The sequence below is a fragment of the Armatimonadota bacterium genome (assembly GCA_016125185.1).
Taxonomy (GTDB): domain Bacteria; phylum Armatimonadota; class Fimbriimonadia; order Fimbriimonadales; family Fimbriimonadaceae; genus Fimbriimonas.
The window spans coordinates 345,893-461,235 of record WGMG01000002.1 but is presented as its reverse complement, the minus strand read 5'-3'; the positions used below and the strand labels follow the sequence as shown (position 1 = coordinate 461,235).

General features: G+C 56.5%; 91 protein-coding genes, 4 tRNA genes and 2 pseudogenes (2 of these 97 running past the window's edge). 49 read left to right on the top strand and 48 right to left on the bottom strand.

Annotated features, from left to right (window positions below):
* From GC165_05230 to GC165_05215, 4 genes are all read right to left on the bottom strand, one after another.
* Nucleotides 1-2,078: the 5' portion of a glycoside hydrolase family 92 protein gene (locus GC165_05230; protein MBI1332262.1), read on the bottom strand. Its footprint begins 43 nt before the window's first position; only the first 2,078 of its 2,121 coding nucleotides appear in the window; the start codon lies at nt 2,076-2,078; its stop codon lies beyond the left edge, outside the window.
* Between the two features lie 441 nt (nt 2,079-2,519).
* Complete coding sequence (locus tag GC165_05225; protein ID MBI1332261.1) at nt 2,520-4,736, bottom strand: hypothetical protein; 2,217 nt, start codon at nt 4,734-4,736, stop codon at nt 2,520-2,522.
* A gap of 256 nt (nt 4,737-4,992) precedes the next feature.
* Nucleotides 4,993-7,506, bottom strand: coding sequence for a hypothetical protein (locus GC165_05220; protein ID MBI1332260.1), 2,514 nt, complete (start codon nt 7,504-7,506; stop codon nt 4,993-4,995).
* Between the two features lie 538 nt (nt 7,507-8,044).
* Nucleotides 8,045-9,508, bottom strand: a complete 1,464-nt coding sequence (locus GC165_05215) for a hypothetical protein (GenBank protein ID MBI1332259.1) — start codon at nt 9,506-9,508, stop codon at nt 8,045-8,047.
* 601 nt (nt 9,509-10,109) lie between these two features.
* Between GC165_05215 and GC165_05210 the strand changes: the two are divergent.
* Nucleotides 10,110-10,199: pseudogene (locus GC165_05210) on the top strand (chitin-binding protein).
* 429 nt (nt 10,200-10,628) lie between these two features.
* On the opposite strand, the gene GC165_05205 reads toward GC165_05210, so the two are convergent.
* The 4 genes from GC165_05205 to GC165_05190 form a co-directional block, all read right to left on the bottom strand.
* Nucleotides 10,629-12,224, bottom strand: a complete 1,596-nt coding sequence (locus tag GC165_05205) for a HAMP domain-containing protein (GenBank protein MBI1332258.1) — start codon at nt 12,222-12,224, stop codon at nt 10,629-10,631.
* Nucleotides 12,221-12,910, bottom strand: coding sequence for a response regulator (locus tag GC165_05200; protein ID MBI1332257.1), 690 nt, complete (start codon nt 12,908-12,910; stop codon nt 12,221-12,223). Before GC165_05200 ends, GC165_05205 begins: the two co-directional genes overlap by 4 nt.
* Before the next feature lie 116 nt (nt 12,911-13,026).
* Nucleotides 13,027-14,361, bottom strand: a complete 1,335-nt coding sequence (locus GC165_05195) for an ABC transporter substrate-binding protein (protein ID MBI1332256.1) — start codon at nt 14,359-14,361, stop codon at nt 13,027-13,029.
* A gap of 306 nt (nt 14,362-14,667) precedes the next feature.
* Nucleotides 14,668-16,374: a response regulator gene (locus GC165_05190; protein ID MBI1332255.1), complete on the bottom strand. Its 1,707-nt coding sequence runs from the start codon at nt 16,372-16,374 to the stop codon at nt 14,668-14,670.
* A 207-nt stretch (nt 16,375-16,581) separates the two neighbouring features.
* On the opposite strand from GC165_05190, the gene GC165_05185 reads away from it, so the two are divergent.
* The 3 genes from GC165_05185 to GC165_05175 are packed head-to-tail and all read left to right on the top strand — an operon-like array spanning nt 16,582 to nt 21,113.
* Entirely contained in the window at nt 16,582-18,627 is a 2,046-nt protein-coding gene (locus GC165_05185) for a PAS domain S-box protein (GenBank protein MBI1332254.1), read from the top strand.
* A gap of 9 nt (nt 18,628-18,636) precedes the next feature.
* Entirely contained in the window at nt 18,637-19,083 is a 447-nt protein-coding gene (locus GC165_05180; GenBank protein MBI1332253.1) for a response regulator, read from the top strand.
* A gap of 29 nt (nt 19,084-19,112) precedes the next feature.
* The gene (locus GC165_05175) at nt 19,113-21,113 is read left to right on the top strand and encodes a response regulator (GenBank protein ID MBI1332252.1); all 2,001 of its coding nucleotides are present in this window, start codon (nt 19,113-19,115) and stop codon (nt 21,111-21,113) included.
* A gap of 15 nt (nt 21,114-21,128) precedes the next feature.
* Here GC165_05175 and GC165_05170 read toward each other — a convergent pair whose 3' ends face one another.
* The 3 genes from GC165_05170 to GC165_05160 all read right to left on the bottom strand — a co-directional run bounded on the left by GC165_05170 (nt 21,129) and on the right by GC165_05160 (nt 24,153).
* Nucleotides 21,129-21,527, bottom strand: a complete 399-nt coding sequence (locus tag GC165_05170) for a hypothetical protein (protein ID MBI1332251.1) — start codon at nt 21,525-21,527, stop codon at nt 21,129-21,131.
* A 146-nt stretch (nt 21,528-21,673) separates the two neighbouring features.
* Complete coding sequence (locus GC165_05165; protein ID MBI1332250.1) at nt 21,674-23,815, bottom strand: hypothetical protein; 2,142 nt, start codon at nt 23,813-23,815, stop codon at nt 21,674-21,676.
* Between the two features lie 50 nt (nt 23,816-23,865).
* The gene (locus GC165_05160) at nt 23,866-24,153 is read right to left on the bottom strand and encodes a CsbD family protein (protein ID MBI1332249.1); all 288 of its coding nucleotides are present in this window, start codon (nt 24,151-24,153) and stop codon (nt 23,866-23,868) included.
* A gap of 392 nt (nt 24,154-24,545) precedes the next feature.
* On the opposite strand from GC165_05160, the gene GC165_05155 reads away from it, so the two are divergent.
* From GC165_05155 to GC165_05145, 3 genes are all read left to right on the top strand, one after another.
* Nucleotides 24,546-25,004: a hypothetical protein gene (locus GC165_05155; GenBank protein MBI1332248.1), complete on the top strand. Its 459-nt coding sequence runs from the start codon at nt 24,546-24,548 to the stop codon at nt 25,002-25,004.
* Between the two features lie 111 nt (nt 25,005-25,115).
* Nucleotides 25,116-26,090, top strand: coding sequence for a DUF4393 domain-containing protein (locus GC165_05150; GenBank protein ID MBI1332247.1), 975 nt, complete (start codon nt 25,116-25,118; stop codon nt 26,088-26,090).
* An 827-nt stretch (nt 26,091-26,917) separates the two neighbouring features.
* Complete coding sequence (locus GC165_05145) at nt 26,918-27,688, top strand: zinc-ribbon domain-containing protein (GenBank protein MBI1332246.1); 771 nt, start codon at nt 26,918-26,920, stop codon at nt 27,686-27,688.
* A gap of 742 nt (nt 27,689-28,430) precedes the next feature.
* Here GC165_05145 and GC165_05140 read toward each other — a convergent pair.
* The gene (locus GC165_05140; protein ID MBI1332245.1) at nt 28,431-29,615 is read right to left on the bottom strand and encodes a hypothetical protein; all 1,185 of its coding nucleotides are present in this window, start codon (nt 29,613-29,615) and stop codon (nt 28,431-28,433) included.
* Between the two features lie 41 nt (nt 29,616-29,656).
* Nucleotides 29,657-29,872 carry a helix-turn-helix domain-containing protein gene (locus GC165_05135; protein ID MBI1332244.1) on the bottom strand — a complete coding sequence of 72 codons (216 nt, stop codon included), beginning with the start codon at nt 29,870-29,872 and terminating at the stop codon, nt 29,657-29,659.
* Nucleotides 29,873-29,968: 96 nt separating this feature from the next.
* On the opposite strand from GC165_05135, the gene GC165_05130 reads away from it, so the two are divergent.
* From GC165_05130 to GC165_05120, 3 genes are all read left to right on the top strand, one after another.
* Complete coding sequence (locus GC165_05130; protein MBI1332243.1) at nt 29,969-30,943, top strand: hypothetical protein; 975 nt, start codon at nt 29,969-29,971, stop codon at nt 30,941-30,943.
* Nucleotides 30,936-32,081, top strand: coding sequence for a tyrosine-type recombinase/integrase (locus tag GC165_05125; protein ID MBI1332242.1), 1,146 nt, complete (start codon nt 30,936-30,938; stop codon nt 32,079-32,081). Before GC165_05130 ends, GC165_05125 begins: the two co-directional genes overlap by 8 nt.
* Before the next feature lie 138 nt (nt 32,082-32,219).
* Nucleotides 32,220-32,555 carry a hypothetical protein gene (locus GC165_05120; GenBank protein ID MBI1332241.1) on the top strand — a complete coding sequence of 112 codons (336 nt, stop codon included), beginning with the start codon at nt 32,220-32,222 and terminating at the stop codon, nt 32,553-32,555.
* A 160-nt stretch (nt 32,556-32,715) separates the two neighbouring features.
* Here the strand turns inward: GC165_05120 and GC165_05115 are convergent.
* Nucleotides 32,716-32,791, bottom strand: a tRNA-Asn gene (locus tag GC165_05115).
* A gap of 218 nt (nt 32,792-33,009) precedes the next feature.
* On the opposite strand from GC165_05115, the gene GC165_05110 reads away from it, so the two are divergent.
* From GC165_05110 to GC165_05095, 4 genes are all read left to right on the top strand, one after another.
* A complete protein-coding gene (locus GC165_05110; GenBank protein MBI1332240.1) occupies nt 33,010-34,311 on the top strand; it encodes a hypothetical protein in 1,302 nt (433 codons plus the stop codon).
* Between the two features lie 312 nt (nt 34,312-34,623).
* Nucleotides 34,624-37,140: an AAA domain-containing protein gene (locus GC165_05105; protein ID MBI1332239.1), complete on the top strand. Its 2,517-nt coding sequence runs from the start codon at nt 34,624-34,626 to the stop codon at nt 37,138-37,140.
* Nucleotides 37,141-37,479: 339 nt separating this feature from the next.
* Nucleotides 37,480-37,689, top strand: coding sequence for a hypothetical protein (locus GC165_05100; protein ID MBI1332238.1), 210 nt, complete (start codon nt 37,480-37,482; stop codon nt 37,687-37,689).
* A gap of 525 nt (nt 37,690-38,214) precedes the next feature.
* Nucleotides 38,215-38,895, top strand: coding sequence for a hypothetical protein (locus tag GC165_05095; GenBank protein ID MBI1332237.1), 681 nt, complete (start codon nt 38,215-38,217; stop codon nt 38,893-38,895).
* On the opposite strand, the gene GC165_05090 is transcribed toward GC165_05095, so the two are convergent.
* Nucleotides 38,896-39,576, bottom strand: a complete 681-nt coding sequence (locus GC165_05090) for a prepilin-type N-terminal cleavage/methylation domain-containing protein (GenBank protein MBI1332236.1) — start codon at nt 39,574-39,576, stop codon at nt 38,896-38,898.
* A gap of 69 nt (nt 39,577-39,645) precedes the next feature.
* Here GC165_05090 and GC165_05085 point away from each other — a divergent pair, with 69 nt between their 5' ends.
* The 5 genes from GC165_05085 (at nt 39,646) to GC165_05065 (ending at nt 46,783) form a co-directional block, all read left to right on the top strand.
* Entirely contained in the window at nt 39,646-40,479 is an 834-nt protein-coding gene (locus tag GC165_05085) for a hypothetical protein (protein MBI1332235.1), read from the top strand.
* A 14-nt stretch (nt 40,480-40,493) separates the two neighbouring features.
* Nucleotides 40,494-42,545, top strand: a complete 2,052-nt coding sequence (locus tag GC165_05080; protein MBI1332234.1) for a prolyl oligopeptidase family serine peptidase — start codon at nt 40,494-40,496, stop codon at nt 42,543-42,545.
* Between the two features lie 7 nt (nt 42,546-42,552).
* On the top strand, nt 42,553-44,187 hold the full coding sequence (locus GC165_05075) for a hypothetical protein (protein MBI1332233.1): 1,635 nt from the start codon (nt 42,553-42,555) through the stop codon (nt 44,185-44,187).
* Nucleotides 44,188-44,379: 192 nt separating this feature from the next.
* The gene (locus tag GC165_05070) at nt 44,380-45,774 is read left to right on the top strand and encodes an MBOAT family protein (GenBank protein ID MBI1332232.1); all 1,395 of its coding nucleotides are present in this window, start codon (nt 44,380-44,382) and stop codon (nt 45,772-45,774) included.
* A 4-nt stretch (nt 45,775-45,778) separates the two neighbouring features.
* Nucleotides 45,779-46,783: a hypothetical protein gene (locus tag GC165_05065; protein MBI1332231.1), complete on the top strand. Its 1,005-nt coding sequence runs from the start codon at nt 45,779-45,781 to the stop codon at nt 46,781-46,783.
* Between the two features lie 10 nt (nt 46,784-46,793).
* Here the strand turns inward: GC165_05065 and GC165_05060 are convergent, their stop codons facing one another.
* Both GC165_05060 and GC165_05055 read right to left on the bottom strand, forming a co-directional pair.
* Nucleotides 46,794-48,095, bottom strand: coding sequence for a DNA polymerase (locus tag GC165_05060; GenBank protein MBI1332230.1), 1,302 nt, complete (start codon nt 48,093-48,095; stop codon nt 46,794-46,796).
* Nucleotides 48,096-48,668: 573 nt separating this feature from the next.
* Entirely contained in the window at nt 48,669-49,376 is a 708-nt protein-coding gene (locus GC165_05055) for a PEP-CTERM sorting domain-containing protein (protein ID MBI1332229.1), read from the bottom strand.
* Between the two features lie 1,305 nt (nt 49,377-50,681).
* Between GC165_05055 and GC165_05050 the strand changes: the two genes are divergently transcribed.
* Together GC165_05050 and GC165_05045 are read left to right on the top strand one after the other, a co-directional pair.
* Nucleotides 50,682-53,345: a glycoside hydrolase gene (locus GC165_05050; GenBank protein ID MBI1332228.1), complete on the top strand. Its 2,664-nt coding sequence runs from the start codon at nt 50,682-50,684 to the stop codon at nt 53,343-53,345.
* A 106-nt stretch (nt 53,346-53,451) separates the two neighbouring features.
* Complete coding sequence (locus tag GC165_05045; protein MBI1332227.1) at nt 53,452-54,321, top strand: DUF1963 domain-containing protein; 870 nt, start codon at nt 53,452-53,454, stop codon at nt 54,319-54,321.
* A 320-nt stretch (nt 54,322-54,641) separates the two neighbouring features.
* Here GC165_05045 and GC165_05040 read toward each other — a convergent pair whose 3' ends face one another.
* Entirely contained in the window at nt 54,642-55,196 is a 555-nt protein-coding gene (locus GC165_05040; GenBank protein MBI1332226.1) for a hypothetical protein, read from the bottom strand.
* A 71-nt stretch (nt 55,197-55,267) separates the two neighbouring features.
* Nucleotides 55,268-56,263, bottom strand: a complete 996-nt coding sequence (locus tag GC165_05035) for a gfo/Idh/MocA family oxidoreductase (GenBank protein ID MBI1332225.1) — start codon at nt 56,261-56,263, stop codon at nt 55,268-55,270.
* Here GC165_05035 and GC165_05030 point away from each other — a divergent pair.
* From GC165_05030 to GC165_05015, 4 genes and pseudogenes are all read left to right on the top strand, one after another.
* Nucleotides 56,220-57,140 carry a hypothetical protein gene (locus GC165_05030; GenBank protein ID MBI1332224.1) on the top strand — a complete coding sequence of 307 codons (921 nt, stop codon included), beginning with the start codon at nt 56,220-56,222 and terminating at the stop codon, nt 57,138-57,140. The genes GC165_05035 and GC165_05030 overlap by 44 nt on opposite strands.
* Nucleotides 57,141-57,146: 6 nt before the next feature.
* Nucleotides 57,147-57,821, top strand: coding sequence for a hypothetical protein (locus tag GC165_05025; protein ID MBI1332223.1), 675 nt, complete (start codon nt 57,147-57,149; stop codon nt 57,819-57,821).
* A 144-nt stretch (nt 57,822-57,965) separates the two neighbouring features.
* Nucleotides 57,966-58,247 carry a 30S ribosomal protein S15 gene (gene rpsO, locus GC165_05020; GenBank protein MBI1332222.1) on the top strand — a complete coding sequence of 94 codons (282 nt, stop codon included), beginning with the start codon at nt 57,966-57,968 and terminating at the stop codon, nt 58,245-58,247.
* 16 nt (nt 58,248-58,263) lie between these two features.
* Nucleotides 58,264-60,333 (top strand): annotated as a pseudogene (locus tag GC165_05015) (polyribonucleotide nucleotidyltransferase).
* Nucleotides 60,334-60,662: 329 nt separating this feature from the next.
* Here the strand turns inward: GC165_05015 and GC165_05010 are convergent.
* From GC165_05010 to GC165_05000, 3 genes are all read right to left on the bottom strand, one after another.
* On the bottom strand, nt 60,663-61,241 hold the full coding sequence (locus tag GC165_05010) for a transposase (protein ID MBI1332221.1): 579 nt from the start codon (nt 61,239-61,241) through the stop codon (nt 60,663-60,665).
* A gap of 210 nt (nt 61,242-61,451) precedes the next feature.
* The gene (locus tag GC165_05005) at nt 61,452-62,498 is read right to left on the bottom strand and encodes a LacI family DNA-binding transcriptional regulator (protein ID MBI1332220.1); all 1,047 of its coding nucleotides are present in this window, start codon (nt 62,496-62,498) and stop codon (nt 61,452-61,454) included.
* Nucleotides 62,499-62,571: 73 nt separating this feature from the next.
* Nucleotides 62,572-63,735, bottom strand: a complete 1,164-nt coding sequence (locus GC165_05000) for a PEP-CTERM sorting domain-containing protein (GenBank protein MBI1332219.1) — start codon at nt 63,733-63,735, stop codon at nt 62,572-62,574.
* Between the two features lie 1,326 nt (nt 63,736-65,061).
* Between GC165_05000 and GC165_04995 the strand changes: the two genes are divergently transcribed.
* Complete coding sequence (locus GC165_04995; protein ID MBI1332218.1) at nt 65,062-66,648, top strand: TROVE domain-containing protein; 1,587 nt, start codon at nt 65,062-65,064, stop codon at nt 66,646-66,648.
* 121 nt (nt 66,649-66,769) lie between these two features.
* Here the strand turns inward: GC165_04995 and GC165_04990 are convergent, their stop codons facing one another.
* Entirely contained in the window at nt 66,770-67,579 is an 810-nt protein-coding gene (locus GC165_04990) for a PEP-CTERM sorting domain-containing protein (GenBank protein ID MBI1332217.1), read from the bottom strand.
* A 211-nt stretch (nt 67,580-67,790) separates the two neighbouring features.
* On the opposite strand from GC165_04990, the gene GC165_04985 reads away from it, so the two are divergent.
* Entirely contained in the window at nt 67,791-68,291 is a 501-nt protein-coding gene (locus GC165_04985; protein MBI1332216.1) for a hypothetical protein, read from the top strand.
* 4 nt (nt 68,292-68,295) lie between these two features.
* Here the strand turns inward: GC165_04985 and GC165_04980 are convergent, their stop codons facing one another.
* The 3 genes from GC165_04980 to GC165_04970 are packed head-to-tail and all read right to left on the bottom strand — an operon-like array spanning nt 68,296 to nt 70,460.
* On the bottom strand, nt 68,296-69,435 hold the full coding sequence (locus GC165_04980) for a glutathionylspermidine synthase family protein (GenBank protein ID MBI1332215.1): 1,140 nt from the start codon (nt 69,433-69,435) through the stop codon (nt 68,296-68,298).
* Between the two features lie 6 nt (nt 69,436-69,441).
* Complete coding sequence (locus GC165_04975; protein ID MBI1332214.1) at nt 69,442-69,930, bottom strand: hypothetical protein; 489 nt, start codon at nt 69,928-69,930, stop codon at nt 69,442-69,444.
* Between the two features lie 38 nt (nt 69,931-69,968).
* Entirely contained in the window at nt 69,969-70,460 is a 492-nt protein-coding gene (locus GC165_04970; protein ID MBI1332213.1) for a hypothetical protein, read from the bottom strand.
* A gap of 92 nt (nt 70,461-70,552) precedes the next feature.
* On the opposite strand from GC165_04970, the gene GC165_04965 reads away from it, so the two are divergent.
* From GC165_04965 to GC165_04935, 7 genes are read left to right on the top strand one after another with little or no spacing between them, the layout of a single operon-like run.
* The gene (locus tag GC165_04965) at nt 70,553-71,863 is read left to right on the top strand and encodes a hypothetical protein (GenBank protein MBI1332212.1); all 1,311 of its coding nucleotides are present in this window, start codon (nt 70,553-70,555) and stop codon (nt 71,861-71,863) included.
* On the top strand, nt 71,860-72,363 hold the full coding sequence (locus tag GC165_04960; GenBank protein MBI1332211.1) for an NADH-quinone oxidoreductase subunit J: 504 nt from the start codon (nt 71,860-71,862) through the stop codon (nt 72,361-72,363). Before GC165_04965 ends, GC165_04960 begins: the two co-directional genes overlap by 4 nt.
* Complete coding sequence (gene nuoK / locus GC165_04955) at nt 72,360-72,695, top strand: NADH-quinone oxidoreductase subunit NuoK (GenBank protein MBI1332210.1); 336 nt, start codon at nt 72,360-72,362, stop codon at nt 72,693-72,695. The genes GC165_04960 and nuoK overlap by 4 nt, the downstream gene beginning before the upstream one ends.
* Before the next feature lie 18 nt (nt 72,696-72,713).
* Nucleotides 72,714-74,783, top strand: a complete 2,070-nt coding sequence (gene nuoL, locus GC165_04950) for an NADH-quinone oxidoreductase subunit L (protein MBI1332209.1) — start codon at nt 72,714-72,716, stop codon at nt 74,781-74,783.
* Nucleotides 74,780-76,369, top strand: coding sequence for an NADH-quinone oxidoreductase subunit M (locus GC165_04945; protein ID MBI1332208.1), 1,590 nt, complete (start codon nt 74,780-74,782; stop codon nt 76,367-76,369). The genes nuoL and GC165_04945 overlap by 4 nt, the downstream gene beginning before the upstream one ends.
* Complete coding sequence (nuoN, locus tag GC165_04940) at nt 76,366-77,811, top strand: NADH-quinone oxidoreductase subunit NuoN (protein ID MBI1332207.1); 1,446 nt, start codon at nt 76,366-76,368, stop codon at nt 77,809-77,811. The genes GC165_04945 and nuoN overlap by 4 nt, the downstream gene beginning before the upstream one ends.
* Nucleotides 77,798-78,670: a TIM barrel protein gene (locus tag GC165_04935; protein ID MBI1332206.1), complete on the top strand. Its 873-nt coding sequence runs from the start codon at nt 77,798-77,800 to the stop codon at nt 78,668-78,670. Before nuoN ends, GC165_04935 begins: the two co-directional genes overlap by 14 nt.
* Nucleotides 78,671-78,681: 11 nt before the next feature.
* Here GC165_04935 and GC165_04930 read toward each other — a convergent pair.
* Nucleotides 78,682-78,767: transfer RNA gene (locus GC165_04930), tRNA-Leu, on the bottom strand.
* Nucleotides 78,768-78,881: 114 nt separating this feature from the next.
* On the opposite strand from GC165_04930, the gene GC165_04925 reads away from it, so the two are divergent.
* The 4 genes from GC165_04925 to GC165_04910 all read left to right on the top strand — a co-directional run bounded on the left by GC165_04925 (nt 78,882) and on the right by GC165_04910 (nt 82,959).
* Nucleotides 78,882-78,958, top strand: a tRNA-Ile gene (locus tag GC165_04925).
* A 266-nt stretch (nt 78,959-79,224) separates the two neighbouring features.
* On the top strand, nt 79,225-80,874 hold the full coding sequence (locus tag GC165_04920) for a PQQ-binding-like beta-propeller repeat protein (GenBank protein ID MBI1332205.1): 1,650 nt from the start codon (nt 79,225-79,227) through the stop codon (nt 80,872-80,874).
* Nucleotides 80,875-80,908: 34 nt separating this feature from the next.
* Entirely contained in the window at nt 80,909-81,892 is a 984-nt protein-coding gene (dprA, locus tag GC165_04915; GenBank protein MBI1332204.1) for a DNA-protecting protein DprA, read from the top strand.
* Nucleotides 81,889-82,959: an amidohydrolase family protein gene (locus tag GC165_04910; GenBank protein MBI1332203.1), complete on the top strand. Its 1,071-nt coding sequence runs from the start codon at nt 81,889-81,891 to the stop codon at nt 82,957-82,959. The genes dprA and GC165_04910 overlap by 4 nt, the downstream gene beginning before the upstream one ends.
* On the opposite strand, the gene GC165_04905 is transcribed toward GC165_04910, so the two are convergent.
* The 10 genes from GC165_04905 to GC165_04860 form a co-directional block, all read right to left on the bottom strand.
* A complete protein-coding gene (locus GC165_04905; GenBank protein MBI1332202.1) occupies nt 82,960-83,883 on the bottom strand; it encodes a threonylcarbamoyl-AMP synthase in 924 nt (307 codons plus the stop codon).
* A complete protein-coding gene (gene aroE / locus GC165_04900; protein ID MBI1332201.1) occupies nt 83,880-84,761 on the bottom strand; it encodes a shikimate dehydrogenase in 882 nt (293 codons plus the stop codon). Before aroE ends, GC165_04905 begins: the two co-directional genes overlap by 4 nt.
* The gene (locus GC165_04895; GenBank protein MBI1332200.1) at nt 84,683-85,771 is read right to left on the bottom strand and encodes a YqeG family HAD IIIA-type phosphatase; all 1,089 of its coding nucleotides are present in this window, start codon (nt 85,769-85,771) and stop codon (nt 84,683-84,685) included. Before GC165_04895 ends, aroE begins: the two co-directional genes overlap by 79 nt.
* The gene (mltG, locus tag GC165_04890) at nt 85,771-86,877 is read right to left on the bottom strand and encodes an endolytic transglycosylase MltG (GenBank protein MBI1332199.1); all 1,107 of its coding nucleotides are present in this window, start codon (nt 86,875-86,877) and stop codon (nt 85,771-85,773) included. Before mltG ends, GC165_04895 begins: the two co-directional genes overlap by 1 nt.
* Complete coding sequence (gene ruvX, locus GC165_04885) at nt 86,774-87,331, bottom strand: Holliday junction resolvase RuvX (protein MBI1332198.1); 558 nt, start codon at nt 87,329-87,331, stop codon at nt 86,774-86,776. Before ruvX ends, mltG begins: the two co-directional genes overlap by 104 nt.
* A complete protein-coding gene (locus GC165_04880) occupies nt 87,172-87,939 on the bottom strand; it encodes a hypothetical protein (GenBank protein MBI1332197.1) in 768 nt (255 codons plus the stop codon). The genes ruvX and GC165_04880 overlap by 160 nt, the downstream gene beginning before the upstream one ends.
* Before the next feature lie 34 nt (nt 87,940-87,973).
* Complete coding sequence (locus GC165_04875) at nt 87,974-88,549, bottom strand: hypothetical protein (protein ID MBI1332196.1); 576 nt, start codon at nt 88,547-88,549, stop codon at nt 87,974-87,976.
* A 131-nt stretch (nt 88,550-88,680) separates the two neighbouring features.
* Entirely contained in the window at nt 88,681-89,550 is an 870-nt protein-coding gene (locus GC165_04870; protein MBI1332195.1) for a hypothetical protein, read from the bottom strand.
* An 87-nt stretch (nt 89,551-89,637) separates the two neighbouring features.
* Complete coding sequence (locus GC165_04865; GenBank protein MBI1332194.1) at nt 89,638-91,275, bottom strand: HAMP domain-containing protein; 1,638 nt, start codon at nt 91,273-91,275, stop codon at nt 89,638-89,640.
* A complete protein-coding gene (locus tag GC165_04860; protein MBI1332193.1) occupies nt 91,275-91,946 on the bottom strand; it encodes a response regulator in 672 nt (223 codons plus the stop codon). The genes GC165_04865 and GC165_04860 overlap by 1 nt, the downstream gene beginning before the upstream one ends.
* Nucleotides 91,947-92,065: 119 nt before the next feature.
* Between GC165_04860 and GC165_04855 the strand changes: the two genes are divergently transcribed.
* Both GC165_04855 and GC165_04850 read left to right on the top strand, forming a co-directional pair.
* A tRNA-Ala gene (locus tag GC165_04855) sits at nt 92,066-92,141 on the top strand.
* Between the two features lie 627 nt (nt 92,142-92,768).
* Nucleotides 92,769-93,872 (top strand): hypothetical protein, encoded by a 1,104-nt coding sequence (locus GC165_04850; protein ID MBI1332192.1) that lies wholly within the window; start codon nt 92,769-92,771, stop codon nt 93,870-93,872.
* Between the two features lie 2 nt (nt 93,873-93,874).
* Here the strand turns inward: GC165_04850 and GC165_04845 are convergent, their stop codons facing one another.
* The 3 genes from GC165_04845 to GC165_04835 form a co-directional block, all read right to left on the bottom strand.
* Nucleotides 93,875-94,381 (bottom strand): hypothetical protein, encoded by a 507-nt coding sequence (locus GC165_04845; protein MBI1332191.1) that lies wholly within the window; start codon nt 94,379-94,381, stop codon nt 93,875-93,877.
* A gap of 107 nt (nt 94,382-94,488) precedes the next feature.
* Nucleotides 94,489-94,971 (bottom strand): DUF4240 domain-containing protein, encoded by a 483-nt coding sequence (locus GC165_04840; GenBank protein MBI1332190.1) that lies wholly within the window; start codon nt 94,969-94,971, stop codon nt 94,489-94,491.
* 4 nt (nt 94,972-94,975) lie between these two features.
* Nucleotides 94,976-95,725 carry a hypothetical protein gene (locus tag GC165_04835; protein MBI1332189.1) on the bottom strand — a complete coding sequence of 250 codons (750 nt, stop codon included), beginning with the start codon at nt 95,723-95,725 and terminating at the stop codon, nt 94,976-94,978.
* Between the two features lie 324 nt (nt 95,726-96,049).
* Here GC165_04835 and GC165_04830 point away from each other — a divergent pair, with 324 nt between their 5' ends.
* Nucleotides 96,050-96,454, top strand: coding sequence for a hypothetical protein (locus GC165_04830; GenBank protein ID MBI1332188.1), 405 nt, complete (start codon nt 96,050-96,052; stop codon nt 96,452-96,454).
* Nucleotides 96,455-96,533: 79 nt separating this feature from the next.
* Here GC165_04830 and GC165_04825 read toward each other — a convergent pair whose 3' ends face one another.
* A complete protein-coding gene (locus tag GC165_04825) occupies nt 96,534-96,866 on the bottom strand; it encodes a hypothetical protein (GenBank protein MBI1332187.1) in 333 nt (110 codons plus the stop codon).
* A gap of 100 nt (nt 96,867-96,966) precedes the next feature.
* Nucleotides 96,967-97,467, bottom strand: coding sequence for a hypothetical protein (locus GC165_04820; GenBank protein MBI1332186.1), 501 nt, complete (start codon nt 97,465-97,467; stop codon nt 96,967-96,969).
* Between the two features lie 70 nt (nt 97,468-97,537).
* Here GC165_04820 and GC165_04815 point away from each other — a divergent pair, with 70 nt between their 5' ends.
* Nucleotides 97,538-98,521, top strand: coding sequence for a sialate O-acetylesterase (locus GC165_04815; GenBank protein ID MBI1332185.1), 984 nt, complete (start codon nt 97,538-97,540; stop codon nt 98,519-98,521).
* Between the two features lie 11 nt (nt 98,522-98,532).
* Here the strand turns inward: GC165_04815 and GC165_04810 are convergent, their stop codons facing one another.
* Complete coding sequence (locus GC165_04810; protein MBI1332184.1) at nt 98,533-100,758, bottom strand: hypothetical protein; 2,226 nt, start codon at nt 100,756-100,758, stop codon at nt 98,533-98,535.
* A gap of 119 nt (nt 100,759-100,877) precedes the next feature.
* On the opposite strand from GC165_04810, the gene GC165_04805 reads away from it, so the two are divergent.
* From GC165_04805 to GC165_04790, 4 genes are all read left to right on the top strand, one after another.
* Nucleotides 100,878-101,384 (top strand): hypothetical protein, encoded by a 507-nt coding sequence (locus tag GC165_04805; protein MBI1332183.1) that lies wholly within the window; start codon nt 100,878-100,880, stop codon nt 101,382-101,384.
* A 98-nt stretch (nt 101,385-101,482) separates the two neighbouring features.
* Complete coding sequence (locus GC165_04800) at nt 101,483-102,649, top strand: hypothetical protein (protein ID MBI1332182.1); 1,167 nt, start codon at nt 101,483-101,485, stop codon at nt 102,647-102,649.
* 135 nt (nt 102,650-102,784) lie between these two features.
* Entirely contained in the window at nt 102,785-104,191 is a 1,407-nt protein-coding gene (locus GC165_04795) for a DUF1080 domain-containing protein (GenBank protein MBI1332181.1), read from the top strand.
* Between the two features lie 9 nt (nt 104,192-104,200).
* Nucleotides 104,201-105,625 (top strand): gfo/Idh/MocA family oxidoreductase, encoded by a 1,425-nt coding sequence (locus GC165_04790; GenBank protein MBI1332180.1) that lies wholly within the window; start codon nt 104,201-104,203, stop codon nt 105,623-105,625.
* An 85-nt stretch (nt 105,626-105,710) separates the two neighbouring features.
* Here GC165_04790 and GC165_04785 read toward each other — a convergent pair whose 3' ends face one another.
* Complete coding sequence (locus GC165_04785; GenBank protein MBI1332179.1) at nt 105,711-106,073, bottom strand: hypothetical protein; 363 nt, start codon at nt 106,071-106,073, stop codon at nt 105,711-105,713.
* Nucleotides 106,074-106,224: 151 nt separating this feature from the next.
* Between GC165_04785 and GC165_04780 the strand changes: the two genes are divergently transcribed.
* The 3 genes from GC165_04780 to GC165_04770 all read left to right on the top strand — a co-directional run bounded on the left by GC165_04780 (nt 106,225) and on the right by GC165_04770 (nt 108,800).
* Nucleotides 106,225-107,568 (top strand): hypothetical protein, encoded by a 1,344-nt coding sequence (locus tag GC165_04780; GenBank protein MBI1332178.1) that lies wholly within the window; start codon nt 106,225-106,227, stop codon nt 107,566-107,568.
* Between the two features lie 71 nt (nt 107,569-107,639).
* Entirely contained in the window at nt 107,640-108,011 is a 372-nt protein-coding gene (locus tag GC165_04775; protein MBI1332177.1) for a hypothetical protein, read from the top strand.
* Nucleotides 108,012-108,050: 39 nt separating this feature from the next.
* On the top strand, nt 108,051-108,800 hold the full coding sequence (locus tag GC165_04770; GenBank protein MBI1332176.1) for a hypothetical protein: 750 nt from the start codon (nt 108,051-108,053) through the stop codon (nt 108,798-108,800).
* 26 nt (nt 108,801-108,826) lie between these two features.
* Here the strand turns inward: GC165_04770 and GC165_04765 are convergent, their stop codons facing one another.
* From GC165_04765 to GC165_04750, 4 genes are all read right to left on the bottom strand, one after another.
* Nucleotides 108,827-110,158, bottom strand: coding sequence for a polysaccharide deacetylase family protein (locus GC165_04765; protein ID MBI1332175.1), 1,332 nt, complete (start codon nt 110,156-110,158; stop codon nt 108,827-108,829).
* Entirely contained in the window at nt 109,813-114,021 is a 4,209-nt protein-coding gene (locus tag GC165_04760; protein ID MBI1332174.1) for a hypothetical protein, read from the bottom strand. Before GC165_04760 ends, GC165_04765 begins: the two co-directional genes overlap by 346 nt.
* Before the next feature lie 4 nt (nt 114,022-114,025).
* Complete coding sequence (locus GC165_04755) at nt 114,026-114,565, bottom strand: AMMECR1 domain-containing protein (protein MBI1332173.1); 540 nt, start codon at nt 114,563-114,565, stop codon at nt 114,026-114,028.
* A gap of 86 nt (nt 114,566-114,651) precedes the next feature.
* Nucleotides 114,652-115,343, bottom strand: partial view of a mechanosensitive ion channel gene (locus GC165_04750; GenBank protein MBI1332172.1) — the 3' portion only. The gene runs 418 nt beyond the window's last position; only the last 692 of its 1,110 coding nucleotides appear in the window; the start codon falls outside the window, past its right edge — the gene reads right to left on this strand; its stop codon occupies nt 114,652-114,654.

The following is a 115,343-nucleotide window of genomic DNA, read 5'->3' as shown; positions in this document are numbered from 1 at the left end:
ACGAGGTCTTGGTGGGAGATGGTGGTTTGGAGTTCGGTGCCGTTGAGCTTGACCGTCGAGACGTAGCGGCCTGAGCCGTGGGCGAGGACGGTTAGGGATTTGCCGTTGGGCAAGGAGACAGTCGCGCGGGGGAAGAGGGGGGAGGCGAGGATGTATTCGGCGCGGCCGGGGCAGAACGGGTAGAAGCCGAGGGTGCAGAGCACGTACCAAGCGCACATCTCGCCGTTATCCTCGTCGCCGGGGAGGGTGGTGGGCTGGTAGTACTCCTCGAGGATGCGTCGGGTTTCGAACTGCAGGCGGTCCATGCGTCCGGCCGCGGCGTACAAGAAGAGCACGTGGTGGACCGGCTGGTTGGAATGGGCATATTGGCCGAAGTCAGCCACTGCCATCTCGGTAATCTCATGTATCTCTTGGGAGTATCCGCCGCACGCGAAGCGAGGTGGTAGAGATAGCATTTCGTCCATCTTGGCAGTGAGGGCTTCGGGTCCGCCGAGTAGGTCCATGAGGCCCTTGGGGTCATGCTGGATAGCCCACGAGCTTTGCCACGGGCCGCCTTCGCAGTAGGGGCCGCCCCAGGCGAATTGGTCGAAGGGTTGCATCCACGAGCCATCGGCGTGGCGCGCTCGCATGAAGCCGACGGATGGGTCCCACAGCTTTTGGTAGTTGAGGGCGCGGGCGTTCATTCGGTCGGCGAGGTCGCTTTGGCCGAGGTAGGTGGCGACTTGGCCGATGCACCAGTCGTCGTAGGCGTAGTCGAGGGATTGGGAGACGGAGGCGTGGCTGGTGGCGAGGACATAGCCGTGCTGAAGGTATTCGGCGATGTTGTCTCGTCCGGCACCGTAGGGACCGTCGCCGACCGGGTTGTCGGCGTGGCGGACCATGCCGTCGAGGGCGGCGGCGACGTCAAAATCGGTGAGGCCCTTGGCGACGGAATCGGCGATGGTGACGTCAAGGTGGGTGCCGGGCATGCAGACTCGGTGGCCAGGCGAGGGCCATTGGGGTAGCCATCCGCTTTCGTGATAGGCGTTGACGAACCCGCGCAGGACCTCGGAATGGCGGTCGGGTTCGAGGATGGTCATGAGCGGGAAGAGGGTGCGGTAGGTGTCCCAGAAGCCGGTGTCGGCGTAGAGCGGGCCGTCGTGGACCTGGCCGTCGTAGGGGCTGAAGTGGACCATTTCGCCTGAGGCGTCGATCTCGTGCCAAACGCGCGGGAAGAGCTTGGTGCGGTAGAAGCAGGAATAGAACGTTCGGAGGCGGTCGACGTCGTCAGACTCAACTTGGATGGTGCCGAGAAGGTTTTCCCACTCATTTTCGGCATCGGCGAGGACGGAGTCGAAGGTTTGAGTTTCAAGTTCGGCTTTGAGGTTGAGCTTGGCTTGGTCGAGAGAAATGAACGAGGTGGCGACTCGCATGGAGACGGGGGCGTCACCGTCGGCGAGTTCGACGCAGAAGCCGATGGCGTCACCGGTGGAACCTTCGATGAACTCGTCGTCCTTGAAAGCGGATGAGGAAGTTACGTCGGCGTCGAGCACGGCCACGAAGTAGTGCGCGAAGTTTTCGGGGACGCCGCCGGAGTTGCCGCGCGTGTAGCCGACGATGGTGCGATTGTCGTCCTCGAGGGAGAAGTGGGTTTCGCCCTTTGTGCCTTCAAAAATCACCCGGCGGTGGGCCCGTTGGGAGAAATCGAATCGGAAGATGGCACCTCGGACGGTTGGGCTGACGGAGAGTTTAGTGCCGGAGCCGATGAGTTCGACCTCGATGTGGTGAGGCTTGATCGTGGATTTTTCGAGGCGGAAGGCGGTTGCGCGTTTTCCGCAGGAAATGAGTCGTTTGCCGACCTGGGGGAGGACGGTGAAGGCTCCGTAGTCGCCCATCCAAGGGCTGGGCTGGTGGGTGCATCGGATGCCTTGGATTTTTGGGGTGAGGGGGTTGAAGAACCAGCCGCGGACGTTGTCGGTTTGGATGGTCCAGTGCGCCATTCCGTAGGGCATCGCCATGATGGGTAGGGTGTTGCCGGTCGAGAATTGGTAGTGGGAATAGGTTCCCTGGAGTGGATCGACGTACTGAAGGAGGCTCATGGATGGACCTCTGGATTATGGCAGTTTTATTGGGAGTTGGCCCCGATGAATCGGGGTCTCCGCTTCGCAACGAGAGTTGGGTTCCCCTCATCCGGTTCGCTGTCTTCGACACCTCACCGACTTCTCCACCAGAAGCGTGCCTTTTTGGCACCCTTCTGGCGGACCCTATTCGGAGAAGTATCTTGGTGGCGCTTTTCTGGCGAAGGTTTGGTCGGAGAGATATTTTTTGAGTTGGCCCCGATAAATCGGGTCTTCGACTTCGCTCCATGGACTCTTACTGGCTCGGATCATTACCCAGCCCTTCGAGCCGATTTTCGGCTCTCCGGACTGGGCTAAACTGAAACGGGCTTACAGCCCTACGCTTGGCACCCGTCGGGAGCTGTTTCGCCAAGGGATATCTTTGTTTTGCAGAGTGCAGAGCACAGAGCACAGAGCACAGGTTTAGCCCGTGCCATTAAATACGCCTGTGATCTGGGTGTAGACATCATCTGAAGCAACGGCTGCGTATGTGGCATCCTTGTTCTCTTGCGAAGTGTTGGAATCGTACTGGCCCCGAGCCTTAATGATGCACAGTCGATCTCCCAGGTCGTACAAGTCGACTCCAGCCCAAATACTGGTCTTCTGCGCAACGGTCGGAGTGATTTTGCTTCCCGCGACTTCGGGGCGGTCGTTGGCGGCAGGAAGTCCGGTGTATGGCGCAATCGGGAAGACGTAGTGGGCCGTGCCGCTCTTGGAGGGCTCACTCGTGTTTTGGTATAAAACATCGATGACATAGGTCCCGCCTTGATAGTGGTTTCCACCTTCGGCTGTCTTGGGTTTGTCCACAACAGCCATCAAGTAGAGGTACGTGGTGATGCCGCCCGTGTACGGGGTCTCATAGGTGTAGACCTCAAGGTCGGTCGAACCTTGGCGGTTAAGAATGCTGTTCGCATGGCCTACTTCGACGCGGTCTTGACCGGTTCCTCGGTAGACGATGACGCTGATTTGGGCGAAGCCAAGCGAGGTCGGGCCAGGTTTGAATGTAACAATCGCCTGATCGGTTTCGAACATAAAACCTGTGTTCCCATGTCCGTCGTCAAGCATCGAATTAGTGACGCTACCGAGCGTCCAGGCGTAGGTAAGGCCCGTCGCGTCGCCATCGACAATAGCATGAATCGTTTGGTTCACGCCTGACTGATAGGTGCCACCAGAGGGATCGAGGCGGACGGCGTCAAGTCCACAATCGGCCCACAGTTTGGCGGCGTTGCCGCCGGTGGTAAGGTCTCGGTACTCGGGTCCAAGCTTGAGAGACAGCGCCAAAGCACCTGTAAAGGCCAGCATGCGAAGCTTGCCGCGAAAGGCGACAAGCTGTTCGGAAACGTAGTTGCGGTGCGAGAGATCGTAGTAGAGAACTGGGTTCGAAGTTTGGACGATGGGAGCGATGGAGGCGAGAATATCAAGGGCGACGGTGTCGCTGGAGCGAGCCAACTGGGCAAAAGTCTGGATGAGGGACGATAGCCCCGACCCCTCACCTGAAGTCTGAATCAGGGAGTTGGCGTCTCCGCCTAAACTTTGCAGGTTTGAAACCGCTGTATCGAGGGCATCGGAGGGGACGGTCACTCCCGACATGCCAAGAGCTTCGAGGTAGCACTTGGCGGCTAAGCCGACGGCGGCGCGGCGGTAGAGATGGACGAGGTCGGCTCGCCAAGTGGCTTTGTAGCCTTCAAGCTTGGGGTCAGTGAAGGCAAAAGTCTCTGGGGAATCGAACACGGGCGAGAGTCCGATGACGCTGAAGTGCTCGGTGCGGTGGTCGACGTTCAATTTAAGGGGAATCAGGTTGGAGGATGAGTTGGGGGCGAGGCGGATGGGATTACCGACGACGAGTTCGGGAACGACCTCGAAAAACGAACCGGTGCTGTCGTTGTAGGCGACGTTATACAAGCGGGCGATACCTTCCCGTCGTGTTTGGGTTCCGATGACGAGACCGGCGTTATTGCCGTTGCCAAGGGCAAATCCTTCGGAAGGGCTTTCTTGGACTGTGATTTTAAGTCCAGCATCACCGAGGCGGTTTGCTTTCGGCGACGATCGCTGGGAGCGCGCAAAGCTTGCGCCAGCATAAGCGTTCGCCGCATCGTCCAGAGCCTGGACAATCTGAGGATCGCTGTTTTCAAAGGCGTAGAGGTCGGCGACCAGACGATCAGAAATAACAGCGGTTAGGGCCGACAGAGACGAATTTGCCGCTACTTGGGTCCAGAAGGCTTGGCGCTCGTCACCGAAGAGTTGGCTACCACCCAGAGCAAGAAAGAGGAGGGTTGCAGCGCAGTTGCCGATGTCGATTGCGTGAGTCGTCGAGGCGGGATCAAGCATACCGAGGAGGATGGTCTTGCCCGATGCTGGTTCGATGATGGAAACGAGGGAGGGAAAGTCCTGGAAGCCGACTAGTTGGAACGCGCCGGACGCGATTGCGGTCTTGCCATTCGGACCCACCAGAAGGAGGGAGGCAGGATCGGCGCCGGTTGGCATGGCGACCGTGCCGTTGAACGTCATTTTGGTGAGCGTCCCGCTGCCGGCGGCTCCGCCGGAGGTGGCGAAGAGTCCGGCACAGCCGCCGAGCACCATCGATCCTAGAGATATCGACCCTGCCGAAACAAGGAAATTGCGCCGCGACAATCCTTTCATAAGAGGATTGTAAGAGGAGCGCGTGACAAGGCGTGACGGGGTTCGGGTCGGACCCGATGAATCGGGTCTTTGCTATGGGATTTGGATTTGTAATCTATCCCTCGTCCCGCGAAGCGGGATGCCGCTAACGCCCCATTCGCTTGATCACTCCTCGCTTACCGACTCTTTACTAAGGGATATCTTGGTTTTTGCAGAGTGCAGAGTGCAGAGTGCAGAGTGCAGAAAACTTGGACTCTTGCAGTTGGCTGTTGCTCTCTTAGTCGCGGTCCTTGGTTGAAAGCAGGCTATACCTAGGTTTCGGAGTTGGGGAGTTGGTGCCTTTGATTGACTTCCAGAGAATGTCGTTCAGCTCTTCGTCGATCTCGCTTTCTTCGGCGAAGCGGGGGATGCGTTCGCTATCCTTGCTTCGGTACGCGGCTTTGGTGTTGACCTGGCAGACGATGTCCTTAGACGGCATGATGGCGGTGTAGGGTTCGTCGTTGTCGGCCGTTGTTCCGAAGCAGAGGAGCGGGTTGGCGACGGCGTCATACTGGGACATAGGCGGCATTCCGAGCAGGACTTCCATGGTGCGGAGCATGGAATCGGTATTGTAGAAGCGGCTGTCGATGGTGCCTTTCTTGATGTACGGCGAGATGACGTAGGCGGTAGAGCGGTGAGCGTCGATGTGGTCGATTCCAGCTTGGGCGTCGTCTTCCAGCACGCAGATGGCGGTTTCTTTCCAGAATGGGCTGTGCGAAACGGCTTCGACGAGCTTGCCCACGGCGTAGTCGTTATCGGCGACCAGGCTTTGGGGCGTGGGGACGCCGGAGCGGGTGCCCATGGTGTGGTCATTACCAAGACGAATGCTTTGGAAGCGCGGCATTTCGCCCTTAGCGACGTACTCGTCGAACTCCTTCTTCCACTCATCGAAGCGGTTGGTCATCTCGTTCTCGCCGTACGTTTTGAGCTGGCCCTTGAACGTGAAACCATACTCGGAGTAGATCGGCGAATCGGCGTACATATTGTCGAAGTGACGGAAGCTGGAGTCGGTGTGATCAAGTAGCGACTTAATGACGGGGAAGCTATCCTTGGCGTCGGGGTAGAGCGTGTTGCGCTTGTCGCTCGGGTCGATGAACTGGACGAACATGCCGTAGTTTCGGTAGGAGACTTTCGACTTTTCGCAGTTTTCCCAGATGTATCCGGCAGCGGGTTTGGCGACATTGTTGATGTCGAATAGCTCGACCGGCTCGCCGTTGTTTTGGCCTTCGGTGTCGTAGCTTCGCCCGCGTCCGCTGTAATTGTAGGGCGTGTTGCGCGATCCGTAGGGGCTGGCCATTCCGCTGATCGACCATTGCCAGCCGTCCTGGCTGACTTCGGCGCAGACATAGAAATTATCGAGGAGGACGAATCGCTCGGCGAGGGCGTGCTGGTTAGGCGAGACGGCGCGGGGAAAGAGGGTGAGGGACGGGTCGCCCTTACCTTGCGTGAGATCGCCGAGGACGTTGTCGTAGGTGCGGTTTTCTTTGATGACGTAGATGACGTACTTGATACCGGGGTTTTTCAGCTCGGTTGCCATTGGGCTGTTGAGGCCGGGCTTGATGCGGTTGTTGGCGATGACGAGCGCAGTGGACTTCTTGAGGCTGGACTTCTTGGGCGTCATCTGGTGTGTGACGGTGCCCGCGATGATGTCCTGAACGTAGGTGCCTTTGTCGCCGACGGGCTTCCCGTTGGGGTTCTTTGACTGGATACCTTTGGCCGAGGTGACGAGGAGGTTTCCGCCCTTTTGGATCACGCTGGTGGGGAGCCATCCGGTGGGGACGTAGCCGGTCAGGGAGCGCTTGGCGAGGTCGATGACGGCGAGCGATTCCATGTCGCCGAGAGTGACGTAGAGCGTTTTTTGGTCATCGGAGAGGGCGAGGCCGAGGGGACCAGCGCCGGGCAGCCCGCGCATCTCAGGCGGGCGAACCGTGATGGTGTCGATGACCTTGTCCGTCTTGGTGTCGATGATGCTGATGGTGTCGCTTCCGCTATTGGCAACGTAGAGCTTGTCCTGCCACTTGCTGAGGAGCATGCCGACGGGGGCGTTGCCGGTGCGAATGCTCTTGGTGACAGTGTGGGAGGGTATGTCGACGACGTCAACGACTCCGTCTCGTTCAGAGCCGACGTAGGCTTTGTTGTCGGCGGAAGGGCCGAGGGTGAGGTAGGCGCATGCGAGGGGGAAGCCGGAGGTGGGGACCTCGAAAAGCGATTCGCCGGTGGAGGAGTTGTAGAAGGTGACGGAACCTTTGAAATCGGTGGCCCGCGAGGTCTGGTTGTTGACGACCATCAGGCGTGAGCCATTGGAGTTAAAGGCGAGGCCGGCGAAGTGGTAGGGAAGCTTATTTCGGCTGGCGGGAAGCTCCGGGCTGATCGGGGTTCCGACGTCGGCGAGATGGCCGTCCTTCATGCTGTAGGTGGTGACTTTATCCTGCGCGCCACGGGAGACGTAGACATCGCCGGTTTTGGGGTGGACGGCAAGGCCGTAGTAGAGGCCGTCGTCGTTAGGGTTATTGCTGGAGTTTTTGTAGTCGACTTGGCTGACGATCGCGCCGGTTTTGACATCGACGACGCTGAGGGCTTCGCGGAAGCCGCAGGTCGTGACGACGGCGTATTTTCCGTCATTGCTGAGGGCCATGTTGAGCGGGTAACTGCCGATTTCGACGCTAGTTCCTTCGGGGCTGATGTATTTGCCGATGGGAAGCATGGCCGGCTGTTGGTAGCCGATGACGGCGGTGAGAAGGCTGGTCAACATGGTTTGACCAGTCTACACCGATTGGTGGGGGTTGGGATTGGGCGGGAATATGATGGTGGTGTTAAGGTGGGTTTTGGGATTCATGTCTGGGCTTTTTGGGGCGATTTTGCGGATGGGTCCCCTCTAGGATCGGTCGCCCGACCTTAAACGTTTCGTGGGTAACGCAAGGTTGGCTGGAATTCTCTACCTCACCTCTTCGCGAGCTCCTGGCGTCGCGCGAAGGTCCTCTCCTGGGAGGAGAGGAAAAAGGGGTCGCTCTGCTCCGTAGATTTTCGGGCCATTTTGCTTTTGAGCGGATTTTCCCCTCCCGTCTCCTGACACGAGTCAGGAGACACTCTTCCACATTGAAACTGCATTTGTGGCAGTTCCAACTGCGGACCCTCCAGATTTCCTGCGGACAATTTGGAGAGGGATCTTAGGCTCGCCCCTTTTGGGGCTTTCGGTGGATTTCCCTCACTCGTCCGCGGGCCCGAATACCACGACTTTGGATGGACCCCCATCCCTACCCTTCCCCTTTTCAAGAAAAAGGGGAAGGGATTTAAGGTGCGCGGCGGAGTTGCAGGGTTTCGAAGTTGGGGGATTTCCAGGTTTGGTCCATTCGGTTCATGTGCTGGTTGATCGTGAAGTTCGAATAGAGTCGACGCATGGGGTGGTCGGGGCCGCCGGCAGAGACGATGATTCCGGCGAGGTCCCAGTCGTCGGGTTGGCGGAGAAGGTTGTCGAGCGCGCCGCCTCCAGAGTGGAAGTCGCCTCCGGCTCCGCGCTTGAAGGTGACGAGGAGACTGGCCAGATCCGAGGACATCAAGTACGGGGTCCCAACGGCCCGGAAAGTCTTTTCAAATCGACCGTACGACGCAAATGTCCCCGTCCAACCTTGAGGAAATTCGTCGCCATCCTGCATGACCATCGGTTGCGTATGGTGCATCACGCTTCGGACCCAGTCTCCGTGCACGATCCAGTCGCAGAAGTTGCGGCCAGGCAGCGGAACGATGGGGACGGTAAAGGTGGTTTCGAGTCGGCTGTTGCAAACCTCTTGGTCAGGATTGGAGAAGCTCATGCGGCGCAGGTCGTCGCCACCGGTGAGGTATTCGATTTGTACGGCTTGGATGGGAAAGCCGGGCTCCCGTTTGTAGCGCTTCATGATAGGCGCTTGCCACCAGCCGCCATCGGCGAAGCGGAAGTTGACTTCGTTGAAGGTGCAGTATTCCTGAGGGGCGGCGGTGTCGCTGGTTCGGTAATACACGCGGGCGGTGCGGATGGTGAAGTGGCCTCCGGGCGATCCGGCTGCGGTGCGGTCAGAGGCGGTCGAGAAGGTCTTTCCGTAGCCGATTCGGAAGGTGCGAATCGACTTGACGGCGACCTTGTCTTGGGTTTGGGCCTCGGCGCGGACGCCGGGGTAGCCGTGATCCTGGATCATAGCGGCGCTTCGCTTGCCCGACCATGCCCGGCCGTCGTCAGCTTCGAGGTCCATGATGAACTGCGTGTTGGAGTTCTGCCCTTCGACGCCGTCGAGCTCGACCCAAAAGTTGGCGGCGTTGATGACGTCGCTGAGGCTACTGGCATCGAATGGCGTGGAGGTCCAGTGCTGAGATTCCTGGAGGTGCATGCCCATGTGCTGGCGGTTGTAGAGCGTGACCTCGTTGCGGCCCATGGTGGCGACGACTTTCACGCCGTCAAGGGTCCATTTGTCGTTGTAGCCAGTGGCGGTACCCGAACTGAAGTCGACGCGAACGTGATAGAGGTCGGTGAGCTTGAGGTTGGGGACGTTGGGCGTCAAGGTCAGCGTCTTGGATGAATTTGAACCGAGAGACTCGTTGGCTCCCTTCAGCGGGGCGATCTGATGCCGCGAATCGGAGTATTGCAGGACGACCATTCCGGCGCTGTCCGATCGCATGTCGTCGGCACCGGTGGTGATGGTGACTTGGATGCGCGAGATCGTGTCGTCGCGCATGGCTGGTTGTCCGGCCATGGCGGCGTAGGCGACGAGGGTGGAGAGAATCATGGGATTAGTGGTGGTTGACGATCGATCGGACGAAGAGCTTGCAGGCTTAGCTTGACAACTAATCAGACCTTTGAACCCAGCATATAGTAGGACCGTCGGTAAAGAAGACATTCAAGGCGAAACTTGACAAGCTTCTTCAGCTATGAAGAAGACATGAAGAAATCGACGGATTTTGTGGCGGTCGAGGTGGTGGGTACCCAAGAATTTTACTAGGCTCCAGGAGAAACACATGACAATCAATGGATTGGGCAGCTATAGCTCCGGTCTGTATGCGACTCAGAGCGCCGCGGCAAGCGGCTTCACTCAGTTCGCGTCGACCTCGGGTTGCAGTTCGTCCACGACAGGCACGGATAGCAGTACAACCAGTGTCCAACGGCCACCCCGTCGCGACGAAGCGGCTCAGCAGGCAGCCCTTGCGAAACTGCAGGACACCGACCCGGCGCTCGCTCAGAAGATGGAGGATTTTCACCAGAAGATCGACCAGATGAAGGCGGACGGTGCGTCGGAAGATGACATCCGAAGTGCGATGAAGGAGAACATGGATTCGCTTTCGGACACGGAGAAATCGGAATTGAAGTCGGTCTTTGGCGACCGACAGCAGGGCGGCCCGCAAGGCATGGGCGGTCCCGGCGGACCTGGTGGCCCGGGAGGCCCTGGTGGACCCGGCGGGCCGGGTGGACCTGGTGGTCCTCCGCCTTCGGACAGCGAGATCAGCAGCATGATCTCGTCGCTGAAGGATACGGATTCGGATCTCGCGACCACGCTTCAGAATTTCCAAGACGAAATCAGCAAGATGAAGGACAGCGGTTCATCCGACGACGAAATCATGGCGAAGCGAAAGGAGCAGATGGACTCGCTTTCGGACAGCCAACGTTCCGAAGTTCGAGACGCGTTCGACGCGGTTCGAAACAACAACAATCAATCATCCAGTGACTCGACGTCGAGCACCACGACCAATTCGCTGTATCAGCAGGCTCTGGCCGCGTACCTCAAGACTCAGGCGTCTTGGGCGACGCAACTCGGTCAGCAGGCTTTTGCATCAGCCGCATAGTAACCAACCGAACCCCCTAAAATGCAGCAAGGTGAAGGAGCACGGAGGCGCCTTTGCTTTGCTCACCCTCTAATGAATGGGGAGCGTAATGGTGACGGTTGTGCCCTTTTGAACTTCGCTTTCGAGTTCGATTTTCCCGTTATGAAGCTCGACGATGGCTTTGGCGATGGCCAAGCCGAGGCCGCTCCCACCCGAGTCGCGGAAGCGTGAACTATCGACCCGGTGGAACCGGTCGAAGATGAGCGGTACATGGTTCGCAGGGATTCCTTCTCCTTGATCGATGACCTTGACGACCGCGCTGTTGCCGTGGCGATGCGAGGTGACGCGAATCGTATTTCCCTTCTCGGTGTAGAGCACGGCGTTCTTGACGATGTTGACCAACACGCGGGTCATGGCAGCGGGATCGAGGGAGAGGTGGATGTTGGGGTCGATGTCGCGTTCGATTTGATGGTGTGAGGTATCGACGGAGAAGATCGAGTCTTCGACGATATCGGCGAGGTTGGCGTCTTCCTTTCTGAGGTTGAGGCGCCCTTCGTCCGATGCGGCGAGGAAGAGCAAATCTTGGACGACGGCGTTCATCTGGCCGGCCGCACGGTCGATGGCCAGTAGGTGCTCTTGGTACTTCTCGGCGGAGATTTCCTTGCGGAGGGCAAGGCCGGTTCGAAGCTGGATCGCAGTAAGGGGGGTTTTGAGTTCGTGGGAGGCGTCGGCGGTGAAGCGGCGAAGCTGACCAAACGCCTGATCCTTTTCTTGGAAGGCCTCTTCGAGTCGCCCAAGGAGGCCATTGAAGGTCGAACTAAGCTGGGCGAATTCGTCTTCCCCATGAACGGGCAGGCGGTCGGAGAGGTTGGTGATTTCGATCTGCTCGGCGGCAGAGGCGATCTGCCCCACCGGTCGGAGTGCGCGGCGCGTGAGGATCACGCCGACGAACAGCATGACGGTGACGGCGAGAGGGAGGACGATAGTGAGGGTTTTGGCGAGTTGGCCGAGGGCTTGGAGTTCGGCCGACATGGGGGCGCCGAACTGGAGGATGTAGGCGATCTTGCCGTTCTGACGCATCGGGTAGCTGAGAACGCGGATGCGGATGCCGTCCTGGACGGAGATTCCGTAGGCTTGCTGACCGCTTTTTGCCTGTTCGAAGGTGGTTTTGTCCCAGGCGGTCTGTTCGGGGTGGACGACGTCTTTGCCGGTTAGGTCGAGCGCCATCGGGCGGAGGACGGTTTGGAGGGCCTTGATCTGGCTGAGGCCCTTGGGGTCGATGCCCTGCTCTTTGGCGGCTTGGACATCGATTTCTGGTTCCATGCGGCGGTTTTCGAAGCCTCGGAATTGATTGTTATCCGGTCCGTTTGACGCGCTTTGACCGGGGCCAGGGTCACCCGATGTGGTGCCAGGGTTGCCGTTAAACGAGAAGGTTGGGCCGGGGCCTTGGCGATCTTTATCGCTACGATCACCGTGGTCGTCTGGCCGCCTCATGTCGCCGGGGCCGCCGGGTTGGCCGGGTATGCCGTGCCAACTGGCGGCGAAGAGTTGGGCGCGCTGAAGCAAGCCGTCGTCGATGCCCTTGAACAGGATTCGCTGGGTGGTGAAGTAGACCGCTAGGCCCGTCAGGGTGAGGACGATCGAGAGAACGACGCAGTTCCAGACGGTGAGCTTGGTGCGAATCATGGGGTGGATTGCTCAGGCGAATCGACCCTGAGCGAGTAGCCCGCGCCTACCACGGTGTGGATGAGCTTTCGGGTGAAGTCGCCGTCGACCTTCTTTCTTAAGTTTCGCACATGCACGTCGACGGTATTGGACGTGCTGAATTCGTCGGTCCAGACGACGTGCTGGATGGTGTCGCGGGTGAGGACCTGGCCCTCGCGGCTGGCAAGGGCTTCGAGGAGGGTGTACTCACGCTGAGTAAGGACGATCTCTTTGCCGCCGCGATGGACGGTGCGAGCGGCGGTGTCTATGATGAGGTCGTCGACGCGGAGTTCGGCGCTTTTGATGACTTTGTCACGACGGAGGAGCGCACGGATGCGAGCAAGAAGCTCTTCGAACTGGAACGGCTTGCCGAGGTAATCATCCGCGCCTTGCTCGAGGCCACCGACGCGATCACGCAGAGTGTCCTTGGCGCTGAGCATGAGGATCGGGGTGGCGTTGCGAGTCTCGCGCAGGTGTCGGCAGATCGTCATGCCGTCCATGGTCGGCAGCATGAGGTCGAGGATGATGACGCTGAACTTGTTGGCTTGGGCGACGCGGAGACCGCGCTCGCCGTCGCGGACGATTTGGACGACGAAGCCGGCATCTTCCAATCCATCACGGATGGCGCTGGCAATTTCGACGTCGTCTTCGATAATCAGGAGCTTCATGGTTCCTTGTTTGGGGCCCAGTCTGCCCCTCGTCGTTGCGCCGACAAGAGGTCGTGGGAGCCCTTCCTTTTTCTTCTATTCAACCTGGAAATCATGAAGACGGCATGAAAATGGGGCTAGAGCTTTTGCGGGTTGAAGCTGGCGACGTAGCTTTGCCATTGGGAGGCTGGATTGATTCGAGCTTTCTTGGCTGTCGATTTGACCCTGACGATGTCGATTCGGCTGCAGGGAGAAGCGGGGTGGCCTTTGACGGTGATGGTTCCCGTTACGCCAGCAAAGTTGGAAATGCCTTGGGCGGCGAGGAGGACCGATTGGGGGTCGGTTCGCGGGGAACCGCGGATTGCTTCGATGGCGACGTTGGTTGCATCGTAGGCGGTTAGAGCTTCGTCGCTGTTCGGAGGTTTTTGGTCATGATTGGCCAGCCACCTCTGGGCAAACGACTTGAGGTTTGGGCTATCGAAGGCGCACGCGGTGGTGAAGTAGATCGGGCTCGCGCCGGGTTTGAAGTTCCAAAGGACCGTATCGTTGTCCAGGTTGGAGGTTCCGAGGATCGTAGCCTTGACTCCGGCTTCCCGCAGGAGCCGGATGGTGGGACCAGCCTGCAGGAATAGATCCGAGATGTACACGGCGTCGGGGTTGGCTTTTTTGATCGACTGGATCAGCGGCTCGAAGTCTGGAATGCCATTGAAGTCGTAATTCTCGAAGCGTTTGAGAATGGCGGGATGACCGAGCGAGGTGATCTTTCGGCAGAAGGTGTCGCTCATTTCGACCGAGGATGGGATTTCAGTTTGGGTCACGACCGCGATCCGCTTGAGCTTGAGGTTCTGGATGGCAAAAGTCGCCATGGCGACGGCCTCGTCGTGGAAGGCGCTTGAGGTTCGGATGAGGTTTTGCGCCGGTTGCTGGTCGGCCAGCATCGGTCCGGGATAGAAGACGGGAATGGAATAGGGAAGCGCGGTTTGGGCTATGACGCTTGCTCGTGAGTTCCAGATTGTGCCGACGATGGCGGAAATCGGTTGGTCCGCGACGCTCTCGGCGGCGGCTTTCGCGTCATCTCGGTTGCTCCGCGTGTCCTTGACGATGAGTTCGATCTTGGTTCCATGGATGCCGCCCGCTTTGTTCGCTTCGTCGACGGCCATCCAGCATCCGGCGAGTTGGTCCTGACCGTAGAGGGTGCAGTCGCCGGTAAGGTCGGTTAGGCAAGCGATTTTGATCGTTTTTTCGGGCGGGACGGTCAGGGTGTTGGCGCTGAGGATGGCGGCAATGCCGGTTAGGGCCAAGCGAAACAGCGTTCCCATGGCGACATTGTAATCCTTTTGGGTTCGGGCACAAAAAAGCCCCTTGTCGGGGCGAGGAGAAGATGGCCGGAGCCAGGGATCACACTTACACGGGCTCCATGCTTGGGTGCGATCTGGCCGACTCCTTGAGTATGTATTCAACCATGTGGACATGAAGATGGTATGAAAGTGGGTTTTTGAGGTTTTGTGGATTTGCCCTCCCCGTCTCCTGGTGTGCGTCAGGAGTGTTGCTTCGCAAGAAAGAGTAGAAGGCTCTTCCTCGCTTTGCTCGGCGGGGTCGCTTCGCTCCTCGGACTCTTACTGTTTTGGTTTGGCACCCAGCCCTTCGAGCCGATTCTCGACTCTTCGGACTGGGCTAAGGAAGGACGGGCTTACAGCCCTACGTTCGTCGGAGATTGAAGTGCGATAGCTTCTTTATGGGCTTTGGTTTAGCAGTGGTTCGTATCCGAGTTCTGTTCGTTAGTTGCGGCTGCTCATTCCGTGGCGGAAGGGCTGCCAGGTGGCTTCAGTTTCCGGGCTCCAGATGAGGAACGAGACCGAGGCGCGGAGGCCTCGTTGGGGTTCGGCTTCGATCTTGAGATCGCCTCCCAGTCGCTCGACGAGCCGCTTGGAGATGCGAAGACCGACGGCCGAACTAGTGAGTTCGCTTGGGTCGATCCCTTCGATGTTTCCGAGTGGGCGTAGAAGCTGGTCGAGTTCCTTTGCTCGGAGTCGGCGGCCAGGATTGGTGATTTCGATCGTGACGTGGGTTTTATCAACCGAAGCTCGGAACTGGATGGCCCCTTGAACGGGGGTTGAGAGCGCGACGTTTTCAAAAAGCCGGGTGAGGATTTGGGCAATCGCTTCGTCGTCGGCGAAGACGTCGGGCAGATCGGGAGGGACTTGAGCGTTTAGCACGACGCCGTCTTTGGCCGTCTCGATCTCGAAGACGCGAACGGATTCGTGGAGGACGGAGGCGATATCGGTGCGTCGGGGCTCCAACTGGAACATGCCGGACTCGATGCCTTGAATCTCGACAAGGGCTTCGACGAGTTTGGTCACTTCGTCGCAGTTGCGCAGGACTTTGCTTTGGTATGTGGTCATCCGCTTGCCCGGCGTGCCGCTCGGCCTGTACTCCCGCGCAAACTCGCGGATGACGGCTAGCGGCTGATGAAGCTCCTTGGAGGTCGATGCGACCATTGCGGACTTGAGGCGATCAATGTCGAGAAGGTCCGTGTTGGTTTCGGCAAGCTCGAAGGAACGACGGGTCAGTGACTCTTCGGCGAGGCGCTGGTCAGTGATATCGACCCAGGAGCCAATGATTTCGAACGGACGTCCGTCGACTCCGGCGATCATGACCATGTCGTCGCGAATCCAACGGTATTCGCCTTCCGCGTTGCGGAGTCGGTAGATTTCAGTCTTCTTTTCGACTTCGTCGAGGGAGTCGAGGGCGAGCAGCACCCGGGCGAGATCGTCGCGATGGATCAGGCTCTTGGGAGGAAATTCGCCATTGATGATTTCTTGGGCGGTGTAACCGAGCATGGAACGCACGGTCTCGGCGATGAAATTTAGTCGGTAAGGCGGCCGCGCGGTGGCGGCGTAAATGGTCGTGGGGCAAGCGGAAAGGAGGTATCGGTTGCGACCTTCGGCACGCATCAATTCCTGTTCGGTCTGTTTGCGAACCTGAATTTCGACTTCGAGTTCTGCGTTGAGTTCCTCAAGTTCTTTTGCTCGCTTGCGAAGTTTGTCGGTGAGATCCGCATTTTCAAGCTCGAGTTCCTTGCGAATGTGAGACGCGGAGAGGATGTTGAGGGTCCTGAGGAGCAACTCGACGGCGTCGAAAGGCTTCTGAAGGAAGTCTTCGACCCCGAGGCGTAGAGCCTCGTGCTTAGTTGCGTCGGTCACATCGGCGGTCAGCATGAGCACAGGGATGTACGGACCATCGGCCCGAAGCCGATGGAGCTCGGTCAGGAACTGGAAGCCGCTCATGATCGGCATGTGCTGATCGAGGATGATGAGGTTTGGCGCGATGTCGTGGATGGAAATGAGAGCCTTCTCGGGGTTGGTCTCTGAAGCAACCGACGAGAATCCGGCGTCACGCATCACGCGAGTGACTAATGTTACGTTTTCGACCTGGTCATCAATGACCATTAGCCTTGATCCCAATATATGTTTCGAGGTGTTCATCAAACGCTCCTTCGCCTGCTGCGCCAGTTGGCGACAGCTTGACCCATGGTTACGGAGGCTTCCCAGGCGTTTGGGTTCTCATCAGTTTCCATACCTACACCGCAAACAGCCGCCGCACCTTTACTAGGGCATCTCTCGATAGACAAATGAAAGTAGTATTATGATAAAACAATTAACTAGAGCCGTTCAAGCCTACCCGCGAAACTTATGGATATTCATACACCAGCACAAGGCGATATGACGACGGAGGTCCTGAACCTTGAGGGCTTTGACAGGCGACTGTTTGACCGCACTCCCCAAGCAATTCTTCTAGTCGATGAGGCTGGAATTATCGTTCACGCGAATCTGGCGGCGGAGGAGGTCTTCGGATATGAGTCGGGAACGCTGACCGGACGAGCGATCGAATCGTTGGTGCCGGAGCGGTTTCGCAGCCACCACGTTGGCCTCCGGCACCAGTTCGCCGAGGCTCCCTCGTTTCGAATGATGGGATCGCAGAGAGACCTTTGGGGCTTACGGCAAGATGGGAAGGAAGTCCCGATTGAAGTTGCCTTGGGGCCGATCGATTGGGACGATCGGCACTACGTGATCGCGACGGTGACCGACATTTCGGAAAGGCAGCGCGCGGCGAACGAACTTCACGAAGCCAATCGGCGGCTTTTGGCGATGAACGAAAGCCAGACCCAGAGGGAGAAGTACCTTCAGGCGGTGTTCAATGGGTCGCAGAGTGGCCTCGTCGTGATCGACGAGCAAGGGCAGATCGTCACCGTCAATGCGGCGGCGCTGAGCATCTTCGGTTTCACAGAGGAGGAGTTGCTTGGACAGAACGTGGACATCTTGGTTCCCGACTCTATTCGAAGCGGACACGCTAATCTTCGAGGCTCCTACATGAGGAATCCGGTGCCAAGAATGATGGGCACAGGGCGAGACTTGGCGGGTCGGCGTAAGGACGGCACCGAGGTCTTTGTGGAAGTCGGGCTTCGTGAGATCGCCACTCCTGAAGGGCGAGGAGCCTTGGCTTCGATCGTTGATATCACACGAAGACGCGAAGCGGAAATTCAGACACGGCGGTATGCGGAGCAGCTTCAAGACGTCAACCAGCTTCACGAGGCCGTGCTATCGAGTACCGAGCACTTGCTGATCGCTACCGGCCCTGACGGGACGGTTACGCTCTTCAATCAGGCGTCGGAAAGCGCACTGGGGTACGCGTCGGCGGAGGTTGTGGGACAGCAGCAGCTAGATTTCTGCTTTGACCAGGCGGAAGTGACGGCGCGTGGCCGCGAATTATCGGAAGATGGAGCGCTGAGTTCGGGGTTCGAAGTGCTGACCCATTGCCCTCTCTCGGAAGGAGTCGAAACCCGCGAGTGGACATTCATTCGCAAGGACGGATCGCGATTTCCGGTGCAGGTGACGATGACGGTTATTCGGGATGGGGCCACGTCTATCGCCGGGTATTTGGCGGTCATTTTGGACATATCTGATCTGTATCTCCAGAGGCTGGAAGTTCAGCGCGTGAATCGCGAACTGGCGAGGACGAACGAAGAACTCGCGCGCTCGAACAGGGAATTGGAGCAGTTCGCCTATCTGGCTTCGCATGACTTGCAGGAACCTCTGCGGAGCATCGCTGGCCCCTTGCAGCTTCTTCAACGTCGGTACGAGGCTCAACTGGATGATTCAGCTAAGACTTTCATCGAGCATTCGGTGGCGGCCGCCGATCGCATGCAGCGGCTGATCGACGACCTCCTGATGTACTCGCGGGCTGGAAGGCACGAAGTTCCCTTCACGCCGGTCGATATAAACCAGACCCTTCGGGACGTCTCGCGTTCGCTTTCGGCCACCATCGAGGAAAGCGGGGCCGAGGTGACTTGGGACCCGCTTCCGACGGTCAGCGGGAACTCGATCACGCTGCATCAACTCTTCCAAAATCTGGTTGGGAACGCGGTCAAGTTTCGAGGGGACTCCAAACCAAAGGTACATGTATCGGCTGTGCCCGTCGATGGAGGTAAGTCGTGGGAGTTCACCGTAGAGGATAACGGGATCGGGATTGATCCGAAGTTCTTCGAAGATATTTTCAAAGTGTTTAGGCGGCTTCACTCTCGACGCGAGTATTCGGGTACGGGCATTGGGCTTGCCCTTTGCAAGAAGATTGTCGATATGCATGGTGGCTCGATTTGGGTGGAGTCGGAGTCGGGAAAGGGATCAAAGTTCAAGTTTAAGCTTGCGGCTTCAAGTGAATTGAAGCCGTCTGGAAGATAGGATTACGAAATGAACGCGAGCATTCGTTTGATCGAAGTTTTATTAGTCGAGGACAATGAGACGGATGTCCTTATGGTGCAAGAGGCGTTACGCGATGCCAAAGTCGCCAACCGACTGACGGTCGCGGAGAATGGCGGCATGGCCCTTGAGATGCTTTACAAGCGAGGTGAATATAGCGATACACCGACTCCCGATTTGATCTTGCTCGATCTCAATTTGCCGGGTATTGGGGGGCAGGAAGTGCTTGAGACGATCAAGAACGAGCCATCGATTCTTCACATTCCGGTAGTGGTCCTGACGACTTCCAGCGCGGAGGAAGACATTAGCCGTGCTTACGGAAACTTTGCAAACAGCTACGTGACCAAGCCAGTCGGATTCGACCAACTGAACGACATCGTCCAGGGTATCGAAGACTTTTGGCTTGGAATCGTTAAGCTGCCGCCCAGGAAAGAGTAGTCAGATTTCGACATCTCGGGGAGACTTTTATGCCGCTCAGTTCTTTTGCCGCCGAAACCACGGAGACTTTGCGCATTCTGCACGTTGAGGATGAGCCGACCGACCGCCTGATCGTCTCTGAGGCTTTGCGAGAGACCCAACACTTTCGCTCAAGCGTGGTCCACGCCGAAACGCTTAGTGAAGCGCTGGTAGCGGTGCGAGGCGAAGAATTTGACATTGTGCTCCTTGATCTTGGGCTCCCAGACAGCCAAGGACTTGACACGTTTCGACGTCTTCAGGACTCTTCGCCGGAGCTCCCAATCATTGTTCTTACGGGGTTGGAAGACCACTCGGTCGCGATGGACATGGTTCGGGCGGGGGTTGCGGAATACCTTTCAAAGCGACACCTCAACGGTTCGATGCTGGGGCAGTTTATTCGGTTTGGCATTGAGCGGCACCGGATGCAGCGGGCCCTGAACGCCCAAAACGACCGCTTGGAACGGCGGGTCGAGGAGGTAGTGAATACCCTGAAGGAGTCTGAGTTTCGGTTGAGCTTTATCGCCGACAATATGGGCGAGGTGTTCTGGATTCTGGATGGGAGCCAGGACACCGAGTCGTACATCAGCCCCGGATATGAAAAGATTTGGGGTCGCGACTTGGCCACCTCTAACCAGAAGTCGCGGCACCTTTATGCGGGGGCTCACATCGACGATGTCCCGGCCATCCATCAGAGCCTCCTACATTTTGAGCAAACGGGAACGCTCGACCATGAATTTCGCATCGTTCGACCCGACGGGCAGGTGCGCTGGATTTGGAATAAAGGTTTTCGGGTTCCGATTGGACAAGGGGATTCTTTTCGAGTCGCGGGTATGGCGCAGGACATCACCGACCGGAAGGTTGCCGAAGAATCGCTGGCAAGCGCCAAGACCGAAGCCGAGCGGGCGAACCAGGCGAAGAACGAGTTCCTTTCGCGGATGAGCCACGAACTTCGGACGCCTCTGAATGCGGTGCTCGGATACGCGCAGTTGCTCAATCTTCAGCATGGGGACGAGGAAACTCTGGAATTGGTCCGCCCGATTTTGAAGGCGGGACGGCATCTTCTCGACCTCATCAACGAGGTTTTAGATATCGCAAGGATCGAGGAAGGGCGGCTGACGGTTTCGTTGGAGCCGGTCGATGTAGAAGATGTGATCAAACAGGCGGTCGGCCTGGCCATGCCTCTGGCTCTCGATGCAGGTATCGAACTGATATGGTCCATCGACGCTCCAAAGCATTTTATGATCCTGGCGGACCGCCAGCGAATTCTGCAGGTGCTGATCAACCTGCTGTCGAACGCTGTGCGTTACAACACTCCGGAAGGCAAGGTCGATTTGCGTTGCTACCCGATTTCGGAGACGCTTTTCCGTTTTGAAGTGACCGATACGGGGCGTGGCATTTCTGAAGAGGATCAGGCCAAGCTATTTGTTCCCTTTGAGCGGTTGAGCAACCGCAATCATGACGGGGTTGGACTTGGGTTGGCACTGTCCAAACAGTTGGCCGACATGATGAGTGGTCGTCTTTCGCTCATTCGATCCGACTCAAGCGGGACGGCTTTTGCGGTCGACCTTTTGAAGGCGGATGAAGCCTACGTAGCTGCCGAGCCAAGTACAGAATTTGAATCGGAGCTTCCTCGCCTCGTGCGGGCCAAAGTTCTTTGCATCGAAGACAACCTTACCAACCTTCGGCTTCTTGAGCAGTTCTTCGCGATTCGAAAGGACATCGAGGTCATTCCGGCGATGCAGGGAACGATGGGGCTAACGTTTGCGCGGGAGCATCGTCCGAACTTGATCGTCCTCGACCTGCACCTGCCGGATATCAGCGGGGCGGAGGTTCTCGAGCAGTTGAAGCGCGACGAGGAAACGAGCTCGATTCCCGTGGTGATCCTTAGTGCGGACGCGACGCAGTCGTCGCGGCGGTACCTGCTGAAGATGGGCGCCGACCGGTATCTGACTAAACCGATCGACGCCGACGAGTTGTTCGGTGTTTTGGCCGAGCTTTTGCCAAGCGCTTAATGATCGGGCGGCTCGTTAGGGCGGGGGAATGGGGTCGAGACTAACGTTGTAGAGGACGCCGGCATTGCCAACTTTCTTGGTGAGTGCGCCGCCGACATGGGTTCCGTTCTTGGTGAGCGTGCCCTCGAATTCGTCGGTACCGATGGTACTTGAACTGGTCATGTGGAGGAGGACGTGCAGGCCATCGACCGTGCTTTCGCTCTCGGTGATGGTGTAGGTGACGCTGGTCGTCGTATCCGTCCATTGCCCGCTGACGTGGCCATCGGCTTGGAAGGTCAGGGTCGTGGCACCGTCGTCGGTGACGCTGGTCCAGGGACCCTGGTAGGTTCCGAGGAGGGTATCGACACTGATACCAGAGCCGGCGCAGCCTGCCAAAAGGAAGGCAGACGCCGTCAAAAGAGCGCTCGTTTTCATGACTCTAGTACCTTGGACGGCGTAAGGAGGTCAGAGTATTCGCGTGATGGGACTTGTGGCTGTATGGCAGGCGACTATTCGCTAGCGCATTAAGGAGCGATAGTTATTGGTTCTACGCGGGTCGCATCATTCGGGGCCCCCGACTTCTAATTGTAAGGGATGATCTTCGCGGTTCCGGTTCCAGTGACGGTGCCTCCGATTCCGTTGGTGGCGGTGAACGTGAAGTGGATGTACTTGGTCGAATCGCCGAGAGTTCGCACCGAGTCAATCGTCATGGTTCCATCGGTTCCGATGGCGTACTGACTCGAATTGGGGTCCTCGGGATTGGTCAGATTGGTGGACATCGTGAGGGTGAAGATTCCCGGCACGATAGGATCGCCACTGTGATAGTGCGTGAAGGTCTGACCCGCAACGAGCTGCTGGCCGGGAGTGAGTTGGGCCGTAACCAGGACGCCAATGGTCTGCTCTGTTCCTATGTCGTACGACATTGCCAAGGCATCCAATCCTGGTTCTGGCGACCACCGGGCACCGGCGCCATCGGAGTACATGTAGTGGCCAATGGGCGGAGTCTTGGATGTGTCCCAATTCCCCGAGAGGGTGAAGTCGATGGTGCCAACATCGCCAACCACGATGGTGGATGACTTTTCGGCTTGCGAAACTCCCTTATAGATGACTTGGACTTTGAGTGAATCGAGTGTCGTGGTGTTTGGGGCCACGTAGGAGACCGTTGGCGAGGTCGACGTGACGGACGTGCCCCCGTTGATTTTGCCGTTGCCGGTGAGGGTCCACTTGAACGTTGCTCCCGGCGGCAACGTGCCGTGCGTGATATTCGCGGTGAAGGTCTGATGTGCGCTGAGGTCGAGTGCCGCGCCATCGGGTGAAATTTCGACCTGCAACCCGCTGTATTGGTATGGTTGGCTGAGGAGGTAACCGTCCGGGCTGTCCGCGCCGAGAGATCGGACGACCAGAACGCCGGAATCGGCGGCTGGGTTTTGCACTACGACGTTGGTTTCTGACCATGACACGGGTGTCAGGATCGTTCCATCGAGCGTAACGGCCCCTTGCTGGGTCCCAAAGAATCCATCGATGGAGAGCGTGCTGGGGTCGGTGCCAATCTGGGCGGTGGTGATGGACGGAATGATGGTGTGGACAGTGCTTCCGTTCGCGCTTTTGATGAAGAACTTGGCCGGGTCGTTCTTAATCGACGTGTCATACGTCAGTGAGCTACCCGGGCGTTTGGTTGTGCTGAGCGCCGTTCGGAGCTTGTCGAAATCGTAGGGCGAGGGTGTGTCTTGCTCGACTGGGGCTACCTGATTTAAGCCGAGAAGTCGATCGAAGACAAAATTGGTTGTCGCGGTCGATTCGCTGCTTTCCTCCGGTTTCGTCCATCCGGCGTAGGTTGCCACGCCGGTGGATCCGCCTCCGAGTGCGATATTGAGAATCGGCGTCGTGTAGGACGAGCATGATTGCGACATCCAGAACGCATTGGGAACGAAATTGAGGCCGTGGTTGATAAGGAATTGTTCGCTGATGCAGTACTTCTTGGCGACCGAGACGGTGCCGTCGAGATTCCAGGATGGGCCGACGCCCACGAACAGCGAATCGTTGTCCCAGTCAGCGGAATAGACTCCATTCGTAATGGCATCGGGGCTTTGGGAGGTTGCATAGTAGAAATGCTGAACCCGATGTTTGTCGGTGGAAAGCAGACCGTGGGCGTGGACGAGAAGGAGACTGACGTCGGAGAGGTGTGTGAAGTCGGCCAATGTGCCTGACATGGTGGTTACGTCGTAGCCTTTTTGCTGAAGCAACGGACTTAATGCGGCGGTCGAATCCTCACGGGCTGGCTCAAAGGAGTTGATGAGAAAAGCCTTTCGTCCGAAGGTGAGATTCTTGGGCATGGCCGTTGGCGGCTTGGCGGCGGCTTGGGAGGCGTGGCCGGCACTTGCCGGAGGCAAGTCGTCGGAGGTGAAGACGGCGAGTTGGCGACCGTCCTTGAACCAGCCGATGACGTCGCCACTGGCCGAGATTTCAGCGGTGGCGAACACCGGCATCGACTTCATCTTGGTGACCATCAGGCTAGCGGCTTGCGCGTTGCCCGCCACGGTGGCGAAATAGTCGGAGACCTCGGCCACGGCGTTGTCGCGGTCGGTGTCGGAGACACTGCCGGGAATGAAGTCAGGAAGCGGGGCCAGACCGCCGCCACCTCCACCTCCACAGGCGATGAGGACTATGCAAAGCAGAAGGGCGGCGGCCCACGCCACCATGCGACTCGGGGAAAGTTTTTTCACCTCGCCCCGATGGTACGCCGGGCTGGCGTTACGAGAGCGTTACGGAGGCCTTACTTGTCGTCTTTGTGGATGGCGTGTTTGACCTTGTCGGCCACGATGTGAGCACTTTCGACGGCTACACCAGCCACGAGACCAGCCACTTCTTTGATCTCGCCGATCGCGTGGCTTAGTTTGCCTTCGGCTTCTTGGGCTTCACCTTCGGCGTGGAGCTTGTCGTCGTCGGTCAGGTCGCCGACGGCTTGCTTGGCCTTACCGGTCCATTCATCGACTTTGCCTTCGATTTTGTCCGAGGTTCCGGCGCCAGCGACGCCGTCGACTGCTTTCTTGATATCGGCCATGGTTATTCTCCTAAGGTAAGGGTTCTTACGTCTGGTGGGCTGGTGGCGTCGTGGGTTGGGTCGGGCGGTTGGCCGAAGGTCCTAGGTGCTCTCAGCAAGCGAATCCTAACGGATTGATCGCCCAAGGAGGGGTTTCCCCTTGTCGGGGGGCGGTCGCGACCGTACAATAACTGATGCGCCGGAAACCACGCGATCCGTTGGATGTCATGCCAAAGCGCCTTAGGTCGATCGTCTGGCGACACAAGCATAAAGGGCGGGCCCTCCAATTGGATATTGTTCGCTTCAGGAGGCTCCTGCTTTTGTCAAATTACGAGGGCCAATTCTATGGATGGGCCGCATTTCAATGTTGGCACTGTATGGGCAAGGTGAGGAACTGCGCGAAGCTCTCGTCAATGCTGACCCTTGCTCCATTCGAGTTTTCGCATAGCCGGTATTTATTTGAGCAGTGCTCGCTGAAGCCGGTCGTTCCAGCCTTTTTGAGGCGAGTGACCTGCGAGTATGTGGCAAAAGCGGAGACCGAGGAACTTGATCCCGTTGACATTGACTTCTCGCATAGGCTCGGGTTTCTGATTGCCGATCGCGAGGAAGGCTATCTTTCGGCGGGAGAATTTGCTCTCCGATTGCCTTCACTGTATCCAAAAGGACAGAGGGCCGCGATGTTCTACGCAGACGTTCTCTACGATCGGATTAAGGAAATTGATAGAGAGGTTTTGCTGTCAATCTCTGGAAGGCTGTTGTCAGATTTCTTTGATGACGAATACGCGTTGCCTTCTATTCTCAGCCGTCGTGAGAAACTGATCTACATCAAAGAGATGGCTTGCGATCCACCAGCTTTGGCTGATATGACTTAACATCCCTATCGGGTCCGACCTGTACAACAGCTTGATTTAGCTGCTAGGCCGTCGTTGCGTGAGCTGTTCAAGTGTCCAAATTTGGACCGGGAAATGTTGCGCTATCACTAGATATTGTCGTGTATTATCTTTGTAGACGTGTCAACTGAATCGGACAAAACGGAGTCTACAAAGGACGAAAAAGAAGGTAATTTAGGCTCTGAATTGGTCAAAGCTGTTGCGAAGCCGCTTTATGATGATGCATTAAGTGGGGCGTCGAAGGAAGTTGGAAAGGCCCTAACTCTTATTGGTCGTGCCATCAATGTTGCACTTCTTCCGCTCAAAGGAACGGTTTGGGGATTCGAGCGTATTGAAAAGCACTTGAAAGATGCCTTGGAAAAGAAACTCGCCGAAGTTCCCCCAGGGCGCGTAATTGCTCCACCAGCAAATATTGCGGTACCAGCAATCGAGGCAATGCGCTACCTAGGAAACGACGAAATTCTGAGCGACATGTTTGCAAATCTCTTGGCTTCGGCCATGGATGGCACGAATGTTTCCCAGCCTCATCCAGCCTTTGTAGAGATTATCAAGCAGCTGCATCCCAAAGAAGCTGTCTTCTTAAGGGCGCTGACACCTTCAAAGCGCAATTTACTTAGATTCAAGATGGACATGACAAGATGGAAGAGTCGGGCTTCCGGCGTTTATGATAATCAACCACGCCTTGAAATCGGGTCAGGCGACCCTTGGAGTCCAAGCTTGTCGCCTTTGTTACTGTATTCTGCTCTTGATAATTTGGCTCGCCTGAAAATCATTGAAGACCCTGAGTCGCGGGTTTTCACTCATTCACTTCAGCTAATAGATCGAAGGGTAGTCCTCAACTCGGGTGTGGTACCTGAGGAAAGGGAACTGCTTGCTCCAATTTATGAGAAAGTTCCTGACTTTCTAGATTCGTCTCGTGAAAAATGGAGCGAGCAAATTACTTCACTGAGTCTCGAAACGAAAGTTCAGTTCACAGAATTTACTGAATTCGGCCACAGTTTCTTTTGCCATGCAATCGATAGAGATATCGAAGCACCTTTTGCGGCTAGCGAAATTTTCGATTGGTGAGAGCTGCTTAGTTGCTAAGTCCCCGAGCGAGAATTATGCCAAACACAATGCCTCGGCAATTACTAGAAGGTCGCGTGGGCACTGCGACTGGCTCTTCCTTCTGTTTCCAATCTGAATGGCTGCCGCTGTAGGACTTCCCGATTCCGGTTTGCTCCATTTCCCTCGCTGACGCATGGCGTTCCGATTCACTTTGTTCATTGCCCTTCGGCGGAATCATCGAGGATGAACTTCTCGTCCTTCAGCGACGGACGATCGAAGCCCACAAACGACTTTGGGTGGAACCTGACGTAAGTTCCACCCAAAGTGATTTGTGATTTTAATGGCTGCCGCTGTAGGACTCGAACCTACGACCCGCTGATTAACAGTTCTGCTTGCCATGATCCGCAGCGGTTCGTCTTGGGCCAAATTAGGTTCAAAGTATACGCTGTGTCGCCGCAGATTGCCGCAATTGTTCATTTCAAAGCGTCTCCGTTGGTTTCAGCGTTGGTTTCAATTGCCACTCCATTTGCGGTTCCTCATGGACGCTTGTTCGAAGCGTACAAGAAATATGCACCAATACCGACGAGCAAGAGGGTCTGTATCCACATTCGGCTAGAGTCAATTACCCTTGAGCCATGAATATTGAAGATAATCTCGTAGCCAGGATTGCTAACTCGTCCGTAGGTCGCTGGATAGCCAGTGGGAACGAACACCAATGCCCCAAATAGTGCCAAACCAAGAAAGCAAAAGCCAACTGCACGCACTTGAAGATTGTACTTGCAGTACACCGCCGATGACCTAAGATCGTTCTGGAATTCTGCTGTGCAGAGGTACGATGGCCATAGGCAATGTTTTTCATTTTTGGATGGGGACGGCGAACGAACAAGTTGCGAGGTACTTCCGCTAATTACACTTGCTCGAATTGCCGCAATGAAGTTTCTTTTCAGCTTGTTGAAACGAAGAAATGGTACAGCTTGTTTTTCATTCCAATCATTCCGTATGATTCGCAGAACCTGATGTTATGCCCTATTTGCTCATCTGGGTATGTCCTCAGTGACCTGGATTTCGTCCGCGAACTAGATTGGAAAAATCAGGGATCGTTAGCTCCCCGTACCCCAGTTTTTGAAGGGCAAAAGCCATTTGCGGGGAGCTTACCAACCCCTAACAGGGTCCCATCTATAGAGAGCCGATGCAAGAATTGTTCGGCACTAATGGCACCAAAAATGACGATATGTCCTCGATGCGGATGTGAAAGGACTATTACTCAGCATGAGTTGTGCGAGCCTGCTGTCTTAACTTCTACCAATCTTGGTATCAATGACCTCGAAATCTCTGATCAAATACCATCTCACAGCGTGGAACAGGAAGACATGCCCCAAGCGTCGCTAAGCGACCTAATTGAGTTTGCATCGCGAAAGGGCTTTGAGCTTTACTCGGCTGAAGGTACCTGGTCCAAGGAGACTGATGAATTGCTTCGCGACTGGTCTAGGATGATGGTCAGCACTTATCCAAGTGAGAGTGCGGAGAGTCTTTATGATCGTGTCATGGACTTCAGAGTCGATGGAAATCGGCTTCGAGAGGTCGCGTACCCGAGTCAAAAGAACATCTTCCTGCCATAGCCATTACCTGTCATTTTGCCGAAATCATTAGGCAATTCCTATCGTTCGGTCGTCTAACAATATGGGCAAATGGGCGGTTACGGTTCTGGCACGTGGACAAGATACAGCACGCATGGCACTACAAGCCAATGTCTAAGGCTGTCCGTGTCACGGCTCTACCGACGTGGTTATCTGGCCGAAAACAGGATGCTCTATAGCCTCTCCTGGTATACCGATGACGAACTGACCGGCTCGGTCTCTGCCATTTCGGATGCAAACGGCGTTCGCCTGATCTACTCAACCCGTGAACATGGCGAAGACTCCAAGCAATTTGCCTACACGGTCCCGGTGGTCTGGACTCCCTGCAACTTTGGCGGTAAACGGCCATGGTTTCTTTGTCCTCGTTGTAATGCCCGCGTTGGTGTGCTCTATTGTCGTTCGAGGTTCCTTTGTCGCAAATGTCACAACCTACGGTACAAGAGCCAGCGCCAATGCATACTTGGGCGAACCATTGCCAGAATGGCAAAACTCGAATCTCGCATTGGTGTAAACGGGAACTCTTTGGCAAGGCCCAAATACATGAGGCAGAAGACATATTGGCGACTGATAGAGATGCTCACATTGGCCGACGAACAGTTTGATCAAGCGTTCTCTCGCAAGTTCTCAACCTACTTCGACTTGTAGGGCCATGCCTTTAGTAGAGACTTCTTTTATTCAGTGCATTCTCGTACAGTAGAGGGGGGGACCAGGGGGAGGGGACCACTTACGACCACGGACCTGAACCAGATTCCGTATCCGACCGCCGACGATAGCGCGATTTCCCATTGCTCCTACCGGCTGGTTGATATCCGTTTTGCTGAAGGAACTTCGATGTTTGGTAGCTAACCTGTTTATCGGATGTCCATGCTTGTCCGCTACCTTCTGGCCGCATGATGGCCCAAGCTTGGTCAGTTGTTAAAACGTCCGGCCACGTCTTGACCGAGTCTTTGGCTCTTTCAAGGGCCCTTTCACCTGCCCTGATTGCATTTGCTTTCGCGACAAGTTCAGGCTTAAGAATCGGCAAGCCGTCCTTGATTCCGTTCACGATGTTTTGCTCAATCATGGGGCTCAACGCTTCCGGTCGTAGGTCCTCGTCCGGCCAATGGGCGTTCTTAACTGCCAACAATAGGGCTCTGCGCAAATACTCCTGGTCTAGGCCCAAGTGTACATAGTGGCCTAAGCTGAAAGCTGCATGGCGAACCGTCAACCACCTGCATCCGACCTTGGCCTTTGCAATCTTTCGTTTTTGCTGTGTCACGTGGTAGCCGACAATGGGAAACCAAAATCGTTTCTCAGCTTTGCCTATGGGCTCAATTCGAGTCTTGACCTTGCCGGTCTTCGGAACGATGGAAACCCCGAGTTGGTCTCGCAAGTCGGCCAGGTCGTAAGGTTTCATATTCGGGTTCCACGAGTGAATGCAAATCTGGTATGGCTCGCCTTTCCGGTGCTCGAATCCCGCGACCCGGAGAACCTGTGATACCTGCTTTGCGGCAGAATCCGCGCCGATTAGGGCAACTAGGGCCCTCTCGACGGCTTTCCAAAGGTCTTTGTCCCTCGATTCGACAATTCTCCAATACAAGTGAAAACCTCTCTTGGTCTTGATAACCATATGAGGCTCAAAAGGCAATTTTGGTAGCGTTTTCGCTCGGTCCAGGTCGGCATACAGCCAATTCAATTCTCTAATGTGCCTATCGCCGCGTCTCTCGCCGCCATTGACCTGAACAAAGATGGCGCAACCCTGGGCATTCAGCTTACAAAGCTCGTCCTCAACGTCTATGTACTTTCCATCCAGCACCATCGGTTTGACGTGACAATTCGGCGAGTCTGGCTTGATCTGGAAGACTGCACACTGGTCAAGCCCAAGCTCTTGCAAATGCAAGATGGCTTCAAACAGCGAGAGTTTGACCATTCCGAGCCAGACCCGTTCGTTCGCCCTATTCTGTATGAAGTCTAGAAGGTGTAACCTCCCTTCAATTCATTGGCTCTTGCCGTCGCTTCCTTCTCCTTGCCCTCAATCCATTCATTGAGGCCCGAAAGTGGGATTCGCAGTGAACGACCGATCTTGACGCTCGGCCACTGGCCCGACATGACGAATTCATAGGCCATGGTTCGGCCAACTCCAGCCTGTTCGGCTGCTTCCGTGATCTTTAGTAATTGCTTTTGCATCGTTCAAAAAACGTTGACGGATTCGCCAACATGTGAGAGAATACGAGACAGATATCCGTAACCAAAATCAAAATGCGTTCCACTTCCGTAACAAGCATGAAATCCAAAAGCAGACCACTCAGACTGATGTGGAAGAGAGATGATTTGGGATATGTCTCGGCCACAAAGGCAAAGGCACTAGGGAGAAGTCTAGAGGATGGCGTTCCATTTTGTATGCAGTGGGAAACGGATACATTGCTGAAAACCCAAGTAATGCCAGATCGTTATCGAGATGAGTCCTTTCAGGAGAAGGGCTACATCTTGCCTCGGAGGACTGGTGGCATGGCAGAAGATTCGTATTTCGATCCGATGGACTACCGAACGCTGCATCGCACATTTGGGGAGTTGTCCATGACTCCAAAAGCCGTTTGTGCCTTTGCCGACCAGTATGGCTTGCTCGGAGCTTGCTGCTATCAAACTGCTCTCACCGTCTCACCGTTCATTGACTTTATTGAACCCTTGGCCTTTTGGTACTACGAAATATCCGAGATGAAAAAACTACTCTCGTATTGGGATCAATGTCGAGATGAAGCGAAGGCGAAGCTAGCGTGGATGCAAATAGTCTGTAAAGAATTGGAACACAGGAACCGCTTGCTTTCCAGCGATGATAACCCATTTGCCTACCGAAGAATCTTCAGAACGGTCTCACCAGAGCTTGGAAAATATGTGTTCCCTCACTTGGTCAGAACTGAATCGGGCATGGCTCTTGACGGAACTTTTAGGTACTCGATTGTTGCCAAGATGGCACTTGAATTTGAACTCAATGCGAAGTTGCAGGACTGGGTAAGACCAACAATCGAGGCTATTTCTGGAACTACAATCCTGCTTAAACCAAAGAATCTACTTGGAGCCATTTACGCGTTACTCGCCGAAGAAATTATTGGTTCAAGTAGACCTGTAAAGCGGTGTGAAGGGTGCGGGAAATGGTTTCAACCATTGGACTTAAGGAAGAAGACTTGTAGTTCGAAATGCAGGCAACGTGCGTGGCGGCAACACAACAAGCAGACTGAAATGGATAACGAACATGGCTAAAGCAAAACGCGGAAACTCTGAAGGTTCAATCTCCCTTCGGCCAGACGGTCGCTGGGTCGCGAGAATCACCGTCGGTTGGGAGAATGGCAAGCCCAAGCGAAAGGCATTCTACGGCAAGACTCGGCAGGAAGTCGCCTCAAAGCTCGCCGCTGGTATCCGAACAAGGGACCAAGGGCTAACGCTCCACAACGAAAAGCAAACCCTGGGAGACTTCCTCAATCAGTGGCTCGCCGACGTGATAGAGCCCAAGGTCAGGCCCTCTACCTATCGAAGCTATGAGCAGATCGTCCGAAACCACCTGATACCAGGGCTCGGCAAACTACCCCTAAGCAAACTCACTCCCCAGGACGTGACGAAGTTCCTGCGAGCCAAGCATGATGCAGGCATAAGCGCAGAACACCTGCGAAGGGTCCTCAGAGCCTCTCTCAGCTACGCCGTACGCTTTGACCTAGCTCCGCGCAATGTCGCCTCTCTCGCGTCGTGTCCGACCAAGGAAAAGGCAGATATCAAGTACCTAGACCCCGACCAAGCAAGACGGTTCCTTAAGGCAATCCAAGGGCATCGGCACGAGGCCCTGTATACGGTGGCTCTGGCCGTCGGTTTGCGCCTTGGTGAGGCCCTTGGCCTCAAATGGTCCGACCTGGACTTGCAGAACGGCTCTCTGACCGTTTCAAGGCAGTTACAGCGGGTAAAGGGCAAGCTGGTCTATGTCGAAACCAAGACCCGTAACGCTCGCCGCTCGATTCCGCTTCCTGCCTTTGCGGTTCAATCGCTTCAAAACCTTTGGGCTCGCCAACAAATGCAGGACAAGGAGCTAGCGGGCGACGACTGGCAAGAAAATGGATTGGTGTTCACGTCCTCGATTGGCACTCCCGCCGATCCTCGAAACGTTCGCCGATCCCTAACGAAGGTCCTCGCCGACAATAAACTGCCAGAACTTCGATTCCACGACCTTCGGCACTCTTGCGCCACTTTGCTCTTGTCCCAAGGTACCGACCCTCGAACGATCATGCAGACGCTCGGACACAGCCAAATCACGCTAACGCTGAACACGTACTCCCACGTCATCCCGGCCCTGCAAAGGGACGCGGCAGATAAGATGGATTCGATACTTCAATGTGATATATACAATAGGTAGATGAAGCTCGACACCGCAAGGCACGGTGGTCTGGGAGTTTGAAGTAATTCTTCTATGGTACGTGCCGACCTTTGCGACTAGCCCATTTCAACGGCGTGAACGCGTTGAGTCCAGGAAAGAGCAGGATATAATGGCCCAATGATCATTGCTGGAAAATCGATCCAGTTTTGGGCATTGATAGTCTGGTTTGCTCTGACTTGCCTTGGAACCGCATGCAAGCGAAATGACCAAGGAATGTACCGTAGGCGAAAAATTCCAAACTTAGTGTACTGGATTACTTCCATTGGTCAGTGGGTCTGCCTGGGCATACTAGGCTTCTACGTCCAATGGTTTACGCCAATATTGGTATATTTTGGGGGATTTGTCCTTGCCTCAATTGGAATCTCAGATTTTCTGGGAAACTTCTTCGTTCAGGCATTGTTTCCCAAATCTGATGATCCCCCAATCAAGAATATTTTCGGTAACCGTTCATGAATCGGCACGAGGATTTTCGTAGGGTTCAATGATCAATTGAGCTTCTGATAACCACCTAGCATCTAAAGTAGATGGCGCGGGTTGGTTTCAGCGTTGGTTTCAACTGCCCTGAAAAAGCAGAAAAGACTCCCTCTTTGGAGTCTCTTTGAACCTAAATAAGTGGCTGCCGCTGTAGGACTCGAACCTACGACCCGCTGATTAACAGTCAGCTGCTCTACCGACTGAGCTAAGCGGCAGTGAGAGTGAAAATAATACCCTAAACATCTTCGGCACGCGATACCCCGCCTTTTAGATTTCCCAGTAGAATGACGAAGAAAACTCTGGAGGCGCGACCGTCAAGCTCACAACCCGAATCCTGATCTCGATCGGCTACGCCGAAGGGTTGATGATGGGCAATTGGTCGCGAGTGTTCGACCCTGGACTTGGATACTTCTATTCCGACCAACCTCGGGGGATGCTTATTGCGGCCTACATGCTCATGGCGGTTTTGTCGGTCCTCATATTCGGTTGCACCTATCTTCCCGCATGGACTCGGTGGTTGCTCATCCCCATTTCTCTGGTCATGGCCGACGACTTTCGGCGAGGGTTTTCGATTCCATTTTTGGTCTTTGTCGGCATGGCCGCGGTTGCCTTTCTTTTGATCTGGCAAGCGGTTCGCAAGGAGAAAACGACATGGTTGAGGGGTGGAACCCTTATCCTCGAGTTATTGGGATATGCCGGAATCGCGACCTGCATTGGTGCCCTTTCGCTCTTTCGCGCCAACCCTCCGGCCCCCAAATCTCAAGCCCTGAACGCCCACAAGACCGGCCCCAGAATCGTGGTCGCAGTGTTTGACGAATTGGATCCCGTTCACACATTGGAAAAATGGCCAAGTCAGTATCCTCCGAATGAATTCCTCGACTTGGCAAAGCGTTCGCTGGACTTCACAAATTGCCTTGAGCCCGGACCGGAAACCTTGTATTCGCTCCCAGCCATGACCATTGGGCACACCGTCGAAAGGGCCAAGGCGGCTGGACCTCAAACCCTCAATCTCATCGTGGGCGGCAAGAAGCGGGAATGGAACGAGAAGCCCAACATTTTGCTCGAGGCAAGGGACACGGTTGGGGCGTCGGCGATGGGCTGGTACCACCCCTACGATCGTGAATTCCCAGGTGTGGAGGGACGGTTTTACGAGCGAGTGTCGGATGATCCGACCTTCTGCTTTTGGCTGCTCTTCGACTTTCTGGTCGAGCGTCCATTCCAGATGGTCGGAAAGAACTCGCAGACCAAGATGCTCAATACGTTCTATTCCAACTGGCAGCGGAAGATCATTGAGGATTTTCATGCTCAGGTTCCGAGCTTCATCGATGAACACCATGGATTGATCTTCTTGCACGTTCCTTGTCCGCACGTCCCGTATGTCATGCATCCCATCCCGGGCGACCCGTTGGGCTTTGATCCGGAGTCCTACTACGGTGCGGTGGATTATGCTGGCGAAATCTGCAAAACCATGGAGGATACGTTGGCGAAAACAGGAGAGCCCTACACGTTCATCGCGACTTCGGATCATAACCTTCGGGCGACTCTGCATGGCATCAAGCCGTGCGGAAGAGTGCCGATGCTGATTTCTGGAACCAACATTGTTAAGCCAGGTCGGGTGAACGACCAAGCGTGCGGCGAGCATCTGGCCGATGTCGTTCGACTGCTGATTTCGAATTCAAATGCTTCGGAACTTGACATTGTCCGGGCGATGACGGCCAAGCGCGTCACGCCGTGAGATTGCCCAGATTTTTAAGTTCAAATCCCCGCACGATTACGGGGGTTTCTTAGAATGCGGCAAATTCTCACCACAAAACCTGGGCCCGAAGTCTTTCCCGCCAATAATGCTAGGTACGGAGGCTCCCAGAGGGTAAATTCTAACGACAAGCTTCGCTAGAAAAGAACCCAACACGGAGCGTTTTTCGTCCTGAACGGTACAGGCGGAGTATAGGTCTTCCAATCTCGGTTGGAAACCCGTATTAACCGCAGATCGTCAGACGTAGTAACAAACACAGAACCGAGCGATCGGTTCGAAGGACAAAGAGAGAGTATGTGGCAACGTTTTACAGAGAGAGCGCGCAAAGTCGTGTTCTACGCTCAGGAAGAAGCGCAAAAGTTCGGCGAGGGATATGTCTCCACCGAGCACCTGCTTCTTGGCTTGGTGCGTGAGTCCGATAGCGTCGCTGCACGGGTCCTCGAAAAGCTCAGTGTGAGCCTCAACCGGGTTCGGGCCGAAGTGGAGAAGCAACTCCCCCGCGGCGACGCACGACCCAACCAGGATATGACGCTGACTCCGCGTGCCAAGCGGGTCATCGACCTTGCTTATGACGAAGCGAGGAACCTGAACAATAACTACATTGGCACCGAGCACCTTTTGCTCGGACTGATTCGAGAAGGAGACGGTTTGGCCGGGAGAGTTTTGGCCAAGCTGGGCGTCGAGCTAGAAAAAGCGCGACGCGAAGTGATGGGTCTTCAGGACAACGACACCCAGCAGAAATCGACGAGCGGCACCCGAGCGGGTTCGTCGTCGACGACATCCAGCGGGGCAAGCAAGACCACCACTCTAGACGAATTTGGACGCGACCTGACGGAGTTGGCCCGCGAAGGAAAGCTGGACCCGGTCGTCGGCCGCCAAAACGAAATTGAACGCGTGATGCAGATCCTCTGCCGCCGCACGAAGAACAACCCATGCCTCATCGGCGAACCGGGTGTTGGTAAGACGGCGATTGCAGAAGGTTTGGCGTTGCGCATCGTGAGCGGAGACATTCCCGATCTGTTGAAAGATCGGCGAATCGTCGCGCTCGACCTCGCCGCCCTCGTCGCCGGTACGAAGTATCGAGGCGAATTTGAGGAGCGGATGAAGAAGGTGATGGAAGAGGTTCGTCGAGCCGACGGCCAAGTCATCCTCTTCATCGACGAGCTTCACACGCTGGTGGGAGCCGGCGCCGCAGAAGGCGCGATCGATGCCAGCAATATCATGAAGCCCGCCCTGGCGCGAGGCGAACTGCAGTGCGTGGGAGCCACCACTCAGGACGAATTTCGTAAGTACATCGAGAAGGACGCCGCCCTCGAGCGACGCTTCCAAGCGGTGAAGGTGAAAGAGCCAACCGAAGAGGAAGCGATCGAGATTCTCAAGGGTCTGCGTGAGCGATATGAGGCGCACCACAACGTCGAAATCACCGACGACGCGATCATCGCCGCCGTGCAGTTGTCCCAACGATACATCAGCGATCGAACCCTGCCCGACAAGGCGATCGACCTCATCGACGAAGCCGCTTCGCGCGTTCGGCTCCAACAGAGCCTGCCGCCGAAGGACGTGCGCGAAGACCGTGTGAAGCTGAACAAGCTCGTGACGGAAATCGAGCACTTAGAGAAGCGAAACAACGAGCCGGATCGGCTTGAGAAGCTTCTCGGGCAGAAGGAAGAGATCGAAGCCAGCGTCCTCGAGCGAGAAGAGGCATGGGAAGCGGTCGAAAAGATTGAGCCCATCGTCAATGAAGCGGAAATCGCGAGCATCGTTCAGAGCTGGACCGGTATTCCGGTCACCAAGCTCGTCGAGACCGAGAGCCAGAAGCTTCTGAAGATGGAAACCGACCTTCATGAGAAGATCATCGGCCAGAACGACGCGGTCGTGGCGGTCAGCCGTGCGATCCGACGTTCGCGAAGCGGTCTGAAGGATCCGAAGCGACCGATGGGAAGCTTCATCTTCCTCGGCCCCACCGGTGTTGGTAAGACCGAACTGGCGAAGGCCCTGGCCGGATATCTGTACGAGAAGGAAACCAACATGGTCCGAATCGACATGTCCGAGTACATGGAGCGCTTTGCGGTCTCGCGACTGGTTGGCGCACCTCCAGGATACGTCGGCTACGACGAGGGCGGTCAGCTCACCGAAGCCGTTCGACGAAACCCGTACTGCGTGGTCCTGCTCGACGAAATCGAGAAGGCTCACCCCGAAGTCTTCAACCTGCTTCTTCAAGTTCTTGAAGATGGCCAGTTGACCGACAGCCAGGGTCGAACCGTGGACTTCCGCAACACGATCATCGTCATGACTTCGAACGTCGGCGTTCGCCCGATCGAACTCGATAAGGCGCTTGGCTTCCGCGACAACCGACAGGATGTCAACGATCCGAAGACTTACGAGGCGATGAAGAACCGAATGCTCGACGAGATGAAGAAGAGCTTCCGACCGGAGTTCCTCAACCGTGTGGACGAGATCATCGTCTTCCATCACCTCAAGAAGGAAGAGATTCTCGAGATCGCCGATCTGTACCTGAAGCGAGTGAACGCGCAAGCGGCGTCGCTGGGAATCACGATCGAACTGAGCGAAGCGGTAAAGAACCTGCTGGTGGACAAGGGCTACGACCCGAACATGGGCGCCCGACCTCTGCGACGCGCGGTTCAGCGATACATCGAAGATCCGCTCAGCGAAGAGATGCTGATGGGTACGTTCGCCGAGGGCGACCATATCCTCGCCGACGTCGACCCGAACGAAGCCGAGAAGATCGTCTTCAAGAAGGTCAAGAAGGACGGCGGTTCGAGCAAGAAGAAAGAGCTCGTCTCGAAGTAGGGCTTACTCAGCCACAAATATTGCGAGCCCCGCTTGGTGAGACCAAGCGGGGCTTTCCTTTTTGCGCCCAACGAATCCTGGTGTGGTCTTGTTCCGTAAGAGTAGGAGCAAGCAGATGATTATCTATTGGCTAAATCTTTTTGCGGGATTTCTTGCGAGCGGTTTTTGTCTTCTTGCCGGGTTACATGGTATTCGAAAGCGAAGTCTCTGGGTCGGACGAAAATCTGCAAGCGGAAAACAGACGGTGGTTGCGGGTATATCCCTGATCGCCATTGGCTTGTTGATTCTCTCTCAAATCCTGAGCGTGATGCAAAATCCGCACGCATACTAAGGTTAGGAATGTCCAAACATCTCGCCACCAATCTCTTAGCGCTCCTTCTGGGATCGGGATTCATGATCTTTTGCGGAGTCAAGGGAATTCTGACGAAGAGAACGGTCTACTTTTATGCCGAAGCCGAGACCGGTGGACGAGCCGTTGTCGCCGGATTCATATTAACCGCCTTCGGAACTTCCATTCTAGGTTTCGGGCTCTACGCCCTGACCCACTGACTACCGCAGATCGAAGTACTTGTCGATCGGATTTTGTCCCGAGTAGAACGCGCTGAGCTTCTTGCGATTGGCATGTCCGTCTACCCAAGCGATAATGGCGTTGTCCATCGCGCTTGGATCGGGAATTCCCCAGCAGTCGGCGCCCGCTCCGCCAAGCAGGTTGTAATAGTCGTCCGGCTTGAGAAGGAATTGGCCGTCGACTCCGCACCAAGAAGAAGGAGCTTGTCTCGAAGTAAGTTAAGTTGGAAAAGCCCCTCGGTTTAGCCGAGGGGCTTTTTTGTTGCCTCAGAACCTCTGACTTGGGTAATCCAGATGTGGTCCTCCCACCTCGCCACCGAGGCAGCGATCTGCTCGTAACTGAAGGAAGTCCGGTCAAGTAAACAAAACTCCCGTGAAGCCTCGCTTCACGGGAGTTTTGTTTTGCGTAGATGGTTGCTGTTGCAAGTTTATGAGATAAAATTACCTTGGCGATCAATGTCGCTGAACGATTTGTCATTCGTAGGTATTGCTTAAGGTTAGAATTTCATGAAGGGTTTCTCGGTAGTTTCTTTCGGCACTTTGACTATCTGCCTGCTTGCATGCGGCGGTCTTGGATCGGATCATGCGGCACCAACCCTTGACGGGTTCGATCCTGCGATCGCATCGGCCGGTCAACAAGTCGCCATCTACGGACATAATTTTGCGACTGATGGCTCCATGGAATTTTCGATCGCCGGAACCTCATGGGCAATCGATTCTGTGACTCCAACGAAGATTCTCGTCACAGTTCCTGCCAACGTGAACCTGGATGGCGCCGTCGGCGTGGCTGATCAGTATGGTTCTGACTTGTCCGTCGACCATTTTGTGACAGGCACGCCAGCCGCAGTTGCCGAAGTAGAACCAAACGATGCCGGTGCTGGTGCCTTTTATGCCAACGCAACGTCTATTGACGGCAATCGAGAAATAACTGGCTCGCTATCGTCCATAACCGATGTCGATAACTTTGTGGTATCGGCGCTCGTTAAGGGCCATCGTTACCGAGTCCATGTGGAGCCAGCGGTTGCCTCGTCAATCAGCATTAGCGAGAGCCGGACCAGTCCCAACGCACAAACTTATACGCTTGACTCGAACGGAGACGCCTTTTTTACTCCCGGCGTTAACGACGTTATTCTGGGTCTGACGGGCGGAACTGGAAATTACACAGTTTTTCTCGAATTGCAGAACTAGCTATTCCAGATCGAGATACTTATCTAGCGGAGTTTGGCCGGAGTAGAACTGGCTGAGCGCCTTCTTATTAGCGTGGCCATCGACCCAAGCGATGATCGCATGGTTCATCGCATTCGGGTCGGGAACGCCCCAGCAGTCTGCGCCTGTACCACCCAGCGTCTGGTAGTAGTCGGTTGCACTCAGGAGAAACTTTCCGTCGTCGCCACACCAAGAGTTCGGCTTGGATGCCTTGCCGGTGACGAGGGCGACGGTGTTGGCCGGATCCTGGACTGCGGTCGCAGTCACGGAGGTTTGAGTGGCCAGGTTCGAGAAGTCGAGAGCGATGTTCGTCAGGTAGCGGACGTTGTAGCCGAAGTGGCTGGTCGGCGCCCCGCTGGTGTCGAATTGCTTGACGTTGCTACACGGGCAGAGCCAGACCTGCTTGTTCTTCACGTATGGGTCGATGATGTCGTGCCAAAGAACGAAAGAGGTTGGCGTACCGTAGGACGAGAGCGGGAAGCTGTCGTCGTTGTCGCCCTGGTACATGATGAACGCAAGGTCCAACTGTTTGAGGTTGGAAAGGCACGAGGTTGCCTTGGCGGCCTGCTTTGCCTGGGCAAAGACGGGGAAGAGGATGGCGGCCAGGATCGCGATAATGGCAATGACAACCAGCAATTCAATCAAAGTGAAAGCACGACGCATCGTAAGTTTAGTTTAATGGATTTCGAACGATAAAGAAATGGGCTGGCGTTAGAATGAGAGAGAGTCGTGATGAGAAAGAAGAAGGTGGTGAGCGGCCCACGATGGAAAAGAGCGCTCAAATCGGTGGGTCGGATGCTTCTTTTGTTCGTGCTCATCGTGGGTGGAATCTATTGGTGGAACCCCCAAAGGATTCATTACCCAGTGCGTAAACCACCGGCGGACTATCCCAAAATCGACCCAGACTCGGCTCGCCTGTTTTCGAAGGGCACTCGGGTGACGGTCGTGACGGGCCACCCCGACGACACCGAATATTTCATCTCTGGCACCTTGCTGAAACTTCACGAGGCAGGGGCAGAAATCACCCTGATCGTGGTGACGGATGGCGACAAAAGCTACTATCCGCCGTTTATGACCAATGTGGCCGAGAACCGGCGGGTGCGGCGGATCGAGCAAAACGATGCGAGCTCGCACTATGGGGCGAAAGTGATTTTCTTGGGTGGCCCCGATGGCCGCTATGATCCCGATGAACCTGTCTTACGGAAGAAGCTGGAGGATGCGATGGTGGATTCGCATCCCGATTACATCTTGGCGTTCGATTCAGAATATGTTCCGTTTGTTCAGCATCGAGACCACGAGAATTCTGGTCGCGCCGCGTCCGAGCTTGCGTCAAAGACCTCGGCTTCATGGCTGCTTTTGTTTGCGACCACAGCACCGAATGTGTACTTCGATACGGACAAGTATTGGTCGGAACGGGCGGACTTGCTGAAGATTCATAAGAGCCAGTTCTATGGCGAAAAGCTGCAAGCTGTGACGGGGACGGTGATGCAAAAGGAACTGGATGACGGCGAGGCGGCGGGCTTGAACATGGCGGAAGGATTTCGCGCGATTCGGCTGAAGGATTAGCGTAAAATCGCTCCATGCGTTGGCTCGCGTTTTCCTTGCTATTCGTTCCGGCGATCGGCTTTGCTCAAGATCGGCTCCCCGAACACCCCAAATACAAGCAGTATCTCGATGCTCAGAAGGCGTCACGCGACCTGATGGGGGCGCTTTCTACGGTTGGTGTTTACCGCTGGGGCGACGACGGCCGCTATGTGGTGACGGGCGATGGGAAGGCGTACGATCTGCAGAAGAAGGAGATCGTCGACTACAAGCCGACGACCGAGGCACCGAATCGATTTGGCCGGGGTGACCGACGCCAGCAACCGGGGCGGGGAAGGCAATTTGCTACGGCAAACTCGCCCGACGGGAAATGGGTGGCGCGGTACGAAGACTCTAATCTGTACCTGGAGGACGCCAAGAATTCGGCTGAGAAGACGGCGGTGACGACGGACGGCAGCGCGGCGACGCGGATCAAATACGCGACGGGAAGTTGGGTGTACGGCGAAGAGCTTGGTCAGCGCGATGCCATGTGGTGGTCGCCCGATTCGTCGAAGCTAGTGTTCTATCGATTCGATGAATCGAAGGTGAAGGACTACTATGTGACGCTCGACGAAGGCGGGATTCAGGATCGGCTGTACACCGAGGCGTATCCGAAGGCGGGTGCCAACAACCCACTTGTGCAACTTTTGGTTTACGACGTTCATACCAAGAGCACGATCAGAATCGACACGGAATTCAAGTCGACAGACCCAGATATCGCCCAATACATCTATGATGTTCGGTTCTCGCCGGATGGTAAAGAGATCCTTTTCGACCGGACCAATCGCAAGCAAAACGTGTTCGAATTGGTCGCCGCCGACCCTGCCACCGGCGCTTGTCGAGTTGTGCTTCAAGAGACCAATCCAAACGGGTGGGTCGACAACACGCCGACCATGATTTGGCTGGAGGACGGCAAGCGGTTCCTTTGGTTTAGCGAGAAGACGGGCTATTGGAACGTGTACTTGGCGTCACTGGATAAGGGTGTGATTGCGCCGGTGACCAAGAATTCGTTCGAAGTCGAGAACGTCGTGAAGGTGGATGAGAAGAAGGGCGTGATGTGGTACATGGCTCACAGCGCTCCCAATCCATACTTGCTTCAGCTTCACCGAGTGAAGCTGAATGGGTCGGGAGATACACGTTTGACCGATCCAGGGCTTGGGCACACCGTCCAGCTTTCGGAGAATGAAAACGCGTTCATCGACCGGGAGGAGGCTCTCGGTACGCCGCCGAAGGTTCAGCTCTGCGACGCTAATGGAAAGGTCCTGACCCAACTTGGCGCGGCTGACGTTAGCGATCTAACTAAGGGAGGTTTTAAGGCGGCTGAATCGTTTACCTGCCTCGCCGCAGACGGAAAGACGAAGATTTATGGCTACATTCAGAAGCCCTCGGACTTCGATGCCAGCAAGAAGTATCCGGTCATTTTGAGCGTTTACGGCGGACCGGACTCGGGAAGCGGGCGCGAGCGGTACTTGGGCAACAGCCCCGATGCCGAGTTCGGGTTCATTCACGCCTGGATCGATGGTCGCGGCACAAAGGGACGCGGTCGCGATTTTCGTCAGGCGCCGTACCGCCACCTCGGCATCGTCGAGATCGACGACCAGGCAGCGGCGATGCAGGCGTTGGCGAAGATGCCTTATATCGATGGAAGTCGAATCGGCATCGAAGGGACGTCGTACGGTGGGTACTCATCGGTGATGGCCATTTTGCGGCACCCGGAGACGTTTGCAGCGGCGGTCGCAGGCTCGCCAGTCACGGCCTGGTACAACTACGACTCGATCTATACCGAGAGGTTTATGGACACTCCGCAGAACAACCCGGATGGTTATCGCGAGGGCTCGGCGATGGAGTACGCGAAGAATCTGACCGGCAAGCTTTGCATTTACATTGGCACGGCTGACGACAATGTTCACCCGGCAAACACCTATCAGTTGATCAATGCGCTGGATCGGGCGGCGAAGCCGTATCGGCTGTATGCGGGCGTGGACCAGGGCCACTCGGGCTTGCGGTTCGATCGAAAGATGGAGTTCTTCATCGACGCGCTCAAACCATAGTTATCTGATGAACACCACGGTCCGTCGCCTGATCTTTCCTATCATCGGTTGTGCGATGATTGCCGCTTCGCATGCTCAGCTCATTTCCAATCCAAGGGATGAGCATGTTGGTGGTTATGTCATCGTGCCGCACGTGGGGAAGGTTGAGGCGGACTTTAATGCCGGATACTCGATGTATGTTACGGTTTGGCCGCTCCTGAGTCAGTACCCCGGCCACCGTTTCCAATCGGGACTTCCTGGAACATGGATGTTTGCGCAGTACGAAGGGAGTGCGCCAAAGGACATGTACTCGGACATCGAGGGCGGCTTGGGCTGGTGGACGGACACACGGTTCCCAACGACGACACCCAAATTCATCATGGGCGGCGTGGCTCCCAATTTTTCCGAGATTGCCAATGGCCCTTCGCATGGGTGGGGAGACTGGAGCAATCCGCGTGGACTTTATGGTGTCGCTCAACTTAGCCAGAACCTTCTGTTTCCGATCGACGGTCTGGACATCAAGCAGGGCGAAATTGGAAAGCTGTTTGGATATGGGTACCTCAATTTGCCGCTTTGCGAGGAAAAGTCGACAACGGACGGCATGAACCTTCCGACTGGCGCGAACTCGTGGACCCTTTTCATTAACTCGGCGAATTTCAAAGGTCCGGTCGCCTTCTTCTTGCCTCACTTTTGGTCCCATGCGACCGTGAAAGACACGCGGCTGGTTGGTCAACTTCTCGATACTCGACCCGCAAATCCCAATCGAGCCGTTCAAATGGAGACTCAAAATACGCCGTGCCGTTTGGGAAGGGACGATCGAGGCAATTGGTATGCCAGGATCGCGCCGATATCCTTCCCGGCCGACAAGGACGGAACCTCGGTGATGGTCCACAGCGACACTGTGTACAACCAATCGGCTTTGTTTGACGACGTGTTGGCCTGGTTCAAGGGCGGGCATCTCAGCACCGGGAAGGTCGACCCAGCGGGAGCGCAAGTTCGGAATTTTGGCGACAAAGGCTACGCCACGTGGCAGATTTGGTGGAAGGAGAGCGATGGAAAGGAGCGGAAGGTCTCTCTGGATTGGAGCCAGATCGGCGAGTTTCGAAATTGGGATCGGGGTACGTTTGGCGGGCAGTTTGTTGGCCGACTTAATCGCATAGAATCTGGCCTGGTGACGCTGCCGGAGTACTACCGCCTGGTACAAGCGGGTGACGAAAAGAAGTCAAAATGGATTCCGATTTCGCCATCGGACGTTCCCGAAGAAACGGGACTGAGGAAGATTCGGTGGGAGCGCGCGAAGGAAGGTCCGCCGAAGCCCTATTCGACACCCGATGAAGCGGACTCGACCTGGAAGAAACCGGGTCCAGCCGCCGGGCCGTTTACGGCTCGCCTCGGTGATGGGAGCGTGGTCACTTACTATTGGTATCGGTTTGCCGACCAGCCAGCATTGCTCAATTCCGATATGACCAAGGCCGAACGAGAAGCGTTGCAGGTGAAGGTCGAGATGATCCACCGGGCCTGGAAGAGCAATCGCGACTACTTGCCGCCGCCGACTCGCGGAACTCTAGCGAGTCTCGATCCGGCCCAATTGGTCAAGCCGCCGAAGGGTTTGGAAATTGGATATGTGCCCATCGCGACCCGGCAGGAGCTCGACCAAAAGTAGAAGATTCGGAACGATCAGTGATCCTGGCGACACGTCTCAAAGGATAATCGATCATTCACCGGTACACCCAGTTACCGACGAACTGAGTAATTCCTGGTTCCATGCGGAAATCAACCGCAATGTAGTCTAAATTCCTAATTGCTTCTCGTGTAATGACCACTGCGGGAGCTAATCGGTAGGCTATCGGAGGCTATGCAATTCAACAGCCTTGCCTATTTTGCGTTTCTTGCTGTTGCTTTGCTCACGGCCATGCGATTGCCCCATCGTGCGCAGAACCTTTGGCTAGTAGTTCTCAGCTACGTCTTCTATGCCTTCTGGAATTGGAAGTTTTGCGGGCTGATGTTGGCTGCAACGGCGCTGGGCTTTTGGCCGGCATTGAGAATTCAAGGGGCTCGGTCGAATGGCGACGAAACCCTGGCCAAGCGATGGATGGTGTGCGGCGTGTCGTTCGCCCTTGCGATCCTCGCCATTTTTAAGTATGCGAATTTTTTCATCGATTCGTTCGGAACGTTGCTTCACCGGTTTCTGCCGGGAGCAAGCCTGTCGACGCTTTCTATCGTCTTACCCGTCGGAATTAGCTTTTACACCTTCCACACCATTTCCTACGTGGTCGATGTGTACCGAAAGGATGTTGAACCAACCAAAGATTTTGTCGAACTGGCCCTCTTCTTGTCATTCTTTCCTCAGCTTGTAGCCGGCCCGATCGCCCGGTCGACCAGCCTGTTGCCACAATGCCAAAAGCCAAGGTCCGTCACGGAGACGATGGTTCGGAATGGGATGTATTTGATCCTATTTGGACTCTTTCGCAAAGTCGTAATCGCCGATACCGCCGGTGCGCTGGTCGACCTGACGTATGCCGATCCTGAACGGCGATCTTGGTTCCTGATGGTCCAATCTGTCATGTGGTACAGCCTCCAGATCTACTCGGATTTCGCGGGCTATACAGACATTGCGCGCGGCTCGGCGCTTCTATTCGGCTTCAAACTCTCGGACAATTTCCATCATCCGTACCTGTCGGCCAACGTGCGTGAGTTCTGGCAACGGTGGCATATCTCGCTATCTACTTGGCTCCGCGACTATTTGTATATCCCGCTTGGAGGCAATCGAAAAGGGAAGTTGCGCACCTATGTGAACCTCTTCGCGACGATGCTCCTTGGCGGTTTATGGCACGGGGCAAGCTGGAATTTCGTCATTTGGGGCGGATTGCACGGACTCTATTTGGCTATCGGGCAGGCTCTTGGCATCGGCCGGACCACCGGCAAAAAGAACTGGATTAGTGTCGTCTTTACTTTCGCTCTCGTTTCCCTTACATGGATTTTCTTCCGCTCGCCGAGTTTCGACGAAACCCGGTTGATCTTCCAAAAGCTCGCCAACTTTCGGCACCCAGGGTATCAATTCCCGATTGCCAGCATCTTCCTGCTTGCCATGATGGCTATGATCGATCTGCCACAGGTCTTGGGTAAGTCCGAGATGGCGGTGCTGACCTGGAAGCCGATTCCCAAGGTCGTCTATTGCTTCTCGATGATAGCTCTCCTCGTGTTTTCGGGAGACATCAGTGGAGGTGTTTTCATCTACTTCCAGTTCTAAAGTTATGAAAAGCTCACCATATCGCGTTTTGATCTTGGGTTTGTGTTTTGGTGCGGCCTGCCTCCTGTCGCTAGAACTGCTGCTGCGGATTCGGCTCGTGCGAAAGGTGCTACCCCTGCCATCCCCTTATTACAACTCGTCCACGATGTTGCGCGAGGATTTGCTTGAGAAGTACCAAAAATCGGATGGTTCACCGGAGGTTGTCTTCATGGGCAGCTCAATTTCGAGGGCTAATGCCGAGATCGGCTTATTTCAGCAGTTGACCGGAAAGCGATCCTTTGGATTGGGCATGAGCGGGCTGTCTCCTGGACGAACCGAGGTGTATTGGCGTCATTTCTGGAGTAGCCGCGTCGGCAAGCCGGAAGTGATCCTTCACTTTGTGAGAACGGCTGACCTGGCCGAGGATTACGATGCGCGATCGGATAAGGAGCTAGCCTTGGGTCGTATTGAGCGCGGGTGGCTCGCCGATCCGTCCTCGAAAAAATCGCTTGACGAACGATTGCTCAAGAGTCGCGTGATGCAATATTACGGCTCGATCAGTAAGGCCATAGCGGGAGAAAGGCATCCATTTTTTGGCGATCCATTTGTGACGGACAAATATGGTTCCCTTGCGTATCACGACTCGCTGGTGACCACAGATCCCGACTATGTTCGAAGATCGCATCACGAGGGCAAGTATGGGTCGTTCGCCAAAATGATGAAGGGCTCAAACGCGATCGCGATTCTGCGCAAACTACAGAACGAAGTTGGGACGACCTACGTTTTGGTCTATTGTCCCGAATACATCGATGCGTGGGAATCGCCCGACGACTTGGCGGATTGGCGACGGAGCCTTCGAAGCATGTGCGATCGATCCGGATTCTTATTCGTCGATCCAACTGGCTTGGACCCAGCATTCGTGAAGGACCCTTCGAACTATCACGACTATATTCACTTCGACGAGAAGGGTGCTCGGAAGTTTACGCACCTACTGGTGCAGGCCCTGACGGACCAACAGCTGCTTCGATAGATTCGGGGCTTCACCCGCTAAACGCCGCGCCGCCGCGAAACGTATCCGGCCAAAGGTCGGGGAAGACGTTGTCGCCTTTGCCCTCCTGAAACAGCGAGACCTTTTGGAAGGCGATCTTCTCGTCGGCCGTGTCCTTCGCCTTGTCCAATCCGGCCAAGATCACCTTATGCTTGCCGAATCGCTGGTTGACGCTGTCCACCGCCGAGTTGAACGCCGACCGCTCGACGGTCGGGTCGAAGAGGCTGGGCGTAACCTGCTCCGGCTTCAGGAGGCCGGTGAAGACGACGCCGACCTGCAGGGGGCGCTCGAAGTTTCGCTCCTCCCACATGTCCAGCACGTAGTTGGTCATCGTGACACTATCCTGGGTGGGGGCAAGCGAGGTGATGGAGTGCCACGAGCGGACCATGCCCTTCACATAGATCGACATATGGGTCGCCCACAGGCCGTTGGCGCGCAGGCGGGCCGAGGCTTTGTGGAGGAGGCGAAGAAGGACGTCTCGACAACCCTGGTCGGTTCGATATTCTGGTGCGAGGACATGCGAATGGCTGAGCGATTTGTCGACCTGGAAGTCGTCGTTGGTGCGCTCGCCTCGCAATCGGCGATAGAATCTCTCGCCAACCACGCCGCCGAAGGCGCGCTTCAACTCCTGCTCGGAGGCGAGCACTAGGTCTTTCCCGCTGAAGATTCCCGCCGCGTTCAGGCGAATCTTGGTGCGGTAGTTGATGCCGCAGAAGTCGGTGAGCTTAAGGTCGAACAGGCGATGGGGAAGGTCGAAGTGCTGGAGGATCACCATGCCGTCCGGCTTCTGCATGTCGGTGGCGAGCTTGGCCAGATAGTGGTTCGGCGCGACGCCCACCGACGCGGTGATGCACTCGCCGACCTGCTCGGCCAGCACCTTCTTCATCTGCAAAGCCAGTTGGCGGGCGATTTCAGGCTCGCCTTCGGTCGCCAGCAGGCAAAAGCGCATCTCGTCGATACTGCAGACTTTATCGATGGGCAGGACGGTCTCGACCGCCTCCTTCACCTTCTCGTGGTAGGCGACGTAGGCGGGATGGTTGCCCTGCATGAGGATGATGTCCGGGCATTTCTTGATGGCGTCGCCAACCATCGTGCCGCACTTGATGCCGAACTTCTTGGCCTCGTAGGAGGCGGCGATGACCATCGTCGTATCCGCCATGGTTGGCACGACGGCGACCGGCTTGCCCCTCAGCTTGGGGTCGAGTTGCTGTTCGACCGACGCGAAATAGCTGTTGAGGTCGAAATAGAGCGACCGCAAGGGGAGTTTTCGTATTGGTAGATTCTTGTCTACCATATATGTATTATACGTCTAGTATTCCAGGAAATCTAGGGTACTTTTTTCTGGGCTGACCTCTATCCCCCGATTCCTCGCCGTTGGCGCGTCATCGGCCCCTTCGCCAAGGGGCATCTAGGGCTTTGGCCCTTTGGTTGGCGTTGGGGCGAGAGAGCTTGCGTGCCATTTTGTTGCAAAGCGTCTAAATCTAGGGCGAGTTCTCTGGGGCTGACCTCAATCCCCCGATTCCTCGCCGTTGGCATGTCATCGGCCCCTTCGCCAAGGGGCATCCTTGGGCTGGAAATATACGGTCGGCTCTGGGAGGCGAAGGAGAGTGACCACAAGGTTTTGCGAACCATGTCGGTGCTAAACGTCTTTTCGCCCGGGCGATCTAAGGCGACATTTCAGGGCTGATCTAAACCCCCCCGATTCCTCGCTCAGGTGCACGTAACGGGAGGTTGGGCGAGATAAAACGAGGTGAGGATTGACGAATCGCTAGCGTGGCTCAATTTGAACCTAAGAGTCTCGGAGGAGTCTCGCGGTCCATCGATGGCGAATTCACAATCCTCACCTCGTGTGAGTGGCCCAATTCTGCTAAGCTCGTTTGAATCGGCGACGCAGGGCGAGCGCTCCTCCGATCAGCAGAGTCACCAAGCCCGAAGGCTCGGGAACCGTTGAAGTCCCCCTCAGTTGGAAGGCGATGTCACCCGACCCGTACTGGAAGTAAGGACCGCCGGTGAAGTAGCGGAAGCATTGGCCGTCGCTACCGGCTCCGGTGCCCTGGGTGGGGCCCCAAAACGGAAAAGTGCCCATATTCGCGACGATCTTAATCCAGTACTTCGTATTCGCCTTGAGGGTGAGAGAGGTCGGCAGGGCGTAGTGGTATTCCGAAAGAATCGTTCCGGGTATCGCCGTTTCGTTAGCGGTTCCGTTCACGTTGTAGCCCTTCAGGTAGTCGGCCGAGGTTTCGTTTTCTGGCAGGGCGGTAATTTTCGGCTGAGATCCGCCCGCGATCGACTCGTAGAATCGAATCGAGAAACCCGAAATTCCCCCATTTCCAGTGATTGCATTTCCACCCCGCCAATAAACCTCGTTGATGGTCGAGTCGGCGGACAGGGTGAAGTCGTCCCAGGTGTAGACGTCGTAGTCGGAGCCGTCCGGCGACCACCATGCCGATTGGATGATGTTGCCCGAATAGGCGTTCGACATCTTGTCGTAAAGAATGGTTTGTCCGTAACCCAGCGCGGACGCGCCTAAAAGCAGACCAAGAAAAGTGGTTTTCGTTGTCATTGGAGTCCTCATCGCGTGCGGTTGCCCGTACGGTTCTATTCAAGGCTGCGGTAGATGAGACGCTGATGAGAACGGATGGCGTGTGGTGGAAATCCTGCACAAGGTCCGGTTGGTTCGATTGGAGTTGGGTTGATTTGACCCTATCCCCCGATTCCTCGCCTTTGGCGCGTCATCGGCCCCTTCGCCAGGGGGCATCTTTGGCTTTGGCCCTTTGGTTGGCGTTGGGGCGAGGGAGAGCTCGCATACCATTTAGGTGCTACACGTCTCTTATTCCGGGAGATCTAGAGTGACTTTTCTGGTGCTGACCTCAATCCCCCGATTCCTTGCCAGTGGCGCGTCATCGGCCCCTTCACCAAGGGGCATCTTGGGCTTTAGCCATACGGTAGACGGTGCGGTCGCTCTCCTGCGCCCCAACGGGATCTTTTATGAATTTGATGACTCCACAACCCTTCTATCGTTCGAAGTGGACATCCCAAGGAGTGTTCGTCAATAAGTCTACGCAATTGGTGAAGTCTTCGCAGGCTGACGGCTGAACAAGGCAAACGTAAGCCCTTGGGCTGATTCGTCGGTATCGCAAGATCTCGATTTTGTGGTTGGGCAACTCGGCGAAGAGCTCGTCCTTCAACCGATTCATTTGGCCCCGGTGTGATTCGCTTCGATCGAAGTGATGATAGGCGACGACTATCTTGTGTCGATCTGCAAGAAACTTCAGTTCAGATAGGTCGATATGTTTTGGCGAGCATCTTTTGTTCGGCTTAAGGTTAATGCCGTTGTCGGGGTCGACGAAAACAATTTCACAATTTGCAACTTTATGGGTCGCATCTTCGAACCACTGTTCCCGGTTCCAGCCGACTCGACCCATCGGATGGCAGTATTCGCCTACGAACCGAGGTGTAAGTTGAAACATTGGCAGTCCTTCAAGAAACTCAATCGTTCGAGGGTTCTGTGAGGAAGCGAGTTTTAGCAGATTAGCAAGTTCGCCATCGCATTGTTGCCAACTCGACCGATGATGGTAAGAAATATGCTTTCCGTCGTTGGTGCGAAATTCGTCTGGATGCCTATACCACACTAGGCCAAGTGGACGATCCGAGCAAGTCTGCAATTGCCTCATCAATGCGAACTTACTGAAGTCGCCTACGTCCCCGGCGTACCTGTCTTGCATGGCTTATTTTGTTTGATTCGGTTTCAAGCTTTCTTTCATCCCATTTACGGCGCAGGTGTTCAACAAACTATTGCTAGCAACGCAATGGGTCATCAGAGGTCTTTCTCGGCGGACCAAACAGGCAGATTAATCCCATCTCTGATAAGATTGTCAGTATGCGATTTGCCCCGCTCGCGCTTGTCCTGTTTGCCGGCCTTTGCTCGGCCCAGTCAATCCCCAAAGATCGCTACGACTGCCTCCAGTGGCGGAACATTGGTCCCTTTCGCGGCGGGCGGACGGTGGGCATCGACTGCGTGGTCAGCCAGCCGAACATTTGGTACATCGGTGTCAACAATGGCGGGGTGTGGAAATCGACCGACTTCGGTCACACGTGGATCTCCGTGTTCGACGATCAGCCGACCGGCTCGGTCGGGTGCCTGGGCATCGCCCAATCGAACCCAAACGTGGTGTATGTGGGGAGCGGCGAGGGTCTGCATCGGCCCGACTTGAGCGTGGGCGACGGCGTGTACCGAACCGACGACGGCGGCAAGACATGGCAGAACATGGGACTTCGCGATGGCCAACAGATCAGCGGCATCTCGGTTGACCCGACGAACCCAGGGCGGGTCTTTGTGGCGGTGATGGGACATCCCTATGGCCCCAACCCAGTGCGAGGCGTGTACCTAACGACCGACTACGGCAAGCACTGGACCCAATCGCTTTATGTCGATGAGAATACCGGGGCGGCGGCCGTGGCGATCGACCCGACAGACCCACAGGTGGTCTACGCCGATCTTTGGGCCTCGCGCGAGGGGCCGTGGGAGAACGGCGGATGGCAGGGCAACACCAGTGGTTTGTTCAAGTCGATCGACGGCGGCGTGCACTGGCGAAAGCTGGGCGGCGGTCTGCCGGACGAGAAGGATGGCGTGGGACGAATTGGCTTCTCGGTGTGCAAAGCTGACCCTCAGCGCTTGTACGCGACGGTCGATGCGCCGAAGGTAGGCGGCATCTACCGAAGTGAGGACGGCGGCGAAACGTGGGTCCACACCAACAGCGAACCGAGGATTTGGGGGCGGGGAAGCGACTTTGCCGAGGTCCGCGTCGATCCGATGAACCCGGACGTGGTGTACGCGGCGAACACATCGACGTACCGCTCGACGGATAAGGGCGTGACGTTCACGTGCATCAAGGGCTCGCCGGGGGGCGACGACTATCACACGATTTGGATTCACCCGACCAACCCGAACATCATTGGCCTCGCCAGCGATCAGGGCGCGACGATCAGCGTGAACTACGGCGAGACGTGGAGCAGTTGGTACAACCAGCCGACGGCGCAGTTCTATCACGTTTCGACCGACAACCGGTTCCCCTACTGGGTGTACGGTGGCCAGCAGGAAAGCGGCTCGGCGGCGGTGGCCAGCCGGGGCCGAAACGGATCGATCACCTTTCGCGATTGGCACGCGGTGGGGGCGGAGGAGTACGCGTATGTGGCTCCCGACCCCCTGAACCCGGACATCGTGTACGGAAGCAAGGGCTCGAAGTTCATCCAGTCGACTGGGCGAGTCGAGAGCGTGCGTCCGACATTCAAGGATTTGCGCTACATCCGCACCATGCCGATGCTGTTCTCGCAAGCCGACCCGCACATGTTGTTTTTGGCGTCGAACAAGCTGCTGCTGACCACGAGTGGAGGTAAGGATTGGTCGATCATCAGTCCAGATTTGTCGCGCGAGGCGTGGGACGTTCCGGCTCCGTTTGCCGCCGTCTCGGACGAAGGGAAGACGATGAAGCGGCGCGGCGTGATCTATGCGGTCGGTCCGTCGCCAAAGGACAAGAAGATCGTTTGGTGCGGAACGGACGATGGTCTGGTGTGGCTGACCCGCGATCTTGGTAAGAATTGGGAGAATGTCACGCCGCCGCAACTGACCTCGTGGAGCAAGGTCGCACAGATCGACGCCGGGCATTTCGATAAGGGGACGGCGTACGTGGCGGTGAACCGCCTGCGATGCGACGATCAAGCCCCGTACGTGTACGTAACCCACGACTATGGCAAGAATTGGGGGCTTTCCGTGAACGGTTTGGGAACCGCGCCGGTGAACGCGGTGCGCGAAGATCCGGTCAAGAAGGGCCTTCTTTACGCGGCGACGGAGACGCAGGTTTGGTTCTCGGCCGACGACGGCGCGAACTGGAATTCACTCCGCACCAACATGCCGGCGACGTCGATTCGCGACTTGGTGGTGAAGGACGACGATCTGGTTGTCGGCACTCACGGCCGCGGCTTTTGGATCATGGATTCCGTGAACTTGCTTCGGCACCTGGACGACGTGTTGGCGCCACCGTCGCGGTCGTTCTTGGTGGAGTGGAACTTGAACACGGATACTCCGCTTCCGCCAGAGGAGCCCGCCGGGCAGAACCCGCCGGACGGTGTGGCGATCGACTACTATCTGGATTCGAATGCGCACCAGGTCAAGCTTGAGTTTCTGAATAAGAAGGGCGAGGTTCAGCGAACGTTTTCCAGCGACGATGTGCTGAAGCCGGTCGATCCGAAGGCGATCACGGTTCAGGAACAATGGGCGCGCGACCCTCAGCCGCTAGTGGCCACGTCGGGAAGCCACCGATTTGTGTGGGACTTGCGCAAGAAGGGTGAGGACACGCGATTGCGCATGGCCGCGATCTGGCACAGCACGCCGCTCACGCGCGGGGCGTTTGTGGAACCGGGCATGTATACGGTGCGGCTGACGGTGGACGGACAGGTGTACGAGAAGCTGCTGGACGTCCGCCCCGACCCGGATGGGAAGTCTCAATTGCCGAGGCGGATCGGGGACGACGACGGGGAGCCGTAGGACCGGGCAAGGGCAAGTGCGAGCGAATTCGGATTTCCTTGGCTGCGGAGGAAGCAAAACAGAAAACCTTGAAACTTAGCTTTTGACCCTTCACTTCCGACAATAGATGTTGGAAATGGGGATTTTCAGCTTAATTCGAAACGTATTGTCGAGGGAACCAGAGACACCTATTGAACAGGTGCGCTTGGAGAATCAATCAATCATCTCACAGATTGAGGCTTTAGCGGTACAAGCAATCGCCGGACTTTCGGTTAATTACAATACAAATAGCTTTACAGGTGGCTCGCCGAAAATGCCGTCGACGATGCAATGGCCAACTAACACGGTTGGTGACCTGGACTTCATTGCCCAACTTGACCTGGGCGATTTACCGTCACTGAACCCGAATTACGGTCTGCCCAAATCCGGGGTCCTTTACTTCTTTGTCGACTACGAGAATTGCTTTGCTGAGGCTGGTCCGGTTGGTTCCAATATTTGCCGAGTGTTGTACGCGGAAGACGGCAATAATTCTTGCTCTCTCAGGATGAAGCCGTCAAAGAACAAATTCAACTTTCCTAAGTCAAATCTAGGCTTTAAGAAAGTTACCAGCTACCCTTCGTCAAGCAGCCGATTACTTGAATCGAGCGAAATACCTCGGGAGGTCAAGGTGCGATGGACTGACTTGTTCCCTGTAGGTTTGGAGAACGCAGTGCAAGTCATGGGGTACGCAGAGCAACTCCAGACCGAGGATATGGAACGGGACGTTGAAGCAGCCCATTCTGGCATCAAGATATATGATCAAAACAGACAGATGACGGCTGAGGCCACCTCACTAAGGTCGCGACGTGAAGATTGGATCATGTTGGCCCAATTCGAAGGTCTCGACGAAGTCGGCTGTACCTGGGGCGATTGCGGGGCAGCGTATTTTTGGATTCGCAAAGAAGACCTTCAAAACCTCGACTTCTCCAATGTCTGGATGGTCACCGAGTATCTTTAGCAAGAATTTCGAGATCCATGGATTTCTCTCTTGATGTCTAAACATTGGATCAAGGAGCCTTTGTTGGAGGCCTGTCGGTTCGGTCGAAAGAATGTTCCCAGATTGGCTACTGAAGGAGCGGAGGAGAGGGCTTCGATTGCTGCCTCAGCAGCATAGGCATGGCTGGCCGCTGGGTTTTCGTATGGTGTGCGGATTCGGAAGGACTTGCTGTTGAGGCTTTGATTGATTCGTACCCTCAGCAGCCGGGTTGTTCCGGCTTTCGAGCTATGCGTCATAGTCGCGGGAACGGTCCGGGATCGGCTACTGAGGGAGCGAGAAGGTTACGGTAGTAAGCCCCTGTAGAGCTCCAGCATCCGACTTAGGTCGATAGACGTGTCGTCAGCCAGAGCCTCTTGGTGCCAGGCGTAGTGGCTCGACCATATATAGTCCTCGGGAGTGTCGACGATGCCAGTCCGGACTGGGTTTTGATGCAAGTAGTCGATCTTCTGTTCCGCGACAGCGGTCGTATGCAGGGGATTTGCTCGAAACGAGCGCTGCCAATATCGATGTCGGTTGAGACCAGCTTGAGGAGAGAGCTGCTCTCGCTCGGATTGCTCAAGGTGTTTTTCTAGGCGAATAACCGACCGTTGTTTGATCTTTTGAACTAGCTCCGAAATGGTTTTCGTTTCGTGCGGGCGAACCACAAAGTGCAGATGATTTGACATCACCACATACGTGAAAAGCTTTGCTCTCTTGTTTGCAGTCTTGGAGCGGCGAGATCGACATTCTCGTTCGCATTTCTTCGCGTCGAAAGAGGTGAGCCCAGTCCAAGCAAGTGGTCGTGACGAAGCATAGTTGCCCAAGGTCCTTTGGGTTGATGTAATGCTTGTAGTCAGACATCACTTCTTGGTTTTGCAACCCTCAGCAACCTGTTTGAAAGGACGCTGAGGGTGATTCGCGAACTGGCTTAGTGCCAGTCGCTACAGATGTCGATCCAAGATTGAGTCTCGGCGCCCTTGTAGATCGCGTCCATGACGATGTCGCGGGCGACAGCTTCGCGCGGCTTGACCAAATCAACCTTCTTGCCTTCCAAGAAGTCGAGGAAGCCGGGGAAGCCAGCCGAAACGCCCGGCTCAAGCGCGGTGACGACTTCGAGTTTGCCATCCGGGCCAGCGAGCTTGAGTTCGCCATTGAGGAGGGCGTGGCCTTGGGTTCCGGTGACCTGCATGCGGATAGGGTTGGCGACGTCGTCCCAGGACGCGGTAAGGGTTCCGATGATGCCATTAGTGAACTTCAGCAGACCTTCGCCCAGTTCATCGCACCCTTCGTATCGAGCGGTTCCCATCGAGAGCGCACCGGTCGCGGCTTTGACGCCGCCGAAGAGCCACATCAGGAGGTCGAGGCCATGGGTTCCGAGGTCACCATAGGCGCCGACCCCTGCGAGCTTGCGGTCGGCCATCCATCGCCAATCAGTATCGAACCAGCCGCCGAGAGCGCCACTGTGGCAGATGCTGGCTCGGACCCGTGTGATCGTGCCGAAGTGGCCCCCGTCGATGTTCTTCTTAAGGGTCTGGATCGCCGCTCCGCCCCGCTGGAAGTAGCCGGTTTGGAAGGTGATCTTCTTATCTTCCAGGATTTCTAGGATGGAGGTCGAAAATTCGGTGCTGATGCCGAGGGGTTTCTCGACAAAGATCGGTTTGCCTGCGTCGGCGATTTGCTTGACCAGGTCGAGGTGGTAGCACGTTTCGCTGGTCACGATGAAGGCATCGACGGACGAGTCGGCCGCCATCTCGGCGATGGTGCGGACCTTGCCGCCCAGGGTTTCGGCGTTCTTGGCCGCTTTGGCCGCATCGTGGTCATAGACTCCGGCGCACTTGTGGCCCCGCTTGAGGACTTCGTTGGAAAAGCCGGGAGTGTGGATGTGGGCGACGCCGACCCATGCGAGATTGACGGGAGAACTCATGGCGCGAGTTTACAGTTTGGGCGTCGGGGATTTCACGCGGTTTCGAGGTCAGTTCCGACGAGGGAAAGGCGGGCAGATCGTTTTATCAGGTAATTTTGCGGGGAATCCTAGCATTTTCCACCTGACGGGCGGATACTGGGTTCAAGAGTCGAAAGCCATGATTGTCAGCGTTATCCTCGGTGCCGTCGTCCTGCTTCAGCAACAGCCGCCCGCTTTGCCAGTTTCGGCAGCGGACGCGATTGCGCGGTTGAAGGCCGGCAACAAGCGGTACGTGTCCAGCATGGCCGAGCACAAGAATCAGGATGCGGCGACGCGAACGGCGCTGGCTCGCGATCAGAAGCCGTTCGCGATCGTGCTTTCGTGTGCCGACTCGCGGGTGCCACCGGAGATTGTTTACGACCAAGGCCTAGGCGACCTATTTGTGATTCGAGTGGCGGGCAACGTGCCGGATACGGAGATCATGGCCAGCATCGAGTATGCGGTCGAGAAATTGGGTACCAAGCTGTTGGTCGTGCTTGGGCACGAGCGATGTGGCGCGGTGAAGGCGGCGCTCGATTCGTTCTATTCAAAAGGGAAGTCGGAGGCGCACGATGGGCCGAGCTTCATTCCGACACTGATCGACGAGATTATGCCCGCCGTTCGGGCGACCAAAGACAAGGAGGGAATCCACCTCGATAACGCCATCGCTCAGAACGTGATCAATACCGTCAATGAGGTCGCTAAGACTTCGCCGTTCAAGAAGTTCATCGAAGACGGAGATTTGACGATCCTTGGTTCGGTGTACGACCTCGACAGCGGGGAGATCAAGAACATCTATTTGAAGCAGTCCGCCAAGGCAGGCATTGGCGCGAAAAAACTCGATCCTCCCGTAAAATAAGTCTTGGTGCAGACGGGAAAGGGACTTTTGGCGGCTCATCGCGAGCAGGCCCTTCTCATTGACGAGAAGATGAGGGAGGCTGGCCGTACCTTCATGGCAAACTTCTTAGGGAAAGAAGTTGAAGTCGAGAGCATTCTGGATCGATTCACAGAAGCTAAATACGAGTTTCTGATCGACTACTTCATCCACCTGTCGTACGCCTACGCTTTGTCCTCTATGGGAGAAACTCATGCACAACACCGACCTGCTATCGAGTTTTTTGCCCAGGCCGTTATTCTGCAGGCTGCTTTGGGAAAGGATTCACTGGTTGTAGTTGCGACAACCGACACGTTTCAGTACAAGCTCGGAACATCGACCTCGATTCCGATGGAGGCTGGGCCCCACCGCCTACAGATCGGAAAGGATACGCTGGTTCTGGCCTTCAGGCAGCTTGGACATTTGCCATCGACGTACGAGGCGTTTACAGATTCAAAGTCGAAGATTTCGCGGGGAGCCTTTGGGGAAATCTTCCGGGCCCTGGTTCGAAAGAAGAAGACTGCCGAGGAAAAGGAGCAGGAACGCAAGGAGGAAGCTGAGCGATTCGTTGCCGAAGTTAAGCGGATCTGCGATGATTGGAAGATCGACTGCTTGCCTAAGGCGGACCATAAGGGCTGGTTGTTTGAGGAGTTGCAGACCTCTTAACAAAATATGTGGTAGACTCTTGCCCGTCGGCTCGGCGGATGTTCGTTGACCGTTGACTTGAGCCCCTCGCTCCGTTGGAAGGGAGGCTGAATTGAGCGGTAAGCGTTTCTGCTGGGTTTGATCTATCACGGAGCTTAAAACACGATGCCCCTGAGTCCAGATAAGAAACTAGAAGTCATTAAAGAATACGGCGTCAAAGATGGCGATACCGGTTCTGCTGAAGTGCAAATCGCAATCATGCAGGCGAGAATCCTGCAAATCACCGACCACCTTCGAACTCATAAGAAGGATTTCCACAGCCGACGAGGCTTGATGATGCTGGTTGGTAAGCGACGCCGATTGGAAGCCTATTTGCGCAACCGCGACGTCGTGAAGTATCGCGAACTTATCAAGAAACTTGGAATTCGAGAAGTTAAGCCCCGTTAATCGAAACGGAGTTTAAATGATACAAACCTTAGAATTCGAGGTAGGTGGAAAAGAGTTCTACCTCGAAACCGGTCGCGTCGCCAAGCAAGCTGGCGGCGCTGTTTTGCTTGGAATGGGTGAAACCATCGTCCTCGGTGTCGCGACTATGTCCGAAAATCCGCGCGATGGAATCGACTTCCTTCCCCTCACCTGCGACTACGAAGAGCGAAAGTACGCCGTCGGAAAGATTCCCGGCGGATTTATGAAGCGCGGCGGACGACCGAGTGAAAAGGCCGTCCTCGTCAGCCGACTGATGGACCGCCCAATTCGCCCGCTGTTCCCGAAGGGCCTTCGCAACGACGTCCAGGTTATCGCCATGCCGTTTGCGGTGGAGCAGGATTGCCCACCGGACGTGCTCGCGGTTTGTGCCGCTGGCGCGGCAATCGCGGTGAGTGACCTTCCGTTCAAGGCTCCTATCGCCTGCGTTCGAGTTGGACGCATCGACGGTGAGTTCGTTTTGTTCCCGTCTAACGACCAGATCAAAGCGAGTGACCTCGACCTGATCGTCGCGGGCCACAAGGGCGCGATTTCGATGGTCGAAGCCGGCGCGAGTGAAGTTTCCGAAGAAGATATGGCGGCGGCGCTGAAGTTTGGCCACGAGGCTATTCAGCAGATCGCAGAGAAGTTTGAAGAGTTCGCCAAGTTGGTCAACAAGCCAAAGCGAGACGTCAAGCTGTTCGTCATCGACGAGGACCTGAAGAAGAATATCTCAAAGAAGTACGGCAAGGACATCGAGAAGGCTCTCCTTGGAAGCAAGGACAAGGCCGTTCGAGAAAGCGCGCTCAACGACCTCATTAAGGAGATCGTCGAGAAGCTCAAGCCGGAATACGCCGACAAGCCGGAGATTCTAGGACAGCTATCCGAAGCCGCCGACGGTGTGGTGAAGGGAGTTGTTCGAGAGCTGATCATCAGCAAGGACAAGCGACCGGACGGTCGATCGCTTACGCAGATTCGTCCGCTGGAAGCAATCGCAGGAATTCTGCCTCGCGTCCACGGCTCGGGCCTGTTTACCCGCGGTCAGACCCAGGTTATGACGGTTGCGACCCTTGGCCTTCCGGGTGATGCCCAGACGATGGACGGAATCGAGGAAGAAGAGCCGAAGCGCTACATGCACTTCTACAACTTCCCGGCGTATTCGGTTGGCGAGTGCCGCCCGATGCGCGGTCCGGGACGACGAGAAGTCGGTCACGGCGCTCTTGCCGAGCGCGCGCTTCGATCGGTGATCCCGCTCGATGATCCGAACTTCCCGTACACGCTTCTGCTGATCTCCGAGGTTCTGGAGTCCAACGGTTCGACGTCGATGGCGTCGGTCTGCGGTTCGACCCTCGCGCTGATGGATGCCGGTATCAAGATCAAGGCACCGGTCGCCGGTATCGCGATGGGCTTGATGTCCGACGGTAAGGTCTTCAAGGTCCTCACCGACATCATCGGCATGGAAGACTTCTGCGGCGACATGGACTTCAAGGTTGCGGGTACCCGTGCCGGTATCACCGCTCTTCAGCTCGACACGAAGCTGGACGGTATTCCGGACGACGTTCTGGCCCGAGCCCTTAACCAGGCGCTCGACGCTCGACTCGAGATTCTCGATGTCATCGAAGCCGAAATCTCCGAACCGCGAAGCACGGTCGCTGACACGGCTCCGCAGGTGACGACGATCCAGATCAACCCCGAGAAGATCGGTGCGCTGATCGGCCCGGGCGGCGCGACGATCAAGAAGATCACGGCCGAATCCGGCGCTTCGATCGACGTTCAGCAGGATGGCAGGGTGTTGATCGGTTCCAGCGGCGGCGAGCAAGCCCGAGTGGCGATCGCGATGGTGAAGGATGCCGTCGGCGACGTCGAAATGGGTACGGAATTCACCGGCGTTGTGACCCGAATCATGGGTCGCGGCGTGCTGGTTGAACTGAGCAACGGCAAGCAAGGCTTTGTTCCGAAGGAGCACATCACCCTGAAGCCGATTGGCCGAATCGAAGAGGTCGTGAACATGGGCGACACGCTGAACGTGAAGACGTTCGAGCTTGACGCCATGGGCCGACTGAACCTGACGGCGATCGGCGTGAAGCAGGATCTGCCGACCCTGGAAGGCAATGAGGACGGAGTTCCTCCGGCTTCTACCGGTGGCGGCGACGATGGCGGCGGACGACGAGGTGGCGGTGGCCGAGATCGTGGTCCTCGACGCGACGGCGGTGGCCGTGGCGGAGATCGAGATCGAGACCGAGGTCCGCGCCGAGATGGCGGTGGATCGGGCGATCCTGACGCAAAGTTCCGAAAGCGACGCTAAGCACCCAAGGCTCGCTAGGCAAATTAGAAAACCCCGCTCAAACGAGCGGGGTTTTTGTATTTGGGGGCACAGGCGTCTCGCCTGTGGGGTTGATCTTACGGGTTATTCCATTTTGCCGAGGCACTGCTCCAAGGATAGTCTTCAGCCCGATCGCAGAGTCGAGCCATGACTGGATTTTCGTGGATGTATTGAATTCGACTAAGGAAGTGGTCCTCGGTTCGAATATAGCGGTCGAAGGACTCGGATTGCCAAACCGTTTCGTGCTCCGGATGCAGTCGCTTCAATTCGTGGCCAGTGAACGATTTTAATGAGTGGAGGGCTTTTGATAAGGATTGACCCTCATCGATGTAGGCTAGAAAGTGGACATGGTTTGGCATCACAACCCAAGCGACCAAGTGAAAGCTCCTTTCGTGAAGCCAGATGAGAGAATCTTGTACGACCTGAGCACATTTCGGTTCAGCGAGGATGCAAGACCCAATTCCTTGGTCTAGATGGGCCTCCATACGCCGAACCAATTCTTCATTTAGATTCTTGCGATCACGCTTCAATTCTTCATGCATTTGATCAAGCGTGGTTTGAGGAAGGCTATCGGCGAGGCGAAACGTCACGAACTGAGTGTAATTGCTGGCATCGAAGTGCGGGAGATCGCGGCGATACCAGCCCTTATGGTCCATGCGCGGTAGGTTACTTTACTGATGCATTGAACTAGGTGAGTTTGATACAGGCGGGACGCCAGCGCAGTTGGTGATGGTTTGTTAACTGCTCCAGAGGATGATAGTCTGTGGCGGAAGGAGGGAAGATTAGTCATGTCCACAGGCGGGACGCCTGTGCCCCCAAAAAGGCCATCCCATTAGGGCAGATTCCGAAATGGTTTTGGGCAGGGCTTATGTTCGCCCAGTCGATTCTCGCTCGATGAATTCCATTGGCAGGACCTGCACTCTGGTTTCTTGATCCTGGTTGCCGATTCGGTCGAGGAGCCAGGTCCAAGCTTGGTCGATCAGGGCCTCGATCGGCACCTGAAGCGACGAAATCGGGACGCGGAAGTCGGCGGCTTCGGGGTAGTTGCCAATGCCAAAGACCCAGCAGTCTTCGGGAATGCGACCCCCGGCGTTGAGAACGGCCCGGGCTCCGCCGACGGCCAGGTTATCGAGGAACCCAACCACACAATCCGGCATGGGATTGGTCTTGAGATACTCGCTCATCGCCATCTCGGCGCTGTCGCTCGACTCATTTTTGACCGGGATGATGACGGGCTCGAGGCCCGCTTCGAGCATTGCCTCGGTGTAGCCTCGGCGGCGCTGTTCGCGTGGATAGCCGTCGATGATCCATTGTGGGCTGAGATGGACGATTCGCTCCTTTCCAAGTGCGATCATACGTTCGACTTGGCTACGGACGCCACCGTAGACGTCCCAACCAACGGTGTCGCCGTTGGCATATTCTTCCATGGCGAGCACCACCACTGGTGTGCCGTCATTACTCGGATCTTCGCGGAAGGTGCGAAGGGCTTTGCCGGCGTCGAGGGCGATGACGCCGTCGACGGGCCAGAATTCGGGCGGCGGACCTTCGCCTTTGTAGGCGAGGTCGCGGTCAACCGAGATAATCATGAGAGCGTAACCCTCGGCTTTGGCTCGGTCGGAGAGCGCCTGGAGCATGCGCACATAGGTGATCTGGAGTCGGCCAAGGTTGATCCAGATGGCGATGACCTTGGTCTTGCCGGTCTTCATCGCGCGAGCGAGGCGATTGGGGACATAACCAACCTTCTTGGCGGCCTCTCGAACGCGGACGCGGGTGGCTTCGGGAATGCGAACCGATTCGTTTCCGCTCAGAACGTGGGACACGGCCTGAATCGAGAGTCCGGCCTCTTTTGCAACATCTGCCAGCCGAACGCGCTTGATTCGGTAATTCTTTTTGTCCGTCCCCAACGGCTTCATAGTTTAATGCATCCAGACATGGGATTTCCCGGGGCAGTGGGCCACCCCGGGTTCTCATCTTCGTGTGTTCGTCCTACTTCTTGCGCCGTCGGACCAAGATTCCGGCGAGGCCGGCACCCATGACGAGAAGGCTCGCGGGCTCTGGAACCGGATTCAGCTTCAGGTAGAACGCTTGAGTGGCGGTACCGATCGACGGGATGCCGACGCCACAGAAGGTCGTTCCGTCGTCGGACATACCGGACGGAAGCGTCATGTTGAAGCCCTGAAGGTCGATACCTTGTGCGGTCGCGATATCGTTCAGAAGGGTCACAGTGTCAAGCTGTGTGTCCCAAACGAACAGGTGGGCGTCGACGTAGGGATTGAATCCAGATCGAAGATATCGACCCATGGCGTATCGGCCGTTGCCGGAAACCGAAATGATGAGGCCTCGCTCAAGGTTGGATGCCCAGGGGTTCGGAGCGAACTTCGCAGTGCCGGTTGCACGGTCGTAAACGTACGGCTGGAAGCTCGAAGAACTGGTGCCATCGCCTGCGACGTAGCGACCATCGCCCGAGATATCCTCGACGACGCCAAGGTTAATGGTGGTTCCGTTGTAGTCACCGGTCATGGTCTGAATTGCGCCATTGACCCAGATGGAGCCGAACGATGTTCCCTGGTCGTAGCCGCCCACGACGGTACCGTCGTAGTTCGAGGCCGAAATACGTCCGTTGTTGACGGTGTTTGGGTCGAGATCAAGTGCCGGTCCGCCCGGAGTGGACGAGATCGTCGGGTTGACGCGAGCGGCGGTGCCGCCTTGAGCCGTAGTATTGTAGTAAGCCTGACCAAGGATGGTGTTGCCATCGCCAGAAATTCCCCAGGCCGTGCTGGCGGTCGTACCCGAATGGTAGTTCAGGTGGCCATAGTTCTGCCAAGTGCCGGTCGTCACCTCATACTGGCCCATTTCGGTCCAGCCAGTGGATGTATAGGGGTTGGGCGGCCCGGCCATGCTCGCACCGATCTTGGTGCCGTCGTCGGAGATTCGGGCATTGCCGGACTGGACTCCACCAATCTGGACGACGCCGTTAGACTGATTCCAGTAAGCCCAGCCGCCGGTGCCGTAGCCGACCATGGTCGTGCCGTTCCCGCTCAATCCGGTGGGGATGAACGTGTTAGGCATCGTGACGAGCTGCGCGTTTGCCAGCGCCGAGACGAAGGCGCTACCCAAGATGACGAAGAGTTGCTTTTTGTTACCGATCATTGAATACCCGTTCCTGCCATGTCGCCCTTTTGGTCGCGGTTACCAAGCTGTCCGTCGATCATCCGAGCCACTGAATACGCTGTTGCAATAACGTCATTGCAAACAAGGGCATTATACAGCAATATCGTTATAGCTAATCAAGTGGTTTATGTTCCGGTAATTTTACTGGGTGCTATGTTGGGATTGCTAAAGTCCCATTTTGTACATTTTATGACTTTTTTCTCGAAAACCCTTGACAAGGAAATTCGTCATCGTAAACAATCCTTTCTTGCAAATGAGTCCCTTTACACGAGGGTGCTGACGTCGAGATCAATTCGTGACAGGTTGAGTCGACTCCCAGCACGAAAAACATTTGATCGACGTCGCGAAGTAGGCCGTTTTTGCCTTCTTCCCAGAACCAGTTTTGATGCGCGGGCCGTTGGTGTTGGCTTATCTTTTGGGTAGATACACCGCCAGAACCGAACTCTTGTCTGCGCTTCGCCTCCCCTTTTGTGGGCCGGAAGGCTTGGGTTACCGACTGTAAATCTCCCAGGCCGGACGAGACTTGCCTGCATACGACGACAATTTATGTACGGGCCGATGCTGTTGGGTTATCGGAACAAAAGGACGCCGGTTCGAATCCGGCCCCGCCAACTTCGGTTGGCGGGTAGCTCAGCCAGGTAGAGCAATTGACACATCCAGCGCCCCCCCTTTTGCCTGTACTTCGACAACAACTTGTACGGGCCGAAGCATGTGGGTTATCGCCTATCACGCGGAGGGTTGGTGGTTCGAATCCATCCACGCTAACCAATTGGCTAGCGTGTAGCTCAATTGGCTAGAGCATCTATCCACGGCATTCTCTTGCCCGTACTTTGACCTCGGAAGAGTGTGGGCCGTTGCTAGTAGGTTATCGCATCCTAAGCGGAAGGTCGGCGGTTCGAATCCGCCCTTGCTTGCCGAAAGGCTTGCTTGTAGCTCAGTGGCTAGAGCATCTAAAACATCTACGGCGCTCTTTGTCCACACTCTTCCGAGTTCAACAAGTTGCCTTCGGGCCGATGGGTTTGGGTTATCCAACTACACAAAACCATGGAGCGCCTCGGCGGAAAGGCCGGCCGGTCTCGCTTGCGGGATCGAGGTGTTTGGAGCACGGCGGGGAAGACCAAACCTCCCCCTTTGCCCGAGGGCAAACAACATATGATTTGCGGGCCGATGGACGTGGCTTATCGGTTAGCTGAAAAAGCGGGCTGGTTCAAATCCAGCGGTCTTGGGAGCGATCCCTTGACTTGACCACACCGACTTTGCCCGCAGAAGAAACAAGAAACAAATGATCTAGGAGAAAAAAAGAAAATGAAATACAGCAAGTTGTTCAACGCCAAATCGACCCACCAGTCGAGGGCGATCCCGTTTACGAGCCAAGTCGCGAACCATGCCGGCGGCTACTCTTGGAACGTCGATCGATGGACCTTGCTTGATCGGTTTTTGATCCTGGGATGCGAGAACGGAACGTTTTACGTCGGTGAGCGAAAGCTGATGATGGAGAACGCGGCCAACGTCCTCGAAGCGATCAAGGAAGACGGAGAACGAGTCGTTGCGCGCATCGCCGAGGTTAGCCACGGCGGAAACGCACCGAAGAACGATCCGGCGATCTTTGCTCTGGCATTGGCGGCGTCGTTCGGAAACGATAAGACTCGTGCGGCCGCGTTCGACGCTTTGCCGAAGGTTTGCCGAACCGGAACCCACCTCTTCGCGTTTGCCGAAGCTTGCGACGGGATGCGAGGATGGGGACGTGGACTCCGAAAGGCGGTCGCGAAGTGGTACAACGCGCAATCGGCGGACTCGCTTGAGTACGGCGTGGTGAAGTACCAAGCGCGCGGCGGATGGTCGAACCGAGACCTTTTGAGGCTCTCGCACCCGGTGGCGAGCACTGAGAAGCACAACGTGCTTTACAAGTGGATCGTTGACGGGGAGATCACCGGCGAACTGCCGCTCGTGCAGGCGACATTGACTCTGCGCGAAACACACGACTTGGACGAAGCGGTTCGATTGGTCCGCGAGCACCGTGTGCCGCGAGAGGCTTTGCCGACCGAGATGCTGAAAGAAAAGGCGATCTGGCAGGCATTGCTGGCCGATATGCCGCTCACGGCGATGATCCGAAACTTGGGCAACATGACGAAGGTCGGGTTGCTGGAGGAAGGATGGTTCGTGAAGGATAAGTCGGCCACTCGGACGGTCGTCGAGGCCCTTGGGAACGAGGAGCGACTGAAGAAGTCGCGAATCCACCCGGTGGCGATCTTGGCGGCGATGAACACCTATGCGGGTGGGCATGGCGTCCGAGGAGGCGGAACGTGGAAGGCGGTGAAGGAAGTCCTGACGGCTCTGGACAAGGCGTTCTACACTTCGTTCGGAAACGTCGAGAAATCTGGAAAGCGGATCCTCGTCGGATTGGACGTTTCGGGATCGATGCGCGGAACTTCGGTTGCGGGCGTCGCCGGGCTCGACTGCCGAAAGGCGTGTGGAGCGATGGCGTTGATCACCGAGGCGGTTGAAGACCACGTAACGCACGTGGCCTTCGATACCAAATCGTACAAATTGAACATTTCGCAAAAAATGCGATTGGATGCAGTCGTGGACTTGCTCGCCAAGACAGGTGGAGGAGGGACCGACTGTGCGCTTCCGATCCAGTATGCAATGGAGCACAAGATCGCGGTCGACGCGTTCGTGATCTACACGGACTCGGAGACGTGGCAGGGATCTCAACATCCGGCCCAAGCGATCGAGGCTTACCGCCGAAAGACGGGGATCGATGCGAAGCTGATCGTGGTGGCTATGGCTTCGACGAGAGTGAGCATCGGGAACCCGGGCGATGCGGGGACGCTTAACATCGTGGGATTCGATACGTCGGTTCCGCAGGTGATCAGTCAGTTCATCGCGTGACGCTTGTCCTTCCTCCTTCGGGAGGAAGGGTTGGGATGGAGGGGCGAGTTCAACGGTTCCACGCAATTTGGAGAATCGCTGAATGCTCGCCCCTTTTTCGCAATCAGAAGGGGCTTTTTTGTTATGCCTTCTTGCGTCGGCGCAGGAGCATGAGGCCGCCGAGTCCGAGGGCGGCGAAGGTCGCCGGTTCCGGAACGGCCTGGAAGTTGTCGACCACGACGTCATAGCTGTTGGTCGTGCCAACCCACGACAGCGGTCGCCAGCCCTGGATGAAGCCAGATTCGAGTGAAGCCACATTGGCCCAGCCCGCATTGCTATCGCTGTGGACGAGCACACCGTTGACGTACGAGTTCAGCGAGGTGCCGTCGAAGATCATCGAGAGGTTGTTCCAACCGTCGAGCTGAACGTTAGCCGAAGCGAGCGGGATAACCGAAATGTTGCCCGTGTAGGTGTCGAACGTTTCGATGTTGAGGCCGTTGCCGTCGCCTTCGTTGTAGAAGCCGACCGTCGGATAGGCGTCGTTACCGATGGTTTGGGTGACGTCGTCGTAGCGAGCCCAGAGGTCGCCACCGCGCTTGTCGTCGGAGCCGCTTGCGGTACCGTTCCACGAAGACGGGACGTAGATGTCCATGCTGAGCTTCGTTCCCACCGCCGGAAGGGCAAAGCCCGTCGAATGGGCGGTGTCGCCATAGCGCTGTTCTCCCTGGAAGTCGTAGAACGAGTTGGTCTGACCAGAGTCGTCCCACACGGAGAGCTTCGCGGCGGTGTGGCCAAAGAAGTTCCCGGTCGTGAACGACAGAGGAGCCTCGCGGTCCACGCCGTAGTAGTCCAGCTGACTGGACGAGTCGAAGTTGTCACTGAAGTAACCTTGCGCGTTCCCCAGCGATGCCAAGCCTGCAAAAATGCTAATGGTAATTAAATGAGTTTTCATGAGAGGTATCTCCAAAACCTCGTCAATGTTATCAGGGTTTTTGAACCTGATGTTGCAAATCTGGCAGTTCTACTAGCGCGCAAAATTACCATTTTTGGTCTTGAGGGTATCTCGATAGATTAGCCAGCAATTGTTCGGTATTGAATTTCTCAGGTTGACCAAGGCCAAGGTAGGCACTTGTACTTGGGGCGTGGCCGATCAATAATGAGGCATGAAACACTTTGCCCTTTTGGGATGGATCGCTTTGTCTTCGTCCGTGTTTGCTCAAGCCAATGTCGCGGAGGCGAACAATGTTTTTGCGCAAGTCAAGGCGATGGTTGGCGGCGTGTGGCGCGGTACAGTCGGCGAGAAGTTGCCAGTGGAGATTCGTTTTCGGCTCGTCGAAGATGGCCGAGTGGTGGAGTCAGACGGCATTGTCGGCGATCCCAAGAAGCCGGTATTGAAGATGCACGCCAAGATGGGCATCGATCCCGAAACGAATCAGGTTTTCTACCTTGACCAGCACAACGGGACGACGATCTATTTCGGCCACATCACCCTAGGAACGGGTGAGCTGATTTTCGATTTCACCGGGTTATCCGGCGATACTGGCCATTGGCGAAATCACTCGAAGATTGTTGGCGACCAGTATGAGACGACGCTGAACGTCGTAGATGCGGAGGGAAAGGAGACGGCCCTTCATCCGTTGGTTTTGAAGCGAGAGAAGGGCTAGAAGCCTAAAAGAGATGCGGCACGAAGCGCGCCATATTGTCGGTAATGAGGCCGTCCGTCTCGCGGATGCCGATGCCACGCGCGTCTTCGCCGACGATCCAGCTTCCGATGATCGGGTGGTTGCCGTCAAAGTTCGGAATCTCGACATACTCCTGAAACAGGCTTCCCGATGCCGCATAGTCGCCACCTCGGCTCTCGACGACCGAGCCGCCGTCGTAAATCGTGACATTGGCGCCCTCCCGACCAAGGATTGCCTTTTCGACGTACCGCCGCATACTTCGGGGTCCGTCCAGATAGGCGGGCAGTAGATATGGCGACGAAGGAAAGAGTTCATAAAGGAGGGCCATCAGCGCCTTGTTGGAGAGCACCATCTTCCATACCGGTTCGATCCATTGGGTGTCCTTCAGGTTGTCGAGGGCGAGATCGCCGAACTGTTCTTTGACCATCCACTCCCAGGGGTAGAGCTTAAAGATGGTCCAAATCTTCATGTTGTTCTCGTCGGCGAACCACTGACGGGCGTGATCCCAGCCGATGTTCTCCATGAGCAGGGAGACGGTCGCGAGTCCAGCTTCCTGCGCAGTATCGCGGAGGACCGCCACCGTTAACTCGTCTTCCCAGAGATCGCCATGACCGAAGTGGATTTGGCTTCCGAGGAGCTTTCGGTTTGTTTTCAGCCACGTCCACTGCTCGACGAGCCCTTCCCAGATCGAGTTGAACTGGTCTCGGTGCGGAAACAAATCTTGCAGCCACTTCCATTGGATGACGGCGGCTTCGAGGAGCGCGGTCGGTGTGTCGGCGTTGTATTCCAGGAGCTTGGGTGGGTGGAAGCCGTCGTACACGAAGTCGAACCTGCCGTAAAGGGTCGGAGGCTCGGCTTCCCACGACCATTCGATCGCCTGAATGACCTTTGGCGAGAAGCCGAATAGGTCATAGCGCTTTTCGGTGATGACGTGGTCGATGGCCTCGAGGCACATCGCGTGCAGCTTGTTGGTGGCGGTTTCGAGTTCGTCGATTTCACGAGCCGTAAATTCGTAATAAGCGCTTTCGTTCCAGTAGACGAGATCTTCATCGGTGTGGAACACGAGGCCCCATTCCTCGACCTTTGCCTGCCAATTTGGGCGAGGAGCAATCGGAATTCTTCTCATTGGCGTTTAAGAGAATGCGCTGAAGCCTCGACCGGTCGATCCGAATCCACCTCGGGATGTGCTTGTCGAGCTATGGGAAACAAACCCTCCACTGGAGGAGTGGATATCGGACCCTGCTCTCGGAGTCGAGGTGAAATTGGTGACCCTCCCGCTTGAAACGCTACCATCGTAGCCCCATCGCGGTGACCGTATAAGACGCCCGGCATGATAGTAGCCTGGGTAGTAGCTGGTGGTGTTGCGGCAGTATGAGTCGGGCACGACTTGGTTCGAATTTGTATCGATGCAGACGTTACCAGTGGACGATGGAACGCGGGCATATCGTCCTCCACGGTACGTGGTGGCGATGATCGGATTGGTGCAGGCCGTATCGGGAAGAATGGTGCCGTTAGTTGGGTCCACGCACCGCCGGACGGAGACGGGGCTGGAGCAACCCTGGAGGATGAGCGCGGCGACTGCCGCACAGAACGTCGCTGGTACAGCAGAAGATTTTTTCACAATGAAAAGATACTATTTCTAGGGATTTTTGGGTTGCACTATTTCAGCAGGGATTTCGATCGAAGAAGTTGATGCAGTTGGTCGCGTTCACGCGAAGAAGGAAACGCTGAATCGGGGATTTGGACGACGTAGAGGCGAGACAGGTAGAGGTTGGTGACCTCGTAAACATGGCTGGCCTGTACCACATCGCTCCAGACCGTGTAAGAATGGCTGCCAGAATCCGACCTCGAAGTGTAGCCGTCTTCGTCGAATTCCATGATCCGCCTCCGCTCAAAAATCCCTTTATTTAGCTTCAAGATGACCCGCTTCTGGCTGGCAGAAAAGGAAAGGAGCGTTCCATAGGCAACCTCGGCGACAAAGACAATGACAGCTATGGGGACTCCATTTTGTACACCAGAGAAAGCGACGACGAGCGCACCGATCAAGCCGAGCAGGATTGAAATTGGGACGTACAGCCGAAGGTTTGCCTTGACGGCAAGCTTCCGAAAATGGTCCGGTGTCATGGAGAAAGTCAGCGTCGTCAGTTTCATGGGATCGAAGACATTGTAACAATCCTGCGGCGAGGAATCGGTACCTAAGTGCATCCACGGAACGATCTCAGGTAAATTCTTTGGACTGCCAAATGGACTGGTTACACAGCCTAAACCCCACCATCCAAGACGTTCTTTCTGCATTCGGGCGGGCTATTCTGGCAATCATCCCAATCTTCGCTCCGGTTCCTTTCATCATTTGGTACGAGCGACGCCTCCTTTCTTGGATGCAGGATCGCATCGGTCCGAACCGAACGGGCAACATCACTTTCTCGCGCACCAGTAAGGTCGTTCCGGGCTTTCTGAGGGGTAAAAAGTTCAAGCTTTTCGGCCTAGCGCAGTCCATGGCCGATGGTCTGAAGCTCTTTTTGAAGGAGGACATCATGCCGGACAAGACCGACCGGTTCCTCTTCATCCTTGCGCCACTGATCGCTTTGTTTGTCGCATTGACGCTTGGCTGCACCATTCCCTATGGCGGCGACACGCGATTTACTCCGGTGGCCGACGTCAATATTGGTCTGCTCTATATCCTCGCGATTTCCTCGCTTGGTGCGTATTCAACGGTTTTGGCCGGATACAGCTCGAACAACAAATATTCTCTGCTTGGTGGTTTGCGAGCCTCGGCCCAGTTGATCTCTTATGAGTTGGCGATGGGTGTTTCTCTGGCGGCGATGGTGATGACCACCGGTTCGCTGAAGATGACGGACATAGTTAATGCGCAGGCTCAGCCGCTATTTGGCGAGATCAGCTTCCTGCACAACTGGAACATCCTCACCCCGATGGGCTTTATTTCCGCAGTGGTGTTCTTCATCTGCATGCTGGCGGAGACCAACCGGCCGCCGTTCGACCTTCCTGAAGCGGAAAACGAACTGGTGGCGGGCTATCACACCGAGTACAGCACGAAACGGTGGGGCTTGTTCATGATGGCCGAGTACATGGCGATGTTCACCTTCAGCATGGTGTTCGCCACGGTCTTCCTTGGCGGGTACCAGCTTCCGATCCGATGGGATGCGCTGGCGCCGCTCGAGAACAGCTACCTGATGGGGCTGGTCGTGATGTTGTTCAAGGGCGCGGTCGGCCTCTCGGTTTACATTTGGGTACGGGCTACGTTCCCACGGCTGCGTTATGACCAGTTGATGAACCTGGGCTGGCGCTTCCTCCTTCCGCTGGCGGTGGCAAACCTAATGATCACGGCTACGTGGATTTTTGCCACGAAAGTTTATAGCCCGACCGCAGGCTGGATCACGGGCATCGTGCTCTATGCGATCCTGTTCTTTGTGTGGGCGATGGTTCGGCATCGGGCCAAGAAGCTGGAGCCGCAATACCGCTCGCGCAGTGTGAACATGGTGTCGTCGAACCGCCGAACCGTCGAGGTGGTTTCGAACAAGGAGGCGACTTCGTGAAGATCACTCCCGAACTGATCGTGTTTGCCATGCTGGCGGGTCCGGCAGCGTTGGGCGCGGTCGGCGTGGTGGCCTCTAAGAGCGCGGTTCGAAGCGCGCTGTGCCTCGTTTTCAACTTCTTCCTGCTGGCGTTCCTCTACTTCAGCCTGAATATGGAGCTTTTGGGTATCTCGCAGATCATGGTGTACGCCGGCGCGATCATGGTTTTGTTCGTGTTCGTGATCATGCTTTTGAATCCGAAGCTGTTGGAGGAAAAGCGGGACCTGAAGCGACCGATCGGATTGCTATTTGGTTTTGTGCTGTTCGGGTTGTTGGCGAGCCAGATTCTGCCCGCAACGATCAATGTCGACGCCGCTCCGGTGGTGAACCAGGTTGGCAGTCCGCAGTTGATTGGCGACGCTTTGTTCACGTCGTACGTGTTCCCGTTTGAAGTTGTGAGTATCTTGTTGCTCGTCGGCGTTGTCGGCTCCGTCTTTTTGGCTAAAAAGAGGACTCCATGAACGGCGTACCGCTAGCCGCCTATCTCGGCCTCAGCATGTTCATGTTCACAACCGGTGTGGTCGGTGTCATTATTCGCCGAAACCCGATCGTGATTTTCATGTGCATCGAACTGATGCTGAATGCCGTCAACCTTGCTTTCCTTTCATTTGCGCGGTACCGCTTTGCAACCGAGGGCCATACGTTGGCACAAGGCATGAGCGGGCCTATGATGGTCATCTTCGTAATGGCGGTTGCGGCGGCAGAAGTCGCGGTTGGCCTGGGCATCATTATGGCGATCTATCGACTGAAGGAAGAAGTCGATGTCGACGATTTGAACTTGATCAAGGGGTAAGGGATGGACGGAAACGGAATGATTTGGATTGCCCTCGGACTTCCCGTCCTCGGCGCTTTGCTGCAAACCTTTCTTGGCCCTGGCCTGCAAGGGACGGCGGGCGGTAAGCGGATTCTTGGAATCCTTGCCGTGGTGCCGATCGTTCTTTCGTTCCTGATTGGGGCGAAGATCGCGATGGGGATGGACCCCTCGGCGGCAACGGTCGTGGCCAGCGTTCCTTGGATCGACATCAAGGGACTAACGATTCCATTCGAGCTTCGTATCGACACGCTTTCGATGACGATGGTGCTGATCATTACGGGAATTGGATCGCTGATCCATCTGTATTCGACGGGCTACATGTCGGAAGAGAAGGATTACGGCCGATTTTTTGCCTATCTGAACCTCTTCATCGCCTCGATGCTGATGCTGGTGCTCGGCAACAACCTGCTCCTCCTGTTCGTCGGTTGGGAGGGTGTTGGCCTGTGTTCGTACCTGCTGATCGGCTTTTGGTACGAAGACTTGGCGAATTCGCGGGCGGCAAACAAGGCGTTTGTGGTTAACCGCATCGGTGACTGGGGCCTTACCCTTGGCCTGTTGCTGATCGTGGCGACAGTCGCGACCCACAGCGACCAACATCACCTGTCGGATACGCGGTACCTCAGCTACGACACGATTTTCCCGATTCTGCGCGACGCGCTGACACACAATGTGCCGCTGGCCACGACAATCGGCCTGTTGCTGTTCGTTGGAGCATGCGGAAAGTCGGCTCAGTTCCCGCTGTACCTTTGGTTGCCCGATGCGATGGCAGGTCCAACGCCGGTCTCGGCGCTGATCCACGCGGCCACGATGGTCACCTCGGGCGTGGTGCTCCTGAACCGGATGCACGTGGTTTATGAGATTTCGACCATCGCTTCGATGGTGGTGTGTTTGGTGGGCGCGTTCACAGCCATCTTCGCTGCGATCATCGCTTGCGGGCAAACCGACATCAAAAAAGTCTTGGCGTTCTCGACGGTGTCTCAGCTGGGTTACATGTTCATTGCCTGCGGTGTAGGCGCTTCGTGGGCGGGCATGTTCCACGTGACGACGCACGCGTTCTTCAAGGCGCTGTTGTTCCTTGGCGCCGGTGCGGTCATCCATGCGATGGCGCACGACCAGGACATGCGCAACTACGGCAACCTGAAGAAGTACCTGCCGTTCACCTTTGTGACAATGACGATCGCGTGGTTGGCGATTGCGGGTGTGCCGCTTCTGTCTGGGTCGTACTCGAAGGAGGAGATTTTGGGAGCCGCATTCGAAAATGCGGCAGCCACCCGCTACGGATTTAACGCCGGGCAATATGCGGGCTACATCGGATTGGCGGCAGCGTTGCTGACGGCCTTCTACATGACTCGGCTGATGATGCTGACATTCTTTGGGAAAGAACGATGGATGGCGACACCTGACGGGCACGAAGTTGCCGCCATCGAGGAAGGCGAGTCGCACGAAGAAATGCCGGTCGACGAAGGCCACGAGCACGAAGAAGGCGAGGAGCACCATCATGGCTTGACGCCGAGCCATCGCCCGCACGAAGTGCCGATCAGCATGTGGCTGCCGTTGGTGATTCTGGCTGTGTTGAGCGCAGGTGGCGGTTGGTACCTCAGCCAAGGCGAGCGATTCAAGAATTGGCTGGCGGCTCCGACGGCTTCGGCCCTGGATACTCACGAGGCGGCTAGCTACCTCCAGCAGATTGCGATTGGCGTGGCTATCGGCGGTATCGTTCTTGGCATCTTCCTCTACTTCCGTGGCCTCCCCAAGACCAAGGCCAAGGAATTCTTCTTGTTCAGAATGGTTCGTGGCTGGGTTGGTAGCCAGTTCGGCTATGACCAAGCGATGACCACGATGTCGGTCGAAGGCGGCTCCGAGATCGCGACCATGCTAGACGACGGCGTCGATGAGCGGCTGATCGGAGGATCGGGCGTTGGCATCGGCAGGCTGACCGAGTTCGTGGCTGGTGTGGTTCGAGTCTTCCAGACGGGCATCGTTCGTATGTACGCCCTGAGCATGTTGGTTGGGGTGGTCGGACTCGCATTGATTGTGATCTACTTCTTCAAGGGAGGGCACCCATGAACGGACTTCCTCTCCTCAATATCCTGATTTTCGTTCCGATCGTCGCGGGCATCGTTTTGGCGCTGGCCCCGCAGGCTTCCAAAGTGGCGCAGGTCATCGGAAGCATTGTTTCGATCGGAATGCTCGTTCTGTGCGGCGCACTGACGAAGACCTTCATCGGCGGCGGAGACGACTTCCAGTATCGAACCTATGCGAACTGGATTCCGACCATTGGGGCGAACTACTTTGTGGGAGTGGATAGCGTCGCCGTTTGGATGATGCTTCTGACTGCGTTTTTGACTTTGATCGCGGTGCTGATTTCCAAACCGGCCGAAAGATCGAACCAGTTCTTCGGGTTGTTGCTTTGTTTGGAAGGGACCCTTTTCGGAGTCTTTAGTAGCCTCGACCTGCTGCTGTTTTACACCTTCTTCGAGTTGAGCCTGATCCCGGTTGCGCTGATGATCCTCGGTTGGGGGTCGGGCCAAAAAGGGAAGTCGGCTCTGCGATACGTTGGTGTGCTCTTTGCCGGTTCGCTTCTGATGCTGGTGGGCATTACCGTCGTCGGCAACCAAGCCACCCATCATACGGGCCAACCGGACCTGAACTTGCTACACCTTCAGCAATTCGTGAAAGAAGGGCTCTGGGCAAATTCGTGGCCGCTCCAATCGCTCGCCTTTTGGGGCTTCATGATTGCCTTCTTGGTGAAATCTCCGGTGGTGCCCATGCACCGATGGCTGGCCGACACCTATGAAGATGCGCCGATCGGAGCGATTGTTGCTGGTGTGGTGCTGAAGGTCGGTACGTTCGGCATGTTCCGCTTTGTGCTTCCGCTCTTCCCGGATGCCTGCCGCGCCTATGCTCCGATCATCGTGGGCATCGGAGTCGTTGGCATCGTTTACGGTGGAATTCTAGCGGCGATCCAGAAGAATCCAGGACGCTTGATGGCCTTTTCGACCGTGAGCCACGTCGGCTACATCCTGATCGGATTGTTCTCCCTCAACCATTACGGCATGATGGGGGCGGCATTCCAGCAGGTGAACCATGGCATCGCGGCGGCGGCGGTTTTCGTCCTGCTCAGCTTCCTTTACGACCGAACATCGGTCCGCTCCCTGGACGGACTTGGCGGCCTCAAAAAGACGATGCCGATCTTTTCGACCCTCTTCCTGGTGGCGATGCTCACCAACTTGGGCCTGCCGTTCACGAGTGGTTTTGTTGGTGAGATCCTCGCCCTACTCGGTGCATTCACTGCGGGCCATGCAGGCGTGAACGGACTGACGCCGATTTTCGCCTACATCGCGACGGGCGGCGCCGTGTTGTCGGCCGGTTACTTGCTGTATATGTATCAGCGGATGTTCTACGGCAAGCGAGCCGAGGGGAGTGAACCTCTGCGCGACTTGAACCCGCGCGAAATGCTGATCGGGACTGTATTTGCCGTCATCATTCTGGTTCTTGGCATCCTGCCGATGACGATGCTACGCTCGCTTGAGCCACGCGTGCAGACGATCCAGGCCATGACCGAAGCGCAAAAGCCAGCCGAGATCATCGTGGCTAAGCCAACCAATCCTGACTTGATGGCATTAAAGAGCCAGACGGAGGAACCGCGATGAAGCCTCCTTTCAATCTTCCTGCTTTCGAATTCGCCCCCATGTTTCCGTACATCGCCCTGGCGGTGACGGGAATGCTCGGCCTGGTCCTGCACATGGTCAAGCCGAAAGGGACGTCGAATTCGCTGTTCGGCTGGACGCTGGCATGTGTATTCGTCGCCCTGCTCTCGCAGCTCGGGCTGATCGGCAACGAGTACATGGAGCTTGAGATGGTCTTCAAGGACAAGAGCGGAATCTTGGCCGAGACCCTCATTCTGCTGAGCACCTTCGTAGTGGTTCTCATTAGCAATCCATACTTCAAGCGAACTCGGATTCATTGTCCGGAGTTCTATCCGCTCATCTGCTGGGCTTCGCTGGGCGGCATGATCATGTGCACCTCCAGCAACCTGCTGGCGATCTTCGTTGGCTTGGAGTTGCTGTCGATATCGCTTTATGTTCTGGCCGGCATGAACAAGCGGTCGAAGTTTTCTCAAGAGGCGGCGCTGAAGTACTTCTTGCTGGGTGCCTTTGCCACCGGCTTCTTCCTGTACGGAATCGCGTTCCATTATGGGGCATCGGGCACGCTGAACCTGGATGGATTCTCGTTCTTCAAATCGCAGGCGAATGCTCCTTACCAGTCGCTCGATGTTTTTGGCTTCGTGCTGATCCTGGTTGGATTCAGCTTCAAGTGCGGTGTCGCTCCTTTCCACCAATGGATTCCGGACGTTTATTCCGGCGCTCCGACCAATATCGTGGCATTCATGGCGACGGGAGCAAAGGTTGGTCCCTTCATCGCGCTGTACCACTTGATCGCGCAGAGCGCGCCGCTGCAGCACGTTGCTTTTCCGGCCTGCGTCGCCCTGAGTGTTCTGTCGATGGTGGTGGGCAATGCGATGGCGTTTACGCAGTCCGAGACCAAGAAACTACTGGCGTATTCGTCGGTGGCCAATGCTGGCTACATCATGGCTTTTCTCGCGGCTCTTTCGGCCGCTCGTTCGGCGGCTAACTGGACTTTGCTGTACTTCCTGATCGGGTACGTCTTTGCGACGCTCGGCGTGTTCATCATCCTGGCCCTCGCCGAGGGTGATCAGGAGGGACCGCAAACGATCGACTCGCTTCGCGGACTCTCGAAGCGACATCCGATGCTGGCGGCTCTATTGGTTGTGTTTGTGCTTTCGCAGATCGGTATTGGGCCGGTGGCGGGCTTTGTTGGAAAGGTCTTGATCGTGTCGGACCTGGTGCGACTTGACCAGGCTTGGCTGGCCATCGTACTAGTGGCGAACTCTGCGTTCGGCGCGTTCTATTACTTCAAGCTGGTGCGATCTGCCTATTCGGAAGAAGGAGAAACCACGACCGGATACGAACTCTCGTCTGGAGCGATCTCGGCCCTGGCCATCTGCGCACTCGTCGTTGTCGGAAGTGTGATCTTCTACGCCCCCTTGGTTAGCCAACTTGGCCAGCGGTAACGTTTCGCTCGGCATTTCGTGGTACTCGGTGATCGCCGCGTGGCGTCGAGGCGAGATGTCGGCAGGGCGGTTCATCGACTTTGCGAAGGAGGTCGGAGCCGATGGCGTCGAGCTCTTGGACGCTTTCCTCTATGAGCCGGGTGAAGTGCGTGATCATCTACCGCACCAGGCCAAGGTCGACCACTTGCTGGAGGAGACGAAGGAGGCGCTGGCGAGAACCGGCCTTAAGATTCACAGTATTTCGGTGACCAACGACTTCAATCATGACGACACCGGTCGGCTGATTTTGGAGCGGGAAAAAATTCGCTTGGGTATCGACTTGGCGAAGGAAATCGGCGCGAGCGTTGTGAGGGTGTTCTCGGGCAATCCGACATCGACGGATAGCATCGATCTGGTTCGCTACCGCACCATCGATGCCCTTAAGGATCTCGACGATGCGTCCGTGACGTTGGCGCTAGAGAACCACGGTAATGTCTTCGCGACGCCTTCGCGGCTGATGTCCATTCTGGAGCCTCTGCAGGGACGAAACACGGGTCTATGCTTCGATGTTGGGAACTTCCTGCTGGCGAGCGTGGACGCAGTGGAGGCGGCGCGTGAGCTCCCAGCTCCGGCCCTGATCCACGTGAAGGACTTCCGTCCCGCGGAACCCGGCGTTTACCGTTCGAACAAGGGCGTTGGCTACGACGGATGTCGGCTCGGAGAGGGAGTAGTGCCAATCGAAGAGGCGCTGGCGGTACTGATCGAAAAGGTCGGCGAAAAGCCGATTTTCATCGACTTGGAAATGGAGTGCGGCGAAGACGGAGTTGAGGCCACGCGTGCCGGGATGGACTGGCTCCGTTCGAAGGTTGAAGCCCTTTAGATGAAGGGGTTTGGTGCCCAGGGAGGGACTCGAACCCTCACGGTATTGCTACCAAAGGATTTTAAGTCCTCTGCGTCTACCATTTCGCCACCCGGGCGGGCCCAAAAAGTATATCTGAATCCGACTCGTTTCGAACGAGGATTGAAAATTGATGTCCGCAGTCCTCACTCTAGAAAGTACGAATCGCGATCTGGTATAACTATTTCCTCGCGGGCTCATAGCTCAGTTGGTTAGAGCACACCCCTGATAAGGGTGAGGTCGGTGATTCGAGTTCACCTGGGCCCACCAATTTTCCGCGAATCTTCAGCTTACGGACGTGGAGTTCGCCCCTGTACCTCATTCAAGGCAGACTCCAAGTCTCTGCGATTCCTTCTGACGGCCACTTTTGTGGGCTTTTCAATTAACAATTTCTTGCGAAGGGCAAAACCGTGAATCCACAGAATTTTTCGTGCGTCTAAAGGGTAGACGCCTTGTAACCCTGGACAAAACGACCCTAGTAGAATTACAATGTCCAAGGACGGGTCGCGAGGCGACCTTGGAGACGCTGTACAAATATGGTTGGAGTTCGAAGTTTCGTCATTGCCTCCCTTGCGATGGTAAGCGGCATTGCGGCCGCACAATTCGACGGTCCCGCCCCTCTGGCGTGGAGGTGGCAACAAGGATCGCCGGTTTCGCCGAACGGGTCCCCGGTGGTTGATGGCAATACAATCTATTTCAACCTCGGTAACCGCGTTTACGCGATCGACCAGGCCACTGGCAACACCAAGTGGAAGTATCCGAACGGCGCTCCTTCGCCCGGCATTTTCCGACGCGCACCGATTCTCGTTAACGGCGTTCTCTGCTCCTACAACGACAAAAAAGAAATTTACGGCCTCGACCCGAATACTGGCGAACTGAAGTGGCTGTACCAGGCACCGTATGCGATCTCCGGTCAGATTGTGGCGGTCGGCAAGAATATCGCCTTTGCGATGGACGGCGGCAACCTGATGGGCGTCGATTCTGGCACGGGTAATGCGATCTACGACGCTCCTTATCGAATTCTCGACGGAATCCGCGGACCGATCTACTCCGACGGTCGAAGCGTCGTTTCCTTCTTTGATGGACGCAACAACCTTCAGGCAATCGACCTCGCATCGAAGAAGGTCGCGTGGCGACAGCCGTTCGGTGTCGCACCCCCTGATGGCTCGATGACGGTCTCCGAGGGTTACCTGTACGTTTACACTGGCACCTACATGGCTTGCCTAAACGCCTCGTCGGGGTCCCTTCGATGGCAGAAGCCGATGAGCGAGCGAATGATCTTCGCCCCGGCTGTCGGGAACGGCATGGTCTTGGCGATCAGCCAGCAGGGCAACGCCTACTTCTATGACGACGGCGGCAACATCATCACCCGCAAGCCGATCGAGTTGGGCTCCCAGCCAAGCGTCATGCCGACGTGCGTTGGCAAGAAATTCGTCGTTCCGACCATCAACGGTTCCGTTCAACTCGTCAGTTCGGCGGGAACGGTCGATTGGCAGTACTACGTTCGCCCGATGAACGATGCGGCGCGCAATGCGGGCTCCGACAGCGGCACGACTGGAAAAGGCGCTGGCCCCGGCGGTTTCGGTCAGGGCGGCCCCGGCGGATTTGGACAAGGAGGAAGCAAGGCTAGCTCCTCGACGAATAACGATCCGATCGTGGTTGAGCAGATCACGGCTCCGGTGGCTCTATGCGGGCACACGCTTTTGGTTCCGGCGGAAGATGCAAGCTTGCTGGCGTTCGATATGAACAGCGGCGTCGATCTGATTGGCCCGGAAGTGAAGCAGGTTTGGCCGAGCCAAGGCGAACTCGTTTCCGGTAAGTCTGGTCAGGAATTCATCTTCAAGATTGAGGACGAAGCGTCCGGCGTTAACATTTCCAGCGTAAAGATGGACATCGACGGAAAGGCCTACAACTTTGACTTCGGTCGAGACGGCTATCTGATCTGCCAGATTTCGCAGTTTAAGAAGAACCCGATGATCGCCAACGGACGACACGTGGTTCACATCACGGCTTCGGACTGGATGGGTAACCAAACGAACCTTTCGGTGACGATCCGGGTCGATAATGCGCTGGATCCGCTGAAGCGACCAGGCACAGAAGACAGCACGACTAACGGCGGACGACCGGGCGGCAAAGGCGGCAAGGGCGGCTTCGGCGGAGGCGGAACCGGCGCTGGAGCCGGCTAGTTTCCAGAACTGGAACGCGTTTCTGGCAACAGAAATGCCGATTCAGAAGGGTCGAGAGATTGCAGAGTCTCTCGACCCTCTTTCCAATTGGGGCCAAGCTCTTTTGGCGTCTTCTTTGTTGACCGAATCGGAGAAGCGACGTCTCAGCGCCGTTCTGGCCATCGACAGCTTCGCTGGTGACATTCGGGTCCTGGCTGAGGATGATTATCCGGACAGCCTCGCTTACGCTTCGGGAGTGCCGCCTGCACTCCTCTATTCTGGGAATCGTGAGGCGTTTGATCAGCCGATGGTGGCGATTGTCGGAACACGGAGCGCAACCTCTTATGGCCGCGTCTGCGCGCGCAAGTTCGCCGAGGAATTCGCCCGGCACGGGATTACCGTTGTCAGCGGCGGTGCCGTCGGCATCGATGCGGCCGCTCACGAAGGCACTTTGGCGGCGGGCGGCTCGACCATTGCAGTGCTGGCTTGCGGGGTGGACCATGTTTATCCGTCGGCGCATTCCGGCCTTTTTCAGCGGATGAAGGAGCGTGGTTTGCTCCTCAGCCAGTTTGCCGCGGGCACTAAGCCGGCAGACTACAAATTCATTTTGCGTAACCATCTGATCGCCTGCTTGAGTTCGGCGGTGGTGGTGATCGAGGCGCCGCTCAAGTCCGGGGCAATCCGAACTGCGGGCTTTGCCGCTGAGCAAGGTCGAGAGGTTTTTGTGGTTCCGGGTCCGATCGATCAATTCGGGTTCCAAGGTTCGCACTCGCTGATCCGCGATGGGGCGACTCTGCTCGATCACCCGATGCAGGTGATCGAATCGCTAGGCATCGAACCGCGCGCAGTTCAGCCGAAGGCGGCGGTTCAGGGTCCGGCCGCGAAAATTTTGAGCGTTCTTGACGCGAATTCGATGCCAGTTGAGAAGATTGTCGAGTTAACTGGAATGGAGATGAGCGAAGTGCTCGCGGAACTTACCATTCTGGAACTGGAAGGACGGGTGATCCGAGAACACGGAGGATTTGCGAAAGCGCTATGACGAAGAAATACGGAAGTCGCATTGTGGCCCTGACGCCCGGGGAGGATGGGCTCGACCTCATTCGGTTCGATACGGAGACGGGCGAGATGACGGACATCAAGAACGGCGAGCCGGAGGGCGTGCTGGTTCCTGGCTTTGTCGATATTCACTTTCATGGCGCTTACGGCATCGACTTTATGTCAGCAACGAAGGAGCAGATGAGTGTCCTTTGTAAGAAGCTCGCTGGCGACGGCTACGAAGGATTTCTGCCCACTACGGTTACGGCACCGGCATCTGATGTTAAGAAGGCGCTGGCGAACCTACCCGCTGACCCTATGGTCCTCGGCTTCCACTTGGAAGGACCTTTCATTTCGCCGAAGTATCCGGGCGCGCAACCCAAGGAATTCATTATCGATCCCCCTACGGGTTCGTCGGAGTGGGATGAGATTTTGGATGATCGTCGCTTGCGGGTGGTGACGCTGGCTCCCGAGCGCCCAGGGGCGCTCGACCTGATTCGTCGCCTGGCGAAACGCAAGGTGATTGCGAGCATGGGCCATACTGACGCGACCTATGAGGAAGCCGAGAAGGGTCATGAGGCGGGCTTGCGGCACAGCACGCACACCTTTAACGCCATGCGGGGCTTTCATCATCGGGAGGCGGGTGCGGCGGGAGCGGCGATGACCCTGACTCCCTTCTTTGCCGAACTGATCTATGACCGCATCCACGTAAGCCCGGAGGCGGCGATGGTGCTGATTCAAACACGCCTGGTCGATGGTCAAGTGATCGCCGTCAGCGATTCGACCATGGCCTCCGGCCTAGAGCCAGGGACGCAGCTGAAGATGTGGGGACTCGACTGCGTGGTGGGTGAGGGCGATGTTCGGCTGGCCGATGGCGGGAACCTGGCAGGTTCGGCGATCACGCTCCGAAAGGCTTTCGAGAATTTGACCGAAGACTTTGGCGTAGACGTGGCGGCAGATTTGTGCTGTTATGCACCGCGCGAGGCGTTGCGGATCAAGGGGCATCCGCGAAAGTGGAATTTGGTGGACGAAAACACGGGCGAGCTGTTGGCGTCGTTTGACGTCGGATAGTTAGGCCGTCGCGGTCGCTTTGATCAGACGATCCCATACGGCGGTCCAGCGGGCATCTTCAGGAGGCGCTTCGATGCCGAATTCAGACAGACCTAGGGAATCCAGTTCGGCCATCGACGCATACAGGAGTCGGGCATATTCCTTCGGGTCGGTCGGCATCTGAATCTGATTGGTACTCGCCTCCGAAAGCGTCAAGCCAGGTTGACCCAGCGCAAGTTTTGCGACGATCGAGCACCGAGTCTTTGGGGAGTAGTGACGGCGGTATTGGCCGGGGGAGCGCCGCCCGCTTTGGCTTGCGGACGAAGAAACCGGCTGATCGAGAACCGCTTCGATCTCCTGTCGCGAAATCGAACCTGGGCGAAGGATGCTCGGCTCACCGGTGATATCGACCACGGTCGATTCGATACCGAATGGGCACGGACCGCCGTCCACGACAGCGAAAACCTTCTCGGCGAGTTCGGCATCGACCATGTCAATCCGAGTCGGAGAGAGCCCCATGAACGGATTGGCGCTGGGCATGGCCAGCGCGATGTTGCCAAGCTCCATCACGGCCAAGCAGACCGGATGGTCCGGCATGCGGATGGCGATTGTGTCGAGCCCACCGGTCACAATGTCAGAAACCGTGGGCCTTTTGCGCACCACGAGAGTGAGCGGCCCTGGCATGAACGCTTCGGCTAACCGATTGCCAATCTCGGGGAACTCCAGCACGAAAGCGCTTGCTTGTTTGAGGGAGGATACGTGGACAATGAGCGGATTATCGGCTGGCCTACCCTTGAGGGCAAAGATATTGCGCACCGCATCTTCGTTGGTCGCGTCGGCGGCCAGACCGTAGACGGTTTCCGTCGGCAGGATCGCGTTTTGTCCGGCCAACAAGGCTGTGGCTACTGAAAGGAGGTTTTCGCGAGTGGGCGAGAGCAGGTTCATTGGAGGGCGGCGAGCATCTCCTTGCGGGGAGCGGTCTTGCCCCACCAAAACTCGAAGGCGGCGGCCCCCTGCTCCATTAGCATCTTTCGCCCGTCCAGCACAGGTAAGCCGTGCTCGGCGGCATCGGCCAGAAACGGCGTCAGTCCGTGCCCATAGGCGAGGTCGTAAGCCAGGGTTTCATGACTGGCTTCGGACCACTGTAAGGGCAAGCGATGCCCTCCGAGGCTTGCGGAGGTCGTGTTGACGACCAAGCTTTTCCCCGCCAAGGATGGGCGGTCAATCAGCGTTGCTTCGAAGCTGAAGCGCTGGATTAGCTCTTCCGCGCGGGACTGCGTCCGGTTCCACAAGAAGACTTCCCAGCCATCGGCCAGAAGGGAGTCGAGAATCGAACGGGCGCTCCCACCGGCCCCGAGGACCAAGGCTTGACGACTGCCAAAGTCGTGTCCATCGAGGCTTCGAATGAAGCCGATTCCGTCGGTGTTCGTTCCGTCCCTTTTTTGTAAATCGAGGGTATTGCAAACGTGCAGACGCTGGGCGACATCGCTTACGGTTTCGCACCAGCGAAAAGCGTCTTCCTTGTGGGGCACGGTTACATTGACGCCCCGATAACCGAGCGATGCAAGATGGTCAAGGGCCGAGTCAACTTCGCCAGGCTGAACCTCAATGGCGACATAAGAAGACGACAGACCAAGGGCGGCAAACGCCGCGGCGTGCATCTTGGGGGAAAGGCTATGCGAGATTGGGTGGCCGATGACGGCGAACTCGGCGGAGGGAGCATTTTTCCAGTCGAAGACTTCGTTCATTCGCTCTTGTGGACGCGGAACGCGAAGTATCGCTGGCCAACAAAGTTCCAGGCCGCAACTATGAAGGCGGCGCATACGGCGCTGACAACAAGACTGATCTTGCGGTGTCCCGGGATGATGTTGTAAAGGCCCGAGGAGATGAGGATGTTCAGAGCCATGCCGATGTAGCCGACGACGTAGACTCGGGCCAGTTGCCCGCCCTTGCCCTCATTGCCTTGCACCCGAAACGTGAACGAGCGGTTGAGGGCGAACGAGTTGAACATCGCGACCGAGGCGGCAATGAAAACGGCGATCGGGTAGAAGGCTTTGTCTGGACCCGACGCGAACTGGAAAATGGTTGGAAATCGGCTGGTGAGCGACCGACCGACCTCGTCGCTGAGGAGATCGCCATTCAGACGAATCACGTTCATCAGCAGGAATCGGATTCCCAAATCGATGACAAACGAAATGCCGCCAACGAAGCAGAATTTGAGGATCTGTTTGACAATGGTCCGCTCCAACAGTGGCACATTGGGATTGGTATCGATAGCGTCGGAAGGAGTCACCAAGGAACGATAAAGCAAACTCGTGACCAAAAGTTCCATCATTCGATTGAACTTGGTGCCGATGAACTCCGGTCCCTCCATCTTCTGGACCCAGATCGCGTCGATTCCGCTTCGGTTTGCGCCGAGGACGTCGGTCATGATTTGGTCGCCGATCATCACCGCGTTTTCCGGTTTCTCGCCGAAGTGCTCCAGCGCCATCTCGTACATGTGGGTGCTGGGCTTAAATCTCCCGCGGAATGTTTCGATACCGAGCTTCTCGGCGAGTCTTCCGAGGCGCTCCGGGTGGCGGGTATTGCTGAGGATGCAGAGGTGGAAGCCCATTTCTTTGGCTTTGGCCACCCAGGCCAAGACTTCGGGAGAGAATTCCTCTTGCTTCCACTTTACAAGTGTGTGGTCCACATCCAAAAGAATGAGCATTTTGCCTTCGGATCGAAGCTGGTCGAGGCTGATTTCGGGCAGGGACGCAACGGCGTGGGCCGGACAAAACGAGCGGAGCACGCCCGTCCGCGATCGATCGAATTGTCCTGGCCGAAATCCCATTACTGCGTCGCCTTCTTCTGCGCCTTCAGTTTGTCGCGCAGTTTTACGTTTACCAGATGCTCCTTGTAGGTCGCCGTGAATCGCGTCACTCCGTCGGGCATCGTGATGTAGTACACCATATTGTGCTTGATAGGATTCAGGGCTGCTTTGATGCTGTCCACCGTCGGTGAGCAGATCGGCCCGGGCGGAAGACCTTTGTAGAGATAGGTGTTATAGGGCGATTTGACCGAGGTGTAGTCTGCGTAGACCAGCGGCCGCCACAGTTGGAGGCCGTAGTTGACGGTGGCATCGATCTGGAGGCGCATGCCGTGCATCAGCCGGTTTTCGATGACGCCAGCGATCATCTGCTTCTCTTTATAGTCGCTCGCTTCGAGCTCCAGAAGGGAAGCAATGATCAACGTTCGCCGCACGTTTTCCTTGGTGAGGCCAAGCCCTTCGGTCTTCTTCTGGAAGTTCATGAGCTGGCGGCGGATGACCCATTCGGCACCAATACCGGGGGCGAAGTTGTACGTGTCGGGGTACAGAAAGCCTTCTAGAGACTCGTTAAAGAATGGGATGCCCATGTCCTCGAACTTGTCGGACCGATTCGAAAGGGCGATGTAGTCGGCCGCTTTGCACACATTCTTGTCTTCGAGCACTTTGGCGACCCGGGCAATCCACCGCTCTTCGGGGACTCGCACCATCTGCTTGATGGGCGACTTCAGGGCATCGAGAGCCTCCTCGGACGACATGCCGGTGCTCAGGCTGTAGGCACCGGGAGCGATTGTCCGTTTGACTCCTTTGACGACGGCAAGGACCTTGGTCGCAAACGCGTTCTTGATGTAGCCTGCCTGGGCAAACTCGTCGATGACGGAGGATAGTCTTCGTTGTTTGGTGAAGATGACGGTTTTAGCCGGGCCGTGCTCACTTCCACCCGTTACCATGCGGAACCAAGCATAAGGGGCGCCGACCAGCGAGGCGAGCAGGAGCAAGAGAATCCACTTGCATCCCAGCCGGCGCCTTCTAGCCACGGAAGTACCTCTCCAGGATTTGGCAGGCGGCTTCGCTATCGAGGTGCTTTCGGCGCGTGGCGGCAGTCCAATCCTGGTTCTTGAGGGCCGATTCAGCGGTGGCCGAGGTGAGGGATTCGTCGATGTAGACGACGGGCCAATCCAGCTTCTCGATCTCCGCGCCCAGCATTCGGCAAATCCTCGACATCTTTGTTTCTTCGCCGTTTACTAACGGTAAACCGATGATGACGGATTCGCACTCCTCTTTTTTCGCGATTTCGACGATATTCGCGGCATCGAGGCGCAAAGTTCCGGTGGCTTCGAGCGCGGGCCTAGGCGAGGCGACGGCGTGGTCGGTCTCTCCGGCGGCAACTCCGATTCGTTTGCCGCCGAAGTCGATGCCCAGCACCCTCACGAACGGTACACCCGGAGGATCTGATCGTGAACGTGGCCGTTGGACGAAATGGCCTCCAGGCCAAAGTCGCCTTTGGCGAACGGATCGCCTCCGTTGAAGTCGGTGAATTGCCCACCGGCTTCTTCGATGATGACGCGAATGGCGCTGAGGTCCCAACGGCTAACGACTGGGTCGATCATGGCGTCCACTCGGCCCGTCGCGACGAGACAGTGACCGTAGGCGTCGCTCCAGGTTCGGGTGGCGAGAGCTACCTTAGAAAGTTCTTCGAAGCCCTGCCATCGGCCGTATTTGACCATGCTGTTCGGCCCGCCACAGGCAAGAAAGCCGTCTTGCACGGTGGTGCGCGAAGTGACCCGTACTGGCTTGTCGTTCCAGAAGCATCCAAGACCACGCTCGGCGTAGACAATTTCGTCGAGAGCAGGGAAGTAGGCGACGCCGAGTTGGGGAACGCCGTCGACCTCGAAGCTGAGGAGGGTGGCGTAGAGCGGGACTCCGGCGACGAAGGACTTCGTGCCATCGATTGGGTCGATGATCCAGCGCGTGGTGCCGGTCCCGGTGAGGCCCTGTTCCTCGCCAAGGATCGCTTCTCCGGGGTACTCCCTTCCGATCTCGTCGCGCAGAATTTGCTCGGCGTTTTTGTCGGCGACGGTGACGGGAGAGTGATCCGCCTTCATCTCGACCACGACGCTGTTTTGAAAATGGTCGAGGGTCGATTGGCCGGCTTTGCGTACGGCCCCGAGGGCAAAGCGAAGGCGCGGACTCACCCCCCTAGTTTATTCGATTCGGGACTGCCGGTCGCTATGTAGGTGCAACGGCAATTGAGTGATTGAGATTTGTGGCTTGGCGCAAGAGGAAGATAACGACCTCTTGTGTGGCCAACTGCTCGAAGTACTTATCCGTCCTTGGGATACTGTCGAATTGCCAGATCGCGATGTCCAAAGCGGTTCTGCCGTGGCGATCGCGAAAGTCGATGCGTGCACCTACCGCCAACAAAAATGAGACGGCCGGTAAGTTGGAGTAGTTGGCGGCCGTCATGAGGGCCGAATCCCATTGCTTGTCGCGAGCGTCCAGTTGCGCGCCAGCATCGACCAGGAGCTTCATGACCGGAATCGAATCGTAAAAGTCGTGGCAAGCAAAGTGAAGCGGCGTCGATCGACTGCGCTCGGTTGCATTTGCGTTCGCACCAAAAGCCAGGAGTAACCTCACGACTTCAATCTGAGCGAAGACAGCGGCGCGGTGCAACGGAGTGGCACCGTAGTCATTTCGAGCGTGAACGAGTTCAGGATTTCGCTTCAACGCACGCCGAACCTTACCGATGTACCCATCTTCGACATCACGAATGAATTGGAGTGTCTCTTCGCTCACGATGTTCATTATAGAGTCGTGATTTGGGTATGCGAGACGGCGTCTTCACGATGCGCCAACGAACTGCTCGCCAAAGAATAAAAAGGGAGCCTTGCGGCTCCCTGGATTGGTTCTATAGGTTTGGTGAAGAGAGAACCAAACTAGCTCTGTCCGCCGCCGAAGCCGCCACCCTGCGGAGGAGGTCCTCCGGGGCCGCCCTGGCCACCAGGACCTCCTTGTCCGCCTCGCGGTCGCTCAAGCTTGAACGGCGCGCCGGTCATTTCCTTGAATTTGGACTTTTGAGTGTCGGTCAAGACGGCCGTGAGCTTCTTCATCAGTTCGTCGGCGAACTTGCCCGGGTCACCACCCTGCCCTGGCCCGCCCTGTCCGGGGCCACCTTGGCCAGGTCCGCCCTGACCGGGCCCACCTTGCGGTCGGTTGCTCTCCATGATCTGGTGCATCTGATCCTTCTGGTCGTCGGTGAGGTTGAGCGCCTCGGCGACTTCTGGTCGCAGGAAGGCTCGCGGGCCATCGACCTGAAGGTCGATCTGCTTGTATCGCTTGTACTGCGAGTCGTTGAGGATCTTCTTGATCGCGGCTTCCATCTTCTTGCCCTCTTCGGGGTTGAAGCGGCCTTGCCCGCCTTGCCCGGGGCCACCTTGGGGAGGAGGTCCGCCCTGGAAGCCTTCGCCACCCTGACCGGGACCACCTTCACCGCCTCCACCTTGTGGCGGAGGGCCGCCGGGGCCGCCTTGTCCGCGCTGATTCTTCATCAGGTCCTGAATCTGCTTAACCTGGTCGTCGGTCTCTTTCAATTCCTTGATGACCTGCGGATTGAGCAGAAGCATCGGACCGTGCGGAGGGCCCATGCGCATTCCGCCGCGTGGACCACCCTGAGGGCCACCTTGACCGGGTCCTCCTTGGCCGAAGCCGCCCTGGGGACCACCCTGAAAGCCGTCCTGCGGGGGGCCGTCTTGTGCGAAGATTGTTGCCGCTCCCGTAGCCATGGCTACGAGGGCGATCAGCGTCATTGGAAATCTGTTTCGTTTTGCCACTTGATACTCCTGATCGGTATTAACCGTTTACATTGGTTAATTTACGCGCGGCTTATTTGGATTTCATTTGGCTTCGGAAGTCGCCGAAATTTTTGGGAAAATGAGTTGAACGGCGGTGCCTTCACCGACCTTGCTTTGGATCACAAATCGCCCTTTATTGGCTTCGACGATAGACTTGACGATCGCCAAACCGAGGCCAGTGCCGCCCATCTTTCGGTTGCGTGCATCGTCCACGCGGTAAAACCGCTCGGTCAGGTGGGGAATATGTTCGGCGGCGATGCCGCTTCCATAGTCGCGAACCGTCAGGGCGACTTCGCTATCGGATATTTGGGTCGAAACGGAGATCTGCTTGTCGGGCGAGTAACGGCGGGCATTCTCAATAAGGTTGACCGCCGCACGGACGAGCCCATCGTGATCGCCTTGAATCGTGGCTTCGGGTGTGAGAGTGAGCGACACCGAGTTTGGCTGGTCGGCTGGGAACTTCGCCGCCGCCTCACGAGCGACTTCGGAAAGGCTTAAGGGATAGAGGCTTGGACTTCGTCCCGCGTCTAGGCGGGCGAGGGTGAGTAGTTGGTCGACCAAGCTGGACATGTGGACCGTCTCTTGGTCGGCGATCTCCAGCGCCTCACGCATCTCGGCGGGGCTGGACTCCTGCTCGAGGGCGCTGCTGGTGGTGATGCGAAGCCGCGCCAACGGCGTGCGGAGCTCGTGCGAGGCATCGCCTACGAACTGCTTCTGTTGCTCCAAGGCGGCTTTGAGTTCGTCGAAGAGTTTTTGTCGCTCTTCGAACGAAAGCTGAAGGCGATCGACCATCGAATTGAACGCCAGGCTGAGCCGTCCAATCTCATCTTGACCTTTCACGGTCAAACGGGTGGACATATCGCTTCCCGAAATCTTTTCGGAAGCCTGGGCGACTTCGTGGATCGGTTTGACCGCGGTTCCGGCTAGGAACCAGCCGACGCCAGCAGAAACCGCCAGCGCGAACGGCAGGAGGAGGAAGAGGGTTGCGAGTTGGGTTTCCTTGAGACGGTCAAAATCATGGAGATCATGGCCGTACTGGGCGAAGGCAAGAAGCTTGTCGCGGCCAATCAGAGGAACGGTGATGACTCGGGTCGGGATGCCCTCGACCGACGCGCTGGACAGCACCGGGCGGCGCATATTGAGGTTGTGCAGAGGTTCGGGATCCAGCGCCTGACGCTCTCGGCTATCGAATGGCGTTCCATCAAGGCGAAGTTGGATCGGCCGGGCGATATCGTCGTTTGGCGGACCAGCGAACTCTGGTCCCGGGAAAGGACCTCGCCGCTCTTGACCTCGCCCCAGTTGACCGTTCGGGCCGCGTAGTCCCGGTCGTACCTGGCCTTGCGGGCCGTTCGCTTGTGGATTCTGAGGATCGCCACCCATCGGGTTGCCGCCGTCGGGGTTAGCGCCGTTGGGATCGCTACCGTTGCCCTGCGGCGGGTTTGCCTCTTGCCCCGGGGGAGCCGGTTGAGCCATCAAGTTCATCTCGGCGGGAGTGGGGATGTGATCGAGGTTTCGGATTTGGGGATTGTTTTGAATCCGATTGGCCCTGTTCATCAGTTCGTGGTCGATCGAGTCGAGGAATACTCGACGAGTCTGGAGCACGAGAAAGGTGAATCCGAGCCCCAAGGTGAGGAGCACGAAGAAGGTGTTGAACAAGGTCAGCCGGAGCTTAAGCGACACTAAACGTCCTCCGCGATGCGGTATCCGAAGCCGTGTACGGTCTCGATCAGGCTCCGCTCCCGCCCTTCGTCGATCTTCTTGCGAAGCGAGGTGACGTGGAAGTTAACCGTGTTCGAGACGCTTTCGTCGTCGTTCCACACCTGCTCGATGATGAATTCTCGCGAGAGGATTCGGCGGCGATTGCGGGCGAGGGCTTCAAGGAGGGTGAATTCGCGCTTGGTCAGCTTGAGCGGTGTGCCGTTACGGGCAACCGTCTTGGCGTTGGCATCGATTTCAAGGTCGCCAAGATGGATTACCGACGATTTTTCGATCTTATTTCGGCGAGTGAGGGCGCGGATGCGGGCGAGAAATTCTTTCAGCGAGAAGGGTTTGACGAGATAGTCGTCGGCGCCGAGATCGAGCCCTTTGACGCGATCCTCGATGGCGTCTTTGGCCGTGAGCATAAGGATAGGGGTCGTATTTTTGGCGTCGCGGAGGGCTTGGCACACCGACCATCCGTCGCGCTTGGGCATCATGATGTCGAGGATGATGACGCTGTACTCGCCCATTTTGGCAAGTTCGAGGCCGGCTTGCCCGTCGTGGGCGAGGTCGGCGTTGTAGCCTTCCTTTTCCAGGGCTCGCTTCAGGCGTTCAGAGATCACTTCGTCGTCTTCGACCAACAGTACGCGCACGATACCGCCAGTATACGGCCCGATTATTTGAAAATTGTTTGAGGCCGGGCGGCATTTCGGGCTGATGAAGATTGGGTTGGTGGCCGAAGATTTCTGAGGTACAATTCTTGTTCCAACTTGGGGGCATAGCTCAGCTGGGAGAGCATCTGCTTTGCAAGCAGAGGGTCAGGGGTTCGAATCCCCTTGCCTCCACCAAGAAAATGAACAAGGGGCCACAGCGGAGCGTTTGTGGCCCCTTGTTCATTTTTCGATGTAGCAATGGGTGTGAGTCGCCCTCTCGGGTTCGTTCGCGAAGCGCCGCGCCAGTTAGGATTGAACCCTGCGGAGGTCCAAATGAAGCGGTATCCCCTTGCCTCCACCAAACTACAAGAGGATGGATGAGAACTCTTGTGGGGTTTAGAATCCGGAGCTTGCGACGTCCCGCCGAAGGGAAATGAGCGAAGCGAATCGAGACCCTTGCTTGCCCGCCGAAGCTTCTGCGGAGGTTGGCCCCCCAAGATTTATTGGCTTCAGGGCTTCAGCTTTCGGTCTTCAGTCTTATTTTAACTCGCCCTAGCGAAGCGAACCCTAGCCCTTTGCCCTGAGAATGGGTGCGTAGTCGACGTTCCCGCTTTTGTCCGATTCATGTTTGGCGATACAATCGGCTGTACAAGACGCACGGTGGTGCGATTTCAAAGTCAATTCGCTGCCTCGGGTTCCTGTGTAGCGTTGCAGATTGTCGGGTATGCAGGCTACACATGGAACGAAGGCTTGTCCCGACCAAGAAAGTTTGCGGCTGGGACCGTCTAGCTAACGAAGTCCGATCGTGGTAAATCTATCGCCATGCCTTTTCTTTACCTCGCGCTTTGTGCGGCTACCCAAGCTGGACATCGTCCCATCAAAATCGTCGGCAACAAACACGTATTAGCCCTTTTCGCCGATGGCGCCGTCTCGGCATGGGGAATGTACGGCCGAGGCGAAATTGGTCCTATCGAATTGGTGAAGAAGGGAAGCTTTCTCGCCGAAGCTCCAGTCGCGATTGGCCTGCCCAAGAAGGCGATCGACATTGCAGCGGCGGACGGAGCTTCGTTTGCCCTGCTGAGCGACGGAACGGTTGCCGCGTGGGGCACGAACATAAGCGGACTGCTGGGAACAAATGTCGCAAAGTCAGAAAGTCCGGTCGTCGTCCCGGAGCTTAACGGCATCGTGAAGATCGCGGCAGGCGGGATGACTGTCGCCGCGATTCGCAACGATGGAAAAGTCTTTGGATGGGGTCGGGGTCTCGACCGTACAAAGCCAGCCGAGATCGAGGGCTTGACTGGCATCAAGGAGCTCTCCATTGGCGATACCCACACCATGGCATTGGACAGCGCCGGGTCGGTCTGGACCTTCGGGGAAGCGATGTACGGTTCGTTGGGGCGCATGGAGCAACCCGACAAACCCGGCAAGGTCGCTTCGCTCTCGGGAGTGGTCAGTATAGCGGCCAGTGGCGGAGTCTCGACGGCTGTCAAGCGAGACGGCACCGTCTGGGTGTGGGGCTCAAACTTCCAGGGCCAATTCGGCAATGGCGATCGGTCACCCGCACCGGTCACCGGGGGCCTCAATAACAAGATTCAACTGGTTCCAGTGCAAGTGCCCGGAATCAAGAACGCCGTCGCGGTATCGTCCGGCATCGAAGGTCGCCACACCTTGGCTCTCATGAAAGACGGATCGCTACGAGGATGGGGAAACACCGACTGGGGGCAGCTCGGCGGAGGTGTCAGCGGCACGTTCCAGACCAATGTCATGACACCGAAGATCTCGGGTGTTCGGGCAATCTTCGCGGTGGGAAACCATTCGTATGCGATTAAGCAAGACGGCTCGCTTTGGGCCTGGGGCAAAGGCGACCGAGGATCGTTTCCGTTTTCCAAGGGAGTCAGCGTTCCGACGCCCCTCTCGCTGAAGTGAGTTTAAGCTTTGCTCCAGGCATAAAGTGCTAAGATTCCGGTTCGAAGCTCTGTCTGCCATTCACCTGGCGTCTCGCGGTTCCAGCTCAATACGGGCTGGTCGCCGACTCGAAGCTCGATGGGAGTCCCGTCGAGGTGGACGGAGTCACTTTTCCAATCCAAAGGCAACTCAAGGGACGAGAACACCTCTAGTATCTTGCGAACCTCTTCGTGGGTTCGATCCAATCGTTTCGACTCAAGCGTGACGACGTAGGGTCGGGGATGCCGAAGTCGCTCGATACCGTTGCGAAATGCCTCGTGGTCCTTTGTGGCATACCACGTGGTGAGGTAGGCGGACAGCACGCCGCCCATTTCGAGGAGATCGATGCACCACCAATCATCGAAGGAAGGCATGACCAGTAGTTGGAGCTTGGGCTGATGCTTCGGTTGCAGGACATGACCGCGCGACCGGAGGTGGTCGGTGGTCTCATCGCGCAGTTCGCACCACTCGTCGATGTGTTGACCTTCCATTGATTTCAGGATAGTCCATGATCCTGGTTCGGCTGGCCCCGGAGTAGGGAGGGGCATGCTTTTCTACACTTAGGAGGAGTTCACAAGACGAAGCAGAAAGTGAGTTGCTATCCGAACTGAGCCGCGAGTTTGGGATACCGATCGTAAACGTCGTCTTCGCTCCATTCCGACCCCGTGGGCTGATCGTCGGCAAAGCCCATGCTGTCGTCGCGAGGGTCGCCGATGCCTCGGGCCTCGAGGACATCGACCGCGACGTACTCAAGTAATTCGTTCTCAAAATCGTCGTTGGCAGAAGCGAATTTGCCTAGCTCATCGGGTGTGGAGAGCGCCGTTTCGAAAGCCTCTTTCCCTTTGCCAATGATCCACGAACGGAAGTAGTGGAAGCCGTCATCGCTCATGCCCCCAGCCATCACGTAGCCGGCGCCCCAAATCTCCCATCGATTGAGCTGGATAAGCTCGTGATAGAACGCTTTGCCGAAGGCGACAACTTCCTCATCGGACTGCGCCTCCAGCAAAACCTTCAATTTGTCAGGGTCGCCCGACGACTGCTGAATCGTGTTCCAAAAAGCGGTGGTCACATCGCAGATTATACGATCAACAGCAGTTTCGCTTCGCTCTCTTGCGTCTCACCAGCGGAGCGATGCCCAGCGTCAGCGCGACAAAGGATAGTGGTTCAGGTACAGGGCCAGCATGAACCGACGCCGTGCCGGAATAGGAGCCGGTAAAGTTCGATCCACCGCCGCCTCGCGCGCCGCCGATGACCGAACTTTTGAAAGATTCGGGAGTGCCCGCGTGGTCGGAGTTCATCCAGGGCGTCACGCTATTTGCGTCGACGGGTTTGACATCCAGTGAGCCCAAGTCCGTGCTGAAACTCGTATAGACGGCGGCGGCCCACTGCCACTGCAGGTCGACATCCGATTCCGATAAGAACTGTGCCGACCACGTCACAGGGTTCTGACCGCCGCTGATGCCGCCCGAAGGGACGACGTAGCCTGCACCGCTGAGGAACTTGTTGCCCGACAGGGGATTGGAAACGGTTTCGGTCCACTTATTTGCCCCGAAAGAAATAGTTCCGGTGGTACCGGTCGGCAGAAAAGTGATGTCGGCATCTGGGATGTCGACGGTCGTCGAGCCGAAGCTCACGCTTGCATTGCGCAGATAGACGGTCACCGGCGAAGAGTAGCTGCCCGACAGCTTTAGCACCGAGTTGAACCAAATAGTGTTGCCAGCCGCGATCGACGTGCCGTTAAAGTTTGAGATAATGGAGCTTGTTCCATTCTGACCAAATGCGACGCTCGTGGCCCCGCCGATCAAAATGCCAATTGCTATGTTTCGTCTTAGCATGGATTGACCTCTCGAAGGGATTTCCTTGCTGGCACTATATCAGGGATGCACTTTTAAGTCATCCTGGCAAAATTGCCGGTGCGGCTTTGCGCAGTACATCGGGAAACCGTAATTCCTTCACCTCACATGAATTCGTCGCCGGATATGCTGGCCGTGCCGGATCCAAAGGATTTGATGTCCGTTCCTCCTGCTAAATACGGCTTGACTCCATCGACATCCCTTTGAGCTATCATTAGGCACATGGTTCGGGGCAACAGGTGAAGAATGCTTTTGACTTCTCTGGGCGGAAAATCGGTAGATTCTGATACCTTCGAGGTCTTCTGCATGTCTAAGGTTGTGCCCTGGTATATCGTCTATTCACTAATCTATTCTTTTGGGATTGCTGGCATTGTTTGGATGAATAAGTCTAACGGATCCGTCGTAGCTGGTTTCATCTTTTTTGGCCTAACACATGTCGTGCTCTGGAGTTATTGGTATTCAAAGGGCATCCTAAAAGACGACTATATTGGCATAAACAATGGTTTAGTCTATGTGCGGCACTCGGGGCGCGCATACGTTCTTGAACAATCTGAAATTGCCGGAATCCGAGGATATATGCAGAATCCTTTTTCGTTCCAACTGGTTATGAACAACGACGTTCGCGTGATTCTCCCTCCTCAAACTGCAAAGTTTGAGCCTGCATTCAAATGGTTTTTGGAGAACATCCCTGAAGCCTCTCGGTATATGTAGAATGGCTAGCAACTAAGCAGGCCCCTTGATGTCCAACAAGATAGTCTCGCTCGCTCAAGTGGCTGGTTAGGAGCAAAGATTACGGGAAATTTCCGTAAGGATCTGGGTGAAAGCAGACGTATTTTTGCGGCCAAAATAGATCGACTTCCTGTGTCCGCTTCCAAAAGTAGAGAATACGGGTGGTGCGTTGATAGCGATACGTGACCACATCGAATCCCGTCCAACTGTGCACTTCAAAATGCATTTTCTCAAGGATTTCTTCGATCTTGGCTCTTTGTGCCTCCGAGATTTCGTAAGTGCCTTTCATTTCGGGAATAGGTTTGAGACGGATATGCGCATTGTTCAGCTCATCCCTAAAGGATGTGGGTTTGGCGTACCACGCGACGACACTCGCTGCGAAGGCAAACAGCAAGATGATTCGGTAAAGTCTCAGTTTGGCGTTTCCTGAGTGGAGCATCTTGTTTGGAGTTTCCCGGACACTCACTCTGGAATACGCCAAAAATGCTGGCGCTCTAGCCCTTAAACGGCTTGCCGTTGATCGTCATGCCTTCCTCGGTGTTTGTCATCGACTGAATCCACCACTTGCCCGCCTTCTTTACCATGATCTGATCGGCCTTGGACGTCGCTTTCATCGTGGCGGGTTTGGCTTTCGGGTCCATTTGGACAGTTCCCTCGAACACAATCGAGGTCTTGCAGAGGGCCTTGTCCTTGCCCATCATCTTCACGCTGTCGATATGGAAGACGACCTTGGTCACCTGGCCGGTCATCTTCATCTCATCGTGCGTCTGGTCGATCCACTGCTGGCGGTTCAGCGATTTGCCCGACTTGCCGGTGAACTTGAAATCCGAGGCAAAGTGATCGAGGATAAAGGCGTCTAGGCCCTTCACGTCCCGCGCAAGATTCAGCTTTACGTACTTGTCCAGCATCTTCTGCCAGTCGGACTTGAGGTCGGCGAAGGCCGAACTGCTGAAGAGGGCGAGGGCGCCTGAAAGAAGGATTGCAGAGGATTTCATGAATTGCTCCAGTCTAACATGCCGTGCCCAGCGATGGGCAACGGACTGGCGATCCGGTTAGAATAGGCCAATGAATAAAGTCGCCTGGTCCTCGTTGTTGGCCTTCGTCGCAACCGTCGCTTTTGCGAACGGCAAGCCCGGTCCGGTGCGAGTATTTATCCTGGCCGGACAGTCGAACATGGAGGGTCACGGCTTCGTGCCCGCCGACCCCAAGCGCAACGACGGCAAAGGTTCGCTGGAGTATCTGGCCAAGAATCCGGCCACGGCGAAGGAGTTTTCCGAGTTGGTCGATGGCAAAGGGAATTGGCGAAGTCGCGACGACGTCTTCATCACCGACCTGGACCGAAGTGGTCCGCTGACGGTTGGCTATGGCGCGCAAAAGGACATGATGGGACCGGAACTTGGCTTTGGACAGGTCATGGGCGACACGTTCAAAGAGCCGGTTTTGCTGATCAAGTGTGCTTGGGGCGGCAAAAGCTTGGCGGTCGACTTTCGTCCACCCAGCGCGGGCAAACTACCGTACTCACTGGGCGAAAAAGGCGATGCGGCGCTCGCCGAGAACCCAGATATGCTGGGCAAGTACTACCGAGACACGGTGGATTTGGTAAAGAACGCGCTGGCCCACGTGAAGGACTTGGTGCCGGGGAGCGATGGGCGCTATGTGCTGTCCGGATTCGAGTGGCATCAGGGCTGGAACGACCGCATCAACGAAAAATTCAATGCCGAGTACGGGAGCAATATGGCCTGCTTCATCCGCGATATTCGCAAGGACCTCGGCGCGCCGAAGTTGCCGTTCGTCATTGCTGAAACGGGCATGACGGGGCCGGAAGAAAAGAACCCGCGCGCCCTCGCCTTGATGAAGGCTCAGGCCGACGTAGCCGACCTGCCCGAGTTCAAAGGGAACGTGGCCTTTGTGCCGACGAAGGCCTTTTGGAGGCCGGTCGAGGAGTCGCCGACCTCGCAGGGCTACCACTGGAATACCAATGCGGAAACCTACTTCCTGATCGGCAAGGCGATGGGACAGGCGACCAAGAAATTGCTGGGAATTCGGTAGTAGCGGGAAGACTAGTAATCAAAATCCATGTTGCTAAACGGATTGGCCTTCGCCACTGCCACCCAATCGACTTCTGAGTCTTCTAGCCAAGCGATGACTTGCCGCTTTGCTTCGGATCGCTTTGGGCCCGGCCATGACAGCAGGAACGGTGGAGCGCCTTTCGAAGAAGCAATTGTCTGGGTAATGAGTCCGCCTGCGGTCAGGGGTTGGTCTTTGACAAGGTAGCCCGCAACGGATACTGATTTGGGCAAGGCCATCGAACCTCCTCCGTTATTGCCGTATGAGATAACAAACTGGCCCTGATTGGGATCGTCGCGAACCGAGAACTTGCCGATCTCCCTAGTCGAATCCATCGACTGAACAAGAAACTTGCGGAACTCGGGAGAAATCAGCATAGGCGACTGAAGGAGGTCATCGATGGGAAAGATGCCGGTAAACCGTCGAGGCTTGGCATTGTCACTTGTCTCGGAAGCGATCCTCTCCAAGTAGATTGCCCCTGCCGCCTGCACGGTGGCATCGGTTGGGCATCTCCACAAGGGTGAAAGAACGTACTTGGCCTCAAAGGATTCAAAGGTGAAGAGTTGCACCGCTTCCGCGTAATCTTGCCCCGCCGTCTTATCCCCAGAATTTGACCGATCCGCGATGAGCTTTCCGAAGGGCCGTGCGATCATTTGCCCGGCATCGTTGTGCTTTTGCTTCCACTCCTTCATCATCCTAATAGTTCGGTCTGTTGCCGCTTTGAGAGATGGAATGGCACCTTCCTTGTCCCATCGATAGAGGCAATGAGCGATCGAAAGCCCGTCGGCGAATTCAAAGAGTTGCATGGAGCTTGAAAATTCGGCCACCTTGGTCAGCGCCTCAATTCTCTTGTTCATCAACGCGGTGATTTCCTTGCCGTAACGCTCTCGCAGAGGTTCGCCGTGCATGACCTCGCTCTTGTTGGGCAAAACCGACATGCCGCCTTGCCCCTGTCGAATAACGTGAAGAGGATCGGTGATGCATTGAGCCGCCCGAAGCCAAGACTCCCGGCTTGCTTGGTCGTCTCGCAACACGTTGAGCCACCGCTCCGGTTCAGAAAGGTTGGCCGAGGTCTTCCACAAGGCTCGCAGTTTTGCCACGCGATCTTTGGGGTCGTCGTTTCTTAAGGTCGAGCTGGACGGCCAAACCATCATGAGGCATTGGTAGGCGGCGGTTCGCACCGTGTGGAGAGTGCGACTGGGAAAGAAATCTCGTCCGAAGGATACGGACCTTGTCATGCGGTCATCGTTTTCCATTGCATCGAGGAGGGCAGGCACTGCCGCCGAACCTTCCTGGGTGATGGCTTTGATGATCGGATCTATCGACCAATTGATTCCCCCTGGCTGTCCCCATTGTTTGGCCGAGACTTCATCGAGAGCATCGATCAGACCAGCGATTCGAGCTGGTTGGTCCAATTTTGCATTCGCCTGAAGGTCGAATGGGGGCTTTGGATGGGCCACGCGACGGGCAATGTCGCGCAGGATTTGGCTGGCTTCGTTGGGGTCGAATCGCCAGCCGATGTTGTCCTTGCCATAATTGACACCAGCTTTCTCGCGAAGTTCAGAAACCAGGGCGAGCTGTTTAGCCCACGGGAGGGCATCCGCGTCTCGGCGCTCGATGAGGCACTGGGCGGTCTGCATATAGTAGCGGTAGGTTAGCTCGGCGTAGAAGTTGAGAACGGGGTCGAGTTGATGGGCGCCGACTTGGTCCCAACATTGTTCGGCAAGGGCATTTTCGCCACGCACCAGCAAGAGAGCGGGCATGGCAATCGTGGCTCGCTGAATTTCAATTCCATCAGTCGTAAAGTTGCCGAAAACCTTCGTCTTGCTGGGCGGGAACAGGTCGGCCGGGTTTGCCTCGCCGAGGTCCGATTTGAGCGGATACTTGAGGCCGTCGATGAGCACGACCTGGTGGTCGGGCATGATCCATCCGTATCCCTGCTTCTCGTAAAGCGACTGCTTTCCCCAGCCGGTCGCGTTGCCAAGCATGACCAAGACCTTGTGGAACTTTCCGCCGCGAGGGTCGGCTAATCCGTTGCCCAAGAGCGATTTTGTGGCGGTTAGATAGTTGGCGGGAATCGTGGACTTGGTCGGCGCCTTCCAGTCATTCGCAACCGGAATTGGCGTCTGAATACCGGCGCCTTGGGTCTCGAAAGGTGTAGGAGGCTGTTGACATCCAGGTCCAAAACTAGTCACCACGAGTAAAAATGTGAGCTTCATTTTTCCCAACCATTCTTATCATATGAGATGTTTTCGAAGCCTCCAAGGTTCACTCACTTTCTCGCAGCGACTTTTCCGCCGAATCGGCTTTCGCTTACGTCTGATAAATAAGGTCGGCAATGGGATTACTTGGACGGATATTCGGAAAGAAAGGCGACGAACCGCAAACGTCGGAAGGTCAGCTTCTAAGAAGGAAGATGCTGGAGGGCTCACCCCGAGAAATGGGATTCGAGCCAAGCGACGAATTTCCTAAGGTCGCCGGAGTCATTGCCGACATGCCGATGTCCGGCATCGAGGTGTCGATCTTTGGTTCGGCTACTGCCGACGGGAGTCTCTATACGTCTTCTCAGTTTGGAATCATCGGCGGATGCCAACACGAAGGCGCTCGCAAAGCCGCGCTCGAACTCACTCGCAAAGCGAACGAATTCTGCGACGAGGCAACTCCAGCCCAAGATACGGCATACCCGCCCACTGGCACGGTGCGCTTTTACTTGATGGGATTCGATGGCCTCCGTTTCCTGGACGCCCCGGAGAAGTCAGCAATAGAGGGCACCCACCGATATAGTCCTCTCTATGGATGCGCTCAGATGCTGATGACCCAACTGCGAATTGCGAGTGGTGGTTAGTCGAGCGACTTCTTCGGCGAACTGAGGGCCAAATCCTGCGTACTCCAAATTAATTGCGCGCTTTGCCCGCAATTCCATTAAGATAAGGACAAACCACGGTGATAACGGCCCTGCTTCTCCTGCCCGCGCTTCAGACCCTCGTAATCGGAGGTGGCCCTGAGCCGCAGTACAACCAGGTGGCGATCGAGAGCAACGTTCGCTACATGGGCAAAATCGTCCATCCGAACGATCCTTTCCGGGTGTTGTTCGCCGATGGCACGCTCACCGCAAAGACCGTCCAGTTTCGGGGCGAAAAGCCGGTGGGTGAGACCAAGATCGGACCGTTCACGGTTCCCGGCTCGGTCATCCAATATCGTGAGCCTCACATCCCTCGGCAGGACGGCGCGGCCATCCTTGAGAACGTCCGAAAAGAGATCGTGGCCTTGGGTCGTGACCCCAAGGCTCCGGCCTTCATCTACTTCACGGGTCATGGAAGCATCGCGCCCGATCTTAAAGTCAGCGAGTTCGACCTGTGGTCGCAACAGCGGTTCGCCGTGCCCGACCTCGTGGACTCGATTCGGGATTACGCAAGCGATAAGCCGGTGACGATCCTGATGGTGCAGTGCCACTCCAGCGACTTTGCGAATGTCATCTATCAGGACGCCAACCCTGGGCTCGGACTCGCCAAGAACCGGGTCTGCGGCTTCTTTGCCAGCATCTCGGCTCGGCCCGCCGCGGGCTGTACTCCCGCTCTGCAGGAAGAGTATTACAAGGACTTCTCTAGCTACTTCCTGGCCGCGCTGACCGGGCGAGACCGTGTTGACCGCAAGGTGGATGGGGCCGATTTCGACCACAACGGGATGGTGGGCATGAACGAGGCGTTCTGCTGGTCGCTGATCAATGACGACTCGATCGACACGCCCGTGTGTACGTCGGATGTCCTTTTGAAAACCACGGCTCAAATGCCGGACTCGGACGTCTTTCGAACCCGGTACGCGGACGTGCTGAAGTGGGCCAATCCGGCCCAAAAGGCGGCACTGGAAGGACTTTCGAGTCGGCTTGAACTCGATGGCGAGGATCGGCTGAGCGTCGCGTATGAAAAATACGCTCGGATCACGGTGCAGGAGGAACGACCTCTGCCCGTGCTCGGCTACCGTTTCGTGTGCCTGGCGAGGAGCGTTGTGCTGGGAGAGGCGATGCGGAAGTCCGGTGACAAGGCTCTGCGGGCGCGGTTCGAATCCTTAGTGAAGGACGAGGCTCAGAATCCGTTCTCGGCTTCCCGTTAGGCCGTAGAGTAGATAAGTACTTTTGTAGAGTAATTCGGTGGCGAAGTTCCAAGCCGCCAAACCCCATTCTCGCGAAAACGAACTGTATACTGGGGGCATTCGTGTGGGTCAAGGGCGACCCTCGGATGGTCACTTATGAGGCAATGGCGATTTCTCCTGGGCGCTCTCGGCGTCGCAATATTCCTCCCCACGGCTGCCCTGGCCCAGAAGCCAGTGAGCCTGATCGGCAAGGACCTGACCGGCTGGGTTCAGCGAGGCGGAAACGCAAAGTATTGGATTGAAGGCAACGAAATCGTGGGATCGTGCGTGCTCAACACGCAGAACTCATTCCTCTGCACGGAGCGGACCTACGGCGACTTCATCCTCGAATACGACTTCAAGGTTGATCCGCGATTGAACTCGGGTGTGCAGATTCGAAGCGAATGCTTCGACCAAAAGTCGCAGGTGGAGTGGAAAGGGAAGACGATCAATGTTCCCGCCAAACGAGTTCATGGGTACCAAATCGAGATCGACCCGGATCCAACTCGCGACCGCTGGTGGTCGGGTGGAATCTACGACGAAGCCCGGCGCGACTGGCTCTATCCCGGCCAACTCGGCGGCGACCCAAAAGTCTTCACCGACACTGGTCGCAAAATGTTCAAGCAGGGCGACTGGAACCATGTAAAGGTGGAAGCTATCGGCGATTCCATCAAGACATGGTTCAACGGTAAGCCCTGCGCCGCCATCAAAGATTCGATGACGCTTCGCGGCCTTATTGCCCTACAGGTCCACACCATCGGTAACGATAAGTCGAAAGAGGGGGCCGAGGTTCGCTGGCGAAATCTGAAAATCACCGACCTTTCGCCCAAGGACAACACGATCACGAAGGAAGAAAAGTCGGCGGGCTGGCAACTGTTGTGGGACGGCAAGACTACAAAGGGTTGGCGTGGGGCCAAGCTCGACACTTTTCCCGCCAAGGGTTGGGTGATCAAGGACGGCGTGCTGACGGTTCTGGCATCTGGCGGCGCGGAGGGTGGTGCGGGCGGCGATATCGTCACGACCCAACGCTACAGTCAATTCGAGCTAACGGTCGATTTCAAGATCACGGAAGGGGCCAACAGCGGCGTCAAATACTTCTGCCAACCCAATCTCGACCCGATTACGGGCACGGGGGCCAAGGCGGCGACCGGCTCAGCGATCGGTTTGGAGTTCCAAATCCTCGACGACGAGCATCATCCCGACGCCAAACTGGGGCGCGACGGAGACCGCACGGTTGGGTCGCTGTACGACCTGATCTCGGCGGATAAATCGAAGCTGACCAACCCGGTCGGCTCCTGGAATACGGCGCGAATCCTCGTCCAGGGAAGTCACGTCGAACATTGGCTGAACGGCAAAAAGGTCCTCGAATATGAGCGCGGATCGGCCGATTTTCGAGCCTTGGTCGCCGAGAGCAAGTACAAGAACATTCCCGGTTTCGGCGAGTGGTCCGACGGGCATATCCTTCTTCAGGACCACGGCAATCAGGTCTCCTTCAAGAACGTCAAAATCCGAGTCATCCACTAAACGAGAGCTATGAACGACAAGAAATCCACCCCAGAAATCAATCGGCGATCCTTCCTGACCGGTCTGCTCGCGGCGGGCGGCTATGCGGCCCTGCCTAAGACTGGCGTCTTCGGTGCGGCATCGAGCATTCGGCCGATTTCGCCGAATGAAAAGGTCAACATCGCCTGCATTGGAATCGGCAATCGAGGTTGGGATGACATTCGCGGTTTGGCCGCCACCGGGCTGGTCAACATCGTGGCGCTGTGCGACACCCAACTGGGTGAGAAGCACACGCTGGACGCCCTCGGCAAGTTCCCGGATGCCAAGACGTATCAGGATTTCCGCAAGATGTTCGACGAGATTGGGCACCAGTTCGACGCGGTCTCCATCGCCATTCCCGACCACGCGCATTTCCCCGCGACGATGCTCGCGATGTCCGAAGGCAAACACGTCTACGTCGAAAAGCCGATGGGCCACAGCTTCCGCCAGATCGAACTCATGATCGCGGGTGAGAAGAAGTACAAGGTCGCATGCCAGATGGGCAACCAAGGCCACAGCGAGGCGAACTACTTCCAATTCAAGGCTTGGAAAGAAGCCGGAATCATCAAGAACGTGACGCGGATCACCGCGTTCATGAACGCCTGGCGGCGCTGGCATGGGATGACTTACACCGAGTACATGCCCGCTGAATTCAAACCGGAATCGATGGACTGGGACGTGTGGATCGCCACCGCCCACGAGCACCCGTACAGCCGGAAGTACATCAACGGCGACTGGCGGTCGTGGTACGACTTTGGCAACGGTGCCCTCGGCGACTGGGGCGCGCATATCATCGATACCGCGCATGAATTCCTCGACCTTGGCCTGCCATACGAGATCGCTCCGACTTTGGACGGCTACAGCCCGGTCATCTTCCCGCAAGCCTCGACCCTGCTGTTCCGCTTCCCGAAGCGTGGATCGATGCCGCCGGTGGACATCACTTGGTACGACGGGCAGAAGAATCTCCCGCCGCTTCCCCCTGGCTTCGATGGCAGTCCGGTCGATCCCAACATTCCGCCTCCTACGTCGGGCACGTTGGCGACCAAGACCCTTGCTCCGGGCAAGGTGATCTACGGCGAGGGGCTGACCTTCAAGGGCGGCACCCACGGCTCGACATTAGAAATCATTCCCAAGGGCGCGGACAAGGACCTTAAGCTTCCCGAGGTTCCAAAGTCGCCGTCGAACCACTATCTCAACTTCATCCGCGCCTGTAAGGGCGAGGAAAAGTGCCGGTCCAATTTTGCCGTCGCCGGTCCGTTGTCGCAGGTCCTGGTTCTGGGCGTCCTCGCTCAGCGCATGAACACAAAGCTGGAGTTCGACCGTGCCACCAAGCGCATCACAAACAACAAGGTGGCCGACGAACTGCTGAACGGAGCCGTGCCCCGCAAAGATTGGGAGCAGTACTACAAGCTCTAGGCAAAGAAACGAAACGCTCCCTCAAACGCTACGCACGTGAGTCAAAGCGCTTGAGGAAGGAGTTGGTTTCGTGGCTCCGATTATTCTACTTTAGGATGACTCGGTAGCCCAGTACGCCGGTTACATAATGATGCATTTGGCGATAGGCTTCCTGACGAGCCTGGTGCGGCCCGGCCTCGTCAAGGACGAAGATTTCATTGATAGTTAGAGATTTGAAGTGGCCGGTTGCAACGACGTAAATCGGGATCATTCCTATGTCTCCGACGTACCCCGTATATTTCCAAACCACGACTGGCTCGAGGCCCTGTTGCTCGCGAATTTGCTCAAGTTTTACCTTGATTTCATTGCTTTCACGTCCAATTGCCACGAGGCTCGTGGAATTATCCGGCAGTAACGACGTTGGGGTTTCGCCGGCAAAGCCCCAAGCTTTGATGAAGAACTTGTTCATTTCTTGATTCCTATCCTAGGTTCCTTTCTTGGAGGAACCTACCTATTTTTTACACCAAATTTCGTCCCTCTTCCGATCGGCCCGGTATTTACACCGGCATGAGGAGTCAATAAGTGCAATTCCTCATGTAACGTATTCCGAGAAATTGCCGATGATGGCCGGGCAAATAGTGAACCAAGCGCTCCCGTTCGAGTTCAATATATGGCAAATTAACCCCATTGAAAGGGGTAAATTTGGAACTGTGAACGTGCATTGTTTTCCAGAAATTGGGGAGTTAGACTACAACTATTTATCTCTTGCTGCTAATGAGGCCGCAGACTCGATTAGATGCCTTCCGATGACCTACGGAGCTAAAGGCATTGCATTCTATGCTGTCATGGACACCATTCTCCTGCTTTACGGCATGACGGTCGGGGCAGCATACATCGAAGTTTATGGAGGAACCAAGTCAAGCGCAAATAATGTGGGGAAGGACCCGACCTGGAGGTCAATAGGAAAAAGGGAAATTGAACAAGTCAAAAATTGGTCGAAGCGGCCCTTTCATGAGTTCATCCTCTCGGGCCATTCCTTTGATGACTCTAAGCTTGCATTCCGAATACGCGTTTTCCCTCTAGATCGTGAAGTTGAGAAAACTTTTGACGATTACCCAAACATCATTTCGATGCTATTCGGACGGAGGAAGGTTGCGGAGATTACGTTTGAAGCAATTCGTTTTCTTTCGGGTGGCGTGGCTGGTCGCAAGCCAAAGCCCTTGGAAACACTTCCCAATGATGATCTCTATCGAGAGTTGACGTTGAGAGTTCGTTACGTTATTGAATCGCAGGGCGAGCATGTGCGTCTTAGCGATAAGCGTATTGGCCATCAAGCGATGCCGCTTATTCTTCTTGCTCAGAGGACACCAGTTCAAAGAAGCGTTCATGGAATTGGGGATTATGCCTACAGTTACAGATATATACTTGCCCCTCAACAGTGGAAGGCGTTGGACGAAGTTTCCCGGGTTGCCCTAGAATCTCCACTTCGCGAACCGTACAAATGCCGATTGGACACTACATTTGAGAGCGGTAGCTTGACAACTCACAATCGGCGACCCTCCGAAATTGGTCCGCGAATTTGCGGCAAGATGAATCTGGACCGCCAGCAAGGAATCGAGTGCCTTCGAAAGATGTTGGGCCTTGACCAAGGTTGCTTTCAGGTCTACGTTCCTATACACGTGAAAGGGACTGTGGCCTTCGTCGTAGTATTTCAATTGCCGATCGACCAGCGATTGGACGCCTTTAGCGTTTACGCAAACTTTATTCCTGCATTTGGTGCCAACTTAAGGCAGTCCGTTTTCGAGACCGCGCTCTCACAAGCAAAATCCTTGAGAAACTTTCACGAAATCGTGGCTCAGCTTTGCGGTGAAAGAGAGAACGCTGCAGATGGTAGGTTAGTCAGAAGTGAAGGCGTTGGAGCATATGACAAAATCATAAAGCGGCGGTTGGAAGCCCAAGATTAGAGGTGGCATGCCAAGTAATCGGTATATGTGTCGAGGTATCTCTGACTTGAAGTCCGGGGCAAGTCACGTTGATGGCACTACGTCCCAAAATCTATGGATCAATTACTCTTGTGATCAAACTATTCGGAACCGAGGTCTTCGGGGTCGAAGTTGGACCCCGGTCTGAGTGCGCCCATTGGCATGGTCCGACCGATGTCGTCGCCCTGAAATTTCCGTGTTGTGGAACCTTTTGGTGCTGTTGGGACTGCCACGAGGCTTTGGCCGGACATCCGGCTCTGCGGTGGAGCGAGAGCGACCAGGATGAAGAGGTGATTCTCTGCGGAGCGTGCGGACATCGGCTGACGATCCGCGAGTACTTGGAGGGCGAGAGCCAATGTCCGAACTGCGGGCAAGGGTTCAATCCGGGTTGCCGAAGCCATCGACATCTGTATTTCGATTTCTAGGTTGTGGTGCCAGAGGTTAGTGACAAAATGGAACTAGCCATGTCGCCACGAATGAGCTTCCCTTTGCGAATCGTGGCGATCTTGCCTGTGGTAGGTTTCGTCGTCGGCTGTGGGTCTGAAAGGAGCGATTCCAGTTCGGAAGTCTGGATGTACGTTTTGTTAGTAATCTCGGCCGGTTTTGGCGTCTGGCTGTCTGAACGGCGGAAAAGGAAGGCGGATGCCGAAGAGGCGGTTCGAGTCCGTCATCCAGGTGAGTTCTATCAGCCTCGGAAGCCGACGGGACCTTCAACTCCAATTCCGTTTCCGGCCATGTCTGAACTCCGCCGCGAAGTGTTATTCGCAGAGCTCGAAAGGTTCAAGGAAGGAATCCTCCAAGGAGATGACCGAGCGATTACAACGCTAATCGATGTTCTGGAAGAGGAAGAGCATGGCGATATGATTGCCCGTTGTTGGTTCAATGACGCTGGGCAGTTTTACTACCCACTGCTAATCGTTGGGATTTCCCTCTCCAATCCGAAGTCGTTCCTCGCGAGCTTCGCGCAGAGTCTGAATGGACCCGACGAGCAGTTTGTCTACGCCTTGTTTCGAGCCACCCAGCATAAAGCCCGAGTTGCTCCCGACCTGTTTGAGGAAGCTTGCGGCCTCATGCTTCGCTCGCCTCGATCAACGATAGCAAACGAATTTGCAGCAATGATGTTTCGCAACATGGGGGACGAATTACTGGGCACTCAGGCCCTGGCTCTTCGGCGTGATCTTCAAGGGCTTGGGTTTAGCTGTTCCGAATATTAAGCTACGAAGTGGAGGACGAAATCCATTCAGTTAGTTGCCTGCGGCAATAGCTCAAAATGTAGTCCCAACTTCTGTGCCCGCTCGACGATGTCCGGTAGGGCCTGAATCGTATCCACCACTCCAGCGTGGAGGTGCAATACCGAATTCGGCTTCAGGCGACCAAAGATTCGCCGCTCGAGCTCACCTACTCCAGGTCGGAGGAAGTCGTACGGATCGACTTCGGTTGCGGAGAACGTCGAGCCCGAAAAGTCTTGGATCACGCTTGACCCCGGACCGCGCACCCAGGTCGGGTTAATGCCGGTCCGCTTGGCCAGCCAGGTTCGACACCGGGCGGGGTCGTCGTTCTTGGCGTCGTGATGCCATGCGTGTACGTCCATCTGGTGGCCATCGGCCACCGCGCGATCGACCCATTTGGGGTCAGCCGACGCATTTTCACCGATGACGAAGAAATTCGCGTGAACGTCGAGCCTCCGAAGCGTATCGAGCAATTCCGCATTGTTGGCTTTGGCAGGGAAGTCGTCGAACGTGAGATATACGGCGCCGCTTGTCGGCTCAGGTTCGGCCATGGCGTTGCGAACCTCGCGCACGATGTCCTCGCTTCGCGAGATGCCGTAACCAGCCCACGTAACCGTACCGCTCGGGTCGATCACGAGCGTATAGGGAACGCGGTCAATGCCATGCTTCTGGCTCCAACGGCTTCCCGAGTCGATCAGACGCTGAGACCAATCCGCTTTCTTATCGACGTCCAGCCAGTGCCCATCCACGCTGATTCCCAGGTAATCGACCGGCAATCCCGACAGCTTGTTTCGGGACTGGATGAGTCGCACTCGCTGGGTCTTCCAGGTGTCGCACCAGTAGGCAAAGGCACACAGAACCGTGACCCGCCCAGGCTTCCATTCGTAGATGCCGCCCTCGGGCCGAACCATCTCGAAGGGCGACACTGAGTCGCCTTTCAGCGGCGGCCCTCCCGAGGGACCACCTGCCAAAGCCAGCGCTAGGACGACCGAGATCATTACTCTCCCTTGACGGTTACGCTGAGGGCGTTGCTGTTGCCGTGTACCTCGGCTCGGCGAATCGCCTCGACCATGGCGGCGGGAACGGATATTGTTCCGTCCGATTCGGCGCGGAGGTAGAAGCGGAAGGTGGCGGGCAAGCTGTTGGCCAGCACGGTGTAGTAGATCACGGCTCCATCGCGAACCTCTTGGCGAGCGTAGGTCAGTCGATCCTGATCGACGTATTCGAACCCAGCGGGAATCGGAATCACGACGCGAACGGCGTCGGTCACCGAGTCGCCCCAGGCGATCGCCGAAACCCGAATGGGTTCGTTCGGTTTGATCGCGCGGTTCAGCTCTTCCCATGATCCCGCCTGGTTCATGACCTCCCAGCGGATCATCGTTCGGATGCCGTTACTGACCTCGTTCTCGGCCTTGTGGTAGGCCTTTGCTTCCAGCACGTAGCGTAGAGGCTGATCGACGCCATCGACTTCGATTGCTTTTCCGACCGCGTCGGCAGGAATGTCGGCTTCGGCCCACTCTCCGTCGGGCTGTCGGGTTACCGGAACCTCGACGCCGTTGGCCTTGACGTGCAGGGTTCCGACGCGGTCGGCGGACGGTCGAGCGTCCGAATACCGGTGGATCGCCCGAAGGACGGCGATGGAGTCGCCGGGACCCATGTACGAGGAGGCGTGAGCGATGACCCAATCGGCGAGCCCGTCAATGATCGGGTTGTCAGAATCAAGGCGGAGCAGAAGGTCGAGCAAGCGAGCGTTGGCTTCCAACTCGCTTCCGGTCCATCCCACGCCGTTGCCAACGGGCAGGAAGCTGGTCGTACCTCGCGACACGAGTGCCGTGAGGGCGGTCACCCTCTCTTTGGCCCGGGCCGTATTGCCGGTGAGCGCGAGCGCATTGGCAAGGGCAAGCTGGGCCGTCGGCGAAATCGGCGTCTTGGATTCGTCCACCTCGGCCGTCCATGGCTTGGCCTTATCCGAACCGTCCAAGGCGAGGGCTTCGACCAGGAGCGCCCGGTATTCGGCAAACTGCACGTGACCGTACTGGTACTCAGCCGCCGAGCGGGCACTGCCGCGCAGAGCCTCCCATTCGGGATAGTTCTTTGTCGCTGCCAGTCCGCGCAGGACGCGGGCGGTGATCACCGGATCGGGCGAACCTTCGTCCCACCATCCCCAGCCGGTCGACTGGTGAGTGCGACCCAGCATCGCGATCGGCTCGCGGATTCGGTCATCCATCCAGGGAATGTTCTGGCCCGCCGCGACTTCGACCTGTTCGGCCGCGACGATTGGCGTGTACCGCGACGAATCGAGAAGGTTTCGCTCGATGACGGGAAGCATGGCTTTCGCCCCTGGATAGAAGCGCACCTTGGCGCTTTGGGACCCGAAGATGCCGTCGGCAGGCACGGTATAGGGAATCTTTCCGCCCTTGGTTCGTCCTGCGGTGACCTCGCGGAAGGGAACGCCGTTCGGGTTGACCGGCACGCCGACTTCGAGCCCATCCAACCGGGTTCCGCTAGCGTCGAACACTTCGCCGCGTACGGGTAGGTTGCCCAACGCCTTGGCATCGAGCGGGATATGAACCTTTGCGTCGCCGGTGGCCGGAGCCGAGACCTGGTAGTTCTGCGTCTCGTCGCCAACTTTGACCTGCACCCGAACGCTTTGCGGATTGGTCGTTCGGTTGGTGACGGTGCCGATCAGGTCGAGCTTGTCGCCGACCACCATCTGGCGAGGAGTGGCGAGGCGCAAGGTAATCGGTCGGCTTGAGCGCGTCATCGCTTCGGCTTGACCGACTTGTGTGCTCTCGGTGACCGCTCGGGCGGTCGTGTGCCAAGCCGTCAGATTGCCCGGCATATCGAATTCAACCGTCGCTTCGCCGTCGGAACCGGTTTGGACGAACGGGTTCCAATAGGCGGTGTCTACGAACTGAGTTCGCATCGGAGCGTCCTTGTTCGCATTTTTCTGCATCTGGTACGCGCCGCCTGACATTTCCTGCGGGGCCGAATCGACGGTCTGCACGCCCGGTTCGCGGTAGCCCCAGAATGTATCGATCAGGTTAGCGGTTTGGTCGGGTTGCACGGCATAGATCGCTTCGTCGATGACCTGAAGTCCAACCTCGGCGCTGATCGGTCTGCCGTTGGAGTCGCGGGTCTCGACGGTGTACTTGGTGTGGTCGCCTGGGGCGACTTCGGTCTTGTCCGGCTTTACCGAGACCTGAAGGCGTCGGGCCGGGTCAACCACGCGAACCATGGTTCCACCCGAGTAGTGCCCGCCCTCAACCCATTGGCTGACGGCGAAGGTCATATTCGGGCTGGAAGGGGCGTCCAGCTTGAAGGAAAACGGGCCCGGCTTGCTCAATATCTTGTACGAGATCAGGTCCGAACTCTCCATCGTGAGCAGGATCGGATGGCCGGGACGGTTCGATTCGACAAACCCCTGAGCCGTATCGCCCAACACGTAGTCCTTCTTTTCCAATCGGACATTGACGTTCGGCGGCTTCTTCTGCTCGTCGGGCTCGGAGAACGGATCGGCGACATAGATTCCGCTTCGGGATCGGGTTACACGACCGCCGGAGTCTTTGGCCGTTGCGACGATCGAGAGGTAGCCGCGCTCCTTGGCGGGGATGGATGCCTTCACCTTTCCGCTCACGGGAACCTGCACCGTCGTACTTTCCAGCGTCTGCTCGATGTTGCGCTTCTGCTTTTCGTCCCACACACTGTGGCGAAGCTCGACGGTCACTTGTCCGCTAACTGGTCTGCCATCGAGGTCGGCGAGCCGGACTTCGAGCGGGAGCAGGCGGCCAAGCGGCACATAGCCGACCGTCGGCTCGGCCGAGGTGCGGATTGAGGCAGCGTAGACCGGAATCGAGGCCGCATTCTTGATCTGCCGATTTGCGCCGTCAGTGATCGTGAAGTCGAACGAGTATTGAAAATCGGTCGCTTCGCTGGTCGTTGGAATCTCGATCTGGAGCGTACCGTCCGCCGCCGTGGTCCGAAAGTCGTTCAGAACGACCTGGTTGGCCGCGTAGGTGTCGCCCGCATAGAGGTTGCCATCCGAATACTCGAATCCACCTCCGCCCCACGACATCGGCGAGCGGCGAACCATCACTTGCACGCGGGCGTTGGGCACCTTAGCCCCGAAGTAGTATTCGGTTGACAGTTTCAGCTTGATCGGCTCACCGGACAGGTATCGCTTTTGCGAGAACTCGGACGTCGCTTTGAATTCAGGCTTGCGGTATTCGGAGACCTGGAAGTCTTCGTAGGCAAGACTTTCGTCGCCTTTACGAAGATGGACCGAGTAGTAGCCGAGGCCGCCTTCTTTGGGGAGCTTGAAGCTACCGGCGACCGTGCCCATCGCTGTCGTTTTGAGTTCTTGGCGGTCCAGCAAGGTCGATTGCGAATCGAACAGCTCCATCGTGACTGAATCGTTCGCGATGGGCGAGTAGCCAAGGCCGTGGATGCGGCGCAGAATCGCCTTGAACATGCCGGTTTGGCCGGGTCGGTAGACTGGCCGGTCGAACTGCATATGGCTGACCACTTGCCCCTCGCGGGTCGTGCCGACCACACTGACCGCCGCCGCGTCGCGGCCCGTCTTCACGACCACAACGTCCTGCCCAGGCGGAATGTCGAGAGTCGAAATGCCTTCGCGATCGGTTTGTCCGGTCTTTGACTGTTTTCCATCGCGGTATGTGATGATCGTCGCACCGGAGACCGCTCGGCCCGACTTATAGTCGGTCACCCAGGTGAGGGCGTGCTTCTCGCCGCGCTTCACGATGATCGACAGGTTAGTCACGTTCATCGTCGCCCACGCTTGGCCTTTGTAGCCGGGCGCTTCAATCAGATAGTAGCCGGGTGGCAAGTTCAGGATATTGGATTGCCGCTGATAGTATGTGTCCTGCGGAGCGGGCAGGGTCTTCTTTTTGCCCGCGACATCCAGACTGAAACTTCGAACGGGGCGGCCACCAGGTGTTGGTTTGGTCCGCCGGGGGTCGTACTGGTGTCGCAGATCTTCGAGCGGTAGTTTGTAGATGCGAATGGGAACCTGGCGTACGTTCTTCGAGTTCACGAAGAGGTGAATCTTGGCTGATGGAGCCACGTTGCCAGCGATGAAGAGGTTGACCTCGGTTGAGACTGGCTTCGCGACTTTGGCGGCTTTGGCGGCTTTGGCCTGGGGTGTCTGCGAAGCAAGGATAGCGGCAAGCGTAATGGCGGCAAGCATGGTTTTAGGGTTCCGGGTAGCGATAACGGTCGGCGATCAGGCGTTTGAGGCTGACGGAGGTTCCTTCGGGCGTTTTAGCCTTCCGGTACGCCCAGGACAGGCGGGTGTCGGGGTTGCGACCTTCCCACGGGAGGACGACTCCGACTCCCGACGATGAGCGCAGCACGAGCCCGTCCTTCGGCTGAAGAGTTCGGACTGAGTCGATCGCTTCTTGGCGTCGGACGATGGTGATGGTGACATTGAATGGCTTGCCGGGGTCGATTCGAACCTGATGGTAGCGAGGGTCGAATTGGCAAGCCGAGCGTGTGGTCGAGAGGATTTCTTGTTCGAGGGTTGGCTCGGTGGCTTCGAGTGCACCTCGGCAAGCGAGAATCTTGCCTTGGGATTCGATGGTAATGAATACACCGTGGCTGGCGGTCTTGGTGGTGGGGAGCTGGGGCGATTCGCCGCTGAGGATAGCTTTGACGGCGTCGTAGGCAAACACGGCCTGCGAGTTCGGCTCAGATACGAGCATGAATCCGACTGCGACGGCGGCAAGCAACATATGACCACTCCTTCCCAACTCCGCCCGCACAATTGCGGGCCTCGTTAACCAATGCAGACAAGGTCAGGAAATTTTTAGTTCCCGCCCTACTGTGAGGGCCCTTCCTTCTTCGGACCATCGTTCTTCATGATCACGGTCCGAATTGGGAACGGAATTTCGATGCCTTCCTCGTTGAACGCTCGATGAAGCTGTTTCACAAACTGGTGTTGGATTCGGTACTGCGAGTCCACATCTAGCGCACGAAGCACGGTTGTGAAGTTGATCGAGGAATCGCCAAACTCCTTGAACCGCACGACCGGGTCCCACTCGGTGTCGCCGCCGGGCTCCGTCTCAAGCACGTTCCGCGCGACCCGGATCGCCACTTCTTCGACATATTCCAGGTCACTATCGTACGAAACGCCGCAGGTCATGTACACCGACAGCGGCCCGCTGGGTAGGTTGAAATTGGTGATCGTACTCTGGCTCAGCTTATGGTTGGGGACGATGACGAGGTTGTTGGCATAAAGCCGAACCTTGGTGTAGCGCCAGCCGACTTCCTCGACGAACCCCTCTTGCCCGCTTTCGAGGCGAATAAAGTCGCCGATCTTGACCGGGCGGTCGATGTTGAGGAAGAACCCGGCGAACACGTTCGAAAGCGTGTCCTGTAGGGCAATACCGATGACGATACCGCCAACCGCGCCGCCCGCCACGATCGGACTCGTATCGACCCCGGCTACCGACAAAATGTAGAGTCCGCCGATGATGCCAACGACCGCAATAAGCAGTTTGCGGAAGAAGT

Excerpts from the sequence above, each read along its gene's own strand:
- GC165_05130 (MBI1332243.1), top strand. The coding sequence starts at position 29,969 with ATGAAATCCAAAAGCAGACCACTCAGACTGATGTGGAAGAGAGATGAT.
- GC165_05065 (MBI1332231.1), top strand. The coding sequence starts at position 45,779 with ATGAAAAGCTCACCATATCGCGTTTTGATCTTGGGTTTGTGTTTTGGT.
- GC165_04945 (MBI1332208.1), top strand. The coding sequence starts at position 74,780 with ATGAACGGACTTCCTCTCCTCAATATCCTGATTTTCGTTCCGATCGTC.
- GC165_04905 (MBI1332202.1), bottom strand. The coding sequence starts at position 83,883 with ATGAACCTGCTCTCGCCCACTCGCGAAAACCTCCTTTCAGTAGCCACA.
- GC165_05060 (MBI1332230.1), bottom strand. The coding sequence starts at position 48,095 with ATGGTAGACAAGAATCTACCAATACGAAAACTCCCCTTGCGGTCGCTC.
- GC165_05220 (MBI1332260.1), bottom strand. The coding sequence starts at position 7,506 with ATGTTGACCAGCCTTCTCACCGCCGTCATCGGCTACCAACAGCCGGCC.
- GC165_04810 (MBI1332184.1), bottom strand. The coding sequence starts at position 100,758 with ATGAAGCTCACATTTTTACTCGTGGTGACTAGTTTTGGACCTGGATGT.
- GC165_04990 (MBI1332217.1), bottom strand. The coding sequence starts at position 67,579 with ATGAAAACTCATTTAATTACCATTAGCATTTTTGCAGGCTTGGCATCG.
- GC165_05085 (MBI1332235.1), top strand. The coding sequence starts at position 39,646 with ATGAGAAAGAAGAAGGTGGTGAGCGGCCCACGATGGAAAAGAGCGCTC.
- GC165_05005 (MBI1332220.1), bottom strand. The coding sequence starts at position 62,498 with ATGAAGCCGTTGGGGACGGACAAAAAGAATTACCGAATCAAGCGCGTT.
- GC165_04835 (MBI1332189.1), bottom strand. The coding sequence starts at position 95,725 with ATGCTAAGACGAAACATAGCAATTGGCATTTTGATCGGCGGGGCCACG.
- GC165_05075 (MBI1332233.1), top strand. The coding sequence starts at position 42,553 with ATGAACACCACGGTCCGTCGCCTGATCTTTCCTATCATCGGTTGTGCG.
- GC165_04910 (MBI1332203.1), top strand. The coding sequence starts at position 81,889 with ATGACGAAGAAATACGGAAGTCGCATTGTGGCCCTGACGCCCGGGGAG.
- GC165_05010 (MBI1332221.1), bottom strand. The coding sequence starts at position 61,241 with ATGGACCATAAGGGCTGGTATCGCCGCGATCTCCCGCACTTCGATGCC.
- GC165_05000 (MBI1332219.1), bottom strand. The coding sequence starts at position 63,735 with ATGATCGGTAACAAAAAGCAACTCTTCGTCATCTTGGGTAGCGCCTTC.
- GC165_04895 (MBI1332200.1), bottom strand. The coding sequence starts at position 85,771 with ATGGGATTTCGGCCAGGACAATTCGATCGATCGCGGACGGGCGTGCTC.
- nuoN (MBI1332207.1), top strand. The coding sequence starts at position 76,366 with ATGAAGCCTCCTTTCAATCTTCCTGCTTTCGAATTCGCCCCCATGTTT.
- GC165_05190 (MBI1332255.1), bottom strand. The coding sequence starts at position 16,374 with ATGAACACCTCGAAACATATATTGGGATCAAGGCTAATGGTCATTGAT.
- nuoL (MBI1332209.1), top strand. The coding sequence starts at position 72,714 with ATGATTTGGATTGCCCTCGGACTTCCCGTCCTCGGCGCTTTGCTGCAA.
- GC165_05120 (MBI1332241.1), top strand. The coding sequence starts at position 32,220 with ATGATCATTGCTGGAAAATCGATCCAGTTTTGGGCATTGATAGTCTGG.
- GC165_05215 (MBI1332259.1), bottom strand. The coding sequence starts at position 9,508 with ATGATTCTCTCCACCCTCGTCGCCTACGCCGCCATGGCCGGACAACCA.
- GC165_04785 (MBI1332179.1), bottom strand. The coding sequence starts at position 106,073 with ATGAACAAGTTCTTCATCAAAGCTTGGGGCTTTGCCGGCGAAACCCCA.
- GC165_04980 (MBI1332215.1), bottom strand. The coding sequence starts at position 69,435 with ATGAGAAGAATTCCGATTGCTCCTCGCCCAAATTGGCAGGCAAAGGTC.
- GC165_05070 (MBI1332232.1), top strand. The coding sequence starts at position 44,380 with ATGCAATTCAACAGCCTTGCCTATTTTGCGTTTCTTGCTGTTGCTTTG.
- rpsO (MBI1332222.1), top strand. The coding sequence starts at position 57,966 with ATGCCCCTGAGTCCAGATAAGAAACTAGAAGTCATTAAAGAATACGGC.
- GC165_05090 (MBI1332236.1), bottom strand. The coding sequence starts at position 39,576 with ATGCGTCGTGCTTTCACTTTGATTGAATTGCTGGTTGTCATTGCCATT.
- GC165_05035 (MBI1332225.1), bottom strand. The coding sequence starts at position 56,263 with ATGAGTTCTCCCGTCAATCTCGCATGGGTCGGCGTCGCCCACATCCAC.
- GC165_05045 (MBI1332227.1), top strand. The coding sequence starts at position 53,452 with ATGTTGGAAATGGGGATTTTCAGCTTAATTCGAAACGTATTGTCGAGG.
- GC165_05110 (MBI1332240.1), top strand. The coding sequence starts at position 33,010 with ATGCTTATTGCGGCCTACATGCTCATGGCGGTTTTGTCGGTCCTCATA.
- GC165_05095 (MBI1332237.1), top strand. The coding sequence starts at position 38,215 with ATGAAGGGTTTCTCGGTAGTTTCTTTCGGCACTTTGACTATCTGCCTG.
- GC165_05160 (MBI1332249.1), bottom strand. The coding sequence starts at position 24,153 with ATGGCCGATATCAAGAAAGCAGTCGACGGCGTCGCTGGCGCCGGAACC.
- GC165_04970 (MBI1332213.1), bottom strand. The coding sequence starts at position 70,460 with ATGAAACTGACGACGCTGACTTTCTCCATGACACCGGACCATTTTCGG.
- GC165_04985 (MBI1332216.1), top strand. The coding sequence starts at position 67,791 with ATGAAACACTTTGCCCTTTTGGGATGGATCGCTTTGTCTTCGTCCGTG.
- GC165_04820 (MBI1332186.1), bottom strand. The coding sequence starts at position 97,467 with ATGAAATCCTCTGCAATCCTTCTTTCAGGCGCCCTCGCCCTCTTCAGC.
- GC165_05200 (MBI1332257.1), bottom strand. The coding sequence starts at position 12,910 with ATGAAGCTCCTGATTATCGAAGACGACGTCGAAATTGCCAGCGCCATC.
- GC165_04920 (MBI1332205.1), top strand. The coding sequence starts at position 79,225 with ATGGTTGGAGTTCGAAGTTTCGTCATTGCCTCCCTTGCGATGGTAAGC.
- GC165_04850 (MBI1332192.1), top strand. The coding sequence starts at position 92,769 with ATGCCTTTTCTTTACCTCGCGCTTTGTGCGGCTACCCAAGCTGGACAT.
- GC165_04760 (MBI1332174.1), bottom strand. The coding sequence starts at position 114,021 with ATGCTTGCCGCCATTACGCTTGCCGCTATCCTTGCTTCGCAGACACCC.
- nuoK (MBI1332210.1), top strand. The coding sequence starts at position 72,360 with ATGAACGGCGTACCGCTAGCCGCCTATCTCGGCCTCAGCATGTTCATG.
- GC165_05145 (MBI1332246.1), top strand. The coding sequence starts at position 26,918 with ATGTTTTTCATTTTTGGATGGGGACGGCGAACGAACAAGTTGCGAGGT.
- GC165_05050 (MBI1332228.1), top strand. The coding sequence starts at position 50,682 with ATGCGATTTGCCCCGCTCGCGCTTGTCCTGTTTGCCGGCCTTTGCTCG.
- GC165_05030 (MBI1332224.1), top strand. The coding sequence starts at position 56,220 with ATGTGGGCGACGCCGACCCATGCGAGATTGACGGGAGAACTCATGGCG.
- GC165_04775 (MBI1332177.1), top strand. The coding sequence starts at position 107,640 with ATGGCACTACGTCCCAAAATCTATGGATCAATTACTCTTGTGATCAAA.
- GC165_04845 (MBI1332191.1), bottom strand. The coding sequence starts at position 94,381 with ATGGAAGGTCAACACATCGACGAGTGGTGCGAACTGCGCGATGAGACC.
- GC165_04870 (MBI1332195.1), bottom strand. The coding sequence starts at position 89,550 with ATGACGCTGATCGCCCTCGTAGCCATGGCTACGGGAGCGGCAACAATC.
- GC165_05225 (MBI1332261.1), bottom strand. The coding sequence starts at position 4,736 with ATGAAAGGATTGTCGCGGCGCAATTTCCTTGTTTCGGCAGGGTCGATA.
- GC165_05170 (MBI1332251.1), bottom strand. The coding sequence starts at position 21,527 with ATGAAAACGAGCGCTCTTTTGACGGCGTCTGCCTTCCTTTTGGCAGGC.
- GC165_05105 (MBI1332239.1), top strand. The coding sequence starts at position 34,624 with ATGTGGCAACGTTTTACAGAGAGAGCGCGCAAAGTCGTGTTCTACGCT.
- GC165_04755 (MBI1332173.1), bottom strand. The coding sequence starts at position 114,565 with ATGTTGCTTGCCGCCGTCGCAGTCGGATTCATGCTCGTATCTGAGCCG.
- GC165_04790 (MBI1332180.1), top strand. The coding sequence starts at position 104,201 with ATGAACGACAAGAAATCCACCCCAGAAATCAATCGGCGATCCTTCCTG.
- GC165_05080 (MBI1332234.1), top strand. The coding sequence starts at position 40,494 with ATGCGTTGGCTCGCGTTTTCCTTGCTATTCGTTCCGGCGATCGGCTTT.
- GC165_04830 (MBI1332188.1), top strand. The coding sequence starts at position 96,050 with ATGTCTAAGGTTGTGCCCTGGTATATCGTCTATTCACTAATCTATTCT.
- GC165_04995 (MBI1332218.1), top strand. The coding sequence starts at position 65,062 with ATGAAATACAGCAAGTTGTTCAACGCCAAATCGACCCACCAGTCGAGG.
- GC165_05125 (MBI1332242.1), top strand. The coding sequence starts at position 30,936 with ATGGCTAAAGCAAAACGCGGAAACTCTGAAGGTTCAATCTCCCTTCGG.
- GC165_05100 (MBI1332238.1), top strand. The coding sequence starts at position 37,480 with ATGTCCAAACATCTCGCCACCAATCTCTTAGCGCTCCTTCTGGGATCG.
- GC165_05140 (MBI1332245.1), bottom strand. The coding sequence starts at position 29,615 with ATGGTCAAACTCTCGCTGTTTGAAGCCATCTTGCATTTGCAAGAGCTT.
- GC165_04765 (MBI1332175.1), bottom strand. The coding sequence starts at position 110,158 with ATGGGAAGAGCTGAACCGCGCGATCAAACCGAACGAACCCATTCGGGT.
- GC165_05155 (MBI1332248.1), top strand. The coding sequence starts at position 24,546 with ATGCTGACCCTTGCTCCATTCGAGTTTTCGCATAGCCGGTATTTATTT.
- aroE (MBI1332201.1), bottom strand. The coding sequence starts at position 84,761 with ATGCGCCGCCTTCATAGTTGCGGCCTGGAACTTTGTTGGCCAGCGATA.
- GC165_04805 (MBI1332183.1), top strand. The coding sequence starts at position 100,878 with ATGGGATTACTTGGACGGATATTCGGAAAGAAAGGCGACGAACCGCAA.
- GC165_05195 (MBI1332256.1), bottom strand. The coding sequence starts at position 14,361 with ATGTCCACATGGTTGAATACATACTCAAGGAGTCGGCCAGATCGCACC.
- GC165_04795 (MBI1332181.1), top strand. The coding sequence starts at position 102,785 with ATGAGGCAATGGCGATTTCTCCTGGGCGCTCTCGGCGTCGCAATATTC.
- GC165_04815 (MBI1332185.1), top strand. The coding sequence starts at position 97,538 with ATGAATAAAGTCGCCTGGTCCTCGTTGTTGGCCTTCGTCGCAACCGTC.
- GC165_04780 (MBI1332178.1), top strand. The coding sequence starts at position 106,225 with ATGATGGCCGGGCAAATAGTGAACCAAGCGCTCCCGTTCGAGTTCAAT.
- GC165_04875 (MBI1332196.1), bottom strand. The coding sequence starts at position 88,549 with ATGAACATCGTGAGCGAAGAGACACTCCAATTCATTCGTGATGTCGAA.
- GC165_05055 (MBI1332229.1), bottom strand. The coding sequence starts at position 49,376 with ATGAGGACTCCAATGACAACGAAAACCACTTTTCTTGGTCTGCTTTTA.
- GC165_05175 (MBI1332252.1), top strand. The coding sequence starts at position 19,113 with ATGCCGCTCAGTTCTTTTGCCGCCGAAACCACGGAGACTTTGCGCATT.
- GC165_05135 (MBI1332244.1), bottom strand. The coding sequence starts at position 29,872 with ATGCAAAAGCAATTACTAAAGATCACGGAAGCAGCCGAACAGGCTGGA.
- GC165_05180 (MBI1332253.1), top strand. The coding sequence starts at position 18,637 with ATGAACGCGAGCATTCGTTTGATCGAAGTTTTATTAGTCGAGGACAAT.
- dprA (MBI1332204.1), top strand. The coding sequence starts at position 80,909 with ATGCCGATTCAGAAGGGTCGAGAGATTGCAGAGTCTCTCGACCCTCTT.
- GC165_05185 (MBI1332254.1), top strand. The coding sequence starts at position 16,582 with ATGGATATTCATACACCAGCACAAGGCGATATGACGACGGAGGTCCTG.
- GC165_04770 (MBI1332176.1), top strand. The coding sequence starts at position 108,051 with ATGTCGCCACGAATGAGCTTCCCTTTGCGAATCGTGGCGATCTTGCCT.
- GC165_04965 (MBI1332212.1), top strand. The coding sequence starts at position 70,553 with ATGGACTGGTTACACAGCCTAAACCCCACCATCCAAGACGTTCTTTCT.
- GC165_05205 (MBI1332258.1), bottom strand. The coding sequence starts at position 12,224 with ATGATTCGCACCAAGCTCACCGTCTGGAACTGCGTCGTTCTCTCGATC.